The sequence below is a fragment of the Sorangium sp. So ce321 genome (genome assembly GCF_051530195.1).
Classification (GTDB): Bacteria; Myxococcota_A; Polyangia; order Polyangiales; family Polyangiaceae; genus Sorangium.
In genome coordinates this window covers 9,106,343-9,221,375 of sequence record NZ_CP150329.1, presented here as the reverse complement: position 1 = coordinate 9,221,375, position 115,033 = coordinate 9,106,343, and the positions used below count along the sequence as shown (strand labels likewise).

93 protein-coding genes and 8 pseudogenes (2 of these 101 cut by a window edge) are annotated in these 115,033 nt (G+C 69.2%); 57 read left to right on the top strand and 44 right to left on the bottom strand.

The annotated features are described in order from the left end of the window. From WME89_RS34040 to WME89_RS33995, 10 genes are all read left to right on the top strand, one after another. On the top strand, positions 1-2,149 hold the end of the coding sequence (locus WME89_RS34040; RefSeq protein WP_438003812.1) for an nSTAND1 domain-containing NTPase. The gene continues 2,618 nt to the left of window position 1, outside the view; only the last 2,149 of its 4,767 coding nucleotides appear in the window; its start codon lies beyond the left edge, outside the window; the stop codon is at positions 2,147-2,149. Between the two features lie 261 nt (positions 2,150-2,410). Then, complete coding sequence (locus WME89_RS34035; protein ID WP_437302977.1) at positions 2,411-2,935, top strand: hypothetical protein; 525 nt, start codon at positions 2,411-2,413, stop codon at positions 2,933-2,935. Further along, positions 2,916-3,293 carry a hypothetical protein gene (locus tag WME89_RS34030; RefSeq protein ID WP_437618742.1) on the top strand — a complete coding sequence of 126 codons (378 nt, stop codon included), beginning with the start codon at positions 2,916-2,918 and terminating at the stop codon, positions 3,291-3,293. Before WME89_RS34035 ends, WME89_RS34030 begins: the two co-directional genes overlap by 20 nt. A 17-nt stretch (positions 3,294-3,310) precedes the next feature. Further along, a complete protein-coding gene (locus WME89_RS34025) occupies positions 3,311-5,791 on the top strand; it encodes a SpoIIE family protein phosphatase (RefSeq protein ID WP_438003811.1) in 2,481 nt (826 codons plus the stop codon). Positions 5,792-5,911: 120 nt separating this feature from the next. Further along, the gene (locus tag WME89_RS34020) at positions 5,912-6,436 is read left to right on the top strand and encodes a hypothetical protein (RefSeq protein WP_438003810.1); all 525 of its coding nucleotides are present in this window, start codon (positions 5,912-5,914) and stop codon (positions 6,434-6,436) included. Further along, positions 6,417-6,794, top strand: coding sequence for a hypothetical protein (locus WME89_RS34015; protein ID WP_438003809.1), 378 nt, complete (start codon positions 6,417-6,419; stop codon positions 6,792-6,794). The genes WME89_RS34020 and WME89_RS34015 overlap by 20 nt, the downstream gene beginning before the upstream one ends. A gap of 17 nt (positions 6,795-6,811) precedes the next feature. After that, positions 6,812-9,322 (top strand): SpoIIE family protein phosphatase, encoded by a 2,511-nt coding sequence (locus WME89_RS34010; protein ID WP_438003808.1) that lies wholly within the window; start codon positions 6,812-6,814, stop codon positions 9,320-9,322. A 455-nt stretch (positions 9,323-9,777) separates the two neighbouring features. Next, the gene (locus tag WME89_RS34005) at positions 9,778-10,155 is read left to right on the top strand and encodes a hypothetical protein (RefSeq protein WP_438003807.1); all 378 of its coding nucleotides are present in this window, start codon (positions 9,778-9,780) and stop codon (positions 10,153-10,155) included. 17 nt (positions 10,156-10,172) lie between these two features. Beyond that, the gene (locus WME89_RS34000; protein WP_438003806.1) at positions 10,173-12,650 is read left to right on the top strand and encodes a SpoIIE family protein phosphatase; all 2,478 of its coding nucleotides are present in this window, start codon (positions 10,173-10,175) and stop codon (positions 12,648-12,650) included. A 211-nt stretch (positions 12,651-12,861) separates the two neighbouring features. Further along, a complete protein-coding gene (locus tag WME89_RS33995; RefSeq protein ID WP_438003805.1) occupies positions 12,862-14,379 on the top strand; it encodes a pyruvate kinase in 1,518 nt (505 codons plus the stop codon). A gap of 120 nt (positions 14,380-14,499) precedes the next feature. Here WME89_RS33995 and WME89_RS33990 read toward each other — a convergent pair whose 3' ends face one another. Further along, positions 14,500-15,180, bottom strand: coding sequence for a hypothetical protein (locus WME89_RS33990; protein ID WP_438003804.1), 681 nt, complete (start codon positions 15,178-15,180; stop codon positions 14,500-14,502). 18 nt (positions 15,181-15,198) lie between these two features. Here WME89_RS33990 and WME89_RS33985 point away from each other — a divergent pair, with 18 nt between their 5' ends. The 3 genes from WME89_RS33985 to WME89_RS33975 all read left to right on the top strand — a co-directional run bounded on the left by WME89_RS33985 (position 15,199) and on the right by WME89_RS33975 (position 19,263). Then, on the top strand, positions 15,199-17,409 hold the full coding sequence (locus WME89_RS33985; RefSeq protein ID WP_438003803.1) for an ATP-binding cassette domain-containing protein: 2,211 nt from the start codon (positions 15,199-15,201) through the stop codon (positions 17,407-17,409). Between the two features lie 212 nt (positions 17,410-17,621). After that, complete coding sequence (locus WME89_RS33980) at positions 17,622-18,305, top strand: hypothetical protein (RefSeq protein WP_438003802.1); 684 nt, start codon at positions 17,622-17,624, stop codon at positions 18,303-18,305. Positions 18,306-18,513: 208 nt separating this feature from the next. After that, entirely contained in the window at positions 18,514-19,263 is a 750-nt protein-coding gene (locus WME89_RS33975; RefSeq protein ID WP_438003801.1) for a glutathione S-transferase, read from the top strand. Between the two features lie 48 nt (positions 19,264-19,311). Here WME89_RS33975 and WME89_RS33970 read toward each other — a convergent pair whose 3' ends face one another. Further along, positions 19,312-19,875: a cysteine hydrolase family protein gene (locus tag WME89_RS33970; RefSeq protein ID WP_438003800.1), complete on the bottom strand. Its 564-nt coding sequence runs from the start codon at positions 19,873-19,875 to the stop codon at positions 19,312-19,314. Between the two features lie 318 nt (positions 19,876-20,193). On the opposite strand from WME89_RS33970, the gene WME89_RS33965 reads away from it, so the two are divergent. The 4 genes from WME89_RS33965 to WME89_RS33950 all read left to right on the top strand — a co-directional run bounded on the left by WME89_RS33965 (position 20,194) and on the right by WME89_RS33950 (position 23,486). Further along, positions 20,194-20,802 carry a GyrI-like domain-containing protein gene (locus tag WME89_RS33965; protein WP_438003799.1) on the top strand — a complete coding sequence of 203 codons (609 nt, stop codon included), beginning with the start codon at positions 20,194-20,196 and terminating at the stop codon, positions 20,800-20,802. Between the two features lie 140 nt (positions 20,803-20,942). Then, positions 20,943-21,647, top strand: coding sequence for an NADPH-dependent F420 reductase (locus tag WME89_RS33960; RefSeq protein WP_438003798.1), 705 nt, complete (start codon positions 20,943-20,945; stop codon positions 21,645-21,647). 153 nt (positions 21,648-21,800) lie between these two features. After that, complete coding sequence (locus WME89_RS33955; protein WP_438003797.1) at positions 21,801-22,598, top strand: alpha/beta fold hydrolase; 798 nt, start codon at positions 21,801-21,803, stop codon at positions 22,596-22,598. A 150-nt stretch (positions 22,599-22,748) separates the two neighbouring features. Beyond that, entirely contained in the window at positions 22,749-23,486 is a 738-nt protein-coding gene (locus WME89_RS33950; RefSeq protein ID WP_438003796.1) for a tetratricopeptide repeat protein, read from the top strand. Positions 23,487-23,712: 226 nt separating this feature from the next. Here the strand turns inward: WME89_RS33950 and WME89_RS33945 are convergent, their stop codons facing one another. After that, on the bottom strand, positions 23,713-24,936 hold the full coding sequence (locus WME89_RS33945) for an MFS transporter (protein ID WP_438003795.1): 1,224 nt from the start codon (positions 24,934-24,936) through the stop codon (positions 23,713-23,715). A 321-nt stretch (positions 24,937-25,257) separates the two neighbouring features. Continuing rightward, complete coding sequence (locus WME89_RS33940) at positions 25,258-26,535, bottom strand: hypothetical protein (RefSeq protein ID WP_438003794.1); 1,278 nt, start codon at positions 26,533-26,535, stop codon at positions 25,258-25,260. Between the two features lie 692 nt (positions 26,536-27,227). Between WME89_RS33940 and WME89_RS33935 the strand changes: the two genes are divergently transcribed. The 4 genes and pseudogenes from WME89_RS33935 to WME89_RS33920 all read left to right on the top strand — a co-directional run. After that, a complete protein-coding gene (locus WME89_RS33935) occupies positions 27,228-28,532 on the top strand; it encodes a peptidylglycine alpha-amidating monooxygenase (protein ID WP_438003793.1) in 1,305 nt (434 codons plus the stop codon). Positions 28,533-28,695: 163 nt separating this feature from the next. Then, positions 28,696-29,037, top strand: a pseudogene (locus WME89_RS33930) (DUF1294 domain-containing protein); the annotation flags it as partial. A gap of 15 nt (positions 29,038-29,052) precedes the next feature. After that, positions 29,053-29,400, top strand: a pseudogene (locus tag WME89_RS33925) (class I SAM-dependent methyltransferase); the annotation flags it as partial. 31 nt (positions 29,401-29,431) lie between these two features. Continuing rightward, a pseudogene (locus WME89_RS33920) lies at positions 29,432-29,920 on the top strand (FecR domain-containing protein); the annotation flags it as partial. Positions 29,921-30,003: 83 nt separating this feature from the next. Here the strand turns inward: WME89_RS33920 and WME89_RS33915 are convergent. Continuing rightward, a pseudogene (locus WME89_RS33915) lies at positions 30,004-30,138 on the bottom strand (JAB domain-containing protein); the annotation flags it as partial. A gap of 260 nt (positions 30,139-30,398) precedes the next feature. Between WME89_RS33915 and WME89_RS33910 the strand changes: the two are divergent. Continuing rightward, positions 30,399-30,611, top strand: a complete 213-nt coding sequence (locus WME89_RS33910; RefSeq protein WP_438003792.1) for a hypothetical protein — start codon at positions 30,399-30,401, stop codon at positions 30,609-30,611. A gap of 501 nt (positions 30,612-31,112) precedes the next feature. Next, the gene (locus tag WME89_RS33905) at positions 31,113-31,313 is read left to right on the top strand and encodes a hypothetical protein (protein WP_438003791.1); all 201 of its coding nucleotides are present in this window, start codon (positions 31,113-31,115) and stop codon (positions 31,311-31,313) included. Positions 31,314-31,626: 313 nt separating this feature from the next. On the opposite strand, the pseudogene WME89_RS33900 reads toward WME89_RS33905, so the two are convergent. From WME89_RS33900 to WME89_RS33870, 7 genes and pseudogenes are all read right to left on the bottom strand, one after another. Next, a pseudogene (locus WME89_RS33900) lies at positions 31,627-31,875 on the bottom strand (JAB domain-containing protein); the annotation flags it as partial. A gap of 10 nt (positions 31,876-31,885) precedes the next feature. Continuing rightward, the gene (locus tag WME89_RS33895) at positions 31,886-32,023 is read right to left on the bottom strand and encodes a hypothetical protein (protein WP_438003790.1); all 138 of its coding nucleotides are present in this window, start codon (positions 32,021-32,023) and stop codon (positions 31,886-31,888) included. Positions 32,024-32,178: 155 nt separating this feature from the next. Beyond that, positions 32,179-32,403 (bottom strand): addiction module protein, encoded by a 225-nt coding sequence (locus WME89_RS33890; RefSeq protein ID WP_437613523.1) that lies wholly within the window; start codon positions 32,401-32,403, stop codon positions 32,179-32,181. Positions 32,404-32,701: 298 nt separating this feature from the next. After that, on the bottom strand, positions 32,702-33,250 hold the full coding sequence (locus WME89_RS33885; RefSeq protein WP_438003789.1) for a JAB domain-containing protein: 549 nt from the start codon (positions 33,248-33,250) through the stop codon (positions 32,702-32,704). Positions 33,251-33,272: 22 nt separating this feature from the next. After that, positions 33,273-33,695, bottom strand: coding sequence for an HNH endonuclease (locus tag WME89_RS33880; RefSeq protein ID WP_129574569.1), 423 nt, complete (start codon positions 33,693-33,695; stop codon positions 33,273-33,275). A 34-nt stretch (positions 33,696-33,729) separates the two neighbouring features. After that, complete coding sequence (locus WME89_RS33875; protein ID WP_129574570.1) at positions 33,730-34,134, bottom strand: hypothetical protein; 405 nt, start codon at positions 34,132-34,134, stop codon at positions 33,730-33,732. A 185-nt stretch (positions 34,135-34,319) separates the two neighbouring features. Beyond that, on the bottom strand, positions 34,320-34,946 hold the full coding sequence (locus WME89_RS33870; protein WP_438012007.1) for a JAB domain-containing protein: 627 nt from the start codon (positions 34,944-34,946) through the stop codon (positions 34,320-34,322). 139 nt (positions 34,947-35,085) lie between these two features. Here WME89_RS33870 and WME89_RS33865 point away from each other — a divergent pair, with 139 nt between their 5' ends. Next, a complete protein-coding gene (locus WME89_RS33865; protein ID WP_438003788.1) occupies positions 35,086-35,328 on the top strand; it encodes a helix-turn-helix domain-containing protein in 243 nt (80 codons plus the stop codon). Positions 35,329-35,352: 24 nt separating this feature from the next. Here WME89_RS33865 and WME89_RS33860 read toward each other — a convergent pair whose 3' ends face one another. The 5 genes from WME89_RS33860 to WME89_RS33840 form a co-directional block, all read right to left on the bottom strand. After that, positions 35,353-38,868, bottom strand: coding sequence for a KGGVGR-motif variant AAA ATPase (locus WME89_RS33860; RefSeq protein WP_438003787.1), 3,516 nt, complete (start codon positions 38,866-38,868; stop codon positions 35,353-35,355). After that, positions 38,865-39,665 carry a hypothetical protein gene (locus tag WME89_RS33855; protein ID WP_438003786.1) on the bottom strand — a complete coding sequence of 267 codons (801 nt, stop codon included), beginning with the start codon at positions 39,663-39,665 and terminating at the stop codon, positions 38,865-38,867. Before WME89_RS33855 ends, WME89_RS33860 begins: the two co-directional genes overlap by 4 nt. After that, positions 39,662-40,489 (bottom strand): hypothetical protein, encoded by an 828-nt coding sequence (locus WME89_RS33850; RefSeq protein ID WP_438003785.1) that lies wholly within the window; start codon positions 40,487-40,489, stop codon positions 39,662-39,664. The genes WME89_RS33855 and WME89_RS33850 overlap by 4 nt, the downstream gene beginning before the upstream one ends. A 329-nt stretch (positions 40,490-40,818) precedes the next feature. Continuing rightward, complete coding sequence (locus WME89_RS33845; RefSeq protein ID WP_438012006.1) at positions 40,819-41,445, bottom strand: JAB domain-containing protein; 627 nt, start codon at positions 41,443-41,445, stop codon at positions 40,819-40,821. 5 nt (positions 41,446-41,450) lie between these two features. Then, the gene (locus WME89_RS33840; RefSeq protein WP_438003784.1) at positions 41,451-42,104 is read right to left on the bottom strand and encodes an RNA polymerase sigma factor; all 654 of its coding nucleotides are present in this window, start codon (positions 42,102-42,104) and stop codon (positions 41,451-41,453) included. A 153-nt stretch (positions 42,105-42,257) separates the two neighbouring features. On the opposite strand from WME89_RS33840, the gene WME89_RS33835 reads away from it, so the two are divergent. The 3 genes from WME89_RS33835 to WME89_RS33825 all read left to right on the top strand — a co-directional run bounded on the left by WME89_RS33835 (position 42,258) and on the right by WME89_RS33825 (position 44,733). Then, entirely contained in the window at positions 42,258-42,545 is a 288-nt protein-coding gene (locus WME89_RS33835) for a helix-turn-helix domain-containing protein (protein WP_438003783.1), read from the top strand. Positions 42,546-42,880: 335 nt separating this feature from the next. Then, positions 42,881-44,203 carry a hypothetical protein gene (locus WME89_RS33830; RefSeq protein ID WP_438003782.1) on the top strand — a complete coding sequence of 441 codons (1,323 nt, stop codon included), beginning with the start codon at positions 42,881-42,883 and terminating at the stop codon, positions 44,201-44,203. 248 nt (positions 44,204-44,451) lie between these two features. Next, positions 44,452-44,733 (top strand): hypothetical protein, encoded by a 282-nt coding sequence (locus WME89_RS33825; protein ID WP_438003781.1) that lies wholly within the window; start codon positions 44,452-44,454, stop codon positions 44,731-44,733. A 137-nt stretch (positions 44,734-44,870) separates the two neighbouring features. Here the strand turns inward: WME89_RS33825 and WME89_RS33820 are convergent, their stop codons facing one another. Then, entirely contained in the window at positions 44,871-45,737 is an 867-nt protein-coding gene (locus WME89_RS33820) for a hypothetical protein (protein WP_438003780.1), read from the bottom strand. 222 nt (positions 45,738-45,959) lie between these two features. On the opposite strand from WME89_RS33820, the gene WME89_RS33815 reads away from it, so the two are divergent. Both WME89_RS33815 and WME89_RS33810 read left to right on the top strand, forming a co-directional pair. Continuing rightward, positions 45,960-46,532, top strand: coding sequence for a hypothetical protein (locus tag WME89_RS33815; protein WP_438003779.1), 573 nt, complete (start codon positions 45,960-45,962; stop codon positions 46,530-46,532). 209 nt (positions 46,533-46,741) lie between these two features. Then, positions 46,742-47,818, top strand: a complete 1,077-nt coding sequence (locus WME89_RS33810) for a GTPase (RefSeq protein WP_438003778.1) — start codon at positions 46,742-46,744, stop codon at positions 47,816-47,818. 369 nt (positions 47,819-48,187) lie between these two features. On the opposite strand, the gene WME89_RS33805 is transcribed toward WME89_RS33810, so the two are convergent. Both WME89_RS33805 and WME89_RS33800 read right to left on the bottom strand, forming a co-directional pair. Continuing rightward, positions 48,188-48,448: an LIC_13387 family protein gene (locus WME89_RS33805; RefSeq protein ID WP_438003777.1), complete on the bottom strand. Its 261-nt coding sequence runs from the start codon at positions 48,446-48,448 to the stop codon at positions 48,188-48,190. Then, entirely contained in the window at positions 48,445-48,600 is a 156-nt protein-coding gene (locus WME89_RS33800; RefSeq protein ID WP_438003776.1) for a hypothetical protein, read from the bottom strand. The genes WME89_RS33805 and WME89_RS33800 overlap by 4 nt, the downstream gene beginning before the upstream one ends. A gap of 1,404 nt (positions 48,601-50,004) precedes the next feature. Between WME89_RS33800 and WME89_RS33795 the strand changes: the two genes are divergently transcribed. Together WME89_RS33795 and WME89_RS33790 are read left to right on the top strand one after the other, a co-directional pair. Then, positions 50,005-50,190, top strand: coding sequence for a hypothetical protein (locus WME89_RS33795; protein WP_438003775.1), 186 nt, complete (start codon positions 50,005-50,007; stop codon positions 50,188-50,190). 100 nt (positions 50,191-50,290) lie between these two features. Next, a complete protein-coding gene (locus WME89_RS33790; protein ID WP_438003774.1) occupies positions 50,291-51,031 on the top strand; it encodes a hypothetical protein in 741 nt (246 codons plus the stop codon). Between the two features lie 160 nt (positions 51,032-51,191). On the opposite strand, the gene WME89_RS33785 is transcribed toward WME89_RS33790, so the two are convergent. Next, a complete protein-coding gene (locus WME89_RS33785; protein ID WP_436622591.1) occupies positions 51,192-52,019 on the bottom strand; it encodes an NAD-dependent epimerase/dehydratase family protein in 828 nt (275 codons plus the stop codon). Between the two features lie 50 nt (positions 52,020-52,069). On the opposite strand from WME89_RS33785, the gene WME89_RS33780 reads away from it, so the two are divergent. Further along, positions 52,070-52,276 carry a hypothetical protein gene (locus WME89_RS33780; RefSeq protein ID WP_438003773.1) on the top strand — a complete coding sequence of 69 codons (207 nt, stop codon included), beginning with the start codon at positions 52,070-52,072 and terminating at the stop codon, positions 52,274-52,276. Between the two features lie 21 nt (positions 52,277-52,297). Further along, on the top strand, positions 52,298-53,182 hold the full coding sequence (locus tag WME89_RS33775) for an SDR family NAD(P)-dependent oxidoreductase (protein ID WP_438003772.1): 885 nt from the start codon (positions 52,298-52,300) through the stop codon (positions 53,180-53,182). A 267-nt stretch (positions 53,183-53,449) separates the two neighbouring features. Here WME89_RS33775 and WME89_RS33770 read toward each other — a convergent pair whose 3' ends face one another. From WME89_RS33770 to WME89_RS33760, 3 genes are all read right to left on the bottom strand, one after another. Beyond that, positions 53,450-54,103 (bottom strand): hypothetical protein, encoded by a 654-nt coding sequence (locus WME89_RS33770; protein WP_438003771.1) that lies wholly within the window; start codon positions 54,101-54,103, stop codon positions 53,450-53,452. Positions 54,104-54,462: 359 nt separating this feature from the next. Further along, positions 54,463-56,295, bottom strand: a complete 1,833-nt coding sequence (locus WME89_RS33765; RefSeq protein WP_438003770.1) for a cytochrome-c peroxidase — start codon at positions 56,293-56,295, stop codon at positions 54,463-54,465. Between the two features lie 474 nt (positions 56,296-56,769). Next, positions 56,770-57,144, bottom strand: coding sequence for a molecular chaperone DnaJ (locus WME89_RS33760; RefSeq protein WP_438003769.1), 375 nt, complete (start codon positions 57,142-57,144; stop codon positions 56,770-56,772). A 645-nt stretch (positions 57,145-57,789) separates the two neighbouring features. On the opposite strand from WME89_RS33760, the gene WME89_RS33755 reads away from it, so the two are divergent. The 3 genes and pseudogenes from WME89_RS33755 to WME89_RS33745 all read left to right on the top strand — a co-directional run. Then, positions 57,790-58,164, top strand: coding sequence for a VOC family protein (locus tag WME89_RS33755; RefSeq protein ID WP_438003768.1), 375 nt, complete (start codon positions 57,790-57,792; stop codon positions 58,162-58,164). Between the two features lie 91 nt (positions 58,165-58,255). Further along, positions 58,256-58,651, top strand: coding sequence for a GFA family protein (locus WME89_RS33750; protein ID WP_438003767.1), 396 nt, complete (start codon positions 58,256-58,258; stop codon positions 58,649-58,651). Positions 58,652-58,901: 250 nt separating this feature from the next. Beyond that, a pseudogene (locus WME89_RS33745) lies at positions 58,902-59,009 on the top strand (dihydrofolate reductase family protein); the annotation flags it as partial. A gap of 54 nt (positions 59,010-59,063) precedes the next feature. Here WME89_RS33745 and WME89_RS33740 read toward each other — a convergent pair. The 7 genes from WME89_RS33740 to WME89_RS33710 all read right to left on the bottom strand — a co-directional run bounded on the left by WME89_RS33740 (position 59,064) and on the right by WME89_RS33710 (position 68,299). After that, entirely contained in the window at positions 59,064-59,741 is a 678-nt protein-coding gene (locus tag WME89_RS33740) for a DNA alkylation repair protein (protein ID WP_437618693.1), read from the bottom strand. A gap of 200 nt (positions 59,742-59,941) precedes the next feature. After that, on the bottom strand, positions 59,942-60,922 hold the full coding sequence (locus WME89_RS33735) for an aldo/keto reductase (protein WP_438003766.1): 981 nt from the start codon (positions 60,920-60,922) through the stop codon (positions 59,942-59,944). Positions 60,923-61,071: 149 nt separating this feature from the next. Next, positions 61,072-62,202 carry a substrate-binding domain-containing protein gene (locus WME89_RS33730; RefSeq protein ID WP_438003765.1) on the bottom strand — a complete coding sequence of 377 codons (1,131 nt, stop codon included), beginning with the start codon at positions 62,200-62,202 and terminating at the stop codon, positions 61,072-61,074. 570 nt (positions 62,203-62,772) lie between these two features. After that, positions 62,773-63,663 carry a carbohydrate kinase family protein gene (locus tag WME89_RS33725; RefSeq protein WP_438003764.1) on the bottom strand — a complete coding sequence of 297 codons (891 nt, stop codon included), beginning with the start codon at positions 63,661-63,663 and terminating at the stop codon, positions 62,773-62,775. Continuing rightward, the gene (locus tag WME89_RS33720; RefSeq protein WP_438003763.1) at positions 63,660-64,619 is read right to left on the bottom strand and encodes a pseudouridine-5'-phosphate glycosidase; all 960 of its coding nucleotides are present in this window, start codon (positions 64,617-64,619) and stop codon (positions 63,660-63,662) included. The genes WME89_RS33725 and WME89_RS33720 overlap by 4 nt, the downstream gene beginning before the upstream one ends. 181 nt (positions 64,620-64,800) lie before the next feature. After that, a complete protein-coding gene (locus WME89_RS33715; protein ID WP_438003762.1) occupies positions 64,801-67,326 on the bottom strand; it encodes a catalase in 2,526 nt (841 codons plus the stop codon). Positions 67,327-67,534: 208 nt separating this feature from the next. Then, positions 67,535-68,299 (bottom strand): DUF899 domain-containing protein, encoded by a 765-nt coding sequence (locus tag WME89_RS33710; RefSeq protein WP_438003761.1) that lies wholly within the window; start codon positions 68,297-68,299, stop codon positions 67,535-67,537. A gap of 268 nt (positions 68,300-68,567) precedes the next feature. Between WME89_RS33710 and WME89_RS33705 the strand changes: the two genes are divergently transcribed. Further along, complete coding sequence (locus WME89_RS33705) at positions 68,568-70,889, top strand: DUF3160 domain-containing protein (RefSeq protein WP_438003760.1); 2,322 nt, start codon at positions 68,568-68,570, stop codon at positions 70,887-70,889. Positions 70,890-70,908: 19 nt separating this feature from the next. Here WME89_RS33705 and WME89_RS33700 read toward each other — a convergent pair whose 3' ends face one another. After that, entirely contained in the window at positions 70,909-72,531 is a 1,623-nt protein-coding gene (locus tag WME89_RS33700) for a DUF1552 domain-containing protein (RefSeq protein ID WP_438003759.1), read from the bottom strand. Positions 72,532-73,067: 536 nt separating this feature from the next. Between WME89_RS33700 and WME89_RS33695 the strand changes: the two genes are divergently transcribed. After that, positions 73,068-73,646: a hypothetical protein gene (locus WME89_RS33695; protein ID WP_438003758.1), complete on the top strand. Its 579-nt coding sequence runs from the start codon at positions 73,068-73,070 to the stop codon at positions 73,644-73,646. 240 nt (positions 73,647-73,886) lie between these two features. Here WME89_RS33695 and WME89_RS33690 read toward each other — a convergent pair whose 3' ends face one another. From WME89_RS33690 to WME89_RS33680, 3 genes are all read right to left on the bottom strand, one after another. Beyond that, positions 73,887-74,747 (bottom strand): FxLYD domain-containing protein, encoded by an 861-nt coding sequence (locus tag WME89_RS33690; protein ID WP_438003757.1) that lies wholly within the window; start codon positions 74,745-74,747, stop codon positions 73,887-73,889. Between the two features lie 222 nt (positions 74,748-74,969). Then, a complete protein-coding gene (locus WME89_RS33685) occupies positions 74,970-76,601 on the bottom strand; it encodes a DUF1552 domain-containing protein (RefSeq protein WP_438003756.1) in 1,632 nt (543 codons plus the stop codon). 19 nt (positions 76,602-76,620) lie between these two features. Further along, on the bottom strand, positions 76,621-78,336 hold the full coding sequence (locus WME89_RS33680) for a DUF1592 domain-containing protein (protein WP_438003755.1): 1,716 nt from the start codon (positions 78,334-78,336) through the stop codon (positions 76,621-76,623). Between the two features lie 1,510 nt (positions 78,337-79,846). Between WME89_RS33680 and WME89_RS33675 the strand changes: the two genes are divergently transcribed. From WME89_RS33675 to WME89_RS33660, 4 genes are all read left to right on the top strand, one after another. Next, a complete protein-coding gene (locus WME89_RS33675; RefSeq protein WP_438003754.1) occupies positions 79,847-80,413 on the top strand; it encodes a helix-turn-helix domain-containing protein in 567 nt (188 codons plus the stop codon). Then, positions 80,410-81,723 (top strand): MFS transporter, encoded by a 1,314-nt coding sequence (locus WME89_RS33670; protein WP_438003753.1) that lies wholly within the window; start codon positions 80,410-80,412, stop codon positions 81,721-81,723. The genes WME89_RS33675 and WME89_RS33670 overlap by 4 nt, the downstream gene beginning before the upstream one ends. Before the next feature lie 415 nt (positions 81,724-82,138). Continuing rightward, complete coding sequence (locus tag WME89_RS33665) at positions 82,139-83,446, top strand: ABC transporter substrate-binding protein (RefSeq protein WP_438003752.1); 1,308 nt, start codon at positions 82,139-82,141, stop codon at positions 83,444-83,446. 123 nt (positions 83,447-83,569) lie between these two features. Beyond that, positions 83,570-84,676 carry a substrate-binding domain-containing protein gene (locus WME89_RS33660; RefSeq protein ID WP_438003751.1) on the top strand — a complete coding sequence of 369 codons (1,107 nt, stop codon included), beginning with the start codon at positions 83,570-83,572 and terminating at the stop codon, positions 84,674-84,676. Between the two features lie 9 nt (positions 84,677-84,685). Here WME89_RS33660 and WME89_RS33655 read toward each other — a convergent pair whose 3' ends face one another. Next, on the bottom strand, positions 84,686-85,558 hold the full coding sequence (locus tag WME89_RS33655; RefSeq protein ID WP_438003750.1) for an STAS domain-containing protein: 873 nt from the start codon (positions 85,556-85,558) through the stop codon (positions 84,686-84,688). A 389-nt stretch (positions 85,559-85,947) separates the two neighbouring features. Here WME89_RS33655 and WME89_RS33650 point away from each other — a divergent pair, with 389 nt between their 5' ends. Then, positions 85,948-88,386 carry a family 43 glycosylhydrolase gene (locus WME89_RS33650; RefSeq protein WP_438003749.1) on the top strand — a complete coding sequence of 813 codons (2,439 nt, stop codon included), beginning with the start codon at positions 85,948-85,950 and terminating at the stop codon, positions 88,384-88,386. A 61-nt stretch (positions 88,387-88,447) separates the two neighbouring features. On the opposite strand, the gene WME89_RS33645 is transcribed toward WME89_RS33650, so the two are convergent. Together WME89_RS33645 and WME89_RS33640 are read right to left on the bottom strand one after the other, a co-directional pair. Further along, positions 88,448-88,840, bottom strand: coding sequence for a hypothetical protein (locus WME89_RS33645; RefSeq protein WP_438003748.1), 393 nt, complete (start codon positions 88,838-88,840; stop codon positions 88,448-88,450). A 236-nt stretch (positions 88,841-89,076) separates the two neighbouring features. Continuing rightward, positions 89,077-90,051, bottom strand: coding sequence for a terpene synthase family protein (locus WME89_RS33640; RefSeq protein WP_438003747.1), 975 nt, complete (start codon positions 90,049-90,051; stop codon positions 89,077-89,079). A 641-nt stretch (positions 90,052-90,692) separates the two neighbouring features. On the opposite strand from WME89_RS33640, the gene WME89_RS33635 reads away from it, so the two are divergent. The 5 genes from WME89_RS33635 to WME89_RS33615 all read left to right on the top strand — a co-directional run bounded on the left by WME89_RS33635 (position 90,693) and on the right by WME89_RS33615 (position 92,921). Then, on the top strand, positions 90,693-90,890 hold the full coding sequence (locus WME89_RS33635) for a hypothetical protein (protein ID WP_438003746.1): 198 nt from the start codon (positions 90,693-90,695) through the stop codon (positions 90,888-90,890). Between the two features lie 124 nt (positions 90,891-91,014). After that, positions 91,015-91,182 (top strand): transposase, encoded by a 168-nt coding sequence (locus tag WME89_RS33630; RefSeq protein WP_438003745.1) that lies wholly within the window; start codon positions 91,015-91,017, stop codon positions 91,180-91,182. Between the two features lie 21 nt (positions 91,183-91,203). Then, a complete protein-coding gene (locus tag WME89_RS33625; protein WP_438003744.1) occupies positions 91,204-91,986 on the top strand; it encodes a transposase in 783 nt (260 codons plus the stop codon). 104 nt (positions 91,987-92,090) lie between these two features. Then, positions 92,091-92,213, top strand: a complete 123-nt coding sequence (locus WME89_RS33620; RefSeq protein ID WP_438003743.1) for a hypothetical protein — start codon at positions 92,091-92,093, stop codon at positions 92,211-92,213. 129 nt (positions 92,214-92,342) lie between these two features. Next, positions 92,343-92,921 (top strand): tyrosine-type recombinase/integrase, encoded by a 579-nt coding sequence (locus tag WME89_RS33615; protein WP_438003742.1) that lies wholly within the window; start codon positions 92,343-92,345, stop codon positions 92,919-92,921. Here WME89_RS33615 and WME89_RS33610 read toward each other — a convergent pair. Then, the gene (locus WME89_RS33610; RefSeq protein WP_438003741.1) at positions 92,903-93,238 is read right to left on the bottom strand and encodes an antibiotic biosynthesis monooxygenase family protein; all 336 of its coding nucleotides are present in this window, start codon (positions 93,236-93,238) and stop codon (positions 92,903-92,905) included. The genes WME89_RS33615 and WME89_RS33610 overlap by 19 nt on opposite strands. A gap of 726 nt (positions 93,239-93,964) precedes the next feature. Here WME89_RS33610 and WME89_RS33605 point away from each other — a divergent pair. From WME89_RS33605 to ltrA, 4 genes and pseudogenes are all read left to right on the top strand, one after another. Further along, positions 93,965-95,230 (top strand): 3-deoxy-7-phosphoheptulonate synthase class II, encoded by a 1,266-nt coding sequence (locus tag WME89_RS33605; RefSeq protein ID WP_438012005.1) that lies wholly within the window; start codon positions 93,965-93,967, stop codon positions 95,228-95,230. Positions 95,231-95,351: 121 nt separating this feature from the next. Beyond that, positions 95,352-95,999 (top strand): hypothetical protein, encoded by a 648-nt coding sequence (locus WME89_RS33600; RefSeq protein WP_438003740.1) that lies wholly within the window; start codon positions 95,352-95,354, stop codon positions 95,997-95,999. A gap of 344 nt (positions 96,000-96,343) precedes the next feature. After that, positions 96,344-98,065, top strand: a complete 1,722-nt coding sequence (locus WME89_RS33595) for a tyrosinase family protein (protein ID WP_438003739.1) — start codon at positions 96,344-96,346, stop codon at positions 98,063-98,065. Positions 98,066-98,768: 703 nt separating this feature from the next. Further along, a pseudogene (ltrA, locus tag WME89_RS33590) lies at positions 98,769-100,258 on the top strand (group II intron reverse transcriptase/maturase); the annotation flags it as partial. Between the two features lie 123 nt (positions 100,259-100,381). On the opposite strand, the gene WME89_RS33585 reads toward ltrA, so the two are convergent. Continuing rightward, positions 100,382-100,573, bottom strand: coding sequence for a hypothetical protein (locus tag WME89_RS33585; RefSeq protein WP_438012090.1), 192 nt, complete (start codon positions 100,571-100,573; stop codon positions 100,382-100,384). Positions 100,574-100,874: 301 nt separating this feature from the next. Between WME89_RS33585 and WME89_RS33580 the strand changes: the two genes are divergently transcribed. After that, on the top strand, positions 100,875-104,009 hold the full coding sequence (locus WME89_RS33580; protein WP_438003738.1) for a DNA methyltransferase: 3,135 nt from the start codon (positions 100,875-100,877) through the stop codon (positions 104,007-104,009). Positions 104,010-104,014: 5 nt separating this feature from the next. Beyond that, positions 104,015-107,311, top strand: a complete 3,297-nt coding sequence (locus WME89_RS33575; RefSeq protein ID WP_438003737.1) for a zinc-ribbon domain-containing protein — start codon at positions 104,015-104,017, stop codon at positions 107,309-107,311. A gap of 324 nt (positions 107,312-107,635) precedes the next feature. On the opposite strand, the pseudogene WME89_RS33570 reads toward WME89_RS33575, so the two are convergent. The 4 genes and pseudogenes from WME89_RS33570 to WME89_RS33555 all read right to left on the bottom strand — a co-directional run. Further along, positions 107,636-107,719 (bottom strand): annotated as a pseudogene (locus WME89_RS33570) (hypothetical protein); the annotation flags it as partial. A 29-nt stretch (positions 107,720-107,748) separates the two neighbouring features. Further along, entirely contained in the window at positions 107,749-108,417 is a 669-nt protein-coding gene (locus tag WME89_RS33565; protein ID WP_438003736.1) for a sigma-70 family RNA polymerase sigma factor, read from the bottom strand. 629 nt (positions 108,418-109,046) lie between these two features. Beyond that, positions 109,047-109,571 carry a helix-turn-helix transcriptional regulator gene (locus WME89_RS33560; RefSeq protein ID WP_438003735.1) on the bottom strand — a complete coding sequence of 175 codons (525 nt, stop codon included), beginning with the start codon at positions 109,569-109,571 and terminating at the stop codon, positions 109,047-109,049. A 118-nt stretch (positions 109,572-109,689) separates the two neighbouring features. Then, positions 109,690-110,820: an RNA polymerase sigma factor gene (locus WME89_RS33555; RefSeq protein WP_438003734.1), complete on the bottom strand. Its 1,131-nt coding sequence runs from the start codon at positions 110,818-110,820 to the stop codon at positions 109,690-109,692. A 226-nt stretch (positions 110,821-111,046) separates the two neighbouring features. Between WME89_RS33555 and WME89_RS33550 the strand changes: the two genes are divergently transcribed. The 3 genes in view from WME89_RS33550 to WME89_RS33540 are tightly spaced (at most 37 nt apart) and all read left to right on the top strand, a layout consistent with a single transcriptional unit that may run on beyond the window. Then, the gene (locus tag WME89_RS33550; protein ID WP_438003733.1) at positions 111,047-112,210 is read left to right on the top strand and encodes a PEGA domain-containing protein; all 1,164 of its coding nucleotides are present in this window, start codon (positions 111,047-111,049) and stop codon (positions 112,208-112,210) included. Between the two features lie 14 nt (positions 112,211-112,224). Next, positions 112,225-113,832: a hypothetical protein gene (locus WME89_RS33545; RefSeq protein WP_438003732.1), complete on the top strand. Its 1,608-nt coding sequence runs from the start codon at positions 112,225-112,227 to the stop codon at positions 113,830-113,832. A gap of 37 nt (positions 113,833-113,869) precedes the next feature. After that, on the top strand, positions 113,870-115,033 hold the 5' portion of the coding sequence (locus tag WME89_RS33540) for a hypothetical protein (RefSeq protein WP_438003731.1). Its footprint extends 390 nt past the window's final position; 1,164 of the gene's 1,554 nt are visible here — the first part of the coding sequence; the start codon lies at positions 113,870-113,872; the stop codon falls past the right edge of the window.

The following is a 115,033-nucleotide window of genomic DNA, read 5'->3' as shown; positions in this document are numbered from 1 at the left end:
CGAGGCGGCGCGCCGCGCGGCCGAGGAGCGCGCCGACCTCGCGGAGCTCGTCGGCAAGGCGCGCCGCACCGAGGACCCGTACCACCGCGCCGCGTGGATCGCCGCGGCCCTCGCGCGGCGCGCCGACGACGCGGCGCTGCCGCTCGACCTCGCCACGGCGTCCATGGGCCTGCCGCGCGCGCACTTCCTGACCGTCGACAGCGTGGTGGCGCCGGCGCTGCCCTGGGACGATCGCTGGGTCGTCGCCGGCGGCCCCGGCGGCGCCCTGCTCGTCGCCGACCTGCGCCCGCCCGACCCGCAGGTCATCGACGACGTCGCCCTCGACGCCGACCCGGAGAGCGTCGCGCGCGCCAAGTCGCCGCGCGTGATCGCCCTGCGCCCGCACGACGCCCCGCACGTGGAGCGCGTGCCGTTCGCGTTCGACACGGCGCTGGCGACGCGCTCGGTCACGGGCGAGGTCCGCGTCTTCCGGCTCCGCGAGGGCGGCACGGTGGCGCTCGCCGCGATCGCGCCGGTGCGCTGCAGCAGCGCCGTGCAGGCGGCCGAGGCGGCGCCCGTGCTCGCCTGCTCCTCCGACGGCGGGATCGCGCGCTGGGACATGCGGCGCGGCGCCGGCGCGGGCGCCGTCGACCGGCACCCGTTCCGCGGCAACGTGCTCGGCGTCTCGCCCGACGGCGCGCGCGTCGCGGCGGTGCTCGGGCGCAAGGCGCTGCTCTGGGAGCCGGGCGCGGGCGCGGCCGCCGAGATCACCCTGGCCGCCCCCGCCGTGCTCGGGCGCTTCAGCCCGGAGGGCCCCGCGATCGCGCTCGTGCAGCAGAGCCGGACGTCGATCTACGCCTTCGACCGGCCCGGCGCGCCGCTGCTCGAGCTCGACACGGATCCGGCGCCCGCCTCGGCGCGCTGGGACGCCGGCGGGCTCGACCTCGGCGTGTGCGGCAGCGGCGGCAGCGTCTGGCACTACCTCCGCAAGGGCGGGCGCGCCGCGGGCGACCCGCCGCCCGAGGGCTCGCCGTGCGAGGCGCCGCCGGGCCAGCGCGCGCCGCGGCCGCTGCGCGAGCGCGGCGAGGCGGCCGACATCGCCGAGCGCGACGTCGGCCCGCACGTGCTGCTCGGCGCGTGGCGGCTTCCGGACCGCCGCGTGCTCACGCGCGACCTCGTCCTCTTCAGCCCGGGCCCGCCCGCCGCCGAGCGGCTCCTCCGGTTCGAGGGGCTCGACCCGCTCGGCGGCCCCGAGAGCCGCGCCCCGGGCGACTCGGCCGCCGCGGCGCTGCGCGTCGGGGGCACGGTCGCCTTCCAGGTCGGCGGCGAGGTGCGCCTCTACAGCGAGGGCTCGCGGCGCCGCGCGGCCGCGGGGCGGGGGCACCTGCTGCGCGCGTGCGACGACGGGCGCGTCCTCGCCTACCGCAGGGACGAGGGCGTGTGGACGCTGTTCGACGCGGCGAGCGGCGCGGTCGTCGAGGCGGTGCCGAGGGCGCCCGCGTTCGTCCTCGGCGTCGACGCCGCGTGCCGGACGCTCTTCACGCAGGAGCTCGACGGCAACCTCGTCGCGACGTCGCTCCGCGACCTCTCGTCGCGCACCATCGCGGTGACCGACGGCTACGTCTACGAGACGCGCCCGAGCCCCGCGCGCGGCGACGTCGGCCCCGGGCTGTGGCTCGCGTTCAGCTCGGGCGCGGTGGCGCGCATCGACGAGCGGCGCGGCGAGGTGCGGGTCCTCGGGTACGCCACGCCGCGGGCGACGGCGATCGCCGACGGCCCCCTGCCGGGCGACGCCGCGTTCGCGGACGCGACGGGCGTCGTCGTGGTCCGCCGCGCCGGCCTCGCGGAGCGCGTGCTCGAGGGCGTGACCGGGGCGGAGTGGGAGGACATCGCCGCCGCGCCCGACGGCAGGACCCTGCTGCTCTCGTCGGCCGACCGGATCGCCGTGCTCGACCTGGAGCGGCGCGAGATCGTCGGCGCGATGCCGTCGGAGGGCCGCGAGCGGCTCGCGCCGTGGGACGCCGAGGGCTCGGCGCTCTCGTGGTCGTTCGGCCGCGTGGGCGGGCCGAGCGGCCTCATCGTGCCCAGGGGGCTGGCCCTCTCGCAGCGGGTCGGGGACGCCGTGTCGAACCTGAGGGCGCAGGGCAAGCGCCTCGTCGCGCGCCAGTGAGCGGGCAGGCGCCGCTCGACGCGGTCTCGTGCACCACGCACCTCGAAGATCGCGTGAGCCACTGCACTGGATCGCTCCCCCCGCGCGCGGCGCCCGGCTCGTCAAACGCGCTATCCGTCGAGCCGCCGCGAGCGCCGCGCGGGCCGCGACGCCGCCGCCCGCGCGGCGGACGTGACATTGTAGGGCGCGCGCTCACCTACGCGATCGCGCGGGGGCGTATGGGATTGGATCCGCTCCGGGAACGCCGTAGCCTGGTCCATCGTGCCCGAGCCCGAACCGAGCCAGGATGCCGCATTGTTCCTTTGCATCACGTTCTTCCCGAGCGAGCGGCTGGCCACTGCGGTGCTCCGGCTGGTCTCCAGCTTTTGCGGGATGGTGCTGGACGATGCCAGTGTGAGCTCGCGGTTCTACATGGCCGCGCACGAGCTCGCCGAGAACATCACCAAGTACTCGGCGGGCCCCCGCGTCAGCCTGGAGCTCGCGCTGGAGGAGCACGAGAGCTCTTACATCATGAAGATCCGCGCCCGCAACGAGGCGTCTCCGGAGCGGCTGCGCGAGGTGGAGCGGCGGCTGCTCGAGCTGAAGACAGCGAGCGATCCGGTGAAGCACTACGACGACCTCATCTGCGAGACAGCGATGGTGGAGGGGGTCTCGGGGCTCGGCCTCGCGCGGGTGCGCGCCGAGGGCGGGCTCGACGTGGACTACAAGATCGAGGGGAACGAGCTGACGATCATCGCGCACGCGCCGGTTGGGAGATGGAGGGTTGATGAGCAGCTTAAAGGTTGATTCCGTCGTCACGGACAGCTTCGGGATCGAGCCGGCCCTGAGGGACGACACCCTCAGCGTCAAGCTCACTGGCACGGGCGACATGGCGGCGGCCGCGCCGCTCGGCTCCTATTTCAAGACCCTCCAGGCGGAGGTGATACGCCTGTCCGTGAGCGCCGTGGAGTTCGACGTGAGGGCCCTCTACTTCCTGAACTCGAGCTGCCTGAAGGCGTTCATCAGCTTCATCTGCGGCCTCGGGAGCCAGGGGATGAAGTGCAAGATCCAGTTCCTCACGGACGCCCGGCTCGGGTGGCAGCGGCGGAGCCTCACCGCGCTCGAGCGCATGTCGCCGGAGCTCGTCTCGATCGCCGACTCCTGACGCGAGGCCCGTAGTTCATGACCAGGAAGCGCCGGACGATCGCCCTGCTGGTGGATTACGTACGAGGCGAGTACCAGTCCGACGTGCGCTTCGGCGTCGAGCGCTCCGCCGAGGCCCACGACGTCAACCTGGTGATCGCCTTCGGGGAGACGCTCGCGCTCGCGGGGTCGGCCGGCGCGGCCGGGTCGGCCCAGAACAGCATCTATCAGCTCATCGGCGCCGAGACGGTCGACGGCATCATCGTCGCCTCGACGACCCTCTGCCATCACGTCGGCATCGAGGGGATGCAGCGGTTCTGCCAGTCCTACGCGCCGCTGCCCGTCTGCAGCATCGGGACGGCGATAGAGGGCATCCCGAGCCTCATCGTGGACAACGCCGTCGGGATCGAGCTCGCGGTCGCGCACATGGTCGACGACCACGGGCGCCGGCGCGTCGCGTACATCGGCGGGCCGGCCAACAACGAGGAGGCCGAGGTGCGCGCCAGCGCCTACTGGAGGGCGCTCGCGGACCGATCGCTGCCCTTCGACGAGCGGCTCTTCGCGACCGGCGTGTTCACGATCGACACCGGGCGCACGGCGATGCGCGAGATCCTCCACCGCGGGGTCGCGTTCGACGCCGTCGTCGTCGCCAACGACAACATGGCCCTCGGGGCGATCGATGAGCTCGCGGCGCACGGCCTGCGCGTCCCGGCCGACGTGCTCGTCTCCGGCTTCGACGACGCCGTCATCGCGCGCTTCACGAAGCCGTCGCTGTCCACCGTCCACCAGCCGATCAAGCGGCTCGGCGCGCGCGCGGTCGACGCGCTGCTGCGCATGATGGACGGCGAGCCGGTCCCGGAGCGCAGCCTCTTCCCGGTCGAGCTCATGCTGCGCGAGTCGTGCGGCTGCGGCTACAGCGCCGAGGCCGCGGGCGTCCCGTCGAGCCGGGCGTGGCGCGAGCCGCTCCCGCCCCCCGGCCAGCGGGCGGACCTGGAGCGCCTCCTCGAGAAGAGCGTCGCGATCCCGGCCGGCTCGCTCCACGGCTGGGCCGGCGAGCTCCTGTCGGCGCTGGAGGAGGAGCTCGCCGGCAAGGAGGGCCGCTTCCTGCGCATGCTCGAGGCGCTCCTCGACTCGGCCGGGCGCGAGGGCGCGAACCTCGAGCACTTCCAGGGCGTGATCACGCTGCTGCGCGAGCGGTTCCGCCGCGGGCCCGGGGACCTCCGCGACCGGGCCGCGGCGGACGCGCTCGAGCGGCTCTGGCACGCGGCGCGCATCGTCATCGGGAGCGCGGCCGTGCGCGCCGAGGGGCAGCAGCGGCTGAACGTGGAGCTCGCGTCGCTCTACCTCAGCTGGAGCGCGCGGAGCTTCTCGACCTGCCTGAGCCTGCCCATCCTGAGGCGCATGATGGCGTCGGAGCTGCCGCGGATGCAGTTCTCGCGCGTCGCCGTGTCGCTGTACGACAACCCGCAGCGCACCACCATGAAGCCGCTCTTCTTGATGGAGGACGGCCGCGAGGTGGAGCCGCCGCAGGCGAGCTTCCCGGCGCGCCGCCTCGCGCCCCCGGGGTTCCTGGTGGGCGACGAGCGCAGGAGCGTCATCGCGCTCCCGGTCGCGTTCGGCGACACGGAGAAGTTCGGCGTCGGGGTGCTCGACAGCGGCGCCAACGAGATGGTCTATGACGCGCTCCGCCTCCAGATCGGCTCTGCGGTGAAGGCCGCGGCGCTGCACTGGGAGGTCGTGCGGCAGGTGGAGCTGCGCGAGCGGCTGGAGCAGGAGCGGGTCCGGCAGGAGAGCGTCGTGGCGGCGCGCATCCAGACCACGCTGGTGCCGGCGGAGCTCTCGATCGAGGGACTCGAGATCTCCGCCATCATGCAGCCGGCGGCCGAGGTCGGGGGCGATTACTACGACGTGCTCGCGACGCCCCAGGGCGGCTGGCTCGGCATCGGCGACGTGGCGGGGCACGGGCTCGCGGCGGGGCTCGTGATGCTGATGATCCAGAGCATGATCTCCGCGCTGACCCGCAGCGACCCGGACGCCAGCCCGGGCGCCGTCCTCTCCGCGGTCAACGCGGCGGTGTACGACAACGTCCGCAGCCGCCTGAAGCGGGACGAGCACGCGACGCTGCTGCTCCTGCGGTACGAGCGGAGCGGGCGGGTGACGTTCGCCGGGGCGCACGACGACATCATCGTGTACCGCGCGCGCACGCGGCGCTGCATGTGCATCGAGAGCTCCGGCGTCTGGATCGGCGCGCTGCCCGCCATCGAGGCGATGACGAGAGACGCCGAGTTCGTGCTGGAGGACGGCGACGTCCTGGTGCTTTACAGCGACGGCGTGACCGAGGCGCGCAATGCGCACCGCGAGCAGTTCGGCCTCGAGCGGCTGTGCGCCACCATCGAGGCCGCGCAGGCGGCGCCCGTCGAGGCGATCCGCGACCAGATCCTGCGGGAGGTCGAGGGCTGGTGCCCGAGCCCGGACGACGACATCACGGTCGTCGTGGCGAGGTACAGCGCGCCCGCGTAGCTGTGGCCCGCGGCCACCGGCTCACCTACATGAGCGCTACGGCGCGCGAGGCGAGGCGGCGAGGCGACGCGCGCAGAAGGGATTGGATCCGGCTCGTGAAAGCCGTACGCTGATCGCATCGTGTCAGTGTCCGAACCGAGTCCGAGCGGCTCACTGTTCCTTTGCATCACGTTTTATCCGACCGAGCGGATGGCCAACAGCGTGCTTCGGCTGGTCTCCTGCTTCTGCAGCATGGTGCTGGACGATGCGAACGTGAGCTCGCGGTTCTACATGGCCGCGCACGAGCTTGCCGAGAACATCATCAAATACTCCTCCGGACCGAAGGTCAGCCTGGAGCTAGCGCTGGAGGAGACCGAGAGCTCGTGCATCATGAAGATCTGCGCCCGCAACGAGGCGTCGCCGGAGCGGCTGCGCGAGGTGGAGAAGCGGCTCTTCGAGCTGAAGACAGCGATCGATCCGGTGAAGCACTATGATGAGCTCATCTGCGAGACAGCGATGATGGAAGGGGTCTCTGGGCTCGGCCTCGCGCGGGTGCGCGCCGAGGGCGGGCTCGACGTGGACTACAAGATCGAGGGGAACGAGCTGACGATCATCGCGCACGCGCCGGTTGGGAGATGGAGGGGTGATGAGCAGCTTGAGGGTTGAGCCCGTCGTCATGGACAGCTTCGGGATCGAGCCGGCCCTGAGGGACGACACCCTCGGCGTCAAGCTCACCGGCACGGGCGACATGGCGGCGGTCGCGCCGCTCGACATGTTCCTCAAGGACATGCACTCAGAGGCGCTGCGCCTGCGCGTGAGCGCCGTCGAGTTCGACGTGCGGGCGCTGTACTTCCTGAACTCGAGCTGCCTGAAGGCGTTCATCAGCTTCATCTCCCGCCTCGGGAGCCAGGGGCTGAGGTGCAAGATCCAGTTCCTCACGGACGCCCGGCTCGGGTGGCAGCGGCGGAGCCTGACGGCCCTAGAGCGCATGTCTCCAGAGCTCGTCTCGATCGTCGACACGTGACGCGAGAGGCGCAGGGGATGGCCAAGAAGCGCCCTAGGATCGCCCTCCTGCTGGACTACGTCGGGGGGGACTACCAGTCCGACCTGCGGTTCGGGGTGGAGCGCGCCGTCGAGGCGCACGACGTCAATCTCCTGGTCGCCTTCGGAGAGACGCTCGCCCTGCCGGGGGCGATCGGGTCGGCGCAGAACAGCATCTATCAGCTCATCGGCGCGGAGACGGTCGACGGGGTCATCATCGCGGCGTCGTCCCTCTGCCACCACGTCGGCATCGAGGGCATGCGCGAGTTCTGCCGGGCCTATCCGCCGCTGCCCGTCTTCAGCATCGGGATGGCCATCGACGGTATCCCGAGCATCGTGGTGGACAACGCCGTCGGGATCGAGCTCGCGGTCGAGCACATGGTCGACGTCCACGGGCGCCGGCGCGTCGCCTACATCAGCGGGCCGGCCAACAACGAGGAGTCGAGGGCGCGCGCCGACGCGTACGTGAGGGCGCTCGCCGCGCGCGGGCTGCCCCAGGACGAGCGCCTCTTCGCGTTCGGCGCGTTCTCGATCGACACGGGGCGCGCCGCGATGCGCGAGATCCTCGCCCGCGCGGGCGAGGTCGACGCGGTGGTCGCGGCCAACGACAAGATGGCGCTCGGGGCGATCGAGGAGCTCGAGGCGCGGGGCTTCCGCATCCCGGAGGACGTCCTCGTCTCCGGCTTCGACGACGCCGCCATCGCGCGCTTCTCCAGGCCGTCGCTGACCACCGTCCGCCAGCCGATCAAGCGGCTCGGGTCGGTCGCGGCGGACATGATGGTGCGCATGCTCGGCGGCATGGACGTCCCGCGCACGACGCTCCTCGAGGTCGAGCTCACCTGCCGGGAGTCGTGCGGCTGCCGGTCCCAGGCGAGCGCCTCGCTCGCGCCGCCGGGCGACTCGACGCGGGGCGGGACGCGCTGGCTCGCCGGACAGCGGGAGTCGCTGGAGCGCGCGCTCACGAGGAGCGTGGCGATCCCGACCGGCTCGCTCGACGGCTGGTCCGGCAAGCTCCTGTCGGCGCTGGAGGAAGAGCTCGCGGGAGGCGAGGCGGCCGAGGGGCGCTTCCTGCGCGCGCTCGAGGCCACCCTCGACGCGGCGAGGCGCGAGGGCGCGATCCTCGATCACTTCCAGGGCGTGGTCACGCTGCTCCGCGAGCGGCTCTGCCGGATGCCCGACAGCGACGGCGGCCGCGAGCTCCGCGAGACGCTCGAGCAGATCTGGCACGCGGCGCGGGTCGTCGTCGGGAGCGCGTCCGTGCGCGCCGAGGGCGAGCAGCGGCTGAACGTGGAGCTCGCGTCGATGTACCTGAGCTGGACGTCGCGCAGCTTCTCGACCTGCCTGAGCCTGCCTGTCCTGAAGCGCGTGATGGCGTCGGCGCTGCCGAGCCTGGAGCTCTCGCGCGTCGCCGTGTCGCTCTACGAGGGCGCGCACTCGATGCACCCCGCGCATGACGCGCAGCGCACCCTGATGAAGCCGCTCTTCTTGATGGAGGACGGCCGCGAGGTGGAGCCGCCGCAGGTGAGCTTCCCGGCGCGCCTCCTCGCGCCCCCGGGGTTCCTGGACGCGCCGGAGCGCAGGACCCTGATCGCGCTCCCGGTCGCGTTCGGCGACACGGAGAAGTTCGGCGTCGCGGTGCTCAACAGCGGCGCGAACGAGCTCATCTATGACGCGCTCCGCCTCCAGCTCGGCTCTGCGATCAAGGCCGCGGAGCTGCACCGGGAGGTGGTCCGGCAGGTGGAGCTGCGCGAGCGGCTGGAGCAGGACAAGCTCCGCCAGGAGAGCGTCGTGGCGGCGCGCATCCAGACGACGCTGGCCCCGGAGCAGCTCGCGATCGAGGGGCTCGAGCTCGCCGCCGCGATGAGCCCGGCGGCCGAGGTCGGCGGCGACTACTACGACGTGCTCGCGACCCGCCAGGGCGGCTGGCTCGGCATCGGCGACGTCGCGGGGCACGGGCTCGCGGCGGGGCTCGTGATGCTGATGATCCAGAGCATGGTCTCGGCGCTGACGCGCAGGGACCCGGGCGCCAGCCCGGCCGCGCTGATCTCGGCGGTCAACGCGGCGGTGTACGACAACGTCCGCAGCCGCCTGAAGCGGGACGAGCACGCGACGCTGCTGCTCCTGCGGTACGAGCGGAGCGGGCGGGTGACGTTCGCCGGGGCGCACGACGACATCATCGTGTGCCGCGCGCGCACGCGGCGCTGCGTGTGCGTCCAGAGCTCCGGCGTCTGGATCGGCGCGCTGCCCGTCATCGACGCGATGACCCGCGACGCCGAGTTCTTCCTGGAGGACGGCGACGTGCTGGTGCTCTACAGCGACGGCGTGACCGAGGCGCGCAACGCGCACCACGAGCAGTTCGGCCTCGAGCGGCTGTGCGCCGCCGTCGAGTCCGCCCAGGGCGCATCCGTCGAGGCCATCCGCGACTGGATCCTGAAGGAAGTCGAGGGCTGGTGTCCGAGCCCGGACGACGACATCACGGTCGTCGTGGCGAGGTTCCGCGCCCCCCGGTAGCCCTGACCCCGCGCGCGTCGAACGACAGCAGCGGCGCGGCGCGCGTGACTGTTTGCCTGCCCACACAGCTGTGCTCTGGGCAAGGGAATTGGATCCAGTGCAAGAACCACGTACGCTGGTCGGGTCGTGTTAGCTTACGAAGTGAGCCAGAACGCCTCGACGTCCTGTGCATCGGGTTTTCCCCGTCTGAACGGATGGCTATCTTGGTGTCAAGGCGTGCGTCCAGCTCCCGCGCGACGGCGCGAGGCGGTCCGAGCGCGGGCGCGCGGTGCTTCAGGGCGGCGCGAGCTCGCCGGGAACCTGGGTATCGGGGCGCGGCCTCGAGGGGCGCGCCGGGGTCGGGGGCGCGTCGGGGTCGGGGGGCGCGTCGTGGATCGATTCGATGTGGGCTCCAATGATCGAGGGGAACGGGCTGAAGACCATCGCGCGGGCGGCGTCCGGGAGGCGGAGGGGTGATGAGCAACTTGAGGGTTGAGCCTGTCTTCACGGACAGCTTCGGGATCGAGCCGGCCCTGAGGGACGACACCCTCAGCATCCGGCTCAGCGGGACAGGCGACATGGCGGCGGCGCCGTCGCTCGGCATCTGCCTCAAGGCCCTTCAGGCGGAGGTGGTGCGCCTCTCCATCAACGTCGTCGAGTTCGACGTGAGGGCCCTTTACTTCCTGAACTCGAGCTGTCTGAAGGCGTTCATCAGCTTCATCTGCGGCGTCGCGGGCCAGGGCCAGAAGTGCAAGGTCCAGTTCCTCACGGACGCGCGGCTCGGGTGGCAGAGGCGGAGCCTGACGGCGCTCGAGCGCATGTCTCCGGAGCTGGTCTCGATCGCTGACACCTGACCCGAGAGCCGCAGGACATGACGAAGAAGCGCCGGACGATCGCCCTCGTGATGGATTATGTGCGAGGCGAGTACCAATCCGCCGTGCGGATCGGGGTCGAGCTCGCGGCCGAGGCGCACGACGTCCACCTCGTGATCGCCGTCGGCGAGGCGCTGACCGGCCACAGCCCCTCCGAGGTCGCCCAGAGCAGCCTCTACCACCTCGTCGGCCCGGAGGCGGTCGACGGCATCGTGATCGCCTCGGCGACGCTCGGCAACCACGTCGGCGTCGAGGGGGTGCAGAGCTTCTGCCGGTATTACGAGCCGCTGCCCGTGTGCAGCATCGGGATCCCGATCCCGGGCGTGCCCAGCATCCTCGTCGACAACGGCCTCGGGATCGAGATGGCGGCCGGCCACCTCTTCGACGACCACGCGTGCCGGCGCGTCGCCTACATCGGCGGTCCGGCCAACAACGGGGAGGCGAGGCTCCGCGCCGAGGCGTACCGGCGGGCGCTCGCCGCGCGCGCGCTGCCCTACGACGAGCGCCTCGTCGCGAGCGGCGAGTTCACGATCGACACCGGCCGGGACGCGATGGCCGAGATCCTGGCCCGCGGGGTCGAGCTCGACGCGGTGGTCGCCGCCAACGACAACATGGCCCTCGGCGCGATCGAGCTCTTGAAGGCGCGGGGCCGCAAGGTGCCGCGGGACATCCTCGTGTGCGGCTTCGACGACGTCGGCGTGGCGCGCTACGCGAAGCCGTCGCTCACCACGGTCCGCCAGCCGATCAAGCGGCTCGGGGAGCTCGCGCTCGAGACGGTGCTGCGCATGCTCGACGGCGAGCGCGTCCCCGAGCGCAGCATGCAGCAGGTCGAGCTCACGCGGCGCGAGTCGTGCGGCTGCTCGTATCAGGCCGTCGTTTCCCTGGGGCCGCTCACGCGCCCGCCGCCGCGCCTCGGGGCGCTCTCGCTCGGCGACCGCCGCGACGAGCTGGAGCGCGCGCTCGAGCACGCCGTGGGCGTCCCGGCCGCCTCGCTCGACGGCTGGTCCGGCGAGCTCCTGTCGGCGCTGGAGGAGGAGCTCGAGGGGAGCGAGGGGCGCTTCCTGCACGTGCTGGAGCGGCTCCTCGACACGGCGGCGCGCGAGGGGGTGTTCCTCGACCTGTTTCAGGGCGTGATCACGCTGCTGCGCTCGCGGCTCCGCCGGCCCGCCGGGGACCCGGCCGGGGCCGCCGCGAACGAGTCCCTCGAGCAGCTCTGGCATGCGTGCCGCATCCTCATCGGGAGCGCGTCGGTGCGCGCCGAGGGGCGCCAGCGCCTCGACGTCGAGGTCGCCTCGATCGGCCTGAGCTGGAGCGGGAGGTGGTTCTCGACGTGCCTGAGCCTCCCCCTCTTCAAGCGCATGCTGGCCTCCGAGATGCCCAGGCTGCACTTCACGCGCGCCGCCATCTCGCTCTACGACGACGCCCAGCGCGCGACCCTGAAGACGCTCTTTCTGATGGAGGGCGGCCGCGAGGTGGAGCCCTCGGCGGAGAGCTTCCCGGTGCACGCCTTCGCTCCGCCCGGGTTCCTGGGCTCGCACGAGCGCGCGAGCACCGTCGTGATGCCGATCACGTTCGGTGACACCGATCATTTCGGCATCATGGCGCTCAACAGCGGCGTGAACGAGATGGTGTACGACGCGCTGCGGCTCCAGTTCGGCTCCGCGGTGAAGACGGTGGCGCTGCACCGGGAGATGGTCCGCCAGGTGGAGCTGCGCGAGCGGCTGGAGCAGGAGAGCGAGCGGCAGGAGACCGCCCTCGCGGCGCGGCTCCAGACGACGCTGGTGCCGGAGCAGCTCGAGGTCGAGGGGCTGGAGCTCTGCGCGGCGATGACGCCGGCCGCCGAGGTGGGGGGCGACTACCACGATGTCATCGCGACGCCCGGGGGCGGGTGGCTCGGGATCGGCGACGTGGCGGGGCACGGGCTCGCGGCGGGGCTCGTGATGCTGATGATCCAGAGCATGGTCTCGGCGCTGACCAGCCGGGACCCGGGCGCGAGCCCGAGCGAGCTCCTCGCGGCGCTCAACAAGGCGGTGTTCAAGAACGTCCGCAGCCGTCTGAAGCGGGACGAGCACGCGACGCTGCTGCTCCTGCGGTACGAGCGGAGCGGGCGGGTGACGTTCGCGGGGGCGCACGACGACATCATCGTGTGCTCCGCGCGCACGCGGCGGTGCGTGTGCATCCCGAGCACGGGCGTCTGGATCGGCGTGCTGCCGGTCATCGACGAGATGACGCGGGACGCCGACTTCTTCCTGGAGGACGGCGACGTGCTGGTGCTCTACAGCGACGGCGTGACCGAGGCGCGCAACGCGCACCGCGAGCAGTTCGGGCTGGAGCGGCTCTGCGCCGCGATCGAGGCCGTCCAGGCCGCGCCCGTCGAGGCGATCCGCGATCGGATCCTGAGGGACGTCGAGGGCTGGTGCCCGAGCCCGGACGACGACATCACGGTGGTCGTGGCGCGGTACCGCGCGCCCGCGTAGCGGCCCGGGGCAGCGCGCTGCCCGCTCCGCTGCGCCGGCGCTCCGTGGCGGGGCTGTGAAGGAGCGGAGGCGTTCCGTCGTCTCCGCCGCTCCGGCCTCCTCGCGGCGCTGGACGGGCCCGGCGCGCGGTGGTGGACTCGCCGGCAGCGCCGCCCGTCGCGGCGCGCGCGTGGATCCCACGACCTGCGCGCCGGAGCCCGGAGACCGCGCCATGGCCTATCCCGAAACGCACGTTGTCGAGCACGTCCTCGCCGCCGTCGAGGCGCTGCGCGGGAGCGCCGTCGAGCATGAGGAGCACCACCGGGCGCTGATCGAGGCGGTGCACCCGACGCACCGGGCGGGGGCGACGAACCTGCTCCACTACCTCGCCGTCCGGCAGCGCGACATCCGCGATCTGCAGCGGCAGCTCGCGTCGCTCGGGCTGAGCTCCCTGGGGCGGCTGGAGCGGTGCGCGCTCGCCTCCCTCGACGCCGTGCTCGTCGCGCTCGACGCGCTCGCCGGGCGCCCCGCGACGCGGCCCGAGGGCGCGTGTCCCACCACGTTCGACTCGGGGGAGTCGCTGCTCGAGGAGCACGCGCGGGCGCTGCTCGGCGAGGGGAGGCCAGGGCGCCGGACGCGGGTGATGGTCACGCTGCCGGCCGACGCGCGGAAGCGCGACCTGAAGAGGCTGCTCGAGGCGGGCATGGATGTCGCGCGCATCAACTGCTCGAAGGGGGGCGCAGGCGAGTGGTCCGAGCTCATCGCGCGGCTCCGGAGGGCGGGGGAGGAGACCGGGTTCGGGTGCAAGGTCCTCTGTGACATCGCCGGGCCCAACCCGCGCGTGAGCAAGGTCGACGGGGGCTCGGCGCGGGTCACGCTCCCGGCGTCGGGCGAGCAGCCCGCGTTCTGGCTCTGCAAGGACGTGAAGGACGCGAAGCGGGCGCGCGCCTCGGCGGACGGCGCCGGGACCGAGGCCGAGGAGGCGCTCGCTGTGAGCTGCACGGTCCCGGAGGTCGTCGACCACCTGAGGCCCGGGCACAGGGTGTTTTACGACGACGGGCGGCTCGGCGGCACGGTCAAGCTCGCGGCCGAGGGCGCGGCGCTCGTGGCGGTCGATTTCGCGCGCCAGGGCTCGGTCAAGCTGAAGCCGGGCAAGGGCCTGAACTTCCCGGACACCGAGCTCGGGATCCCGCCGCTCGCGCCGAAGGATCTGGAGGATCTCGACTTCATCGCGCGGCACGCGGACATGGTGGGGCTCTCGTTCGTGCGGTCTCCTGCCGACGTGGAGCGCCTCCAGGAGGAGCTCGCGGCGCGCGAGGCCGCGCACCTCGGGCTGGTGCTCAAGATCGAGACGACCCCGGGGTTCGCGCGGTTCCCGCGGCTGCTGCTCACGGCGATGCGCAGCGAGAACGTGGGGGTGATGCTCGCGCGCGGCGACATGGCGGTGGAGATGGGGTTCGTGCGGCTGGCGGAGGTGCAGGAGGAGCTCCTCTGGCTCTGCGAGGCCGCGCTGGTCCCGGCGATCTGGGCGACGCAGGTGCTCGAGAGCCTGAACAAGACCGGCGTGCCGACGCGCGGCGAGGTGACGGACGCGGCGATGAGCTCGCGCGCCGAGTGCGTGATGCTCAACCAGGGCGAGAACATCGTCGCGACGGTGGACTTCGTGGTCGACGTCCTCCAGCGCATGCACGAGCACCAGGACAAGAAGCGGGCGCTCATGCGGCCGCTCAGCGTCTCGCGGCTCGACTGAGGCCTCGCGGCGCGGCGGGGGCGACCGGCGGGGCGGGGGCGCCGTGGCGGGGCGGGGCGGGGGCTTGCCGTCGCGGAGCGGGGGCGCCGGTCGGCGGGCTCGCGCTGGAGCTGCTCGAGGTCAGTCGACCGACGGCACGGTCGCGTCCACCCGGGTCGGCAGACCGCGCGCGCCCGCCGGGGCGCGGAACGCCGCTCCGGACAGCTCTCGCCGCATGCAGGTGGCCGCCTCGTCGTAGCGGGGATCCGAGGCGCTCCCGATGATCGTGGGCGCCACGATGTAGCCCTCGGCGTCGACGTTGAACTCCACCCGGATGACGTCGGGCGGCAGGAGCTTCCCGTCCGGGCCGCGGCAGCGCTGCACGAGGTCCCAGTAGAGCTGCGCCCGCGCCGCCTTCTCGATCGCGGGGGTGGACATGTCGGCCTGCACCGCGGGCGCGCCGATCTCGACGCGCGACCGCAGGGCGGGCGCGGGCGCCGGCTGGGGGGGCGGCTCGGTCGGGCGCGCCGAGGGCTCCGGCACGCCGGTGCTCGTGCCGATCTTCGCGGCGGTCGTGCCGTCGCCCCGCCTCGGCGCTGCCTGCCGCGCGGCGGCGAGGATCTCCTCGAGGGCGTCCGGCTCGACGGAGCTCGCCGCTGGCGGCCCGGCGGTCCGGAGGCCGGCGCTGCGGTCGGCCAGGGAGGGAGCGACGTCGCGCGTCCAGGCGGCGGGAGGGCCGGCGTCGGCCTGCGCCGGGGGCGCAGGCTGCGGGCGCTCGCAGGCGGCGAGCAGCGGGAGCAGGACCACGAGCGCGGTGCGCACGAGGAGAGGGTCGATCGGATGCGCGTCGCGCGCAACGGCGCCCGCGGTGTAGCGTGGACGCGCACGTCGATGCGCGCGCTCCTCGCGATCCTGCGGATCGGTCTTCGCTCGCTGCACGCGGGGCGGGTGCCGCACATGTCGGCGGGGACGGCGGGGGCGGCGGCGGGGGCGGCGGAGGCGGCGGGGGCGGCGGAGCCCGCGGGGGCGCCAGGGGCAGTGGCGTCGGCCGGGGCGGCGGGGGGCCGAGCAGAGCGCCGCGCAGGCTTCTCCGGGGTCCTGCGTCGCGCGCCAGGCGGCGCGCGCCTCGTCCTCGTCGTGGCGCTCTCGTCGCTCTCGGGGGCCCTTGCCGGCCTCCTGCCGGCCGTGGCGGGCGCGGCCCTCGACGCCGTCGTCGGGCGCGCGGCGAGGCTTTCCGGCGGCCTCGGCGCCGCGCTCGCCCGGCTGCTCGACGGCGCGCCGGCGGCCGTTGTGGTCCTCGCCGCGCTGGCGGCCACGCTCGCGTCCGCCTCGGTCGCGGTGCTGTCCGGCCGGAAGAGCTCCGAGCTCGCCGGCGATCTCACCGCCGCGCTCCGCGTCGCGCTCTTCCGCGCGGCGCTGTTCGCCTCGCCCCGGGACGTCGACGCCGCGGGGCGCGCGCTCGCGTCCGCCTCGATGGCCGGGCCCATGCCGCGTCCGCGCGCCGCCGGCGGCAGCGGCGGCTCCGACGCCTCGCCCGCGCCCCCCGTCCCGCCCGTCCGGGGCGCCGAGGTCGTGCGGCTCGCGATCGCGCGCGACGCCGGCCTCGTCGCCGATTTCGGTGTCGCCGTCGCCACCGGCCTCCCCCAGGCGGTCACGACGCTCGCGGTGCTCGCCGCGGGGCTCGTCTCGAGCGGCATGGCGCTCGTCCTCGCGGGCGGCGCGGCGCTCTTCGCGGCCTCGCGGCTCGCCGCCGACCGGGCCTCCGGGCGTGTGGCGCGCGCGATGCGGGAGATGCAGCACGCCGACACGGCGGTCTTCGGCGCGGTCGGCGAGGCGCTCGCGGGCGCGGAGGACCTGCGCCTGCTCGGCGCCCGCGACCAGGCCGTCCGCGAGCTCACCGGGGCCGCGTACCGGGTCGCCGACGCGCGTCGCCGCTTCGGCCAGGCGCTCGCGGTGTCCGGCCAGATCAAGGGCGTCTTCGCGGCGCTCTCGCCGCTCGTCATCGTCACCGCCATCGCGGCCTCGCGCGGCGACGCCGGCGCGGGCGAGGTCGGCGAGCTCCTGCTCGTGGTGCCGCTCCTGATGGCGCGTCTCGAGGCGCTCGACGCGCTCCGCGCCGGCTTCATCGAGCGCGCCCCGCTGCTGCGCGCGACGCTCGCCCTGCTCCGCCTGCCGGAGCACCCGCCGCGCGCGGAGGGCGTCCCCGCCGCCGGGCCCGGAGGGGCCGCGGCGGCCCCGGAGCCGCGCGCCGGGGCTGCGGCCGGCGTGGCCGGCGTGGACGGCGAGGCGAGGCGCCCGCTGCCGATCGTGTTCGAGCGGGTCACCTTCACGCCGCCGGGCGCGGCCCGTCCGGTCCTCGACGACGTGTCGCTCTCGATCCCTGCCGGCGCGGTGGTCGGCATCTGCGGTCGATCCGGCAGCGGCAAGTCGATGCTCCTGCGCCTGCTGTTGCGGCTCGACGATCCGTCGTCCGGCGCGATCACCGTGGGCGGCGTGGATCTCCGGCGGATCCCGCCCGAGGAGCTCCCGCGGCTCTTCGGCGTGGTGGGCCAGTCGGCGCGGCTGTTCGAGCGGAGCATCGGGCACAACCTCGCGCTCGGGCTCGAGCCTCCGCCGCCGGAGGACCGCCTGCGGGCGGCGCTCCGCCAGGTGGAGCTCGACGAGCTCGCGGGGGCGCCGGCGCGCGGCCTCGCGACCGAGGTGCGCGCCTCTCCGCCGAGCCTGTCGGGCGGCGAGGCGCGGCGGCTGCTGCTCGCGCGGGTGCTGCTGCGGGAGCCGCGCGTCTTCGTGCTGGACGAGCCGGAGGCGGGCTTGCCGGGCGCGACCGCCGAGGCGCTGCTCCGCACCGCGTGCGAGGTCGCCGCCGGGCGCACGGCGGTCGTGGTGACCCACGCGCCGCACCTCCTCCGGTCGACCTTCAACGTGCTGCTCGACGGCGGCAGGGTCGCGGCGGTCGGCACGCACGAGTCGCTGCGCGAGAGCTCGCCGCTCTACCGATCGCTCCTGGCCGAGGCGCTGCAGCGATCTGCGGTGACGGCGGCGCCCCGGTGAGGCGTGCCCCCAGGAGGGATTTGCGGTGGCGAACCGGCCTTCTCGTGGGCGCCGGCTCACCGAGAGCGAGGCCCAGATCGCGATGCGTGAGGTTGACGCGACGGTGCCCCTACGCTCTCCTGGACTGTCGCCCTTTGTGGGCGAACAAGCGGTGCGGCGGTGGCCGACCCGGCCACCCAGCACGCACGGCTCGCTGTGAGAGGAGATGCGTCATGAAGCGCGTGGTCATCCGTCTTGAGCTTCTTGCCAGTTTTCTGACCAGTTTCATTCCGGCCGCCACCGGTTGCGCCGGAAGTTCCGAGGAGCTCGACGCGAGCCTCGGTGACGAGGACATCGCCGAGGCTCGCCTGGCGGCTTGCACTGACCCGGGGTCGAGCCTCGGCGGCTCGAACAACTTCTACTCCATGCCGGCCGATCCCGATTGGGCCTATTCATACTCGCCCACGAGCACCTACGGCAGCTCTGCCTGCCCGACCGCATACGTCTTCGAGGTGACCGGATTGGCCGGCTCCTATCCGAACCTCTACGCGCGCTACGCCGGTGCTGTGCCGACGAGCCAGGCGGAGTGCAACATCTCGGGCGTCACGGCGACGGCCTATGGCTGGGTTCCTCCGCGGTGCAACCAGTGGATCTGCTCGATCGGTCACTGGGAGCAGCTCGCGGACGAGCACGGAGACATGACACCGACCGAAGGCTTCGAGTGGGTTCTGGATGCCGCTCGCCCGAACGGCGGTTATTGCCTGGCCCACAACGACCACGGATTTCTCAGGCCGCAGGTCGAATTCCATCCCATGACAACGAAGTACAGCAAGGTCCGGATAGCAGCGACGGCCTTCACGTTCTTCCAGACGAAGAAAGTCGTGGCAGAGGTCACCCACTGGTTCCCCTCTCCATGACGACGAAGTACAGCAACGACGAACTTGCGGTGGCGAAGCGGTACGAGGGGGCGGGCGGGTCCGTCGAGCTGCGAGCCACAGCGGCCACGGATCTCCCCTTCGGCGGCGCGGCGCAGGGGGCACCGGCTCGCGTGTCCGCGCGGTACCCGGCGGGCTGCTCGGCGGCGCGCCCATTGACCGCGGCCCTCCCCGGCGCGAGTTATCCGTCATGAACGAGCCAACGTACGAGCTGTATTACTGGCCGGGCATTCAGGGCCGCGGCGAATTCGTGCGCCTCGCGCTCGAGGACGCCGGCGCTCCTTATGTCGATGTCGCCCGCCTGCCCGCGGCGAAGCACGGCGGCGTCGCCGCCATGCAGAAGCTCATGAAGAGCCACGCGCTCGCGCTCGAGCCCTTCGCGCCGCCGTTCCTCCGCTCCGGCGACCTCGTGATCGCGCAGGTGGCCAACATCCTCTTCTACCTCGGCGCGCGCCTCGGCCTCGCGCCAGACGACGAGGCGAGCAGGCTCGGCGCCCATCAGCTCCAGCTCACCATCTCCGATCTGGTCGCCGAGGTGCACGACACGCATCACCCCATCTCCGTCGGGCTCTATTACGAGGACCAGAAGCCCGAGGCCCTCCGCCGCAGCCAGGACTTCCTCGCCGAGCGCATGCCCAAGTTTCTCGGCTATTTCGAGCGCGTCCTCGATCGCCACGGCGGCCTTCACCTCCTGGGAGGCGCGATGTCCTACGTGGACCTCTCGATGTTCCAGATCATCGAGGGCCTCCGCTACGCGTTCCCGCACGCCATGGCCGCCTTCGCGCCCAGGATCCCGGGGCTCGTCGCGCTGCACGACCGCGTGGCCGAGCGCCCGCGGATCGCGGCCTACCTGGCCTCGGATCGGCGGATACCCTTCAACGAAGACGGCATCTTCCGGCGCTATCCGGAGCTCGATCCGGCGCCGTCGAAGAGACGATGAAGGTGGAGCGGAGCGCCGTCACGGGACCGTTGCTCCAGCGAGAGCCGTTCAACGGCGAGCCGTACGCGCACCACGAGCTGGCCACTCCGCGCATGTGACGATTTCCGCTCCCCTGCTGGGAAAGACGGTGTTGACGAGGAGCTCGTGCACCGCCGGGTCCTGGTCGGCGCACCCGTCGCGGAGCACGGTCAGCCCGTAGCCCCGGTCCGACGCGTCGTACAGCGTGGCCGCGACCATGGCGCTCGTCGCGACGCCCGTGAGCGCGAGCGAGTCCACGCCGCGGGCGCGGAGCACCAGATCGAGATCCGTTCCTGCGAAGGCGCTCGTGCGCCGCTTGAGTACGACGACGTCGTCTGCGGTCACCTCCAGCGCGACCTCCGTGCCCGGCGAACCCTCGTGGAACAGGTCACCGGCCCGGTGGAAGGCCGCGAAGACCTCACCGGCCAGGTCCGCGCCGCTGGCCCGAAACGCGGTACGCACGAACACGACCAGCACCCCGGCTGCGCGGGCTCGCGGCAGCAGCTCGGTCACCGGCGGCACCACGGCCTTCGTGAACGGGTAGTTGTTGAGAATCCCGACCTGGAGGTCACCGACGATCAGCGCGCTGCTCATGGTGCGAGCTTCTCCATCCGGCGGCCCCCCGTCAACAGCACACCGACGCCGGGACGGTCGTCGAGGTTCGCGGGGCAGGTCTTCTGCCCTCCCCCGGCGACCGGGCCTCGCCTCAGGCACGCCCCTCGATGGCCCGGCGAGCGGCGCACGCGCCACGTGCTCGCCCGCGTCCGGGTTCATGCCGCGCTGGCGCCGTCCGCCTGCGCCCTGACGAACGGTCGCAGCTGACGCAGCGGCCCATCCGTCGTACTCTGTCCGCAGCTCCGCGTGGGCCGCCGCGCAGCTGAACTATGGCGTTGGCTATCATCAGGTGCATTCGTGTCGAAAGTTGATCTCAAGAGGGAGCTCAGACATCTCTACCAGGCATCCGCGAAGGAGGTGGTTCAGGTCGACGTGCCAGCATTCCGGTTCCTCATGATCGACGGCGAGGGCGACCCCAACACGTCGCAGCAGTATGCCGAGGCAGTGGAAGCGCTGTTCTCCGTCTCCTACACAGCGAAGTTCATGGTGAAGAAGGGGGCGCAGGGGATCGACTATGCGGTCATGCCTCTCGAAGGCCTTTGGTGGTCGGATGACATGTCCGTCTTCACCGCCAACGACAGGTCGAGGTGGAAATGGACGATGATGATCATGCAGCCTCACTTCGTGGAGGAGGCGGTGGTCCAGGCGGCCATGGCGGAAGTGAGGCGAAAGAAGGCGCTCCCCGCGGTGGACGCGCTCAGGCTGGAGAGCTTCACCGAAGGACCATGTGCTCAGATACTCCACATTGGCCCCTTTGCTGAAGAAGGACCGACCATTCAGCGAGTCCATGATTTTATCGGTGCGCGCTCGGCGCTTGCAGGGAAGCACCACGAGGTGTATCTGAGCGACATACGTCGCGCCGCGCCAGCCAAGTGGAAGACCATCATCCGCCAACCGATGGAGTGATGGCTAACCGGTGCTCGTCGTGGTACAGCCCACCCCCGGACGTGAACGGCGCGAGCGATCGCCCGTCTGCGTCAGACGATGCACCTGGACCGCCGGCGTCCGCGCGCGATCGCGGGCGGCTCGGCTCGAAGGAGTGACGAATGAAGATCGGAATCATCGGCGCAGGCTTCATCGGCGGGTCGCTGGCGAAGCTGTTGGGGAAGCTCGGTCACCAGGTCGTGATCGCGAACTCGCGCGGGCCGGACACGCTCCGCGAGGTCGCCGCCGAGACCGGGGCCACCCCGGTGACAGCCGCGGAGGCCGCGCGCGGCGGCGAGATCGTGGTCGTCACGATCCCCCAGCGCGCGGTCGTGGACCTGCCGAAGGATCTCTTCGCCGGCGTGCCCGCCGACGTGGTCGTGATCGACACCAACAACTACTACCCGGTCCGCGACGGCAGCATCCCGGCCATCGAGGCGGGGCAGGTCGAGAGCGCGTGGGTCGCCGAGCAGATCGGGCGGCCGGTGGTCAAGGCGTTCAACAGCATCTACTTCGAGAGCCTGCTCGCGAAGGGCAAGCCGAAGGGCACGCCGGGGCGCGTCGCGCTCCCGGTCGCGGGGGATCCGCCGGAAGCGCGGGCGAAGGTCGTGCGCCTCGTCGACGAGCTCGGCTTCGATCCGATCGACGCGGGCGGCCTCGAGGACTCGTGGCGCCAGCAGCCGGGTACCCCCTGCTACATCCACGACCTCGACGCGCCTCGGCTGAAGGAGGCGCTCGCCGCGGCCGAGCGGAGCCGCATCCCCGAGTACCGCAAGGCCTCGGACGACTGGCTGCGATCGCTCATCGCGTCACAGAGCCCGAGCTGATCCGAGCGCAAGCGGAGTCGTCGGCCGCCTGCTCGACGCGCGACGTCGACGCCGAGCGTGAGCACGGCCGACCAGCCGCGCGACGATATTCGCGTGCCTGGACATGAACCACTTCATCCCACGTGCGGAGCTGCGGCCGGCAGGGACGATCTCATGAAGACCTGGATCAGCGGAGTCTGCGAAACGAACGGCATCGACGTCCACTACCTCCGGACTGGAGGCGCCAAGCCTCCCGTCGTTCTGCTCCATGGATTGATGGGGAGCGGCGCCTGCTGGACTCCCCTGGCGCGGGCGCTCGAAGGTGAGTTCGACGTCGTCATGCCCGACGCCAGGGGGCACGGCGGCTCGAGCGCGCCGCACCACGGATACCGGTACGACGATCACGCGAGCGACGTCGTGGGCCTCATCCGCGGCCTGGAGCTCTCTCGACCGGTCCTGCTTGGCCACTCGATGGGTGGCATGACCGCCGCGGTGGTGGCGAGCCGAGGGGCGGGGGTCATCCGCGGCCTCATCCTGGTCGACCCGACGTTCTTGAGCCCCGAGCGCCAGCGCGAGGTGTGCGACAGCGACGTCGCCGATCAACACCGCCAGGCCCTCGGCTTGCAGAAGTCTGACCTCGTCGCGCGGGCCCGAGCCCGAGACCCGCGTCGCTCGCCCGAGATCGTCGAGCTGCAAGTCGAGGCGAGGCTGAAGACCCGCATGGGCGCGTTCGACGTCCTCACGCCGCCCAACCCCGAGTTTCGTGGCGTGGTGAGCGCGATTGACGTCCCGAGCCTGCTCGTCATCGGTGACAGCAGCCCCGTCGTCACGCTCGAGATGGCAACGGAGCTGCGTCGCCTCAACCCACGCGTACGGATCGAACAGGTGCAGGACGCCGGCCACGGCCTTCCATTTCAGCAACCCGAGCGCCTGGGACAGGTGGTCCTGTCGTTCTTGCGTGAGCTGACTTAGCTGCGAGAGCCCCCGACGAGCGCACCCGATGGTGTAAGCTGCATCCCGATGCTCGCCTCTTACGCTCGGTTCGTGCTCATGCTCGCGGCCGTGGGTCTTGCCGCTTGCGGGCGGGGCGAGCGGTCCATTGCATCTCAGGAGGAGCAACCCATGGGCGCACGCCTCATATTCAAAGACGCGGCTGGCCGCGAGCTGACCACCAAGGACATCGAAGGCGTTTCGGGCAAGGCGCGCTGGGAGCTCATCGGCGCCGATGCAATCCCTCCCGAGGCATCCCGTCTGCACCAGGAGGCACGCGAGGCGGGCGGACGGGGTGAGTATGCGCGCGCGCTCGAGACGCTCGAGCGGGCACATGCGCTCGCGCCCGGCTGGCCCTACCCAGTGTATGATGCTGCGTTCACTTACCTGCTGATGGGCGACGCTGCGAAGGCTGAAGAGCGATACGCGGAGGTGAACCGCATGGCCCCGCGAGGCTTCTTCACGGCCAAGACGTCGCTCGACTGCCTCCGTCGCGAGCGCGCGGGAGCGCTCCCGCAGGGCTTCTGCAAGGCTTTCGCGTCGCTCGAGTGGATGGAGGACAAGGCGAGGAAGAGGGCCATTCTCGAAGGGATCGTGGCGAAATATCCGGATTTTCCCGTCGCCTGGAAGCAATTGAGCAGCTTGCTCGAGGACGACGACGCACGGCTCCAGGCGATCACCCGGGGTCTCGAGCATGAGCCCGACGGCGAGACGAAGGGGATGCTGCTGCTCAACAAGGCGCTGATCCTCGATCGGCGCGGCGACCGCGACGGCGCCATCAAGATCCTCGGGGAGCTGGCCCTCGATCCGCAGTCGACGCTGGCCACGGAAATGCTCGCCAAGGCGACGCTGGCGCAGGTTGTGCAGTAATGGCGGTAGCCGCTCCGCCCGACCTTTGCGGGAGCATCAGCGCTGAGCGGCCCGGCCCGGCGCGTGCGTATGTGGCGTAGGTGCTGCCAGATATCTTCCGACAGCGCGAGCAGCGACGGTTCTTGAGGAAGAGAACCGGCCCCTCGAGCTCGAAGCGAAGGCGCTCGCACAGGCGACTACCGCGGACTGCCTCCATCACGCATCGTCGAGCAGTCCGCGGATGCGGTCACTCCGGCTCGCCCCCGGCGAGCGCGACGGGCTGGTCGTTCTCGGTCAGGACGCCGCGCGCGTGCCACACCATCAGCACCGCATAGAGCGCCGCGAGCACGCGAAAGCCGCTGAGCAGGCCGAAGCGCTGCCCGAGCGAGCCGCCCGCCACCGCGCCGATCAGGCTCCCGGCCGGTCCCGAGAGCGAGAACAGACCGCCCACCCGGCCGCGGCCGAGCTCGGCGGTGAGCGCCGCGAAGCGATTGACGCTCGTGAGGTGCTGCACGCCCAGCCCGAGCCCGAGCAAGACAGCCCCGAGCCACAGCGACGCGACGCCGAGGGGGAAAGCGAGCAGGAGCTCGGTCGCGAGCAGCAGCGAAAAGGCGATCGCGTAGCGGGCAGCGTCGCGCAGCGGCGACAGGGCGCCCCCGGCGAGGAGCAAGGTCAGCACGAACACGGCGCCCTGGATGGTCACCAGGCTCGCGGCTTGTGGCACCGAGAGGTGAAACTCGCGAATCCCGATCAACACCACGAACACGGCGAAGTAGGACATCGCCATCTGGCCACACATCTCGATGAGCATGCTCTGGCGCAGCTCGCGGCGAGACAGGATGATGCCGACCTGTCCGCGCAGGCGCGCGACGAGCGGCGTGGCCGAGCGCCCGCGGCCGGGGGGAGCCCCGGAGAGCACGCGATCGCCGACGAAGACCGTCGCCAGCAGCCCGAGTCCGGTCACCACGAACACGCCTGTGTAGCCGAGCAGGCCGAGGAGCTGCGCGCCGAGCATCGGGCCCACGAAGAACATGCCGAGCGAGTGGGACGCGCGCTGCCAGCCTGCCTTGCGCGGGCCGAGGCGAGGGAGCAGGTGAAGAAACTCGGTCTGGGTCGCGACCATGCGAAACGGGTTGAGCAGCCCGAAGAGGACCACGCCCGCGATGAGCTGCCAGGGCCGGTCCATCTGGGTGAAGCCGAGCAGGTACAGCGCGGCGCCCGCGAGGCCGCCGAAGCGGAACAGCGGCCGGCTGCCGTGGCGGTCGATCAGGCCTCCGACAGGCATCGAGAGCAGCAGCATGCCGGTGAACTGCAGGCCGCCGACCAGGCCGATCTGCCAGGGGGAGGCGTGGAGGGAGGCGGCATACAGCGGCAGGACCACCTTGGCCACGCCGTTGCTCGTGCCCGCGAGCATGCCGAGCACCATGAAGCCGAGAAGATAACGCTGGGGGAGAGGCGGCGAAGAGGTCATCACGCGAACCGAGGCGAGCGGCCGGTCGATCGGCGCGTTCGTCCGCCGTGCCGGATCGGGTGGTGCTGCCGCGCGGGCGCCTTGCAAATCACGCTCCCGAGCCGGAGCAGGCCCACCGGCACGCGCGGCAGGACGCCACGGCCCCTCGTCACGCCGCGCCGCCCGCCGCCTGCTGCTCCAGCAGCACACGCGCAGCACGCGCCCGCTGCTGGCGCAGCAAGGGGGCGTCCGGTCTGGCCCAGGCTCAGCGCGCCTCCCATTCCACGCGCGCAGCCCGGAGAGACGCGCCGCCGCTCGGGGTGTCCTCGTCGTCCTGGTCCATCATTTGGCCAGCATGCGCACCGAGGGCGGCGACGTCTCGGTGCCTTCCGTCGTCCAGTAGATGGCGCGGCAGTCCTGCGCGAGCGCGTGGGCGTGGGGGCTTTCGGCGAGCGTCTCCGGCGCGCCGCCCGAGGTGCGCACGCGCCGGAGCTGCTCGTCGCCCATGCTGAACCAGTAAACGAAGGTGGAGTCGAGCAGGATCCGGTTGGGGTAATCCGCCGCCGCGAGCACCCCAGCGCCGGAGCCGTCCTTGTCCGCGGCGTAGATATCGCCGGCGGCGACCCAGTAGATGCGCTCGCCCACCGTGATGTCCCCCAGCTGCTCGTCGGCGCCGACGCGGATCGACGCGACGAGCTCGGGCTCGCTGGGCTCGCCGAGCGCCATCCGCTGCACCGAGATCTGCGTCGCGCCGCGCTCCATCTCGGTCCAGTAGAGATGGGTGGAGTCGAGCGCGAGGCCGCCCACGTAGGCGTCCTTGTCGAGCACCAGCAGGCCTGTCTGGTCGGCCTGATCGGCCCGCGCTGCCCAGATGCGGTGCGGGGCGGCCGGCGCGTCGGGCGCCTCGTCCTCCTGGAGCGTCTCGGTGACCCAGTAGAGCCAGCCGTTGCCGGCCACGGGCTGCCAGGCGCGCGACGCCCCCTCGGCGGTCGCGACCGTCGGGACGGTGATGTTCCCTTGAAGCGGCACCCGCCGCACGTGGGGCAAGTTCCAGTCGGTGATGAAGAGCGAGCTCTCGTCGCGCGCGAGCATGGTCACGGTGGAGTCCAGGACCACCAGCGGCTCGGTCGAGCCGCCGGCCGCCTTCTCGGTCGCGAAGACCGTGCCTCCGTAGCCGCTGCCCCAGAGCACGCGCCCATTTTCCCCTTCCCCCTCGACGGCGATGCCGATCGGCGTGTGCTCCTCGAGCACGGTGGTGGTGAGGATGACCGGCGTGCACCTGCCCTCTGCGCACTCGCCGCCGAGGCAGCTCCTGCCGGGGACACAGCAGTTCTCCGGATCGGAGAGGTAATCGTGGTCGCTGTCGGCGGCCTGGCACCCCTCCGGCGCGCGCACGGTGAACGGCTCCGACGGGCACGCCGACGCGTTTTCCCCGGCGCCGCCGTCCCCGCCGCCGCCGTCCTCGGCCGCGCCTCCGGTACCGCCGGCGGCCCCGCCAGCGCCGGTCAGCGCGGGATCAGCGGAGGGCTTTCCATCGGAGATCCCCCAGATCGCATTGCAGCCCAGCGCCGTGCTCAAGGCGGCGCACACCGCGAGGGTCGTCGATTCGATCGATCGCATCGCGGTACTCTAGCGCCGCGCGCCTCCGGACAGACGAGCCGGTGGCACGCCGCTGGTTTCCATCGACGCGAGAATCGTTCACTGCAGCCCGACCTCCCCCATCCGACCCGGGTTGGCCTCTCGGGTTCGATCCGACCCGGGTGCAGCGCGACCTGCCATCTGCCACCCAGCCCGGGTTGGCCTCTCCGAGAGCCGACCCAGGCTCGCGCCTCGGCGCCTCACCTGGCCAGCTTGCGCGCCGGCGCGGCCCGACCCGGGTTGACCGGCGACGGGGTTCGTCTGCCGGTACAGCGCCATGCCGCGCGATGGCCCGGCGGCGTCGGGCGCGCGTGGCGCGATCGCTCCGCGGCGCTCACCACGCCGTGGGGTGGCTTCGAGCCTCCGATTATTTGCGCGAGCGCCTCGATACCTTCCGCGTGAGCGAACCGTTGAACAGTTTCAGAGCGGGCGGGCACTCACCGAAGTAGCACCGACGCCAGGTCGCCGGCCCGTCCGTAGACCTGGGTCGCCGGTGCTCTCACGCGCCAAGTCTCCCGCTGTTCTCGGGAGCTCGCGGCGCGCGTCCTTCTTCCACCCAATTCGACGGCGTCTTTCGGAATCTCGGTCTTCGACCGCCCTTTCAAAAAGCTGCAGATCAGCGCTCGATATCCTCGAACGCCGATTCAGGTCGCACTTTTCCCCGAGGAGCTCGCATGAATCGTAGTCGTTATTTGTTCTCGGCGCTGTCCTTCCTATCCGCTCTCGTGGTCGTCGCGTGCAGCGACGCCGAGAAGGGCAGCAGCGGCTCATCCGGCTCCGGTCCGGAGAACGGCAACGCGGAAGCGCTGCCGTGCGACGTCGACAAGATCCTCTCCACGAAGTGCCAGACCTGTCACGGGGCGTCCCCGAAGTTCGGCGCGCCGTTCCCGCTGGTCGACCGGAGCGATCTGGTCGCGCCCGCGGTGAGCGATCCCAACAAGAAGGTCTACGAGCTCGTCGCCGCACGCGCCCGCGACACCGCGCGCCCCATGCCTCCGCCCCCAACCGAGCGCCTGACCGCCGCGGAGCTCGCGATCTTCGATCAATGGATCGCCGCCGGCATGCCGGCCGGTAAAGACACGTGCGTCGACCCGGGCGGCGGCGGAACCATCGACCCTCCGACCCTGAGCTGCACACCGGATGTCCTGCTAGCGCCGTCCGCGCCTTACGTCATGCCGAAGGACGTCCAGGATCAGTATATGTGTTATGGGGTCGATGTAGAGATCGGCCAGAAACGACACCTCGTCGGGATCGCACCCCAGATCGACAACAGCACCATTGTACACCATATCCTGCTCTTCAAGGCGGATGAGGCGTCTCCCTCGACGCCCACGCCCTGTGAGGGGGGCGACATCCAGGGGGCTCTTTTGTCCGTCTGGGCGCCCGGCGGCAAGGCCACGGAGCTGCCGCTAGAGGCGGGCTTCCCGCTGGAAGGCACGGCACACTTCGTAGTCCAGGTGCACTACAGCAACATCAAGGGCCTCGACGGGCAGCAAGACAGCACCGGCTTCAACGTCTGCACGACGACGGAGCTCCGCCCCAACGACGCCGGCATCTTCTCGTTCGGCACAGAAGACATCAACATCCCGCCTCACGGCTCGCTCGACGTGAGCTGCGATTACCAGTTCCCGCGGGGTATGGGGGCGATTTCGGTAATCAGTGTTATGCCGCACATGCACGATCTCGGCAAGCACCTGTCGAGCAACACGGTGCCCACGGACGGCAGCGAGCCGAGCAACCTGGGGCTCGCCGATCCGTGGAACTTCGACAACCAGATCTGGTACGACAACGATACCATCCTTCGAGGCGGCGACACCGTGAGGACGCGTTGCGCGTGGGACAACCCGGGCAACAGGGCCGTGGAATTCGGGGAGCGGACGGTGGATGAGATGTGTTATAATTTCGTGATGTACTATCCGTCTCAAGAGATAGAGTTGACTACTCCGACGGACGACGCGTCCTGTGTGACGACAAAATAGACCAGCTCGTGCAAGACGCGCGGCCTGTGCCCAAGCGGAGGCGCGCGCCGTTCGGTGAGAGCGCTCGTAAGCCTGGCGAACAGGAGCACCGCGCGCGCCGCCGGGCGCCTTCGAGGGTCTCTTCGATCCGCGCGCCACCCCGAACGGCCGCGTCGATCGCTTCCCCTGGTTCTACCTCGGCGCCAGCCTGGTGACGCTGCTGGTCTATTACAAGGACAAGCGCGCCGCCGTGCGCGGCGCCTGGCGCACGCCGGAGCAGACCCTGCACCTGCTGGCGCTGGTCGGCGGTTGGCCAGGCGCGCTGTATGCGCAGCAGTTGCTGCGCCACAAATCCAGCAAGCGCTCCTTCTGCGTCGTGTTCTGGCTGACGCTGGCGCTGAACGTCGCCGGCCTCGGCTACCTGGCCTCCGACCATGGCGCCGGCGCCCGTGCGGGGATCGACCGGGTCACGGCGCCGTTGGCCGCCGACCGGGATGCCCTGCCCCTCATTGACTCCTCTCATTGACTCCCGGAGACTCCCATGAGCGCTACCCCCATCCGCTTTGATGATGGCGCCGCCTACGAGCGCTTCATGGGCCTTTGGAGCCAGCGCGTCGGCCAGGCCTTCCTCGACTGGCTGTCGCCGCCTGCCGGCGGCCAGCGGCTGGATGTCGGCTGCGGCAACGGCGCCTTCACCGAACTGCTGGTCGCCGAGTGCGCGCCCGACAGCGTCGACGGCATCGACCCTTCCGAAGGCCAGCTCGCCTACGCGCGCGCCTGCCCCGCGCTGCAGGCTGCCACCTTCCAGGCTGGCGACGCCATGGCGCTGCCCTATGACGACGACCGCTTCGATGCCGCCGTCATGCCGCTGGTGATCTTCTTCGTGCCGGAGCCGCGCCGCCGAGGTCGGGCCTTCGACCCGCGTGAGGTTCACGTCGACGGGCGCCGGGCAGGACCGCTCCGACGACGTCGTCGCCCTGGAGCGCGGCCTGGTCTCGGTCGCGGTGCCGCCGCTCGCGGCGGGCATGACGCTGTCGGTCCGCACCCCGGACACCACCATCACGGTCCACGGCACGCGCTTCTCGGTCGCGCGGCTGGTCGGCCCGGCGGGCGAGCCCGCAGAGACCCGCGTCTCGGTGGTGGAGGGGCGGGTCGCCGTGCGCCACGGCGCGGTCGAGCGCTTCGTCGGCCGGGGCGAGACGTGGTCGTCCCGCGGCGCGGAGCCCGGGGTGGCGCCGCCGGCAGCCGGCGCGGCGAGCGACGGGCAGGCGCCGCCGCGAGGGGCCGAGCCGCGAGGGGCCGACCGGGACCAGCCCGCCCGCGACGAGGCCGCGGCGGGCGCGTCGAGCGCCCCGCGCGACCCGCCCGAGGCCCCGGCGGACGCCTCGCTGTCCGCACAGAACCATTAGCGTGTAATGCGTTTGATGACGTGAGCCGCGCGGGCGCTGTGGCAGCGGGGGCTGACCTGACGGCCGCTTCCGGGCAGCCCGCCACGGACGCGGCCGTGGGCGTCGAGCGCCGCGATCCAGAGCTCCTCGTGGACCAGGGAGGCGAGCCTCGGGCCGAAGTACCGCGCCACGCGGGCCGAGGGGAGTCCTGCGGGAACCCTCCGCCGGCGGCGTAGGTGAACGCCTGGCCGTTCGCGATATCGCTGAACCCGTGCTGGAGGTTAGCCGAGCCATGCTCCGGGTTGACCGCGCAGGCTTCGACGATGGCCGTTCCACCATGGATTGATGGCCGACTCATCATTCCATGCTGACGAAGCCATCATCGGCCTTGAACCCGCCAGGGGGATCCCATGGCTCGCCGAACGAGGACGAAGATGAGCTCGAGCTCCACCACGGGGCCGAGCTGCAACAGGCGGCCAGGCCGCCGAGCACCCGCGAGGTGGCCGAGATGCTGGTCGTGGCGATCTCGCCGCTCAGGCCCGAGCCGATAGCGCGACGGCGCAAGGAGTTGCCCGTTGATGCGGATATCCTGGACGACGTGGCGGCGCTGCTCGCCGAGGACGCTGCCGCGCTCGTTCCGCCTGTTCAATGCATCTGCAACCGAGCCTCGACTTCCTTCCCGGCTGCGGGGATGGCATCCTGCCGGGCATGACCGTCGGGTCCGACCGTCGCCGCCACCGCGCCCTCCCTGTCCCCGATCGGCTTCGCGTCATCGAGCTCGTCGCGCACGAGGCGGCGAGCGACGTCCCCGCTGCAGAGGAGGCAGCTCGCCGCGGGGGCGTCACCTTGACAGAGCGGCATGGCCTCCTGCTTGTCGATGCTGACGCCACCATGCCGGCCGAAGTGTTCGACCATCGCCCCGATCGCGACGCGCGGGCGGACCGGATCCAGGGAGACTCGTGAAGATCGCGTTCGATACGAGCGTGCTCGTCGCCTGACTGCACCGGGCGCATCCGCACCATGGTCGCGCCGTCGTCTGGATCGATGCGGTGGCCGAGGGACGGTGAGCGGCCTGGCCACCTGGCACGCTCTCGCGGAGCTCTGGTCCGTGCTCACCCGCCTGCCGAAGCCGGCGCGAGCGAGCCCGGAGCAGGCGTTGCAAGTCGTCCGTCGGGTCCGGAGTGTGTACGACGTCCGCCCTGTGGATCCGGCCGTGTACGACGAGGCGATGCAGCGGTGCACCGATCGCCTGCTCTCTTCCGGCGTCCTCTTCGATGCCCTGCACCTCGTGGCTGCCGAGCATGCCGGCGCGGATGCGCTCGTGACATTCAACGGCTCGGACTTCCTCCGGCTTACCGCTCCGACCTCGCCGCGCATCGTGATCCCTCCGGAGCCGCCTGAGGTCACTTGTTGACCCCTGACAGGGCTTCGTCCAGCGTGAGCTCTGTCCGCGCTACCACGCCTTTTTTGCCGGAATATTCGCTTGAACGCGCGTGGACGCGCAGCTCGTGGTGAGAGGCGACGGGTCCCCCGCCACGAGCGAGGCGGAGTGACCCGACGAGGTTGGGGTGACCAGGCCGCGGCCGGTGGCTCGACGTGGTCCAGCTCGTCGTGCAGCTGCCTGAGGCTTACGGAGCTACCGGCCGGGGCGATGCGGGGGAGGCTGGCGGCTGTGGATGCGCAGGGGCGCAGCGCGCCGGCGGCGGGGCGAAGCGCGCCGCGAGGGCCTACTCGTGGACGGCGGCGTAGCGGCCGCTGGGGGTGACGATGACGTGGGCGGTGAGCGGGACGTGCAGCTCCGAGCCGAGGTGGCGCAGCTCCAGGGTCATCGCTTCGTCCTCGGGGGTCGGCGTCGGGTCGCCGCTGGGGTGGTTATGGGCCAGGACGAAGCTGTGGGCGGCCATGTCCAGCGCCGTGCGCAGGACGGTGGAGCGGCCGACGTAGAGGGCGTCGTCGGAGCCGCGGGCGAGCAGGCGCCGAGCCGGACTATTGGCGCCCGCGCCAGTAGAAGGGCCGCCGATTCTGATGTGCAATCGCGAGAATACGAATGTGATCGTCGCGTACCCGGTACAGCACGCTGTAGGGAAATCGCCGCACGAGCCACCAGCGAACATCGTTCTCCACAGCCCTCCCCGCGAGCGGTGATGCGGCCAGGGCATCGACGGCGCCTTGAACCTAGGCGAGGAAGGCGTCACCAAGGCCAGGACGTGCCCGAGCGTAGTAGGCGGCGGCCTCGTTCAGCTCGACCTCAGCCAGCTCGTGAAAGATGACCGGGAGCGTCACCGGAGCCGCGCGCGGGCGTCACGAAAAACGTCCTCGGCCGGTCGCCCCCGGGACGGATCTGCGTCGAGCTCTGCGTCCCGGCGCGTCGCTTCCTCGGTCCAGAGGCGCCTGTGCTCCTCCTCGGAGAGCTCATCCAGGCTTTCCAGAAGCGTCTCTGCGAGACGTGCGCGCTCCGCGACGGGCAGCTTCAGGGCTTCGGCTTCCAGCTCGGGAAGGTTCACGCGGGGATTGTACCGCGAGGCTCGGAGGCTGCCCAGGCGCGCTGCCCCATCGGTGAGGAAGATGCCGCGATGACGGCGATGGCCGACGTTGGCTGGCGTGGCGCAGGCACGGAGCGGCCGGAACGAGCTTGGGCTAGACTAGCCAAGCTACGGCCGGTTGCTTCACGTGGTCCAGCGCCTCTGCCGCTGCCGGGGCTTGCAGAGCTCCCGGCCGGGGCGATGCGCCGGAGGCTTTCGGCTGGATGCGCAGGGGCGCAGCGCGCCGGCGGCGGGGCGGGGCGCTGCGCGTGGCGAGGGCCTACTCGTGGACGGCGGCGTAGCGGCCGCTGGGGGTGACGATGACGTGGGCGGTGAGCGGGACGTGCAGCTCCGAGCCGAGGTGGCGCAGCTCCAGGGTCATCGCTTCGTCCTCGGGGGTCGGCGTCGGGTCGCCGCTGGGGTGGTTGTGGGCCAGGACGAAGCTGTGGGCGGCCATGTCCAGCGCCGTGCGCAGGACGGTGGAGCGTCCGACGTAGAGGGCGTCGTCGGAGCCGCGGGCGAGCAGGCGCGTCTCGCGGAGGCGGCCGTGGGCGTCGAGCGCTGCGATCCAGAGCTCCTCGTGGACCAGGGAGGCGAGCCTCGGGCCGAAGTACCGCGCCACGCGGGCGGCGTCGGTGAGGAGCGCGCCCCGGCGCGCGCGGGCGGCGTGGTAGCGGCGGCCGAGCTCGAAGGCGGCGGCGAGCCAGGTGGCGTCGAAGAGGGCGATCTGGGTGCGCTCGGCGAGGGCCGCGGGCGAGAGGCGACCGAGGGAGGGGAGAGCGGCCGTGCCGAGGAGGCGCGGGCCGACGCCGGGCAGGCCGAGCACCATCTCGATGAAGGGGTAGCCAGCGCTACGCGGGCGGGTGCCAGCCCACCTCGGCCCAGCGCCGACGTGCGGCGACGATCGTCGGGCGGTTCATCCGGAGCGCGATGACCGTTGCTCTACCGGACGGCGTCACGCCCTCTACCCTGGTTGCGTCGACGCTCCACGTGAAGTGATCGCTCCAGCGATGGAGGCGCGGGTTGAAGAGCGGCACGACCTCTCCCGTCAGCGGGTCGACCGACTCCGTGGCGCCTGCCTTGAACTCGTTACAAGGGCGGCATGCGAGGCATACATTCTCGAACGACGTCGGCCCGCCCTTCGAGACCGGCGTGATGTGATCGTAGGTCAGGGGAATTCCGCTATTGGCCTCGCTTGTCAGGCAGTATTGACAGCGGCGCCGATCGGCCTCCTCGATACGAGAGCGGAGCAGTTCGGAGACGTAGGTTGACACCGCAGTCCGTCGTCCATCTCGTGGAGGGCGCGCGCTACGGAGAAGCGACGGCGTGCCCGCGCCATCGCAGGAGCGCCGCAGCGTGCGCCTTGCGGAGCATGAACAGGTCGCTCTCGTGGCGCAGACGCTCGAGTTCGATGCGCTCCGCCGGCGTGAGGAGCCCCTGGGTGTTCCGGTCGAGCAGCTCGTCGTAGCGCGCGAGCTCTGCTTCGGACCTGTGGCTCTTCGCGATTTGCCAGAGCGCCTGGTCGTCCATCTTGTCCAGGCAGGCGAGGTCGACCTGGAACTCCGGGGGTGCGTCGTCCCAGGCGGGCGGGCTGCCGAGGCTCAGCGCCCGCAGCATCACGGCTTCGAGCGGCTGTCGGGTCGCGAGCGCAGTCCCTTTTAGCCGCTGGTAGAGCGCTTCGGGGAGAGCGAGGGTGACGGTGGCGGTCGACATCGCGCTGGGGTGGACGCGGGAGGTAAGCCCGCTTCGCCGTCGAGCCTAGCACGAGGAGCACCCCGGCTCCTCCCCCCCGGCCAGCCGCGATGACGAGAGCGAACGCACGGCGGGGCTGCGGGCCGGGGCGGTGCGCGGGAGGCTGGCGGCCGGATGCGCAGGGGCGCTGCGCCCCGCGAGGAGACCTACTCGTGGACGGCGGCGTAGCGGCCGCTGGGGGTGACGATGACGTGGGCGGTGAGCGGGACGTGCAGCTCCGAGCCGAGGTGGCGCAGCTCCAGGGTCATCGCTTCGTCCTCGCGGGTGGGCGTCGGGTCGCCGCTGGGGTGGTTATGGGCCAGGACGAAGCTGTGGGCGGCCATGTCCAGCGCCGTGCGCAGGACGGTGGAGCGTCCGACGTAGAGGGCGTCGTCGGAACCGCGGGCGAGCAGGCGCGTCTCGCGGACGCGGCCGTGGGCGTCGAGCGCTGCGATCCAGAGCTCCTCGTGGACCAGGGAGGCGAGCCTCGGGCCGAAGTACCGCGCCACGCGGGCGGCGTCGGTGAGGAGCGCGCCCCGGCGCGCGCGGGCGGCGTGGTAGCGGCGGCCGAGCTCGAAGGCGGCGGCGAGCCGGGTCGCGTCGAAGAGGGCGATCTGGGTGCGCTCGGCGAGGGCCGCGGGCGAGAGGCGACCGAGGGAGGGGAGAGCGGCCGTGCCGAGGAGGCGCGGGCCGACGCCGGGCAGGCCGAGCACCATCTCGAGGAGGGCGGCCTCGGTCGCGGTCGGGAGATCGGCCGCCGTCTCGGCGGGGGCGTCGACGGGGGCGGGGCTCATCGGGCGCATCGGGGCCACCTCCGAGAGCGGGTGAGGGCGCGTGCGAAGAGGCGGCGCGCGAGGCGATGCTTGATTCGCGGCTGGAGGAGGTCCTCAGATCCATCGGAGACAACGTCTGCCGGCTCGGGCTGAGCGCGGCATGTCGCAGCAAGAGCTCGCCAAAGCAGCCGGAATCGCCCTTGGCTGCTTCCAGAAGGTCGAACGCGCCAAGACCAACGTCGGGGTACCAGTCCTGGTACGGGTGCCCTGCGTGCTCGGCGTTCCGCCCGGGGTACTGTGCCATCGGAGGGAACTGCCGCAGGTAAGCGAGGCGGGCGAGGAACATGGCCTGATAAGCGAGCGGCTCCGAGGCTTATCGATGCACCCGGTGTTGCTGCCATGATAGCTTGGGTGCCGTCACGACTCGTCAGAGGGAACGTAGAAGCGTTTTGAATGCTCCGTCCTGGGGAAGTGGGAAAATGTCAGCGTCACCGATCTCCGCTTCGCGAATCGTCTCGCCGCCGAGGCGGATGGCTTGCTCGAGCAACGCACGGGCGTCGACTTCGCGACCTTCGAGGTAGGCGATGTAGCCGGCATTGCCGAGGATTATAGGATTCTCAGGCAAGCGCTGTAGAGCCATGTCGATCGTGATCCTGGCCTGCTCCAACAGGCGACGAGCAGTGACGTCGTCGCCTGACTGCAAAGTCTGCTTAGCCTCACAAATCTTGATGAAAGCAATTCCGTTGAGGGCCATGGCGACTTGTTCCCGGAGCGCGGGCTCCGAGGCGTCCTGGAACCGCCGCAGCAGCTCGTCATACGTCGCAACTGCGTCCTCGGAGCGGTTCAACGACCCGAGCCTCACCCCCTTGTTGAAGAGGGCCATGGCGACATGTTCCCGGAGCGCGGGCTCCGAGGCGTCCTGGAACCGCCGCAGCAACTCGTCATACGTCGCAACTGCGTCCTCGGAGCGGTTCAATGACCCGAGCCTCACCCCCTTGTTGAAGAGGGCCTTGGCGACTTGTTCCCGGAGCGCGGGCTCCGAGGCGTCCTGGAACCGCCGCAGCAACTCGTCATACGTCGCAACTGCGTCCTCGGAGCGGTTCAATGACCCGAGTGTTGCGCCCTTGTTGACGAGGGCCTTGGCGACCTGTTCCCGGAGCGCGGGCTCCGAGGCGTCCTGGAATCGACGCAGCAACTCGTCGTACGTCGCAACTGCGTCCTCGGAGCGGTTCAATGACCCGAGTGTTGCGCCCTTGTTGAAGAGGGCCATAGCGACTTGTTCCCGGAGCGCGGGCTCCGAGGCGTCCTGGAACCGCCGCAGCAGCTCGTCGTACGTCGCAACTGCGTCCTCGGAGCGGTTCAACGACCCGAGTGTTGCCCCCTTGCCGAAGAGGGCCATGGCGACTTGTTCCCGGAGCGCGGGCTCCGAGGCGTCCTGGAACCGCCGCAGCAGCTCGTCGTACGTCGCAACTGCGTCCTCGGGGCGGTTCAACGACCCGAGCCTCACCCCCTTGTTGACGAGGGCCTTGGCGACTTGTTCCCGGAGCGCGGGCTCCGAGGCGTCCTGGAACCGCCGCAGCAGCTCGTCGTACGTCGCAACTGCGTCCTCGGAGCGGTTCAACGACCCGAGCCTCACCCCCTTGTTGAAGAGGGCCTTGGCGACTTGTTCCCGGAGCGCGGGCTCCGAGGCGTCCTGGAACCGCCGCAGCAACTCGTCGTACGTCGCAACGGCGTCCTCGGAGCGGTTCAACGACCCGAGTGTTACCCCCTTGCCCAAGAGGGCCATGGCGACTTGTTCCCGGAGCGCGGGCTCCGAGGCGTCCTGGAACCGCCGCAGCAACTCGTCGTACGTCGCAACGGCGTCCTCGGAGCGGTTCAATAACCCGAGTGTTACCCCCTTGCCCAAGAGGGCCATGGCGACTTGTTCCCGGAGCGCGGGCTCCGAGGCGTCCTGGAACCGCCGCAGCAGCTCGTCATACGTCGCAACTGCGTCCTCGGGGCGGTTCAACGACCCGAGCCTCACCCCTTTGTTGACGAGGGCCATGGCGACCTGTTCCCGGAGCGCGGGTTCCGAGGCGTCCTGGAACCGCCGCAGCAACTCGTCGTACGTCGCAACTGCGTCCTCGGAGCGGTTCAATGACCCGAGTGTGACCCCCTTACCCAAGAGGGCCATGGCGACTTGTTCCCGGAGCGCGGGCTCCGAGGCGTCCTGGAACCGCCGCAGCAACTCGTCATACGTCGCAACGGCGTCCTCGGAGCGGTTCAACGACCCGAGCCTCACCCCCTTGTTGAAGAGGGCCTTGGCGACTTGTTCCCGGAGCGCGGGCTCCGAGGCGTCCTGGAACCGCCGCAGCAGCTCGTTGTACGTCGCAATCTCGTCCCCGGAGCGGTTCAACGACCCGAGTGTCGCCCCCTTGTTGACGAGGGCCATGGCGACCTGTTCCCGGAGCGCGGGTTCCGAGGCGTCCTGGAACCGCCGCAGCAACTCGTCGTACGTCGCAACTGCGTCCTCGGAGCGGTTCAACGACCCGAGCCGCACCCCTTTGTTGAAGAGGGCATTGGTAACCATTACCCGGACCGCGGGCTCCGAGGCGTCCTGGAACCGCCGCAGCAACTCGTCGTACGTCGCAATCTCGTCCTCGGAGCGGTTCAACGACCCGAGCGTTGCCCCCTTGTTGAAGAGGGCCGTCGCGACCTGCTCCCGCAGCGCGGGATCCGAGACTTCTGCGCCCTGATCAACTGTACGAACGACGTCATCCCAAACATCGATCGCGTCCATGAATCGGCCTTTGCTCCATAGCTGCGCCGCATAGAGCATGCGCGGCACCATACCCATGGGATGTTCTCGAATGAGCTTCTTCAAGCTTGCTTCGTCGTCCAGCAAACGGAGTGCAGCGTGCTCTGCCAGCTCATGCTTATCTTCCGATGCCTTCCGCGCCGCCTCGAGTGCATCATCGCAGGCAATTGCTTCTACTAGGCGCTGGTACGCCTCGGCTATTGAGCCGGTTACTGACGTGGCCTCCTCCTCCGCGGCAATCCGCTCGCCATAGGCATAGTATCCGCGGTGAGGGATCAATACCCGGTTAAAGTACTTCTTCAAGTCATAATGCTCGACTCCATAGGCTCTGCCGAGCATCTTCTCGAACTCGCCGCGCGCCCGCGCAATCCATTGGCGCTTGTCCTTCTGCTCGCCCTCGTCCACCCGTGAGAGGAGCGGGAACACCGGCAACGGCCTGGCATGAGGCCGGCGCTTGCGCTCTCCGATCGACTGCCAGCCGGCCTCCAGCGTGCCCTGGAGCGATTGTTCGTTGGGCGAGAACGCCAGCACAAGCTTGTCAGGCAGCAGCATGGTGCAGATACTACCGATGTCCGTCAACCCCGTCCGTGAGTCGATGAGCACTACGTCGTAACCGTGCGCGATCTCGTCCGCGAAAAGGGGAAGCACCTCCGCGTACCTGTCGTAAAAATCGGCCCAGTCGAAGTCGCGAACGCGGCTTGGATAGTCCGCATCGAAGCGCGCCGCAGCGACGAAATCGAAGCTGGCAACCTCGCCTTCATCGTTTGGATCATCAACCTCAACTTTATAAACGTAAGCAGCCTTGTTGAAAACCTCTCGGAGTATCTCGCGCACTCGGCCCTCCGCGGCCGGATCATCAATCCCTTCTCCCGAGGGCCAGCGACGTGCGAGCCGCTTACGGAGCTCATGGAACAGATCGATCACGCCGTCGAGCGGCTCGTCTGGAGTAAACCGCGGGTTACCCCGGTCGTTCCTGCGTAGGAGATAACGGTGTAGGCCCGGTGCCTCAAAATCGAAGTCGAGAGCAAGCACCTTCTTTCCCTGCTGCGAAAGCAGCGCAGCGACGTTGGCCACTGCCATTGTACGGCCAACGCCACCCTTGAAAGAGTAGAAGGTGATGATCTCCCCGCGGTGGCCATTGCTCATGTCCAAGCCTGATTCCCCCCGGATGCGAGGGACGTCAGCTTCCGCTTGGGTCTCGCTCGAGGAAGCTTCTCCCATTCGTCCTTGGGGAGCCTGCGTAGTAGCTCGGTTCGCGCCTCATGCGCTTCGGGCCGCCCGGCGTTCTTCTCGATCCATTCGGCGATGGCGTCCGTACCGCGTGGTTGAAGCCATAGACCTTCAAGCATGGGTCCTGCACTCTCGGACTCTTTCCTGGCCAGTTCCAAGAGCGCCGGGATTTGCTCTGCGGCCAGCCAGGGATCGTGCAGCCGCAGCCCGATGAACGCGCTCGGCCGCAGCGCCTTGGGGCCGCTGGTCCAGAAGCGCAGCCAGAAATTGCGCATGTACGTGAGCCCGGGTTGCTGGGCGATGGCCACGGCGTCCAGCATAGCGATCGCTAGATCCACTTTTCCATTGTCGTTAAGCCCATCCTCGTAGCGCTGCATCCACGCCATCAGAGACGACAGCGGCTGCTTGAAGCCGAGGAGCTGGATGAGGTCGAGGAAGCCGAGGATCACAGTTTGGGTGTCGGCGCTGTCGGGCGCTGAGGACTCACTCTGGAAATACTCATCGATGGTCTGTTCCAGTCGCTGCCGGAAATCCGCATCCTGGATAGCGATCCGTTCGAAGATCCGCTCCGGACCTTCTCCGCGGCGTTCGTCCAGCGCAGGGCCCTCCATGTCAGGGTGTATCAGCCGGGTCTTGAGGCGGGCCAGCAGTTCGGGACCTTTCGGCGCCGTCCGGACGGTCTGCTCCCACGTCGTTGTAGCCAGCTCCTTCATCGCGGGGTGCTCCCTGCCAGAAACGGCGGATCGCTCCAATCTTCTTGTAAAGGGCCCAGGCACGTCGCCCTCATCTCCACGGAGTTCATGATGTTGGCGAGGACCTCCGGCAAGGCGGAGGTGCCCAGCCGCATATCCCGAGCCATGCCCCAGGGTTCGTCCGCCCTGTGCTCGGCCAGCGGCCGCGCACGCCAGTTCGCCTTCACCGGCGCGCCCAGCCCGTTGAAAACGGTAGGGATGTTCACCTCGGCACCTGTGTCAAGGAGCGTACCGAGCGGCACATCAATCCGGAGCACCACGCCGTCGCTCGGCTTCCAGTCGAGCCCGAGCTGCTGGACGACCTCGTCCGGCACGATCGGGACGGGGGCGGACGCCTCGAACGTGAGCCAGCGGAAGGACGACCTGTCCCGCCTCGGCGCGACGCGTAGAACGTCGCCCTCGCGCAGGGTGCTCCTTGCCTCGCCTTTCCGTGTCCCCACCGAGAGCCCTCGATGCACATAGCTGTCGCCGAGCCAATTTTCAGCGACATGGGTGACGGCGCGGCGAGGAAGATGCCCGCGCTCTTCAGTAGACAGGGCGCGCAGGCCCTTGAGCCTGGGAGCAATCTGAAGCAGCAACTCCGGGCCAAGTTTGTCTAGTGGCGCATCGTCGATCGCTACCTGGATTTTCGCGAGCTCCTCCGCGCCGCACCACGCATCGTGGACCACATTCCACGCGACCCACGCCACCGCGCGTCCGTCAGCACAGTGCGCGCGCCACGCCTCCGGATCCTTGGCGCCGCACAGCCGGGCGGAGTAGCTGGGTGGCAGATCATCGAGAGGCATAAGTCACCGCTCCCTTGCTCCAGGACCTGCTCCGAACGTGGAGCAGGGTTGCGCATGTAGTGGAGAGGTATAGGAAACGCTAGGACGCTCGCTCGGGTCAAGCCCGGGCGTGTTGAGCATGCACTGCTTTGCCGCGTCCCGGAGCGATCCGGCCGAGGTTGGGGTACCCAAGCCACGGTTGGTGGCGCCGCGTGCTCCGGCGCCTCGCGCCGCTGCCGGAGGCCGGCGGAGCCCGCGACCGGGGCGGTGCGCTGGAGGCAGGCTGCTGGATGCGCAGGGGCGCTGCGGCGCAAGGCGCAAGGCGTAAGGGCGCCGGGCGCCGCGAGGGCCTACTCGTGGACGGCGGCGTAGCGGCCGCTGGGGGTGACGATGACGTGGGCGGTGAGCGGGACGTGCAGCTCCGAGCCGAGGTGGCGCAGCTCCAGGGTCATCGCTTCGTCCTCGGGGGTCGGCGTCGGGCCGCCGCTGGGGTGGTTGTGGGCCAGGACGAAGCTGTGGGCGGCCATGTCCAGCGCCGTGCGCAGGACGGTGGAGCGTCCGACGTAGAGGGCGTCGTCGGAGCCGCGGGCGAGCAGGCGCGTCTCGCGGACGCGGCCGTGGGCGTCGAGCGCTGCGATCCAGAGCTCCTCGTGGACCAGGGAGGCGAGCCTCGGGCCGAAGTACCGCGCCACGCGGGCGGCGTCGGTGAGGAGCGCGCCCCGGCGGGCGCGGGCGGCGTGGTAGCGGCGGCCGAGCTCGAAGGCGGCGGCGAGCCGGGTCGCGTCGAAGAGGGCGATCTGGGTGCGCTCGGCGAGGGCCGCGGGCGAGAGGCGACCGAGGGAGGGGAGAGCGGCCGTGCCGAGGAGGCGCGGGCCGACGCCGGGCAGGCCGAGCACCATCTCGAGGAGGGCGGCCTCGGTCGCGGTCGGCAGCTCGGCCGCCGTCTCGGCGGGGGCGTCGACGGGGGCGCGGCTCATCGGGCTCATCGGGGCCACCTCCGAGAGCGGGTGAGCGCGCGGGCGAAGAGGCGGCGCGCGAGGCGGAGGCGGGTGGCGACCGTGGGGCGCGGGAGCGAGAGGGCGGCGGCGATCTCGAGCGAGGAAAGGCCGGTGGCGGCGAGCGCCAGGATCTCGCGCAGCTCGGGGCGGAGACGGTGGAAGGCGCGGAGGAGGCCGCGGGCGACGAGGCGGGCCTCGGGAGAGGGGGCGGCGAAGGCGGAGAGGCGGTCAGGGTCGACCGCGGGGAGCTCGTGGCGGCGGTGGGCCTTGTCGCGGTAGTGCGAGGCCTGCCGCGAGGCGATGCCGGCGAGCCAGGAGCGGAGGGCGTCGGCGGGAGGGAGAGCGGGGGAGGGGCGGAAGCGGCCGGCGCGCAGGCTGCGCCAGGCGCCGAGGAGGGTGTCCTGGGTGAGGTCGTCGAGATCGGCGGGGAGGACGCCGCGGGCGCGGAGGGTGCGGCGGATGAGCGGGCGCTGTTCGAGGAGCGCGGTGGGGTCGAGGTAGACGGCGGGGTGAGGCTGCTGCTGATGAGGGGTCTTGGGCGGGCGGGCGAGCTGGCTGCGAGCAGCGGGGCGGGGGCGGCGGCGGGAGGGCGGATCGATCTCTTGGCCCTGGTCAGGGCGTAGACGTACGGTTTCCATGTCGGACCTCGTGCAAGCGGGGTTCGGCCACGCCTCCCGGACGGTTGCCGCCGTCGCGGGGGGCACTTGTGCTTTGTTGAATGCTCGCAAGGTGGGCAGCGCTCGTCAAGGAAATGCTACCGGTCAGTCCACATTTTTGATGCCGGTTCGGAGATGGATCTAAGCGATCGGGTCGGAACGGTGATGGGCTACATTGGGGCCAACGTGCACCAATTCCGCGTGCGTCGTCGAATGACCCAGGATGAGCTCGCTAAGGCTGCAGGCGTCAGCAGAGCGTTCTTGCACCGTGTGGAGCGGGGGAAATCCAGCATCGGGCTGGCATCCATCGTCGCGCTAGCAGATGCCCTCGGCGTTCCGCCGTGGAAGCTCCTTCGCCCAGCCATTATGCCCGAGGCGAAGTGGGGTCGGCCACGCGGCGCACGAGCCCGCAAGGTATGGTGACCCTCACCGAAATTCCCGCGGGTTGCCGGATCATCTACACAACGCGAACCTTAATCACGACGCCGGCGAGACCCACTCGCCGGGCACCATGCCAGACCCCGGTGTGCCCGCCCCAAGCCGTGGGCCGACGCCGCCCGCGCGTCCAGCATCGTCGACCCCGGCGAGAGCCGCAAGAGGGCCTACCCACCGGCGTTGGGCCGGGCGGTTACTGCCCAGAAGATCGGACCTGCCTTCATGGCTATACCAGATGAGGGCATGGCAACCATCCGTTGGGGCGGCCATCCGGCCGGGGCCACGCTTGACGGCAGCAGAAATTTCAACGACAATACGATGCCATGAGCAACGTGCCGCCGGCGATCGAGTACCTTCTAGAGACGCCCGCCTTGGCTGCCGATAACCGGCGCGAGGCCGCGATCGAGCACCTCGTTGCGACGCCCGAGTTTTTGAGGGATCTCCTCGGAGAAGCGACAAGAACGGCACACGATTTTCGTTACCGGCCGAGGGTAGTTGACAGTGGGTTCTCGCTGCAGCCGAGTGGACCACTGCACCCGATGTCTCCATTTGAATGCGTATCTCTACCCTGCCGCCGACAGAAGGCTCAGGCGTTTGCCCAGGTCGCAGCACTGTATTCGGATACGACGGTGCTTACTGATCGCTTCACCCATCTACTCCGACTCAAAGCTGAATCCGGAGAACCATGGACGCCCAAGGAACTCGCCACACTGGCCGCAAACATCCTCACGGTACGAGAGCTTGAGCCGTTGATCAAGTCTGGGGCGATTCAATTTTCTGCTCCAGAACACCACTTGTGTAGCGACGACAACAAGAAAACGATGGCCTTGCTTGATCGTGTGGCCGAGCAGGGGCTTGAACTGATCGCTGACAACATGACCATTGCGAGCACGCCTGAACAAATCAAGGTGACGGCGCAGGCGCTGGGCAAAGGAGTCACGCTTGTTATCAACGCTCCGCACGACAGAATTGAATCGTTTGAATGCGCTTCTACGCAGATCGACAAGCGACAAGCTCTGCTCCTGCATTTTCGAGATGCCATGCTGAACTTCATTCGCTGGCGGGTCGCCGGCACGCTCGTCGACTGCCACAACGCAGCCGAATCGGGAGCGACCGTCGCCGCAAAGACAGAGTTCGAAATCCTGGCGAGTAAAGCCGTGTTTGAAAAGTCATCTGCTCCAGCACTGACGATGAACCTCGCTGCGGCGGCCAGTATCAATCTACCATGGATTCCGCAACTGTCGATCACAGAGCTAGTCTGGCTTCGAGAGCGCGCGTGTCATGCGCTGCCAAATTTCCGACTCGAGGTCGCCCGCTCACTTCAAGCTGGATCCTCCGAGACGCTAACCTCGATTGCATCGGCCCTTCAGGGCGAGATTCCAGGACTACACGCGGAACTTCGCGCCGCACTCACTAAGCGCACGGATGGCATCGGCCCGGCCGCAATTGTCCTTGGTCTCGCAGTTGTCCTGTGCGGAATTGCCACTGCAAACCCGCTCGTCGTGGGCTCCGGTGTGCCCTTCATTGCAGGCGGTGGCGCGATGTGGACGGCGGACAAAGCGGCGCAGTCGGACGAGGAGCGTGCCCGCACAAAACCCGCGTATGTGCTCCTGTCGGCGAGGGAGTTGCTTCAAGAGCGCCATTAGCATCAACTCGTCCAACAGGACAACGCAGCCGATGGCCTTCGGCCGCAGCTGATTGCCAAGGTGTTGCGCGCGCGGAGCGGCGCGGGACGCCGGGGGGGCCCCATCGACGTCGCGAGGGATCGGGGACATATCGCCTGCCGCACAGCGATCGATGCAGGCGGTGATCTGCGCGGCGTTGTTGCTCCTGGCCGCCGTCTCTTCGGTCCATTGCGGCGCCACGGTCAGTCGTCCACCACAGCCCGCGGAGCGTGCAGTTCTCCTGCATCGAGGATGTCGCTGCCGCGGCCGCGGGCGCGAGCCTCGGCAAGCTCAACCTCAGCCTCGTCGAGGCGAGCGTGGCCGGCGTCAATACCACCTACCGGCGCAGGTCGACCGGACAGGCCATGACCGTCCGCCCATCGGCCGCCTTCCGCGCGCGCTTCCGGAACGTGCTAAGAGCGCAGCTCGCGGTGGCCGGCCACGAGGTCTTCTCCTTAGACGCCGAGGTGATCGAGGAGGTGCGGCCGCCTCCCGCCGGTGCGCCCCGCTGACGGGGCGGCCCGGGTCGTGGGGCCGAGCTTGGGGTGCTCGACCGATCACCCCCATGGCCGCCGCGGCACCGCTGCACCCGGGCCTGTGGACGCACCGGCTTCCACCTATGCGGTTCGCTGGCCCAGCTCCACTCCAGCTATTCAGGAAACCGGCGCGTCTCCACGGCGACGCCGTCCTCGCCCGAGATCATCTTGCCCTCCTCGTCCCAGCTGATGCCGCCCTTGCCCGGCGGCCCGAGCGTGAAGGTGACGCCCTCGACCGTGAGCTGGTCCTCGTCGAGGTAGGCGATGCCGATCGAGTCGCCGCCGCGCCCCGGGCCGCCGTAGCCGCCCTCGGCGCCGTCGCCCCCGGGGCCCCCGTTGCAGGAGTAGGCCGAGCGGTCCTCCAGCACGCCGCCCGGTGCGCCCCGGCCGCCTCGTCCGCCTCGCTGGGGCTCGCCGCCGTCGCCGCCCTTGCCGCCGTCGGACGTCTCGATCTCGCAGTCGCGCACGGTCACCCTGGCGTGCAGCGCGACGAGGCCGACGCTCGGGTAGCCGTTCTCGCCCCCCTTGCCGCCCCGGCCGCCGCAACCGCCGGCCCCGCCCGAGCCTCCCCCGGCGCCCCCCTTGGACGCCGCGCCGCACACGCCGCGCCCGCCCCTGCGGCCGCCGCCTCCGCCGCCACCCTGGCCCGGCGTGCCCCAGCCGCCGTCGCCGGCCCAGTCCGCTTCCCAGCCGGCCTCGCTGATGCGCCCGATGCCCTGGCCGGGTGCGCCGGCGGTGCCTCGCGCGCCGTAGATCCCGTAGTTGCCGTCCGTGCAGCCCACGTCGGCCACGTCCCCGCGTCCTCGCCGTCCGTAGTTGCTGGGGTTCGGCGTCGGGGTCGGCTCGCCATCGCGCCCATCCTCCGCGCCGTCGGGCAATCCGTCACCGCCCTTGCCGCCGACGCTCGGGAGTCCGCCCTCGCACGCGTTCACCACGGCAGGCCCGCCCTGCGCGGCGGAGAACTCGTCAAGCTGCGACAACCTGAACAGCCCCGCCGCTGATCGGTCGGCCGTCGCAGGGGCACTTCTTCGCTTCGGAGGGGTAGGGCGTCGAGGGCCCGCTCGCGCCTTCGTCCGCTCTAGCGCCCGCACGGTCCTGCGCCGGTCTCCTTGACACGGTGGGGCAGCCTTCGGATACGCTATCTTCCCACGATGCGTGGGGGCGGCACGAGGGGGTGGGATCGGAAGTGCATAGGGGGAACGGTGGCCATTGCAGAGTTCTTCGCAACCCAGTTCATCCGACGAGAGGCCGCGCATCGCAGCGGCATCACTGGGAACGTCGAGTGGACGCGCCACTTATCCGAGGTGGTGGCCGACATCGCCACGGCCAACGGCTTCCACGTGAAGACCAAAGCAGTGCATGACGAGTTCGGGCGAGCAGAATACTTCACGCTCGACGCCCTGTGCCTGGAAGGAGCGCATCCGCAACATGGTGCGGATCGCATCGCATTTCCACTCCCGGCCATTACCCTGGAGTTCGAGAACAGGCCCGATAGAATCCTCTATGACTACTGGAAGCTTCTGTGCGTCCGTTCTCGCCTCCGCGTGCTTGTTCTCATCGTCCCCAGCGACAGTGCGGAGGCGCGCCATATTGCTGAACTCACGGCGCTGAGGGCCGAGCATGCCAGCCTTGACGGTGAAGACCTGCTGCTCGGAGGCCGCAACGGTATGGCAAACAAGCCGGACGCTGTCTGGACGGTGCACGTCTGGCGCTCCGGCGGCTTCCAGGGAATCAAGTTGGAGGAAGGACAGCCTTGGAATCGCCCTGTCCCGTAACGCGGCCCAACTCATCGCTGGATACGACGGCCGCCCTCGGCGGGCCTCCGGCCCACCTCGGCCCCGCGTCGCTGGCGCCGCGGGGGTCGCGCCCGCGGCTCAACGAATCGTTGGGCGGCGCAACTATGCCCGGAGGCTGGTCAAGTAGAACCGGTCATCAAGTCGCGGACCGTGGAGACAACCCAGAGAATCCTTGAACGAGCGTGCCAATGAGTGAGATAAATATTGGTGAGACCGTCAAGAGAGCACTTGAAGAGGCCATGAGGGAGCGTGGGCATGCGAACGTTCTGATCGCGGGGCGAACCGGCGTCGGGAAGAGTACGCTGATAAACTCCATGTTTCAAGGCCGGTTCGCCTCCACTGGTCAGGGACGACCCGTCACGGACGCTACGCGGGAGATCAGTAAGCCGGGTATTCCTATCACCATTTTTGACACGCGCGGGCTCGAGATGGCCGAGTTCGCGAATACGCTCACGCAGTTGAAGACCTTCGTCGCGGCACGATGCAGAGATCGCGACGCGCGTCAGCATATCCACGTCGCGTGGGTGTGCATCGCGGAGGACTTGCGCCGAGTGGAGGAGGCTGAAACGAGCCTCGTTGACATGCTGGCTGAGTTCGTGCCCGTCCTCGGAGTCGTTACGAAAGCGCGCGCAGACCAAGGATTTCGTGCCGAGGTACAACGGCTGCTGCCGCGTGCCGTGAACGTTGTGAGGGTGCGCTCGCTCGCCGAAGAGCTTGATGACGGACACCAACTGCCGTCGATGGGACTGAACGACCTGGTACAAGCGACGGCAGATCTCATCCCGGAGGGGCAAAGACGCGCCTTCGTCGCTGCGCAGAAGGTCGACTTGGAGTTGAAGAGGAAAACCTCCCACATGATTGTTGGTGGTGCAGCGGCTGCAGCGGCCGGGGTCGGAGGCGTCCCGATTCCGTTCGCCGATGCTGCTCTCTTGATACCGATCCAGGTGGGAATGATCTCTGGCATTACTGCAACCTATGGCCTGGCTCTATCTAACGGATTTCTGAGCGCGGTACTTGCTTCGGTGGCCGGTGGTACGATCACAACGCTCTCGGGGCGCGCAATTGTTGGCGGGCTACTTAAGCTGCTTCCCGGACTCGGATCGGCTGCCGGCGGCGCTATTGCGGCTACGACTGCCGCAGCCTTGACCACGGCCTTTGGCGCGGGCTACATCGCCGCACTGGATGCATTGTTTGCGAAGCATAAGGGTGAACCGCCGACGGAGGCAGAGGTGCTCGCCGCCTTGGCATCCTTGCAAAGAGGATGATTATGGCACCGCCCAACCAGGACTTGCTGACCGACGCATGGGTGCGCTACGCGCCCCCATGCGCGGCAGAAGCCCCAGCCGTTGCGCGGACGGAGCGGGGCGGGGCGCCGGGGGCGACCCCCTCGATGTCGCCAGGGATCGGGGACACTTTGGCTCGGCGCCCCCTCCCAATCCATCGAAACTCAACAGAAAGCACGGTCATTCCACGCACTTCTGCGAAGGGACCGCGATCACGCCCCAGCCTGCGGGCCGCCGCCTCGCGATGGCGGCGCGGTCCGCCGGAACCTGAACGACCGACGCCGCAACGGTTCGTCCGGCGGCCCGCTCGTGGCGACTGCGATGGGCTATGGGCTATCTTCGCCCGCACGCTCAGCGCACCACGAGCGCCGCGCCGAAGCACGCCGTCGCGACCAGCATGGTCACGATCGGCGGCGGCGGAAACGCGCGGACGGCGATGGCCAGCAGCGCCAGCGACACCGCCGCGTTCAGCGCCACGACAGCAGGGAGCGCGGCGAGGGCGGGCGCGGCGAGCACGCAGACGGCGCCGTGCAGCGCGAGCACCAGGCCCATGGCCACGCTGAACCCCCTGAAGAGGCCGAGCAGGTCGCGCGACAGCCCCATCATGGTCATCCGGTGCGCCCGCGTCGCGCCGAGGACCGCGGTCTCCGCGGCGGCGTCGCGGGGCGACCGAGCAGCAGCGCGGTGATCGCGAGGTGCCCGATCCCGGTGACGACCCACGCCCACGCGCCCACCTGAAACAGCACCTGTGCACGGCACCTCATGACAGCCCTCGTTTCTTTGCCGCCGGTCCCTGGCGGGTGCGCTCCACATGCTGCCGTTTGGACCTGGAGCACGGCCCTGGAGATTTCAATACGGCACCGGATGGTCTCACCGGCCGACCGCGCCGGGCCGCCGTCGCGCCCGTCCTCCGCGCCGCTGGGCAATCCGTCAGCCCCCTTGCCGCCGACGCTCGAGAGCCCGCCGTCCGCCTCGCTGGGGCTCGCCGCCGTCGCCGCCCTGGCCACCGTCGGACGTCTCGATCTCGCTGTCGCGCACGGTCACCCCGGCGTGCAGCGCGACGAGGCCGATGCTCGGGTAGCAGGACGACGGAACGGAAGACGGCGAGCCGGAAGGGAGAAAGGGTTGCGCAGCAACCACCAAGGGCACCCGAGACGGCGACGGGGCTGCGCAGGAGACCACCGGGGCTGCGCGGAAGACCACCGGGGCTGCGCGGGAGACCACCGGGGCTGCGCAGGAGCCGGACGGTTGTAACAAAAGACACCAATGGAGGCGCCCAGGAGGGGCACGGGGCCGCGTAGGACGGCGGCGAGTGTTGCATAGGACACCAACGGCGGTGCACAGGAGGGCGCCGAGGCCGTGCAGGAGGGCGCCGGGACCGCACAGGAGGGCGCCAGGGGCCGCGCAGGAGGGCGCCGGGCGGCACAGGAGGGCGCCGGGGTCGCACAGGAGGGCGCCGGGGCCGCACAGGAGGGCGCCGGGGCTTGCGCAGGACGGCCGACGGCGCTGCGCAGGACGGCCGACGGCGCTGCGCAGGACGGCCGACGCGGCCTCCCCGGGATCGAGCACGCCGTGGGACTCGCCCTGGACCGGCGTGCGCATGGCAAGCGTTGCCTTCATGGCAAGGCTTGCCAGCCCCCCGGGAGGCAAAAGCGGCAAGGACTGCCATCACGCGCCGATGCCCGCGCCCCGGACGCGACGAGGCGACCGCTCCCGCGCTCCGCCGGGACGGGCGCCCCCTCGTCGCGCCGGAGCGTCACAGGCCAGATTTCCGTGGCACGCTCGTTGCGATGTCGCGATGTCGATAGGTGTACGCCGAGCGAGGTGAGGGCGCCGCTCCCATCACGGATCGGCCGCTCGCCTCGCATCCACATCCGACCTGCTCCGCGTCGCGCAAGCGTCGCCGGAACTGCGTCGCAGGCGGCGGGTGGCGGCACGCGCCATGGGACCGGGAAAGCTGCCCGGCCACTCGTCCCCCTCCGTCCACGAGTACGAGAAAGCTGCGCGCTGCATTGCCGTACTGAAGAACACTTGTGCGGACTTCCTCGATATCGACGCTCTGTTCGACTCGCACCCCGAGTGCTCCACGGTCTTCGTGGGCAAGGTGGCCGATGGCGGCGAATGCACCGATGACAACGATTGCAGCAGCGCGACCTCGATCAGGCAGGATGAAGCTCGTCGCCATGATCACCGAGCCGAGCAGCATCGCCCGCTTCCTCACCGCGCTCGGCGAGCCGACCGACGTTCCAGCTCGCTCATCCAGCGCCGACGCGGCGGCCGCCGTACTGGAAGAGCACCGTGCTCCGTCGCATCGTTCCGATCCTCCGAACGGATATCCGAAGGACCCAACGTGACGGCGGCAGCCAGTGCCCAGCGCGGCCCCGACGAGGGCAGCTCCTGAGCACGCCTGGATCGCGTGCCTCGCTCACTGAATGACAAGCCAAGGAGATTGCAATGAAACGTGACGTTCGCACCGGTTGGCTCGTGTCGATGATGGCCCTGTCCACGCTGGTGGTGGCGTGCAGTGACAGCGGCGGCGGGCCGAGCAGCAGCGGTGGCGGCAGCGGCGGCAGCGGCGGCAGCACCTGCACCACCATGGTCGGCGACGGCGGGAACGGAGGGAGCGGCGGCAGCACCGGCACCACCATGGTCGGCGACGGCGGCAGCGGCGGCAGCGGCGGCAGCGGCGGCGGCGGCGGCGGCGAAGCGGAAGGCCCGAACGCTATGCAGGCGTGCTTGGCTATCTGTGAGTCGCACAAGCTGTACGGCTGCGATCCGCCGGATCTGGACTGCGCCCAGAGCTGTGGCGTGGTGGTCATCCCGCTGGCCCGCCCCGCGTGCGAGGACGAGGTCGCCGCGTACTATTCGTGCTGGCTGCCTGAAGCTTCCACCTGCAAGGAGGGGTTGCCCGCCGACTGCCAGGACGAGGAGGACGCGTACCTGGCGTGCCTCGACACTCACGGGTGCCGTGACCTGGACTGCGACTACCCGCACGGCCTGGAGGGTAACGAGTGCGCGTGTTCGTCCACGTGCCTCAGCAAGAAGCACGAGGTCAAGTGCGGGCCGACCGAGGACGGCACGACGATGTGCTCGTGCCTCGTCGAGGGCGTCGAGGTCGGGACGTGCGAGGGCGCGCCCAGGGAGGTGTGTCACCTCACGCAGGGCTGCTGCCAGCAGTTCTTCGACATCAACTGACCGCTCGTCTCCGCTCACCGCTCCTCCCCGCCGCCCGCCTCCACGTCGTGCCGCGCCCCCGGCGTCCGGTCCCCGACCCCGGGGCGCTCGTTGACCGACTGTGGTCGATGGCGCGCGTGTCGAGGCATGCGCGTCCGCCTACCTGGACGACTGGAGAACATCACGCGCCCGCCGCGATCGCATCCTGGAGGCGCGGGAACTCGGGCTTGAAGCCGAGATCTTCGCGGAGGCGGCGGCCGTCGAGGAGGACGTCGAAGGCTCGGGCCGCTTCGCCGGCCGAGCCGTCGGGCGGTGGGGCGCCGACCGACGCGAAGACGGTGGCGAGGTCGGGGGCTTCGTCGTCGACCACGTTGTAGATGCGGTGCGAAGGCGATGCGGCGTCGAGCACGCGCGCGACAGCCTGCGCGACATCGGCGTGATGAATCAAGGCCATGCGCTGCGACGGCGGCCAGCCGCGCATCATCGGGATCGCTTCCTCGATGTGCGGATCACCGTCGCCGTAGACGAAGGGGAGGCGGAGGACGCGCACATCGAGGGCCTCGAGGGCGAGGAGCGCGCGTTCGGCGGCGAGCTTGCTCGCGGGGTAGCCCGGTGGCGGCGCGCAGTCGTCGCCCTCGCGGGCGAGGCGGCCGCCGCTCGGTCCGTAGACCAACCCGGTGCTGGTGAAGACGAAGCGGTTCACGTTCGCGGCGCGGGCGGCGGCCGCGAGTCGTTGCGTGCCGAGGTCGTTGACGGTGTGCGCTTGCTCCGGGGTGGCGCCGCGGAAGAAGGCGGCGCAGTGGACGACCGCGTCGATGCCGCGCACCGCGGGCGCGAGCGAGGCTTCGTCGAGGAGATCGCCCTTCACGATCTCGACCTGGTGCTCGCGCAGCTCGGCGGCGCGGTTCGGATCGCGCACGAGGGCGCGGACATGATCGCCCCGGCGGGCGAGGCGCTTTGCGAGACGGCTTCCGACCTTTCCGGTCGCTCCGGTGACGAGGATCTTCATGACCGCGATGCTAGCGACGCGCGCGGGTTGGGAATTGGAAGAAGCGGACAATGTCGCGCGCGCTTGCGCGATCGGCGCGCACGTTCGTCCTCCGGGCCGATTCACGATTTCATACTGACAAAGCCATCATCGACCTTGAACCAGCCAAGAGGACTCCATGGCTCTCGCGGCAGGCCTCGCACTACACTGTCGACACGTCGGACTGCGACGTCGCCGAGGTCGTGGAGCGCACCTCGGCCATCGTGCGCGGCGCGTGAACGTGATAGCGTCCGCGCCCGATGAGCACCAACCAGAAAACGCTTGAAAACAAGGTCGCAATCGTCACCGGAGGCGCCTCCGGCATCGGCCGCGCGCTCGGTGAAGAGCTCGCCCATCGAGGGTGCGAGGTCGTGCTGGCGGATCGCCAGCACAGCGTCGCCGCGGAGGTCGCCAAAGGCATCACCGACCGCGGAGGTCGCGCGACCGCCGCCGAGCTCGACGTGCGCAGCCTGCCGGCCTTCAAGGCCATCGCAAAAGACACGCTGCAGCGCTCAGGCCGCATCGACTACCTGTTCAACAACGCCGGCATCGTCGTCGGGGGCGAGATGGCCAGTCACGTGCAAGAGGACTGGGACGACGTCATCGACGTCAACCTGCGCGGCGTCGTTTACGGCATCCAGGCAGTCTACCCGATCATGGTGAAGCAGGGTTCAGGACACATTTTGAATACAGCCTCCATCGCAGGCCTCGTCGCGGGCTTTAACGAGGGCGCCTACACCGCCACCAAGCACGCCGTCGTCGCCGTCACCAAGGCCCTCCGCGTGGAGGCAGAGCGCTACGGCGTCCGCGCCTCCGTCCTGTGCCCCGGCGCCATCCGCACACCCATCGTCACCGGCGGTGTGTACGGCCGTATCAACGTGGAGAACGTCTCCAAAGAGACCATCATGCGCATGTCGGAGCGCCTGCGCCCAATCCCCCCCGAAGAGCTCGCGCGCCGCACGCTCGACGCCGTCGCCCGCAACGAGGCGATCATCGTCCTGCCCAAATGGTGGAAGGCATTCTGGTACCTCGATCGCCTGTCTCCGGCGCTCAGCCTCAAGCTAGCCAGCTACAGGCACAAGCGCATGCGCGAGGAGATGCTGGCCGCCGGCGCCAAGCAGAAGAGCATTGACGCCGACGCGTGAGCGGGATCCGTGAGCACATCGAGAGGGTCCGGCTCGTGAGGGATAGCACTGCCTTGAAAATTGGTTCCCGGTAGCCGTGCGCAATAGCTTCGGGCTCTTCGCTGGAAAAGGCCGCCGTCGCCGGCCCATTCCGCTGTCCAGCTCGGCGAGGCCGGTGCTCGCGATGACGCGCTCCCGCGCTGCCGCGGGCCGGCCGCGGGCCGGAGGTCTCAGCCAGTGCCCCCCGGGCATGGCGGCGCAGGCCGGCCCTCCTGCCACGGCTGGTTCTCACAGCCGAGCGAGCCGGCCATCTTCGAGCAGCACCCAGGGAGCCGAAGCCGCGTACGCGTCGGTACCGGCGATGGGCAGGCTTGGGGCATCCGTGAGCTGGTCGAGCCCCTCGTCTCGGAGCCGCATGCCACGTTCGGTGAGGCGATAGACCTCCGAGAGCATCGGGTAGCCAGCGTTGGGCGGCTTCGGGCCAGGCGCACGCTCCACAGCCGCGCTCGATCCGTGGGATGCCCATTGCGCCAGCCGGCGTGGCAGGAACAGATCGCCCGTACAGGAAAGGAGATGCCACAGGTGCGTTCTTGTCTCCGATGGATGAGCCGCCAACGCCAAGGCGGTCTGCCACTCAGACGAGAGGAGCGCAAATACAATCTCGTCAAATCTGCTGAGACGCAGGCTCCCGTCGGCGGTCTTTCTCTGGAAGAAGCAAGAGAGAAGGGCCCACAAGGGGACGAGCTCTGGAAACCCTTCGATACCGCGGACGCAGCTATCGACGAATTGCAAGGGGTCCTCGTCAACGTAACTGTCCCAGAGGCGAACAGCCCGATCGTAGCGTTCGGTGGACCAGGATTGCGCCTTGTCGAGGCGGTCCAGAAGAATCTCATCCGGGTGATCGGACACCGACTCGGAGCAGGTAAACGGACGAGTCAACACCTCGTGGCTCGCTGCTCTCGACGGTGGAATTGGCTTAAAATCGAGGACAAGGACGTCGTGGCACGCGACTGCGCAATGGCGCAACCAGCTACAGGTCCTCCAGAGGTTCACCCGCTCGTGAAGGCTCGCAGACGCCCACAAGACGATGGGCGGCTCCCAGCGGACATCCGACGAATAAAGTTTGTCCCATTCTTCGGGCGAACGCCACCGCGCACGACGTGCCCGGACATGCTCCATGGCATTCCGACGACTCGGGCCGACGACAAGACGGTCGGACGCGCGCACAACGTTGGTCGCACCAATCTGCGATAACTGCTCCGTGGTCAATCGCCGTGCGCGGCGGAGCGTCTTCCGTTCTGTCAGAGCGACTCGAGGTACGCCACGAGATCGTCGAGCTGCGCCGGGGCGAGCGCGGAGACGTCGCCGTGGCGGTCGCCGCCGCAGGCCGGGTCGAACCGGTCGCGGAGCGTCTTCGCGCAGCCGTCGTGCATGAACGGCGCTCGCGCGGAGACGCCGATCAGCGAGGGCACCTGGAATGCCTCGCCGAACCCGACATCCTCGTTGCGGTTGTTCGTGAGCATCGGCCCTGCGTGGCATGTCGCGCAGCCTACCTGCGGGTCATGGAACAGGGCCTCTCCTCGCCGGACGGTGGCCAGGTCGTCGGGGGGCGAGGCGGGGAACGCCGGGACGCTGTCGAGGAAGCGCGCGAGGAGCTCGATCTCCCGATCCAGAGGCCTTACGCCGTGCATGCGCGAGACGAAGACCTCCTGCATGAGGTGGGTGAGGTCGCTCTGGTCGCCGCTCCAGTGGAAGGGAGCTGTCTCGAGCACGCCGCCCGCGACCGTCTGGGTGCGCCGGAGGCCGAGCTTGTCGAAGCGCCACGTGTGACCGTCCTCGTGCGCTTCCGGATGGCAGGAGGCGCACGCGATGCCGCGGGAGCCGCTCGGCGGCTCGTGGAACAGCGCGTGCCCCGGGTCCCCCACGCTGTCGCCGGGGAGGCCGACGTCCCCGCGATCGAACGCGTAATAGTTATCGCGCCCGTCGATATCAAGCACCTCGATCCTCGCCGGCTCGCGGAACTGGACGACCGCAACGCCTCGCGCCGTGAAGGCGACGGCGATCGGCTGGCTCGAGTGCTGCACCGGCTTGTTGATACGGCACGTGCCCGAGGCGTCCTCGCTCGTGATGGTGTCGAGGTCGATGAACTCGATGATGTAGCTGCCGGCGCTCACGACCGCGGCGCGCTTTCCGTCCGGCGCCACCGCGATGTCGACCGGGAGCGGGAGCTTCCAGAGGGCCGGCGTCGGGAGCTCGGCTCCGTCCCCTGGAGCGGCCGAGGCCGGGGGCAGGACGCTGACAGCGCCGTGCAGGATGTCGCCATCGCAGTCGTCACCCCCGTAGTAGCCCGTGGGGGCGAGCACGACGGGCGAGGTCAACGCGCGCTGGTGGACCATCGCCGCGCCGCCGCCGGGAAGGGCGACCATGCGCCAGGCGACCGAGGGGCGGTATTCGGGGGCGACGCCGGCGTTCGTGGCCTTCGGGGTGAACGACGGGAGCGACCGCCGCGAGAGCACCTCTCCGTCCGGGCCGACGACGAGGGTCTCCGCGGATCTGAACCGGCTGACGAGCAGGCGATCGCCCTCGACGAGCACGTCGCGCAGGTCGGCGTCGAGCCGTAGCTTCCGGAGCGCGGCGCCGCCCTGGGCCGGGAGCGTCACGAGCTCGCCGCCGGCGCAGGCCACATGGATCGCGTCGAGCGACGCGTCGTAGGCGAGGCCGCGCGGCGCGGGGCAGACGGCGCGCCGGTCGAGCACCTTCGCCGCCCCGACATCGATCGTCGCGAGCTCGCCTGCGCGGCGCAGGGCGACGTGGACGCGGCCGGCCCCGTCCTCGACGACGCGCCCGGGCTCGTCGCCGCGCTCGAGGGGGATCGCGCGGGGCTCGCCACCGTCGGTGTCGAACACCCAGACGCCGTCGCGATCGGGGTCGGCCGCCACGGCGGTGTGTCCGTCGCGGGCGATCAGCAGCGTGCCGCCGCTGATGGGCGGCGGGGGCTTGTCGATCGCGGGGCCCGACGGCAACCGATTCGCGGAGTCGTCGGGGGGAAAGGAGCAGGCCGCGACGCCGGCGGCGATCGCGCTCAAGGCCGCGAGGGCCAGGCGGGTTGTCGTGCAGGAGAGGTTCCGATGCATGAGGCCTCCGGAGGTGGCGGGCTGCTCGGCGAGCGCGAGCAACAGCAAACCCAGAGCGCTGTCGGGGAGTCGACGGCGCGCGGCCGAGCAAGAGCAAGACGCGTGCGCGGGGGCGGGGGAGCGGGGGCGCGCGGCGCGCCCGGGAGGCGCGGTGTTCGGGGGTGCGGGGAGCGATGGGCGGCGGCAGGGTGGGTGTGGTCGCCTGGCATCAGTGTTCTGGTATCCGTGTCACGTACAGCCACACGGGGCAGCGCGGAGCGGGAGGGAGCTCCGGCGCGAGGGCCGTGCCCCCCGGCGGCTCGCGACCGCCTCGTCACCCGACGTGGTCGTGATCGACACCAACAACTACTACCCGGTCCGCGACGGCAGCATCCCGGCCATCGAGGCGGGGCAGGTCGAGAGCGCGTGGGTACTGGCTGCGATCGCTCATCGCGTCGCAGGGCCCGAGCTGATCCGAGCGGAGCCCTTCTCCGATCACGATCCGGGCGGACGGAGCTGCTTGCGGACCTTCTTGATGAAGGTCTGCGTGCAGTTTCCGTGGATGGCCTCATGCTCGATGATCTCGAGCGTGAGCTTTGCCTTCGTCCCGCTGGAGAGGTGCGCAGCCGCGTTCACCTCCCTGGCGAGCTGGATGCCTTCCTGCGACGCGGGCCCCTGCGGCTTCTCGACGGCCGCCGGCTTGTTCGGCTGCCGGTAGTGGGAAGGCTTCGTCTTGGTGACATCGCGGAAGCGGGGCTCGTCCGAGCGCCGGCCGGTGCCGTGGCAGCCCGGGCAGGTGGCGGTGCTGCCCGAGAACGAGTTGGCGATGCGGCCGTCGCCGCCACAGACGCCGCAGGGTTCACCAGCCATGAGCCAGGCCCTCCGGTCGGGGTAGGTGCTTCGGGTCCTTCATTGCCGAGAGCATACAGGCGATCGTGGCTCGTGGGAGCTTCGCCTGGGGCGGTCCTGGTTTTGCGCGCATCGACGCGTTCGATCGCGGCGGCCTGCTCGGCCAGGCGGCGACATGGCGATGCCTTGTCCGAAGGCGAAGACGTTGCATTGGCGTGCAGCGCGACGAGGGCGATGCTCGGGTAGCCGTTCTCGCCCCGTTGCCGCCTCGTCCACCGCGGCCGCCGGCCCCGCCCGAGCGGTCCCCCGGCGCCCCCCTTGGATGCCGCGCCGCACACGCCGAGCCCGCCCCTGCAGCCGCCGCCTCCGCCGCCCCGGCCCGATCGGCCGGGCCGTCGCAGGGGCACTCCTTCGCTTCGGAGGGGTAGGGCACCGAGGGCCCGCTCGCGCCCTCGTCCGGTGTAGCGCCCGCTGAGTCCTGCGCTGGTCTCCTTGACAAGGTGGGGCAGCCGTCGGTTACGCTATCTTTCCACGATGAGTGGGGCCGGCACGAGGGGGTGGGATCAGAGTTCAAGGCGCTCCACGCGGAAGCCGCCGGCAGTCCGGCCCGCAGCACACCGGCCAGCTGTCAGGCTTCGCGCGGGCTCACACCCTTCAGGAGAACTCATGTTTGATCACGTCAAATTCGGGGTCAGCGACTATGCAGCGAGCAAAGCGTTCTTCCTCAAGGCGCTCGAGCCGCTCGGCGTAGCTGTTGTCTCGGAAGGACCGCCGACGTACGGCGTCGAGCTTGGCGCAAAGGATAATGATTCGTTGTGCCTGTACCAGACCGAGGAGAAGCCGGCGCATCTTCACCTGGCGTTCACGGCCGAGAATCGCCAGCAAGTCGAAGATTTCTATCGCGCGGCTCTGGAGGCGGGCGGCAAAGACAATGGCGCGCCTGGTCTGCGCCCGCACTACCACGCGAACTACTATGCAGCCTTCGTCATTGGTCCGGACGGGCACAATATCGAAGTGGTTTGCCACGAACCCGAGGCTTGACCCTTCCATCCGAGCGGACGTGCCCAAAGATGCGCTTTTCTCCCGCCGCGCATGTCAAACGTCAGGCGACGCAATCCACCCGAGTACCACCATGAGAAATCGCCTCGCAAGCTGCAGTTGTGGCAAGTTGTCGGCCGAAGTCGAAGGTGAGCCGATTCGCGTGTCCGTCTGTCACTGCCTGGCCTGCCAGCGAAGAACCGGAAGTGTCTTTGGCGCTCAAGCCAGGTTCAGCCGCGAGAACGTGAAGATAAAGGGGCACGGGAAGGACTTCGTTCGAGTCGGAGACGAAGGAACGAAGAGCACCTTCACGTTCTGTCCTGAATGTGGCGCCACCGTCTATTACGTAATGGCCGGGCACGAGGACACGATCGCCATACCGGTGGGGGCCTTTGCGGACCCGGCCTTCCCCGGTCCAACGGTCTCGGTCTATGAAGAGCGAATGCATGGCTGGGTGGTCATGCCGCAGGACATCGAGCACATGCGCTAGGCACTGCTCCGAAGGCACGGGAGCTCAACAGCCGCGGAGCCCAGGAGCCTGGTCGAGCAGCCGCGTCGCCCGACCCCTCGGTCGAGGCGGGGCCCAGCGGCAAGGCACCCTGGTCGCCTCCAGGTCGTGCGTATCCTCCTTCCGGCGGTCAGGGTACCTTGCCGTCAGTCCCGCCTCACCTCGAACGTCAACCCGCTTCAGGAGCACGTGATGCGACCCCTTCGGTATGCCATCAACGTCACATTGGACGGGTGCTGCGATGTTCGCGGGGCTGTCGAAGTATGTCGACTTGAAGCCCGTGAGCCGGCTGGAGCTCGGCTCGGGGGCGGTGGCGATGCGGTATGAGCCGAGGAGGTAGCCAGGGGGACCGAAGCGCGCCCGACGACGTCCGGAGCGAGGCGAGCCGACCCCCTCACCGGCCCCGCGGCTTCTCGGCCTTCTGCCGCCGCACCATCTCCGCGATCCAGACCGGCGCGAACGGCGGCGTGCAGCCCGGCGATGCCGGGTAGTCCTTGAGCACCTCGAGCCGCTCCCCGATGGCCATGGCGCGGGCGCGCAACCCGGGGTTGCGGATGCCGATCTCGGCGAGGCAGTGGTTCATCGACCACTGCTTCGGGCCCGGCGCCGTCTTCATCTCCGCCTCGATCTGGTCGAGCAGCGCGGGGAGATCGAGGCCGGCAGGGCTCTTCACGACCCTGTCGGTCGTCAGGCTCCAGCCAGCGCGCCCGACCAGCTCGCTCGCGGAGTCCTTCCAGCGGACGCGCAGCTCCTCGACGTGGCGCGACGCCTTCACCACGTTGACGATGAACCAGTCGAGCAGCTTGGGGTAGCTGATCTCCCGGACCATCGAGTCCAGCTCGTCCGCCGATAAGGCCTTCGGCTTGAACACGAGCGTCGCCAGGAGGCGGGCGTCAGGGTCCCCGGTGCGCCACAGCTCGCCGGCCAGGGCGTTGTCGGTCTTCAGCTGCTTCGCGAGCGCGCGGAGCTGGGTGAGGTTCACGCCGTGGGCGTCTCCGGCGCGGGCGTTGACCTCGCGCATCTTCTCATTGCCCAGCGCGGCGAGGTCCCGCATGACGTTGGTGAGGCTCATGGGCTGGAGCTATCCGTATCCGCGGGCGTCGTCCAGCGGCGCGGCGTCGCCTCGGGGTCGAGCTTCCTTCTCCCTGGGCGAGCATGGTGAGCTCAGCGCCGATGCGCGTGAGCCCACCGACACCACCGCGTGCGTTCGAACGTGCCACCCAGCTCGGTCATTGCAGCTGATGATCAAGGCAATCTCCTGATCGGCGTCCCTCACTGGTACCCGACGATCCGGTGGGGGACGTAGGGCTCCTCGAGGGAGGCGACCTCCTCGGCGCTCAGCTTGACCGACAGCGCGGCCACGGCGTCCTCCAGGTGGGAGCTTTTGGTCGCGCCGACGATCGGCGCCGTGACGGGGGCCTTCTGGAGAAGCCAGGCCAGGCCGATCTGCGCCCGGGGGACACCGCGGCGGGCGGCAAGGTCGGCCAGCCGCTCGACGATGGGTCGGTCGGCATCGGCGGACGCGTCGTACTTCTGGTGGAGCACCTGGTCGCTCTGCTCTCGGGCGGTCGTCTCGCTCCAGTCGCGGGTCAGCCGTCCGCCCGCGAGGGGGCTGTAGGGGATGACGCCGATCCCCTCCTCCTGGCACAGGGGCAGCATCTCCCGCTCCTCCTCCCGGTAGATCAGGTTGAGGTGGTTCTGCATCGAGACGAACCGGGTCCAGCCGTGGCGGTCGGCGGCGTTCAGCGCCTTGAGGAACTGGTACGCCCGCATGGCCGAGGCGCCGAGATAGCGGACCTTGCCCGCCCTCACGACGTCGTGGAGGGCTTCCATCGTCTCTTCGATGGGTGTTCCAGGGTCCCAGCGGTGGATCTGGTAGAGGTCGATGTAGTCGGTCCCGAGCCGCTTGAGGCTCTTGTCCACCTCGCTGAGGATGGCCTTGCGGGACAGGCCGGCGCCGTTGGGGCCCTCGTGCATCCGGCCGTGGACCTTGGTGGCCAGCACGATCTGGTCACGCTGGGCCAGGTCCTTCAGGGCCCGACCGACGAATTCCTCGCTGGTGCCGGCGCTGTAGACGTTGGCGGTGTCGAAGAAGTTGATCCCCAGATCGATGGCCTGGCGGATCACCTTCCGGGATTCTTCCTCGCTGAGGACCCATTGATGGAATCCCGGTTGGGGAACGCCGAAACCCATGCAGCCCAGGCAGATCCTCGACACATCCAGCCCGGTCCGGCCCAGCTTTGTGTACTCCATCACAATCCTCCTCAGGGCAGTCTACCACGGCGCGGAGCGAGGTCTTCCAGCCCTGCCAGGGGGCGGCGGTGGAGGTGATCACGTCGACCCCCGTGCCGTCGGGGCGCCCGGGGAGCTCCGCACGGGGGCTTCCGCGGGCCACGACGCCGCTACTGCCTTGCGTCGATGATGTCGAGGAAGTCGTTGTAGGCGTCGATCTTGCTCGCCGGGACCACGTCGAGGCCAAGGTTGAACCGGCTGTCGTCGACCATCCGCGGCGCGATGACTCCCCTGGTCGCGTCGAGGCCGAGGTTCTTGATGCCGTAGAGGATGTAGGGCACGAGATAGCCCTGGTAGTACTGCCGCTGGATGTGCGTGGCCCTGATGCGCCCCTCGCGCATGTAGTCGACCGTCCTCGGATTGAAATCGAAGGCGACGATGGGGAGCTCCGGCTTGCCCGCGGCCTCCGCGGCCATCGCGCACCGAAACGCGATGTCGAACAGACCGAGCAACCCCACGGCGGGCGGGTCCTCGTCCTCGATCTGCTCCTTTATCCCTTCGACGTCCTCGGCCTCGCTCCCGTCGCCCCAGGTGGCCTGAACCACCACGGTCTTGTAACCGGCTGCCTCGAGCACCTCCCGGGCGCCCTGCGTTCGATCCGTCCCGTCGAGCCACGTCGGGTCGGTGTTGCCGTGGATCACCACGGTGCCCGGCGCCGGGGGCAGCAGCGCGAGCAACGTCTCTCCGGCCGTCGCTCCGGCAGACCTGCCGAGGGTCCCGACGTGGAGCGAGCGCTTCGAGGTCGCAAGATCGTTGTCGAGCGTCACCACGTGGACCCCCTTCGCGACGGCGGCATCGATGGCGGCTGCGTTGGCGTCGCCGAACGGCGTGATGCCGATCGCCTCGGCGCCATCCAGCAACACCTGTTCGAGTTGCTGATTCTGGATCTCCATATCCAGCTGCTGATCGCCCGTCGGCTCGAGGGACCCGAGCACGTTGCCCGTGACGTCGAGCTCACCCATGGCTCGTATCGCACCCTTGGCCATCGGCGCAAAGAAGCCGGTGACGGCCTTCAGCAGCACCGCCGTCTGCATCGGCTCGCTCGGCTCCTCGTTGATCTCGGCGACGAGGGCGTCGATCGTCGCCTCGAGCTCCACCGGAGTGAACTCGTTCTCGACGGCCGGCCTCCGGATGACGGGTGAGGCCCTCCCACCCCCGCCCGAGGTGTCGTCCGATGCGCACGCCGCCGTCATCAGCGCGACCCCTAAGGCCGCCAGCCAACGCCGTCCAATCCTCGTCATGAGACCTCCTCTTCCGCGGTTCGTCCGGCCCCGCGCGATACCCCCCCGCGCAAGGACCGGGCTTGTGGCGAGATCACTCTCCGAAGTCGTGTCACGTGACGGACACGGGGGCGAGATCCACGAAGGTGTCGCACGATGTCGAGAGAAGAGACACGAGCCCCACGAGCAGCCCGCTCTGCTTGCCGCGCATGATCCGTTTGCTACGAGCGGACCACACGCCGGTTCGACCTGTCAAGAGCGCAAGAGACGGTCACGAGGACCACAACAGGCGCTCACGCGTCCGGTGAGAGACAGAGCACAACCAGAGACATCTCGGGACGTGGCGGTTGTTGGCGGCCGCCATCGAGCTTCGGGGACCGTGGTAGGGCCTGCGCGCCTTCCGCGCCCACACGGCCTCCACACGCACGGACACATTGCCCCTCACCGGGGCGCGCCCGAGGCCGGCCGGCTCGGCGCGCCCGGCCGTCGAGCGAGCCTGCCCGGCGGCTGAGCTGCGCGGCCGAGTGCGCCGGGGCCGCCCCGGCCACCGCGCCGTCGGGCGGGGCGGAGAGCCAGCGGCCCAGGTGCTGTCTACGCCGGCTGCCCGCCCAGCTGCGTCACCGCCCTCGAGCCCGCCTCGATCCCGCGCCGCAGGCACTCCGCCTCGCCCGCGCCCCCGAGCTCCGCGGCGATGAACCCGGCCGCGAACGCGTCGCCGGCCCCGGTCGTGTCCACCACCTCCACCCGCGGCGCCGGCTCGTCGAGGCGCACGCCTCGCCGCCCGCCCACCGCCGCGCCCAGGGCACCGCGCTTGATGATCACCCGCTCGAAACAGCCCCCGAGCGCGACCATCTGCTCGTCGAGGCCGCCGGTGCCCGAGAGCGCCTCCGCCTCGTCGACATTGGCGAGCAGCGTCGACATCCCTCCTGTCCACTCGAGGAAGGTCCCGACCCCCACCTCCCGCAGGAAGCCCGCCGACGCGGCGTCGATGGCGATCGGGATGCCGCGGCTCCGCGCCTCTCCGGCGAGCCACAGCACCGCCCGCCGCGGCCCTTCGGCGAAGAGCGAATAACCCGAGACGAGCACCAGCCGCGTCTCGCCCAGGAGCCACACAGGCATGTCCGAAGGCTCGAGCGCGAGGTTCGCCCCCCGGTCGGTGAGGAAGCTCCGCTCCCCGTCGGCGTCGAGGAGGATGACCAGCACGCCCGACGCCTCTTGCGGGTCGGCCACGAGGATCGGGTCGACATGAAAGCCCCTGAAATAGGCTTCCAGCTGCGGCTTGTCTCTGGCCCCTACCCGGGCGACGAGCGATACCTTCGTTCCCATCGAACCAAGCCACACCGCCTGGTTCGCCCCCGAACCTCCCGGCCGGCTCTGGATCTTGGCGCGCCGGTCCGAGCCGCGCACCAGCGGCCCCTCGGGACGGACGATCACGTCCGTCATCACGTCGCCCACCACGAGCACGCGGCCGGCCTCGCTCATGCCTTGGCCTTCGGCTTCGCCTTCCTGGCCCCGAGCTTGCTAATTTTGCTGATAGCCACCGCGATCTCCGCCGCCACCGCCGCGTTGTTCTCGACCAGAGCGATGTTGGCGATGAGGCTCTTGCCCTGGGTGAGCTCGACGATGCGCTTCAGGAGGAACGGCGTCAGGTCCTTGCGGCTCACGCCCTCCGCCTCGGCGCCCTTGATCGCCTCCTCGATCCACGCCTCCATCGCCATGGCGTCCACGGCATGGCTCTCGGGGATCGGATTGGCCACCAGGACCCCGCCCATGCCGAGCTCGAACTGCAGCGCGATGACCCTCGCCGCTTCCCTGGCGCTCTCGACCCTGTGGTCCACCTTCTGCCCGCTCTGCCGCGCCCAGAAGGCCGGGAAATCGTCGGTCTTGTAGCCCAGGACCGGCACGCCACGGGTCTCCAGCGTCTCCAGCGTCTTTGGAATGTCGAGGATCGATTTGGCGCCCGCGCAGATCACCGCGACCTGGGTCTGACTCAGCTCCTCGAGATCAGCGGAGATGTCGAAGGTCGTCTCCGCCCCGCGATGCACGCCCCCGATGCCGCCCGTGGCGAACACCCGGATACCGGCCCAGGCCGCCGCCATCATCGTGGTCGCCACCGTCGTTCCGGCCATCGCGCCCGAGACCAGGAGCGCCGCCACGTCGCGCCGCGACGCCTTCGCCGCCTTGCCGCCCACCCTGGCCAGCCGCTCGAGATCTGCCGCCTTCACGCCCACCCCGAGCTTGCCGTCCATGATCGCGATCGTCGCCGGCACAGCCCCGCTCCGGCGGACTATCGCCTCCACGCGCTGCGCCATCTCGAGGTTCTGCGGATAGGGCATGCCGTGCGTGATGATGGTCGATTCCAGCGCCACCACCGGCCGTCCGCGGGCGAGCGCTTTCCTGACCTCGGGCGAGATGGAGAGATGGTCCTTGACCGACACGCTGGAATCCTTTGGCTGCGAGGGGCTCTCGCCCAAGGAATCCAAACGGTCCGGAGGCGTCAAGCCCCAACTGCGGGACCTGCCCTGGACTGGCAGACGATGTCCTGTTCGACAGGGCCGCGAGGGCGGGCGCTCCCGGCGCGCCGCCCGGCCAGCGGGGCGGCGCGCGGGGAGGGCCGGTTCAGACCGCCGGCGGCTCGGTCTGGCGTTGCCACGCGCGGTGCAGGGCGATCGCCTTGACGAACGCCGGGGCCGACGCAGCCACCGCGTCGTCCGGCAGGACGAGCAGGCCCGGGTCGTCGCCCGCGCCGGCGGTGGCCTTCACGCCCGCGGCCGCGGCGAGCGACGCGGCCGACGTCGGCACGAGCAGCGGCTTGCAGTGGCGGTACTGGAGCTGGACGAACTCGACCGCCAGCCCGTCGCGCGCCAGCGCCGCCGCGCCCGCGCCGGTCGGCAGCGCCGCCGCGTCGAAGAGGACGCTCGGGGCGGTCTCGAACGTGACCTCGACCGGCAGCTCGTCGCCCTCGGCGGTGCGCACCACGCCGAGGCGCTCGCCGACGTAGCGGGGCACCGCGCCCGCCGTCAGCAGCGCGTGGTAGAGGGCGCCCGCCGCCGCGCCGCTCACGCCGTCGGCGAGGAGGATCGCGACGCGCCGGCCGAGGATCCGGCCGTCGCCGGGCCGGGCGAACAGCGACAGGGCCCCCGACACGGCGACCTCGGGGTCCTTGACGGGCGGCGCCACCACCGAGAGCGGCTCGGGGAGCTGCATGCCGAGGTCCGCCGCGACGCGCGCGGCCAGCCCCTCGTCGACGTTGCGCACCATCGCGACCACGCGCTCGCGGATGGCCTGCGTCTGCACGCGCGTCAGCTCGAAGCGGAACGCGCGCGCGATGTGCTCGCGCTCGATCGGCGTCTGGCTCGCCCAGAAGAGGCGCGCCTGCGTGTAGTGGTCGGCGAACTTCTCGGGCTTGCCGCGCAGCTTGCTCGGCTCGGTCGACGCCTGCTGCGCCAGGAGCCGCTCGGCGACCGAGGCGAAGCCGCGCGCGCCGGCCTGGAAGGGGCAGCCGCCGGCGAGCGAGTTGGGCTCGTAGTTCACCCGGCCGCGGTTGATCGTCTGGCGGTGGAACCCGTCGCGCTGGTTGTTGTGCACCTCGGCGACGGGCGCGTTGATCGGGATCTCGTGGAAGTTCGGCCCGCCGAGGCGCGAGAGCTGCGTGTCGAGGTACGAGAAGTTGCGCCCCTGCAGCAGCGGGTCATTCGTGAAGTCGATGCCAGGGACGATGTGCTGCGTGCAGAACGCGACCTGCTCGGTCTCGGCGAAGAAGTTGTCGGGGTTGCGGTTCAGGACGAGCCGGCCGACGGTGCGCAGGGGCACGAGCTCCTCCGGCACGATCTTGGTCGCGTCGAGCACGTCGAAGCTCCACTTCTCGGCCTCTTCCTCGGTGAACGTCTGGATCTGCAAGAGGTACTCGGGGAAGGCGCCGCCCTCGATGGCCTCCCAGAGGTCGCGGCGGTGGAAGTCGGGGTCGGCGCCCGAGAGCTTCACCGCCTCGTCCCAGTCGAGCGAGTGCGTGCCGAGCACGGGAGTCCAGTGGAACTTCACGAGCGTCGCCTGGCCGGCCTCGTTGACGAGCCGGAAGGTGTGCACGCCGAAGCCCTGCATCGTGCGGTAGCTGCGCGGGATCGCCCGGTCGCTCATCTGCCACAGCACCATGTGAATCGACTCGGGCATGAGCGAGATGAAGTCCCAGAAGGTGTCGTGCGCGCTCGAGGCCTGCGGCATCTGGTGGTGCGGCTCGGGCTTCACGGCGTGCACCACGTCGGGGAACTTCATCGGGTCCTGGATGAAGAAGACAGGGATGTTGTTGCCGACGAGGTCCCAGTTGCCCTCGTCGGTGTAGAACTTCACGGCGAAGCCGCGCACGTCGCGCACCGTGTCGGCGCTGCCGCGCTCCCCCGCCACGGTCGAGAAGCGCACGAACACGGGCGTCCGCTTGCCGACCTCCGCGAACGGCGCGGCCTTGGTGAGCGAGGTGATGTCCTCGGTGCACTCGAAGTAGCCGTGCGCGCCCGAGCCGCGCGCGTGCACCACGCGCTCAGGGATCCGCTCGTGGTCGAAGTGCGTGATCTTCTCGCGCAGGATGAAGTCTTCGAGCAGCGTCGGGCCGCGCAGCCCCGCGCGCAGCGAGTTCTGGTTGTCGCCGACCGGCACGCCCTGGTTCGTCGTCAGCGCGCGGCCGAGCGAGTCGGCGCGGTGCTTCTGCAGCGGCCCCTGGTTCAGGTTCTTGCCGGGCGCCGCCTTGGCGCCGTTCTTCTCCGACTCGTTGCTCTCGGTGATCGTGCTCGCGGTCGCGTCGAGGTTCTCGGGCGTCGCCGTGGCACCTTGCGGCGGCTGTGGCAATTTGCCGCGTAGCGCGTACTCCGCAGGTTTGTTCACGTTCTCGGGGATCGCGGCGACGAGCGCCTCGGTAGCGTCGATCTTCGCGTCGAGGCGGTCGGCGGTCGCGAGGTTGCGCACCCCTTCGTCGTCGCTGCTCGTCCCGCTGCCGAGCGCGGTCGCTGCGCGCTCCAGGAGGCTGCGTTTCGGCCGCGCCGCGCGCGGCTTCGCCGACGGGCCGCCCATGGACTGCTTCGCGCTGCCCGCGCCTTTCTCGTTCGGCGCCGGCTCTTTGGACGATGACTTCGCGGGGTCTTTTCGATCGGTCATGCGATGGCCTCCAGTTGGGAGCCGGGGCTCCCAGCAAGGAGCACACCAGCGCAGGCGCTCCGGCGACCGGCGTGCGGCTGGGCTCGCTGGCCCTCGCGCCCGGGGCGATCCGGGTGGCCCGGCGCTCCAGGGCGACCTCGCTCGCCGGGGTCATCGGCGCGGCTGTCCGGGGATGCACCAGGGGTATGATGTCCACCCGCGCCCTGGCTCAGCGCTGGTTGTATTCGTCGTGGCGGCGGAACCAGACGCCCGTCTCGTTGCGCCCTCTGGGGGCGCGGTCGAGCCACTGGTACATGCCCCAGAGACCGTCGAGGCCGCGCGCATAGGCGGAATAGGTGTGGTAGAGGACGCCGTCCTCGCGCACGAACGCGCTCAGGCCCGGCCTGTCGAGCGAGTAGGTGGGCGCGTCGGTCCCGGTCATGGCCGCGGACTGGGCGACGGGCAGCGGGACCGGTGTCGCGTCCATCGCGTGGCCGGCGCGCTCGAAGTTGTATTCGACGGTCCCCTCGCGCTGTTGCTCCTCGGTGAACGCGACGTTGAAGTCGAAGTTGAAGCCGCTGTCGCCCGAGGACGCCCAGGGAAACGTCCACCCCATCCGCCGCCTGTACGCCAGGAGCTTCGCGAGCGGCGCCCGCGACACCGCCGAGAGCGTGACGTCGTGGTTCGCCAGGTGGACGGCGATGCCGTTGAACCCGTCGGCGATCGCCGAGCAGGACACACAGCCCGCCTTGTAGTCGGGCCCGAACATGAAATGGTAGACGAGGAGCTGCGAGCGCCCTCGGAAGAGGTCTGCCAGCGAGGCGCCGCCTTCCTCGGTCTCGAACCGGTACTCCTTGTCGACCCGGACCCACGGCAGCTCCTGACGCCGCCGCGAGAGCTCGTCGCTGCGCCGCGTGAGCTCCTTCTCCGCGTCGAGCAGCGCGAGCCGCGCGGCCAGCCACTCTTCACGTGTCCCGGTGATGTGTGTCGTCATCGCTCTTCTCTCCCTCGGGTGTCCATCGTCGTTCGTACCGTCCTCGATACGACGTGCTGATGTTGGTGGTCGTGAGATATCTAGGACCGGGCATCGAGCCGTGGGAGTAACAAGTGTGTCGGGATCTCGATGGGCTTCGGCTGTGGTATCCTGTTGCTGGAGGACGGCCCCGCATCTCTCGCCCGCGGCACCTTCTTTGCTAACCTTTGCTGACGACGGGGCCGTCGTGCCGCGGGCGCACCCTGGAAGGGGAAACACGATGCGCAACATGCTTCTTCGGTTTCACGTCGTACCGATCCTGGTCGCCCTCGCCGCCGGCTGCTCGGGCGAGGTGAGCCAGCCCATGCCCGGCGTCGGCGGCACCCAGCGCCCACCGGATCAGCCGCCCGAGCAGCCGACGGATCCGCCGCCCGAGCAGCCGGCGGATCGGCCGCCCGAGCTGCCGACGAATCCGCCGCTCGGGCCCGAGCAGGAGGCGGAGCTCGCCGCGCTGCTCGCCGAGCGGGAGGCCTCGGCGAGCATGACCGCCGAGGACTTCGCCGCGAAGTACCCCGTCTCCGTCGCGTCGGGGCTGCCCTACGCGCCGGCGGACGCCGAGGGCCTCGCGCTGCTCCAGGGCACCTCGCTCGCCCTCGACGGGGACGAGCTCGCGAAGCTCTCCGAGAACGGCTTCGTCATCTCCAGCAAGAAGTCCTTCCCGACATTCGTCTATGGCTACGAGAGCATCTACGCGCTCGACCTGCCGCTCTACGTGTCCGCGGACTCGATCCTGTACGCGGTCCACCGCTCGTACGACGCGATCCTGAAGGTCGTCGAGTACGCCTCGCTCGCGCCCGATCTCGGGAAGATGCTGAGGGAGATGCGCGCGCGGCTCGCCGAGGGCGCTGGAGGAGAGTTCGGCGCCGAGGCGCGCGCTGACGCGGACCTCTTCACGGCCGTCGCGCTCGCGCTGCTCGAGGGCGCCCCGGTCGCCCCCGTCGCGGGCGCCAGCGCCGCGACGATCGACGAGCTCGTCGCGGGCGCCCAGGCCCACCAGGGCATGGCCTCGGTGCGCCTCTTCGGCTCCGACCGGCTCATGGACTTCTCGCAGTTCGAGCCTCGCGGCCACTACGTCGACGCCCTGCTCCCGGACCTCGCGCGGTACTTCCGCGCCATGATGTGGCTGGGCCGCGTGGATTTCCGCTTTCTCGAGACCCAGTCGGACGGCACCCAGCGCTTCCAGCGGCGGCAGCTCGAGGGCGCTTACGTGCTGCGCGCCCTCGCCGGCGCGGAGACCCTCGCGCGCTACAAGCGCATCGACGACGCGATCCAGGCCTTCGTCGGCGAGAGCGACACCATGATCCTGCCGGAGCTCGACGAGCTGCTCGAGGACCTCGGCCTCGGCGACGCCGCGGGCCTCGCCGGCGTCCCGGACGCGCGGATCGCCGAGGTCATCGTGAAGGAGGGGTATGGCACGCAGCGGATCGCGAGCCACATCATGATCAACGGGCTCGACAGGGGCACGATGCCGCTCTCGTCGAGCTTCGCGCTGCTCGGCCAGCGGTACGTGGTCGACTCGCACGTCTTCTCGAACGTGGTTTACGACCGGGTGAAGGGCGGCGCCGTCAAGCGCATGATGCCGAGCCCGCTCGACGTGGCCTTCGCGGCGCTCGGCAACGATCAGGCGGGCCAGATGCTCGCGCCGGAGCTCGGGCAGTTCGACTACGCGCCCGACCTGCACATGATGCGCGTGCTCGTCGACGCCCACCCCGGGGACTTCTGGGAGAAGAACCTCTACAACCGCTGGTTCGGCGCGCTGCGGGAGCTGTCACCGGCGCGGGCGCTCGGCGACGGCGAGCAGCTGCCCGGCGTGGTCAAGACCGAGGCGTGGAGCCGGCGCTTGCTGAACACCCAGCTCGCCTCCTGGGCCGAGCTCCGCCACGACGCCCTGCTCTATGCCAAGCAGTCGTACACCGGCGGCGCCACGTGCGAGTTCCCGGACGCCTACGTCGATCCGTATCCGGCGTTCTTCGCGCGCATCGCCGAGCTGGCCGAGAACGGCGGCGAGGTCGTCAGCACGCTCGAGCTGTCGAACCCGCCGTCGTCCGAGCCGCAGCTCGAGCGGCACCTATCGACGTACTTCTCGCAGCTCCGCGACGTCGCGCGGACGCTCGGCGAGATGGCCGCGAACCAGCGCGCCGGCCTGCCCCTCACGCCGGAACACCTCGAGTTCATCAACCAGGCCGTCAAGGTCCAGTGGGGTTGCGGCGATCCGTTTGGCGCCGCCGGGTGGTACGCGCAGCTCTTCTACGACTCGCTGAAGAGCGTGACGCAGGATCCGACGATCGCCGACGTGCACACCCAGCCGACGGACGCGGGCGGCGCGCCTGTCGGTCGCGTGCTCCACGTGGGCACCGGCCTGCCGCGGCTCATGGTCGTGACCGCCGATCCCTGCGGCGGCGCGGCGCGCGCGTTCGTGGGGCTCGCCTCGTCGTACTTCGAGGAGATCACCGGGGATTTCGAGCGCATGACCGACCAGGAGTGGGCGGGCGAGATCCAGAGTGCGACGCCCGACGACGTGCCCTGGATGAGGGACCTCGTCTCCCGCTGATTCCGCTTCCGCAGCGCGCTCAGGAGCCCGCCCTGAGCGCGGCGAACTCGCCTGGATCGTGGATGGTGGGGGGGTTGACCCCGCCACCGATGAAGTCTTCGGTCCGGTCGTACATGCCGAAGTGGGTCACCGGCTCCGAGCCGCCCGGCGCCGGGAAACCATCCATGCCTGCCCTGACGCCGAGGGCGTTCATCAGGTTGCAGAAGTACTTGTTGATCGGCGCGTTGGCGAGCGACGGATCGGTCCCCGTGGCCTGGGTGGTCCCGTCGACCTCGTCCGGAGCGCCCTCGGCACACGTGACTTCGCTGTTGCCGGTCGTCAGATCGGGCGAGCCGTCGTCGACGTTCACGGCCCAGCCGGTCTTGAAATAGCCGCCGGCGCTGCCGACCTGGACGATCGGCAGGTTGTTGAGGTTGCGGGCGCAGCCGTCCGACACGTCCTGGAACCAGACGGCCGCGCAGTTGTCGAGGAGCGTCCCGTCGCCCTCGTCGATGCTGTTCAGCTGCTCGACGAGGTGGGCAAACTTCCTCGCATAGTAGTCGTCGACCTTCAGGAGCATGTCGATCACACCCGGGACGCAGGTGCCCTGCATGCCCGCGTTGCCCAGGCGATACGACATACTGGAGCTCTCCAGCGTCAGGCCGAGCCCCTTGAAAAGGAAGTTCCCGGGGTACTTCAGGAGGATGACGGGGGTCGCGTTGCACGCGGCGGCGAGCACGGCGAGGTTCGAATAGAGGTCTGCTGCGTCCAGATTGTCCGAGATTCGCCGCGTCAGCGCGTCGTCGCCGCTCGAGATCGTGCTCGCCAGGTCGAAGTTCTCCTTCGTCGCGCCGAGCGCCGTGGCGAGGGACGCGTTGCACTGCCCGGAAGCGACGGTCGTCACGGTCTCGTCGAGCATCGCCTTCCAGGCCTCCAGCTTGTTCCTGTCCGCCCGGCTCATGTCGAAGCGCGCGAGCGAGTCGAGATCGTGCCGCACGAGGTCGATGATGCTCTTGCCGCGGATCGCGTGGTACGTGTCCGGAGAGGGGAGGGGGTCCGCGAACAGACCCGTGAGCCTGGCCAGGATCTCCGCCGGCGCGCCCAGACCCGGATACTGGGTCACGGGCGCCGAGTACGAGATCGCCGTGGGAGCGCCCTCGCGGAAGTTCCCCACGCGCATGAGCAGGGGCTCGCCGTCCGGGCTGAGCTGTCGCGCGATGACGTGGTCCAGCGAGGGACCGATCGGCCTGGCCTCGAACTTCGTCGCGGTCTCGAAGCTGAACGGATCGTCGCTGTTGGGGGTCACCGGGTGGCACGTGAAGTACGACCCGTTCACCTGCGTGTGGCGATCGTTCCCTTGCCCCCGATCCATGTTCACCGTCCACTCGTTCATCGCGCGGATGCCTCGGGGCATGAGGAGCTTGTCGACGTGAGGCGCCAGGTGCTTGAGCGTCGTCGACTGGAGGTCCGCGGCGGTGAGCGGGCCGTGCGACTTCTTCGGGAAGAACCGCGTCGTGATGCAGCCATAGTGCGTGTACATCACGATCAGCCGCTTCGGCGGCGTGGCCGGCTGCGCCTTCACGGTGCTGTCGGTGATCGAGCTGAGGAACGGCGCTGCGACGCAAGCGCCGCCCAGCCCCCGGAGGAAGATTCTTCGGTTCACGCGCTTTGCCATGGTCGTATTCTCCCAGCCTCGATGGACGCAAACGCCCGGCTGCCGCTCGGAACGCCCTCTGAATGCCCGCGCTCGTCGAGAGCGATCTCGGAACAGGGCGTCGGGGTGCCCTCGCAGCGTTCCGCGGGCAAGCAATCGAGCTCACCGCACGTCGGCATCGGTCTGCGCCGCACAGCCCGCTCGACCGCGTGTCGCGCGCCGCGCACCTCGACGCCGGCGAGCTTCCAGGAAGGCGGATCGCGTGAAGGCACGAGTGTCGATCGATGTGTACAGCACGGCTGTACACGAGGATATCCGCCACGAACAGCTTGATTTTTGGACCGAATTTGCTCATTCTACCCACCCAAGAGGACGTTCCTCGCCTCGCGCAGCTCTTGCTTGCGGGCGACGTGGTCAGAAAAGTTCGTCCTCACCGATCCCATTCACCGATCGCGCGTCGCCTCTGCAATCCGAAGCTCGAAGCCTTTTGCTTTGATCCAACGGGAGCGAGAGCTAAACCTTCTCTCTCACCATCCTCGTGAACCATGGAACTTCGACTCTCAAGCTTCATCGCAGCAGCAACCATCGCCATCCTGTCCCCGCTCGCAGGCTGCAGCGACACCCCTGACGATACCGGCGCTGGAGGCGATGGAGGCGCCGGCGGCTCGGACTCCGGAAGCACGAGCGCCAGTGCATCTACCTCGAGCGGGGTCGGGTCCGGCGGTTCGGGCGTGACTGGCTCGACCAGCGTGAGCACCAGCGGCGTCGGCGGCTCGACCGGCAGTGGCAGCGGGGTCGAGCCGACGTTCGAGACGGTGAAGTTCGTCATCGAGAACGTTACTTGCTTCGGGGCGGGTTGTCATAACGACGAGATGAACCGCCTGGACTTGCAGGTGGACGGAGATCTGCACGCGAGGCTGACCTCGCACATGACCGAAGATTGCGGCCCGCTCGTCGATACCGCCAATCCGCAAGAGAGCGCCCTCATCAAGGTCCTGAAGGGGCCGTGCGGCTCAACTCCGCGGATGCCGCTCGAGTGCATCAACGATGGGGATGCCAAGTGCGTACCCGACGACTACATCGAAGCGATGACGCAGTGGATCGCCGACGGCGCGAAGGAGTAGCAGGGCCTGGCGACTTCTTGGTACCTGCCCGGGTGCCCCGCTTGAAGTCTGCCCGCAGGTCCCGCTGCTCCAGCAAATTCCCCCTACATTGAGAGCAAGGCGCATCCCGGTGCTGGACCGGGCATCGCTGCCCTCCCGTGCCGTTCCGCGGCGCCCCGTCCGGCTTCTTTCAACCCGACGTTTGCGCGCGCGTGACGCGCCTCCGCACACGCGCGCCATGCGTCGCGCGCGCGCAAACGCTCACTGCATTGCAAACGCGCCTGCCGGGTAGGCGGCTTGATCAGGTCCGGGCGTGTCGACGACGTTCGTCTCGAAGGCCCAGCTGCCACCCGGCGGAATCGGGGCCGTGCCCCTGGCGATCGCCACGCCGAGCGGACGCCCGACGCGATTGACCGAGAAGACCGTGGCGGAGGGGGTGCTCACCTCCACATCGAACCCGTTGTGGAGCGTGCCCGTGTACGCCGTGCCGGCGCCACCCGTCACGGCCTTCACCTCGCTGATGGCGAGGCCATCGATGGGGACGACGTCGAGGGCAAAGTAAGGGCACCGGTAGACGACGTATCCCACGTCTTCGATCACGATGTCCGAGGGCAAGTCCAGCACCGCGGCCATGGTCACGTCACCTGGACCCACGCACGCAGCGATGGCGCCCGAGCCATCCGTGAGTCGATAGAAATGCTGAGTCAGCAACCCGTTGATCCCGGCTGCCAGGGACTGCTCGGCCTTGTCGTAGAGCTCGACCGAAACGGCAGCGCTGCATGCATGGGCATCCCCGTCGTTCCTCAAGGCGGCATAGAGCTCGGTGTTGGTCGGTCCTTTGCGAAGGGTCAGCGCGATGACGTTGAGCACGCCGTTCCCGCCGGGGACCGCCATGATGGTGAGGTCTTCCGGAACGATGAGCGCGTCGTCCCCCGTGTCCCCGCCGGCCCCGGCACCGCCGCTCCCTCCGACGCCTCCGGTCTGAGCCGGCGCACCGCCGCCCGCTTCGCCGCCGGTGGTCTGGGCCGGCGCACCCCCGCCGCTGGAGCTCGCTTCGCTCGAACAGGCCAGCGGGAGGAGCATGGCAGCAGGGATGAGGAGACGCTTCGCCAGCATGAACATGAGAAGTGATGCCCATCCTATCGCTGTCCGCCGTCGTCGGGCAGCACGGGGTCGCGGAGTGAGGCACATCATGGAGGGCGGTGAGCCGCGACGACGAGCAGACTGCTCGGGGCGCCGTCGCCCGCGGCCGCCGACGACGCACAAACGCAAAGACCCCTCCGGCGAGGAGAGGTCTCTGGATCCGAGCTCGTCCGAGTGTTCAGGACCTCGCCCCGGGAGCGCTCAGGCCTTGAGCTCTGTGAACCCGCCCGGATTGTGGATCGTGGCGCCGGCGACCTTGCCCTTGCCACCGATGAAGTCTTCCGTCTTGTCGGAATAGCCGAAGTGGGTCACTTCCTCGGAGCCACCCTTCGCAGGGAAGCCATCCGGACCTGCCTTCACGCCCATGGCGTTCATGAGGTTGCAGAAGTACTTGTTGACCGGCGCGTTGGCGATCTTCGGATCGGTCCCGGTGCCCTGGTTGATACCGTTGACCTGGCCGCTGCCGCTGGCGCACTGCGACATGCTGTTGCCGTTCGCCGGGGTCGACGAGGGGTCGACGTTGATGATCTGACCCGTCTTGAAGTAGCCGCCGGCGCTGCCGGCCTGGATGATCGGAGCGTTGTTGAGGTTGTGCGCGTTGCCGTCCGACATCTCGTTGAACCAGATGGCGGCGCTGCTGTCGAGGAGCGTCGACCCGTTCCCCATGGGGATGCTGTCGAGCATCCCGACGAGGTTCGCGAACTTCTGCGCGTAATACTGGTCGACCTTCAGCAGCCACTCGAGCGCGTTGGGCAAGCAGCTGCCTGTCATACCCGCGTTGTCGAGGCGGTGCGAGAGGGAGTGCGACTCCATGGTGATGCCGAGCCCCTTGAAGTTGTAATTCCCCGGGTACTTCAGGAAAATGATGGGGTTGGCGTTGCAGGCGGCCGCGAGCGCTGCGATGGCCGAGTAGATGTCCGCGCCATCCAGGTCGCCGGAGACCTTGGTCGTGAGGACGTCGACGCCCAGGCCGCCCCGCGCCGCCTTCGAGGCGTTGTCCGACGTCGCGCCGAGCATCGCGCCGAGCTCCTCGGTGCACTGCGCGGAGGCCACCACGGTCCCCGTCGAGTGGAGGAGCTCCTTCCAGGCCGCGAGCTTGCGCTTGTCGGCGCTGCTCATGTCCATCCGCTCGAGCGTCTCCAGATCGTCCTTCACGAGGTCGAGGACGCTCTTGCCGCGCATCGCAGCGTAGGTGTCCGGAGACGTCGGCTCCCCCGCCGTGAACAGGCCCGTCAGGCTGCTGAAGGCCTGCTGCGCGTTGATGCCCTTGTACATGGTCTCGGAGGCGGAGTAGGAGATCGCCGACTGAGCGCTGTCGTTCTGACCAGCCGTGTTCAAGAGCAACGGGGCGCCGCTCGGGCTGAGCTGCTGAGCCATGACGTGATCCAGCGAAGGACCGACGGGCTTCGCGTTGAACTTCGTCGCCTGGTCGAAGCTGAACGGGTCGTTGCTGTTCGGGGTGACCGGCTGACAGGTGAAGAGCGACCCCACGATCTGCGTGTGGGAGTCGTTCCCCTGTCCACGCGTCATGTTGGCGGTCCACTCGTTCATCGTGCGGATGCCGCGCGGCATGAGGAGCTTCTTCGCGTAGGGAGCGAGGGCCGCGAGGCTCGTCGGCGTGAGGTCGGCCGCCGTGAGCTCACCCGAGGTCTTCTCGGGGAACCACTTGTTCGTGACGCACCCGTAGTGCGTGAACATCACGATGAGCGCTTTCCCGGATGAGGTGCTGTCGCCCTTCGCGGTGCGTTCCAACACGGAGCTGAGGAACGGCGCGGCCAGGACAGCCCCGCCCATGCCGCGAAGGAAGATTCTTCGGTTCAGTTGCTTGCTCATGGTCAACATTCCTCAACTTTTACTGCGTTTCGCGGACTCGAACGCGGAACGAATCGGCTTGGGTGAGATCGGCCATCAGGTTGAGAATGCTGTAGCCGCTCTCAGACAGCTTGGCGTCGAGCATGTCGACCACGCACTTGTCTTTCCCGTTCGGAGCCCGCCCGAAAGCATACGAGATCCACGCCTGGGCGTAAAGCTGCTTTGCCTTCTGAACCTGAGCGATCTCCTGCATGAGCTGCGCCGGAGAGGAGATCTCCTTCACGTTGCCGTCGCCGAAGTCGATGGTGTTCGTCGTGACGCTCGCGTCGATCGCACCACCGAGAGGATCGGTCGTCTGCAGCTGTCCGACGCCGTCGAAGCCCTCCATCACGAACCCCGGCGGATTGATGATCGCGTGGCAGCCCGCGCAGGCAGCAGGCTTCGTCAGCGCTTCGACCTTCGCGCGCTGCGTCTGGAAGTCGCCCTCGACGGTCATCATGGTGGCGCCGGGGATGGGCGGACCAGGGTTGACGCCGAGCAGGTACACCGAGATGAACGCGCCTCGCAGGATCGGGCTCGTGGAGTCGAAGCCCGCGTAAGAGCTCAAGAACCCGGCGCGGGTCAGGAAGCCCGGCCGCTGGCTCGGGTCGAGCTCCACCTTGGTCAGCTCGGTGCCGTACGCCGAAGGATCGAGCCCGTAGATCGCCGCGTTGTCCTTGTTGACGAAGGCGACGCTGCTGAGGAGGAGGTCCTGGAACGAACCGTTCTCGAACGCGACGTCCTCGAAGAAGGCGTCGAGCTCAGCCTTCCAGCTGTTCTTGGCGTCGTCGGAGTACAACGGATACGTCTCGGTGTCGTGATCCATCTTCCACCAGTGGGCGTTTCCGTTGTCCATCTGCGCCCAGTTGCGGTGGAACGCGGTCACGAGCGGCCCGGTCCTCTCGCGCACGGCGATCATCCGCTGCGCCTGGGCCAGGATCTGCTCCTTGGTCTGGAGCTCGTTGTTGTCGGCCGCCGCGTTCAGCATGTCATCCGGAACGGAGCCCCAGAGCAAGTACGAGAGCCTCGTCGCCACTTCGTGGCTGGAGAGCGCTATGCCCTTACCCGACTGATCCTGGGTGGTCGTCAGCTCGGGGAGCATGAGGAACGAGGGCGACACGAGGAAGGCGAGCAACGTTGTCTCGGCGACCTCGTCGGGCGTCCCTGGCGGCGTCGTCTGGCCCAGCTTCATGAATCGCGCCACCTCGGCCTCGGTCAGCGGGCGACGGAACGCCTTGCGGCCGAAGGTCTTGATGGTCTGCTCCAGGCAACCGCTCGCCGCCGGGTCGCAGCTGATGAACTTGGACTTGTTCGGCCCAGCCATCACTGCTTTGGCGATCTCCGCGGCAGCATCTTGATAGAATTGCCATGCGGTGGCGTCCATCGGACCGTCGGAGTCGTCGACGAGCATCTCGGACGGCGGCTTGTTGTCGGCGCCCACGCCGGTGACGCCGAGGAGGTCCCGCACCGTGTTGTCGTACTGCCGGTTCAGCAAGCGCGGGAGCTGGGTCGTCATCGGGATGCCGGGGATGCATTGATCCGGGGGCCCATTGTCGATGCCCCCGCTATCCCCCCCCGTACCACTGCCGCCGGGGGTCTCCCCGCCGGGGTCGTCACCGTCCGCGATGGTGCCGGTGCAGCCAGCGAAGAAAGGTGTTGAGGTTAGAAAAATCGTCGTACCGATGTACGAGAGGTGTCTTAATGTTCGCATGCGCATGCGCCTCCTATTCCCGATGCGTGTCGAAGTGATCACGGAGCGAACCAAAAGCTGTCGAGGAGTCCGAGGCTCGTCGGTCGGCGTGGGCACGGGCGCCTCGTCGACGGTTTCCTCTGGAGACGTGATAGTTAAACGCCGGCGCACGAGCGGCGCGCTTCAGCCCGCTTCTATCTCGAGGGCCCTGACGCCTCCGAGCGAGGCGGCGGCGCGCAAAAGGCCATCGTGTGAACGTTCACGAGGGGACGCCAATCCTCTCGAGGGCCCTGACGCCTCCGAGCGAGGCGAGGGCGCGCAAAAGGCCATCGTGTGAACGTTCACGAAGGGACGCAGAATCCTCTCGAGGGCCGTACCTCCGCCGAGCGGGGCGGCGGCGCGCAAAAGCCCTCGGCACGGCCACGTATCGCACGATAGACTCACGGGTTCGTGATGCCGCCCCCGTCGATCACGCGCAGCTCGCCGCGGACCTTCGGCCCGTCACGCCAGCCTCACGCCGACGAGCCACCCTTCCTTTAGAGCTCCATCCGCGAGGTACATCAACCGGTAAATTCGCTCGCGCGATCCGGCCATGCCGGGTAGCGCCACCACGAGCGAAGCGTGCATATCGAGCGGTCTCTTCCGCCCCTGGGAGCACCCGACGGGAGCTCGTTCGGCCGCGGGAGGCCGGCGTTCCTGGCGCGAACGCGCTTCCCTCACGAGTGCAGTACATCCGAAAAGGTGCACTTGGGCCATGCTGACGTTTGAGTCGTTCGTGGACGACGCGCTGCGCGACCGTGGACGACGCGCTGCACGGCCGCGGACGACGCGCTGCGCGACCCGAGGTGGGGCTACTCCACCGGTCGACTCGTGAGCGGCCAGGCTGGTCGTTTGCTGTGCGGCCAGGCTGGTCATCGGCGGCGCGGAGGGCAGGCCTGGCTCGCGACGTCGTCGACGCGGTTCGTCTGAAGAGCGCGCTTCCCCATCATTCGCGGCCTTCGAGAGGGCGAACGCGCGGCCCCGCTCGGCCGAGGTGTGGCGGCCCCGCTGATCGCGCAATGTCATTGCTGCCGGGACGCCTGGAACCCGGGAAGCATGGAAACGTCGCGAACAGGGTTCACCGGAACTTGGCGCTTGGCGCTTGCTGCCTGCCCAGCGAGGATTGCCGCCAGTACCCCTTTACCTCGTGGATAAACCCCCAGAGCGCGTGATGAGGCGGTGAAAGGGGACGTGGACGGCCGGCAAGGCGGCTCGGTGGCGGGAGACCGTCCCGCGCCCGAGGAACCAACCCGGGCCCAGGCAGGTCCGCCCATCGCCTGCCCGAGGGGCCGGCGGGCTCGGGCAAGTCATGGATTCCCTCGCAAGGTTCGGCGGCGTCGCCGGCCGCCTCTCCTCAACAGCGATAACAGCGATCCGGTGCTCCAGGGCGATCTCTCTCCCGACATACACCCACCTTTGATGCGCGCCGTGAACCCCCGCATCGGCTGATCGCACGGTTCTCTTTGCAAACAGTTCTTTGCGATCCTAGGCTCACGTCGTGGACCTGACGACGATCACCCCGACGCTCCAGGCGCTGCGCGCGCTCAGTCACCCCGTGCGCCTGCGGATGCTCGGCCTGCTGCGCAGCGAGGGGCCGGCCACCGCGACGACGCTGGCGGCCCGCCTCGGCCTCAACACCGGCGCGACGTCGTACCACCTGCGCCAGCTCGCCCAGCACGGCTTCCTCGTCGAGGACGAGGAGCGCGGGAACGCCCGGGACCGGTGGTGGAAGGCCGCCCACCGGTCGACGCGCACGGCGCCGGTCGACGATCCCGACGTCCAGGCCGCGCAGGATGCCTTCCTGCGGGCGGTCGCCGTCGTGCACGCCGAGCAGCTGCAGCGCGCGGTCGAGGAGGCCGAGCTCCTCCCGGCGCGGTGGCGGCGCGCGTCGACGGCCAGCGACTGGGCCCTGCGCCTCACGCCGCGGCGGGCGCAGGCCCTCGTCGAGGCCCTCGAGGCGCTCGTCGAGGGCGCCGAGGAGGACGACGATCCCGACGCCGGGGAGTTCGTCGTGATGCTGCACGCCTTCCCGCGGCCAGGCACCGTGGCGGGTGATCCGCGATGACCGGCGTCCGGACCGCGCGCGCGCCGAGCCGCCGGCCGCTCTACGGCTGGCTCGCCGCCGAGGCGCTCTCGCTCACCGGCACCCGCGTCTCGATGATCGCGCTGCCGCTCTTCGTGCTCGAGACGACCGGCAGCGCGACCCGGACCGGCCTCGTGGCGCTCGCGGAGACGCTGCCGCTGGTCCTCTGCAAGGTGCTGGGCGGTCCGTTCATCGACAGGGTGGGCGCGCGCCAGGTCGCCGTCCGGTGCGACCTGGCCTCGGTGCTCGTCGTCGCCTCGGTCCCGCTGCTGCACGGCGCTGGCGTGCTGGGCTTTCCCCTGCTCCTGGCCCTCGTGGCCGTCGCCGGCGCGCTGCGCGGCCCGGGGGACGCCGCCAAGCAGGCGCTGATGCCGGCGCTCGCGGCCAGCACGGGGGTGCCCATGGAGCGGGCGACCGGCCTCGCGTCCACGGTCGAGCGGACCGCGAGCATGCTCGGCGCGGGGGCCGCGGGCCTGCTCGTGGCCGGGTTCGGCGCCGCCCGCGCGCTGTACGTCGACGCCCTCAGCTTCGCCCTCTCCGCGCTGGTGCTGGCGTGGGCGACCCGGCGGATGGCCCCGCCGGGCCCGACCGACCCGCGCGGGGTCGAGACCGGCGGAGCCCCGGCGGTCGAGCCGCTCGGGACCCTCCGCTACCTCGCCGAGCTCCGCGAGGGCTGGGACTTCCTGCGCGGCGACAGGGTGCTGCTCGGCATCGCCGTGATGGTGGCCCTGACCAACCTGCTCGACATCTCCTACGCGACGGTGCTGATGCCTGTCTGGTCGGTCGACTCGGGCAGCGGGGCCAGGGCGCTCGGGCTGGTGTTCGCGGTGTTCAGCGGCGCGTCCGCGATCGGCGCCCTCACCGCCGCGGCCTGGGGGTCGCGGCTCCCGCGCTACAGGACCTACCTGCTCGCGTTCCTCGTCTGCGGCGCCCCGCGCTTCGTCGTGATGGCGCTCGACGCGCCGCTGGTCGCGATCCTCGGGGTGGCGGCCGCGGGGGGGCTCGCGGCCGGGTTCATCAACCCGGTGCTCGGCGCGGTGATCTTCGAGCGCATCCCCGGGCCCCTGGTCGGCCGGGTCTCGTCGCTGACCACGGCGCTCGCCTTCGCGCTGATGCCGTTCGGCGGCCTCGTGGGTGGCCTGCTCATCAGCGCCGGCGGGCTCTCGTTCGCGATGGTCGCGTGCGGCGCGGCGTACCTCCTCGTCACGATGTTGCCCGCCGTGGACCCGCGCTGGCGCGAGATGGACGGGCGGCCGTCCCCCTCGGCGGCGCCGGACCCGGCCTGCCTGTAACCGGCCATCCGACGGGCCGCCGAGATCTCCTGGCGAGGAGACGGTCCTCCACGGGCTGGCCCGACAGCGCTGGAGCGCGGCCGGGAGCGCCGGTGAAGAGGCGATGTGCCGCTCGATCCACAGCCGGCGCCTCGCTCGCGGTCCTGCTCATCTCTCGGCCTGAAGACCGCGATTCGCGGACAGACACCGCGGTCGTCGACACGGACATGACAGGTGTGAGCTGTGTTGCAATGTGGTGTGAGTGTCCGTGTTCATGCCACGTCCCGAGCACCCTTTATTGTTTCGTGTGCCCTTGACAGAACGGTCCTCCGTGCGTTGTCATCCGCGCCGGGGGTCAAGCATGTTGCTTGGGATGCTTGCCGGTCCGGAACGCATGGATCGAACCGGCGCCTGGTTCGCTCGTCGCGATCGACACATGCGCTGGATGGGGGCCGGGCTGCTCGTGGGGCTCGCGTCCCTGAGCTCGGCGTCGTGCTTGCCCTCAGCGTCCAGGCTCCCCGAGGACGCTGTCGTCATCGGGGCGCTCCTGCCCTTCACCGGCAGCGAGTCGGCCATCGGGCGCAACCTCGAACAGGCCATGTTGCTCGCGGTCGACGATCTGAACGCCGCGGGTGGGCTCGACGGGAGGCCCTTCGGCATCCGGAGCCGAGACAGCCACTCGAGCGTGGAGCGTGGGTTCGACCAGCTGCTCGAGCTGCTTTATGTGGATCAGGTCGCCTACCTCGTGGGACCCGAGGAGAACGAGCTCGCCCGGGATATCGTGCGGGACGTGAAGGAGCTCGACGTGTTCCAGATGCAGCCGGGGTATGCCGCGCCCACCATCGTGCGCAGCGAGACGAAGGGAGGCCGGATGCGGCTCGCCCCCACCGCGCTCGACGTCGGCTGCGCGCTGGCGAGGCTGGCTGTCCAGGAGCGCATCGACACGGTGAACAGCCTCGCCGCGCGGGACGACTACAACGCCACCGTCAGCAGCGCCTTCTCGACCCAGTTCGCGCTGCTCGGGGGCAGGATCCTCCCGTCGGTGACGTTCATGTCAGGCGAGCAGACGTACACGGAGAAGATCGAGTCCACGTTCGCGGCGCACGCCGAACGCACGCTCCTCGCCGCCTACCCCGCCACCGCCTCGACCATCGTGACCGAGTGGACCGTCTCCGGACGCCCGGGCATCTGGTTCCTCGGTCCGGCGCTGCGCGCCGACGTGCTCCTCGCCAACATCCCGACGGGCTCCCTCGACGGATATTTCGGGGTCTCGCCGTCGCTCAGCCTGCGGAGCGAGTGCGATGTCACGGGCGCGGCCGAGGAGAAGGTCGACTGCGCGACCGGGAACGCGGCCGCCTTCATCGACCGCTTCTCGCGCCGGTGGGACGGCGAAGCGCCGCTGCCCGCAGCGCACTTCTATTACGACGGCGTCGTCCTCATCGCGATGGGCCTCGTCTACGCCCAGGCGACGCGCGGGGCGATCCCGCTGTCCGGAAACGAGCTGCAGGGGATCATCCACGAGCTCAACAGCCCCGACAACGAGGCGGCCTCGTGGCGGGACATGGGGGCGGCGATGGCCAAGCTCCGCGCGGGGATCCCTCTCCGGTACGTCGGGGCCGCCGCAGAGTACGAGTTCGACGAGTACGGGGTGAACATCCACCAGTTCATGCAAAGGTGGACCATCGAGGGCGACGCCTTCGTCGACCTCTCCCCCGTCTCCGTGGCGTGCGACACCGACGCATGACCTCGCCGCGAGCGCGGGTCTCACGCAACGTCACGCAAGAACGACTCTCACGCAGGGCGCCGCGTGCGACAGGACCTGACAGAACAAGGAGGGGGTTTCATGATGAGGGTTGGACGATGCTGGATGACGGCCTTGGGGCTCATGCTGACGACGGCGGCCTGCGGATCGGACAGCGCGCCCGAGGCGGGACAGGAAGCCGCGCCCATCAAGCGGGCGCCGACCATCGAGAACGAGTTCACGCCGGTGGAGCTCGAGACGACGATCGATGACCTCGTCGCCGAGATCAACAAGGGCCCGATCGAGCGGATGCAGATGTCGATGCTGCTGAAGACCCTCGAGGGCTTCTTCGCGCCCATCGCCATGGGCGCGAACCGAGCCATGGGCGAGCTCGGCGTCACGGGGATCGTGGTCGGCTCCGCCGGTCCGACCAACGATCAGGCCGCAAAACTGGAGTACCAGAACGGACAGATCGAGCAGGCTGTGATGGAAGGCGCCGAAGCGATCGGCATCTCGCCGTTCGGCGACGGCAACACAGCCGCGGTCGACGAGGCGATCGCGAAGGGCGCCTTCGTGGTGACGCTCGACGGCGACCTGGAGCTCTCGAAGCGCTCGCTCTACGTCGGGACCATCAACAAGCCTGCCGGTGAAACGGCGGCGAAGACCCTGCTCAAGATGCTGCCCCCGGCGCCCGGTACGGTGGTCATCCACGGCAACACCGACCCGAGCTGGGTCGATGGGCTGCAGCGAACGGAGGGCGCTCAGCGCGCGCTGGAGGCAGCCGGTTACAAGACCGTCGTGCGCTCGGTCACCTGGTCCCTGGAGGGCGAAGCCGCCGACGTCGAGGCGATGAAGGCCGAGCTCGAGACCGCGGACCCGCCTGCCGTGGGGCTGCTCGGCCTGCACGACGTCGCGTACTGGTGCTCGCTGGCCGCAGAGGCCGCGGGCAGGCAGGACCTCCCCATCGTCGCCTTCGACTTCAACCCGAAGACCGTCGACCACATGCGCCAGGGGCGCATCAAGGCCACGCACGTCCAGCGGCAGTACTACGAGGGGTACCTCGTGCCCTACATCCTCTATGGCATCAAGAGCATCGGCCTGGAGGCGACCAAGGCGATCCTCGCCCCGCAGATGATCGGCGACGACCGGGTCAACCTCGGCCTCGACGTGGTCCCCGGGGAGAAGGTCGACGAATACATCGAGTTCCTCGACTCGATCGGCGCGGCCCAGTAGCGGTGAGCGTCAAGGCGGGGGCGGCGCTGCCGCCGAGCCCGCCGCGGTGGCGAAGGCGATCCCGCTCTGCAGATCGCGTCGGGTCACGATGCCGGCGAGCTCTATATCGAGGCCGACGATGGCCCGGGACACCTCGGGGCGGATGCCTGTCAGGACGACCTGCGCCCCGAGCAGCCGGACCGCCCGCGCCACCTGCAGGAGGGCGTTCGCCGAGCTCGTGTCGATGTGCGGCACGCCCGTGACGTCGATGATCGCCACCCGCGCCTGCCGGTCGACCACCTTGCTCAGCAGGTTCTCCATCATCTGCTGCGCCCGCGCCGTGTCCAGCACGCCGACCAGCGGCAGCACGAGGACGCCCTGGCTGATGGGCACGATGGGCGTCGACAGCTCCACGAGCGTCTTCGCCTGCATCCGGAGCGTATCCTCGAGCCGCTTTCGCTCGGTGACCACCTCCGTGAACAGCATGACCCCGCCGATCTCGCCGCCCGTCGTGTGCCACGGGAAGATCTTCCAGCGCACCCAGTCGACGCGCCCGTCGGCCCGCGGGAACGGCTCCTCGTCGTTCCCTTCGGAGGCCCCTGCCAGGCAGCGCTGGTGGACCGCCCGCCAGTGCTCGGGGATCTCGGGGAACAGGTCGTAATGGCTCCGGCCGATGATGTCTGTATCTTTCAGGCCGTAATCCGCGAGCCACCGATGACTGGCCAGGATGTAGCACATGTTCCGATCGAACATGGCCACCGCGGCCGGAGTGTAGGTGACGAAGAGGCGCGCGTGCTCCTCGCTCCGGCGCAGCGCCGCCTGGAGGTGATCCCGCTCCTGCTCGACCTGCTCCAGCTCCTGGATGCGCTGCTTCAGGCGCTGGATCTCCGGAACGATATCCATGTGATCCGCGTCGCGTGTCATCGGTTTGTCCAGCTCCATCACGCCCTGTATATCAAAGAAGCGCAGCACATGGCGAACGGACCGGCGTGGCGCCGGCGCTGCCGGCGGGGCGGCGCCTCGGCATGCCAGCCTCGCCCTGCATCGGAGCGCGCGGGGCGCGGCGGTCGGGCCGATTGGTATTGACATTGCTCTTGTGAGCGCTCACATTGGCCTCGGGGTTCGTCCTTTGGAGCTGAACCCTGCGCGGCTCGTCGTGCGCACCCGCTGGAGCTGCTCGCCGCCGGGATCTGGGGCCAGAGGGCTCATCCCCGAGCTGGAGAGGGCGCCCGCGAAGGTTGCGCCGGCGCAGAGCTCAACATGCCAGCCGCGTCACGCGGTAGGACATGACCATGAGAAAATACAGCGCTTTCATCACGGCGATGATCCTGATCGGGTCTCTGCCCATCTCCTGCGTAGAGGACGAGCGGGTTGAGCCCGTGGCGTATCCCCTGACCATCGAGGCGAAGGGGGACGGGACGACCGAGCCGCCGCCTGGGACCTACCTGCACAGGGCGGGCACCGTGGTGACCGTGACCGCCAGACCCGCGCCGAGCGCCGACTTCGCGGGATGGAGCGGAGCCGCGAGCGAGGCGGACGACGTCGTGGAGGTCACGGTGGACGGGAGCAAGACCGTGACCGCCGCCTTCGAGACCGCGCGCTGGCCGAACGAGCCCCAGTCCACCTACCTCAACCCGATCCTGCCCGGCGATCACCCGGACATGAACATCTATATCGAGGGGGACGATTTCTACATCACCGGCTCCAGCTTCAACATGTCACCCAACGTCGAGATCCTGCACTCACGGGACCTCATCCGCTGGGAGCGCGTGTCGCGCGTCGTCGATCCGGCGTGGTCCGGCCTGGAGACCTCGACCTCGGCGGGGGGCGGGACGTGGGGCGGCTTCATCGTCAAGACCGACGCCGGCTACCGGGTCTACTTCGCCGTCAACTTCAACCAGTACTTCGCGGAGGCCGAGAGCCTGGAAGGGCCCTGGGGAGAGCCCGTCCACGTGGAGCCCGTGGGCCCCTACACGCCGCCCGGGGAGGACCCGGAGCTCGTGTCGTTCGACCGCGGGACCGGCTACGACGACTCGGTGTTCATCGATGACGACGGGACCACATACCTGGTCGTGAAGGCCGGGCAGTGCAAATGGAACGGAGGGGCGAGCGGCGAGGAGAACAACTTCGGCGTCAACCTCCTCCAGAAGATCGATCCCGAGACAGGGCAGCTCAGCGGCGAGTCCATCGATCTGAGCTTCGTCAACTGGGACGTGGAGAACGGGGGGTGCGGTGATCCCGCGGCCGACCCGGACAGCGCTGTCGAAGCCAACTGGGCCGAGGGGCCCACGATGACGAAGCGCAACGGCTTCTACTATTACTTCGACTCGACCCACACGGGGTGCGGCGGCGAGCAGTACGGGTGGCGCTCGTCCACGCTGAGCAGCAATCCCGACGACTGGACGCCGCTGGGCAGCGTCCTCACGGGCGAGGCCCCGTTCAGCGGCGCGCAGCACAGCACCGCGCCGTTCCAGATCGCCGACGGCACGTGGTGGGTCTTCTCCCACTCGTACGAGTGCGACAACAACTGGCGCGGCCTCGGAAGGCAGGGGCTGCTCAGCCAGGTGACCTGGATCGACGACGAGAGCGGCGCCGGGGTCCCGGTCGTGAACGGCCGCCTGGGCGAGCCGGCGCCGGCTCCGGCGCTGCCGCCCAGCGACATCCCGTTCCTGCTGCCCGTCAACGACGAGTTCACCGGGGACAAGCTCGCGCCGGCCTGGACTTTTTACGGCAACATGCCGTCCGATCGCACCTCGGTCACCGACCGCGCCGGGTGGCTCCGGCTCAAGCCGGCAAAGGACGAGACGCGGTGGGTGGTCCAGAAGGACGCGCTGCACGCCAAGGCGATGATCGTGAGGATGGACTTCGCCCCCGAGGCGGAGGGCGACGCGGCCGGCGTTCGCCTGGGCAACCCCGTCCTGGAGCAGGAGCTCACGGCGTTTCCGACCTGGGCCAACGCCATCAGCCAGGAGGTGTCGGTGGCGCGCGTCCGGGCGGACGGTGACGACCGGATCCGCTTCTCGTTCCGGTCGGTCGTCCCTGTCCTGAACGCCGACGAGAGCGCCTATGACTCGGTGGACGCGACGGAGATCAGCTTCGATGCCCCGGCGCCGGCCGAGCGCACCCTCTGGCTGAAGCTGGTGCACGGCAAGGACCATGAGGCCACTGGCTGGTTCAGCAAGGACCGTCTGACCTGGACCCAGGTGGGCGAGCCGATCGACATCAGCGCGCTCGAGGACTACGACACGGTCAACACCGGCTGGGTCGGCAGCCAGGCCGGCGTCTTTGCCAGGAGCGCGAGCGCGGACTTCGACCTGTTCACCTACCGCGACGGCTTCACCGAGATCGCGGCCGCGGAGCCGGATCAGGAGTCCGGCACCGAGGTGGTGTCGAGCCAGTCGGCGGGGCCGGTGCTCGGCGGCCTGGAGGACGGCGACTGGGCGATGTACGGCAGCGTCGATCTGGGCAGCGGCGGCGTGGCGTCGACCGAGATCGAGCTGAAGGCGTCCAGCGCCAAGGGCGGCACCGTCGAGGTCTGGCTCGACCCGCTGGCGGGCGGCCGCCGGGCCGCCGCCTGCGACGTCCCCGCCACCGGCGGCTGGGAGACCTGGAAGACCGTGACGTGCAAGCTGAGCGCCGCCGGCTCCCACGAGGTCTACGTGCGGGCAAAGGGCGGCTCGGGTGAGGTGCTGCGCCTCGCGTCGCTGCGATTCGTGCCCGGCAGGGAGTAATGAATGGATGAGCGGCCCCGGCGAGCCCGGGGCCGGCATCCCCTCGCCGGTCGCCGCCAGGTCACGTGGCGGCGACCGGCGCTGCCTCCGCCTCGGACCTGCTCGCCTCGGTCTTGCTCGCCCTGGCCATCTCCTCGAGCCCGGCTTCTCGCGAGACGGTGCCCCGGTAGCCGAGCTCGCGGCGCGCCTTCTCGTCGTTCACGGTGACCTCGGCCCCGAAGAGCCGCACGACCGTGCGCGTGATCGGCGGCGCCCCCTTCAGGCGTAGGCCTGTCCACGTCCACTCGGCCACCTGCGCGAACGCCGCCGCGAGCCACCTCGGGACGCTGCGCCCCCCCGGGTCGACGCCCTGCGTGGCCAGCATGCTCGTGACGAACTTCCGGGTCTCGATCGGCGGCCCGTCCGTGAGGAAATAGATCTCGCCGCCGCGGCCCTTCTCCGCGGCGAGGATCATCCCCTCGCACAGGTTCCCAGCGCGTCCCGGTGGCCCCGCCGCTCCGCTCGGTGATCGCCGGCTCCGGCTGGGTCTGTGGGCTGGCGCGATCGGGGCAGCCGTGGTGCGTGGGCCAGGACCTGCCGGCGCAGCTGGTGGCGGGCATCTCCGGGGCGGCGCGCCTCGTCGGTAGCGATGGATACGCCTGCGCCCTCGGCCCCACCGGGACCTCCTTGTCAAGGGCAGAGGGACCCAGCTCAAGTCCGGTCGTAGACGAACTGATAACGAGCCGTATCGTAGATCGACCAGTCCATGAACCCGCGGATCATGATCCCCAGCGCATCCACATAGCGTGCGACGTCAGCGTCGATCTCATCGCCGAACGAGGGCAGCCGCCCTCTCAGCTCCTGAAAGAGTCTGATCTCCGCGTCGTGAATTTGAGCCGTCTCCTGGATGGCCTCTTCCAGCGTGGCGCCACGCTCTTGCTTCAGCACCAGGACCAGGTTGTGCTCGTCGCCGTGCGCCACCTCCTTGGAGAGCGAGAACAGATCGTTGGCCCAGCACACGGCGCGGCGGCTCAGATCCACGAGGCGCACGAAATGCTCGTGCTGGAGCACGTAAACCGGCAGATGCACCTTTGCGGCTACCTCGATCATGTCGGTTCCGATATTGGCTCCGGCAAACCACGGGCGCATCTGCATGTATTGCGTCGCGGTCGGGGGCCGGCCCTTCCTCGCGTTCCCCGCTTCCCAAATCGCCGCCTCGAAGGTCGCTCTGAGACCCAGGATGAACTGACATTGCCACGAGGGACGGCTCATCGGCTTCATCCGGGCCCAGAAGTCGCTCAGGCTGGCTAGAATGGCGTCGGTGCCCCGGGGCACTGTTCGATCGTACCTGAGGATGTCGACGAAATTGGATATTGCCTCTTGCAGCGATGCCTTCTCCCTGATCTTGGCCGTCTCCGGAGTCAAATGATCCAGCTGATCATCCAGGATGAAGAGCCACGTGTACAGGTCATTGGCGGCGCACAGGAGATCGTAATCGGCGTCCGGGTACACCCTGGCGGTCATCCAGGCGAACTTGTATCGCCGGAACTTCTCGTGCATCTGTTCCGTTCGCAGCAGCTCGAATTCGCGGAGCCAATCGGTTGTGTGTCGGTCGATTTCGTCGACCCGCGGATTGATCCGTGAAGGGAATGGGCAATAGAGCTGAGGTACCGTGACCATTTGCATAAGGGCGACCCTCGAACCGAGCTTGGAGTTATGGTGGAGCATGTACCGTGGCGCCGCGATCAAGCCCCAGATTGAGCCGCCTATCGTTGCTTGCGGCGCATACCAGACCCTACTGAACCTTATCAGACTGCATGGGCAGCGTCAATGCTCCCAGCGCCTGTGCGACCCGACCCATGCTACGACTCAACTGAATACATCGAGCGCGACTACAACACAGATCGCTGGGGCATAACACTCGCGGTAGCGTTCGATCTCTTCGCCACACTCGATCGCGAGGGAGTTCTTCAGAAGTCCGAGAGGAAAATACTCGAAGCCGGCTGGCCATTTCTCGACAATTACCGGAAGATTCGCTTGGCGACGTAAAGATCATCCCTCGGCCTGCTGCAAATCCAAGATGGCGAGCCGATGCTCAAGAGTACATATCCGGAAAAGGCATCACCAATCAAGGGCGCGTTCGAAGCGACAAAGTCGCCTCGCGCCAGCATGACGGCCTCCTGTTTCGTTCGGACCCTGAGATCTATCTCTACCAGGCTCTGAAGAGCTTAGGGCTCACCTTTGCACCACTACCCGTATTCCTACGTGGCGGGGCAAACTGCCGGCGCCTGGAACCCGATTTCGTCGTCATCAAGGACGGCGTCGTTATGGTGATCGAAGTCGATGGGGATACGTTCCACGGAGAAACTCCGGCGGACGCTCAAGCCCGACTCCAGCCACTTGAAGACGAAGATGCGAGAATCGTGCGGGTCAAAGCCGATGAGTGCGCCACCCCGGAGAAGGCAAAGGTGTGTGGAGGCCGTCTGGTAGAGATTCTCAACAAGCGGATCGCGCAACGGCGTTGAGAAGGATCAGGCGTATCCGTCCTGTAGACCGAGTGCCCGGCCTGCAAGGGCAGGATGAAGCTCTTCGACATGATCACCGAGCCGCCGGCGCCGAGGCGCGTGCGGCGCGGTCAAGAGCGGCGCGGTGACCGTCGTGCAACGCACGTCCGGCGACATGCGGCTCAATCCGCATCTGCACGTGGTCTTCCTCGACGGGGCTTATCACGAAGACGGCACCGAGCTCGTGTGGAACGAGCTCGGTCACCTGCGAACGGGCGAGGCCGGTCAGGTCCTAGAGCACCGATCAGTTTGAAACGCTCGGGAATGAGGAGATTTGAACCACAGAGGCACAGAGGGCACAGAGGAACAACAAAAAACTCTGTGCCCTCTGTGCCTCTGTGGTTCATTTTCTCGTGGTTTCAACCTGTTTGGTGTTCTAGAGCACGCCGTCGGGCGGATGCTCCGTTACCTCCTGTGGCACGGGCATCTCGAGATCGAGCACGACGTCGAGGAGGACGACGAGCCCGAGGCCGCGCTCTGTGCCTCCGCCGTCTCGGGACGAGAGCCGCCCGCCGACCCGCAATGGCTCCGCGGGCTCTCGCCGTCTTGTCCGAGCGCGCTCGCGTACGACAAGCCGCTGTGCGCTGCGCTCGATGGCTTCACCTTGCACGCAGCGACGCGCGCCGGTGCGCACCATGCCGCGGCGAGGGAGGCGCTGCTGTGTTACGTGCTGCGACCCCCGCTCGCAAAGGAGCGCGTCGAGCCGCAGCAGGACGGCCTGGTGCGGCTCTCGCTCAAGCGCGCCTTCGCTGACGGGACTGTGGCGGTGAACATGGATCCGCTCTCGCTCCTGTGCCGCCTCGCGGCGAGCGTCCCGCCGCCGCGCTTTCACACCGTCAAGTACGCTGGCGTGCTCGCCTCGGCAAGTCCATGGCGCAAGCGCATCGGACCGCGCCCTGCGAAGCCAGAAGAGTCTACGAATGCGGACGATGACGCCGCTCCGAAACGCACTATTTTCGGCGACCGCTCGTCATCGACCGGTTGTTCTGGCGGGACTGTTCCGCGGGGGCGAACCGTCGCGAGCCGTCGCTTTCCCTGGAGTTTCAGGGCTACATGACGACGGATCGGTCTCGCTCGGAAGGCATGGATCCAACCCGGGCCCAACTGTCAAGCCCCGGGGCTGGGAAGATCGACGTCACCGACCATTCTCGTCGCGCCGCCGTGGTCGCTTCGCTCGCGGACACCATGAGCCGCGCCGTCGCCCTCGGGGATGAGGTGGCGGCCAGGGTCGTTCACGAGGCGATCGGTCGGCTGCTCGGGCTGCCGGTGGCACCGGAGGGGTGAGCAAGCTTCGGCCGAACGTCGAGCCCGCCGCTCGGGTCGACTCGCTGCCGGAGCCTTGCCGCTCGCCAGCGCTCGCGGGCTCTGCTGAGATCGCTCGCGCGTGGTGGATGCGTACCTTCATTCTCTTCCATGGCCGCCGCCATGCACGCGACCTCGGCCCGGCCTACGTCGAGGCATTCCTCACGCCCTGGCGACCGACCACCACCTCAGCTCCTCGACGCAGAACCAAGGCCCTCGCCGCCATCATCTTACTCTACCCCACGTCCTCGCGCTCCCCCTAGCGCAGCACGTCGATTTCACCCGAGCGAAGCGCCCCGCGCGCCTCCCCGCGGTGCTCACTCCGACCGAGGTGAGCGCTCTGCTGGATCCCCGCGACGCATGACCTCCCTGCTCTACGGCGCCGGCCTCCGTCTCGTTGAATGCGCCGAGCTCCGCGTGAAGGACCTCGACCTCGAGCGCCGCGAGATCCTCGTTTGCGACGGCAAGGACCGGAAGGATCGAATCACGTTGCTGCCGCTCTGCCTGGTCCCCCGCTCCGCGATCACCTCACCGCCGTGCGCGCCCAGCACGCCGCCGCTGTCGCAGCCAGCTGAACGTGGCAGTCGCTCGCGTTCACGCACTCGGCCTCGCGGCGAGTGCATCGTCCCGCCAGTCCGCTGCGCCCGAGGCGCGGCGCGGAGGGCCGGCGCTCAGGGCTCATCTTGCTGATAAGGCGGGAAGTACTGCTTGACGATCTCGAAGGGCATCGTCTCCGGCGAGGACTCCCGGAAGAACGCGGGCGTGTTTCGCCGGAGCTCGACCAGGAACTTCCTGTACGCGCTCAAGCTCTCCCACTGGACATAATTGATGATCCGGGTGCTGTCCTCGCTGTGGTGCAGCGTCGATGACACGAAGCCTGGGAACCTCTTCACGACCTTGTTCATGTACTCGTCGAGCTGCTCGAGCAGCTCCTGCGCGCGGCTTGGCTCGACGACCAGACGCACGATGACGGTCTGCACGCTGTTGTGAGGCGAGATGGTGACCATGGAGACCTCCTTAGAGAGCCGCGATCCTGCATTGAGGATCATGGGTTGGCTCCGGCGCAGACGCCAGCTGCAGAGACCGCCTGTCTCCCGATTCCACGAGTCGCCCCGGAGGAGCTCTCCTCGTCATCGCCGCCGCCCTCCCGCGCTCGTTCCAGCGGCTCTGTCGGCTCGGGTTCTCGTCGCCTCTCCAGCCGTTCTGTCCCGGGGAGAGAACGCCTGCTCGGCGCGCAACGCCCTGGATTCCTCGTCCTGCCGGCGGGGCGCCCCGGCCGCACGGCGGGGGAGGGCCACGGAGGGTCGGGCGAGCCCGGCGCCGCGCCTGCGCAGACGCCGGCGCGCGCCGCCCGGCGCTTGCGTGATCGCGTAAGCAACTTCCTGCTCGCCGCGCAGTCGAGCGCTCGCCGTCGCGCTAGGGCCGTCGTTCAACCGCTGAATCGCCGCGTCCAGAGAGGGCGCCACACCTCGAGCTCCGTGGCACGGCGCGTGCTGGGCGGGGTGGACGATCAACCCGTGATCGCCCCGCAGCGCAGGCCTCGCGTCGAGAGCCGCACGAACACCGCCGACCGCTTCTGCCGCGAGCCGCAGCGCTCTCGAGAACGGCGCCATGCCGTCACATCGCGGAGCTCGCGACCGGCTCGGGGTGGCTGGAGTGAATGGCACCCAATGAATACAGGACCGATCCAAGAACATTCCTATCACGAGCTCCAGCTCGATCCGGCGAGCGTTATGCTCGATCGCTGGTCGCCGGACGGCTGGCGCCGCAGGCCCAGCCAGCAGATCCCTGCCTATCCGGACCGAGCCGCGCTCGAGGCCGCCGAGGCCCAGCTCGGCGCACTCCCCTCACTGGTTCTCCCCGGCGACGTGCGGCGCCTCAAGGCCGAGATCGCCAAGGTAGCCGAGGGGAGAGCCCTCCTGCTCCAGGGCGGCGATTGCGCGGAGAGCTTCGCCGAGTTCAGCGCCGAGCACATCCTCGGCACGTCGCGCGTGCTCCGGCGCATGGCCCTGCTGTTGTCCGAGGGCGCTGGGCTCCCCGTGATGACCGTGGGCCGCATCGCCGGCCAGTTCGCCAAGCCGCGCTCGACGCCCTGGGAGGTCGTCGATGGGGTCGAGCTCCCGAGCTACCGCGGCGACATGATCAACGCGCCGGAGTTCACCGCCGAGGCGCGCGCCCCGGACCCGGTTCGCCTCCTCCGCGCCTACCACCAGTCCGCGGCCACGTTGGACCTGCTGCGCGCCCTGCGGCGGATCGACGGCTGCGCCGCGGAGCACCGCGCGCAGCAGCCCTGCGCGACGGAGCTGTTCACGTCGCACGAGGCGTTGCTGCTGCACTACGAGCAGGCGTTGACGCGCAGAGATGAGACCACGGGCGGCTGGTACGACGGCTCGGCCCACATGGTCTGGCTCGGGGATCGCACGCGGCAGGTGGACGGAGCCCACGTGGACTTCCTGCGCGGCATCAGCAACCCGCTCGGCGTCAAGGTCGGTCCGGCCACCGCGCCGGACGATCTGCTCGCCTTGATTGAGCGGCTGAATCCGCGCAACGAGCCAGGGCGCATCACCGTCATCTCGCGCATGGGCGCCGAGCTGGTCGAGGCGCAGCTGCCGCCGCTCCTCCGGGCGGTGCAGCGCAACGGCAAGGTGGTTGTGTGGGCCTGCGACCCCATGCACGGCAACACGATCAAGGTGGGGCGCTACAAGACCCGCCACTTCGAGAGCATCCTGAGCGAGGCGTTGCGGTTCTTCGGCGTCCACGAGGCGGAGGGGACCCACGCCGGCGGGGTGCATGTCGAGATGACGGGCAAGTACTTGACCGAGTGCCTCGGCGGCGCGCAGGCCGTCACCGCGGCCTCGCTCGGGGAGCGCTACCACACGGCGTGCGACCCGCGCCTCAGTGCGCATCAGTCCCTGGAGCTGGCCGCCCTCCTCTCGGCGTCGCTCGGGCGAGCGCGCCGGCGGGGCGCGCCGCTGTCCCGCAGAGCTCTGTCCACGTGAGGCCTCCTCGCCTCGAAGGCTCGGGCCCGCCCGCCTCCTCACGCGCCCGATCATTGAACCCGGTCACCGGACCGGGCGACATCTCAAGCGAGCTCGGCACCCAGATGGAAAGGTGAATCGTATGAAGTGGATCAAGAAAGTCGATCACATCACGTACGCAGTGGCGAAAGGTATGATGAACAAGTGGGCGTGGTACCACATCGAGATCGAGGGCGGGACGCTGGTCAATCGCATCGATGACGTCAACCCGAACGACCCGTCGAGCAGCATGAAGCTCTGGTGCATCGATTTCGAGACGTTCGGGATCGCGCTCGTGGAAGGCATTGACCGCGCCGAGCGGTCCCAGGTCAGCGTCTTCGTCGAGAAGCACGGCGACCACAGCGTCCAGCACGTCGCCTATGACACCGTCCACCTCGGCGCGTTCCTGGAGCGCGCGCGGAAGCACGGAGTGCGCCTCAGGGGAGAGACGCTCCTCAGGAACGACGGCTTCGGCATGGTGAAGCAGGTGTTCTCCAAGGGCTATGACGGGGAAGACCCGGCCGACATGCAGTTCGCGGAGTACGTGGAGCGGCAGGGCGCCCACGGAGAAGCGGAGCCGGCCATTACCTTCTCGAGCAGGGTCGGCAAGGGGTTTTACTATCAGATTGAGCAGGCGCGGGAGCAGAAGGACAGAGAGACCTTCATCGACTTCGGCCGCATGCCGCAGGGCTGGCGGCCGCCGGCGCCGGTGGACCTCGACGCGGAGCTCCCGCGGGCGCTCGACCGCTGAGCCCACCCTGGGCCACGCGTCCGCTTCTGGACATACGAGGTGGGCGGGGCGGCGAGGCACGCCCGCCGCCGTCCTGTCCACCCGGCACCCCGCGCCGCCGCGCGCTGTTGACCTCGCCTTCTCCACCAGTACATTCATCACAGGCGCAAAACCGAGAGCGTAAGCGTCGCTCGCCGCCCGTGGACCGCGTGCGCGCGGCGGGTCGGGCGAGGGCGTGAGAAGGAGAGGTCCAGATGCCAGCCAATGAGCCGTCGGGTCGAACCCGCCTGTACGTCCGCCGGAACATTTACTCCCTTTCCCCAAACGGGCGGGAGATCGCCTCGCTCCGGAGAGGGATCGCGAAGATGAAAGAGCGTGATAGACGCGATCCAACGAGCTGGATCTACCAGGCGAACATCCACGGCACGACGGAGACGGACGACCTGCCGGGATGGAATACGTGCCAGCACGGCTCCTTCCTCTTCCTGCCCTGGCACCGGATGCAGCTCTACTGGTTCGAGCGCCTCCTACGGGCGGCCTCCGGCGACCCGGACCTGACGGTCCCTTACTGGGATTACACGAACACCGCGCAGACGGCGCTGCCGATCGCGTTCCGCGAGCCCGCGGACGCGTCTAACCCGCTCTACGTAAACGAGCGAAACCCTCTCATTAACCTCGGATACCGGCTCTCTCCGCCCATCGTCAATTTCGCGGCGCCATTTCACTTCAGGAACTTCAGCTCCCGCACTGGCAGCGCCATGAGCTTCGGGGGCTCGCGCGAATCCATCCATTACGGGCGGCCTCACGGCCAGATGGAGGCGCAGCACGACTGCCTCCACGTCATTCTCGGCCTCACGCGCACCGGCTTCATGCAGAACCCGAACAGCTCAGCGCGCGACCCGATCTTCTGGGTGCACCACGCGACCACCGATCGCCTGTGGAAGCGCTGGCTGGACATGGGCGGGCAGAACCCGGGCTTCCGCCCTGGGGAGGAGCGCTGGTACAAGACGCAGTTCCTGTTCTTCGACGAGAACGGACGCGAGGTGCGCATGACCGCCGCCGACGTCCTCGATACCGTCCGTCAACTGCACTACTGCTACGACGACGACCCCCCTCCCCTCCCCACGATCATCTTCGCCAGCGAGCCCCGCCTGCTCGCCGCGAGCATGCAGGCCCAGGCAGCGCAGGCGGAGGCGCCGACGGTCCTCGGCGCGAGCACGACCGGCGTCGTGCTCGGCGCGCACCCCGCAGAGGTCCGCGTTCCGCTGACCGCTCCAGTTGCGCTCCCGGTGGCTGCGGCGCCCATGCAGGCGCAGGGGCTCGTCCAGATCGGGGGCGAGCACGCGGGCCAGATTAGGCGGCTCCTCCTGCACCTCGAGAGCGTCGATTTCGAGGAATACCCCAGCAACGTCTACGAGGTGTACCTCAACCTGCCCGAAGGAGAGGAGCCGAGCTTCCGGAGCCGGTACTACGTCGGCGCTGTCGCATTCTTTGCGCAGCGGCCGATGCGGGCGGCGCTCGCGGAGCACGGGGGCGGACACGGCGCGCACGGTGAAGACGGCGGCGGGGGACAAGCGCAATCCCAGGTCTTCCGGTCCTTCGACATTACGCCCAACGTAGTTGCGCTGAGAGAGCACGGGGAGTGGGACGAGAAGACGGTCCGCGTGCGCTTCTACCCGACCCAGCTTCTCGAGCCGATGAAGACCGAGCAGAGGAGCGCGCTCGCGTCCTTCAGGGGGGGTGCCGCGCAGGCGCGCTCGCTGCAGCAACGCGTGCTGGACGCTGCCTCGGAGCCGATCACCATCGGCGCCGTGCGCCTCACCGCGGAGGCTCCTGAGCTCGACGACGTGTTCGAGCTGCCTGCCGGCGGGGCGCCGCTCGTCGCCCCCGCGGCGGCCGCGCCGGCAAAGGCGCCCGCGCCAGCGAGAGCGCAGGCGCGGCAGGCGGCCGCGCCGGCAAAGGCGCCCGCGCAAGCAAGAGCGCAGGCACGGCAGGCGGCCGCGCCGAAGCGGACCGCAGGGAGTACGCCCGCCGCACCGACGCGACGCAAGCAGGGCTCCGGCCGAGCGCCCTCGATACGCAAGTAGGGCTCCGGCCGAGCGCCTTCGATACGCAAGTAGGGCTCCGGCCGATCGCCCTCGGTACGCAAGCAGGGCTCCGGCCGATCGCCCCGAGGAGAAGCGCGGTTCCCGCCGAGGGCGCCCTCCCGTGATGCCGCGGTCCTCTCGACAGCGGCCGACGCGGCGGCGGAGGGTGGCCGGTTGGGCCACGTCGAAGCCGCCCTCGACGGTTGAACCGCCGGAACATGCTGGATTTGCTGAGCTTTCTAGCAACCGCCCCTCTCCGACCGGGAAATCCCTGGCGGGACTGTTCCGCGGGGGCGAACCGTCGCGATCGGTTGGATCCTCCGGGATTTGGGGAGGGCGTGAGTGCGCCGGGATAAACCGGCACGGAGATGGGTATGCAAGAGACCTACATCAAAGGCGTAGCGAGCCATGATGGCCCCGAGTCATGCGCAGGCATCCGCGAGGAGGTCGGCGAAGCGTTGACAGGGGTACGCGCAGGCAGGGACACTGAGCCGCGAAATACCCTCGATCGGGGTGCCGACGCTGTTCACGCAAGCGGAAGGCCACACGACCAGGAGCGCCAGCGCGAGCTCCTGGGCGACCCTGCGCGGTCGAAGACCCCGAGCATGTGCGGACTCTCCGTGTGCGAGAACCGGGAGATCCCCTGGCCTCCCGCCCTCGATGGCGAGGTGGGACGCAAAGGAAAGGCCAAGGCCGTAAGCCGATGATGGACGGCCAGGGGAGGTCAGACAGGCCCATAGTACCGACGAAGCTGCCGAACAAGGCCGGGCAACCGGACGCGGAGGCCGTGGAGGGAAGGGGTCTGGCCAAGGGGAACGCGAACCAGCAAAACACGCCCCGGACGCAGCGCCGGACAAGCGTGCCAAGTGCGCTGGATCGCGTACGAGAAGTCGCAAGACGGGACAGGAAAGCGAAGTTCACGGCGCTCTTCCACCATCTCACCATCGACCGACTTCGAGCCGCATTCATTGCCCTGCAACGGAATGCGGCACCCGGAGTCGACGGGGTGACGTGGGAGCAATATGCGAGCAACCTGGAGGACAACCTCCTGGATCTGCACGCGCGATTGCGCAGTGGGGCGTACCGGGCAAAACCGTCGCGGAGGGTGTACATTCCGAAGGCAGACGGGCGGCAGCGGCCGCTCGGCATAGCCTCGTTGGAGGACAAGATCGTCCAGCGAGCCGTCGTCGAAGTTCTGAATGCCATCTACGAAGCGGATTTTCTCGGCTTCTCGTACGGATTTCGGCCGCGACGCAGCCAGCACCATGCGCTGGATGCTCTCGCCGTCGGGATTCGTCGATGCAAGGTGAGCTGGGTGCTAGATGCCGACATCCGTGGCTACTTCGATGCCATCGATCACGGGTGGATGGTGAAGTTCCTCGAGCACCGAATCGCGGACAAGAGGCTGCTGCGTCTCCTCCAGAAGTGGTTGAACGCAGGAGTGATAGAGGGTGAGGAGTGGACGAGGGGGGAGGAGGGTACTCCGCAAGGAGCAACGGTTTCACCCTTGCTGGCGAACATCTATCTCCACTATGTCCTCGACCTGTGGGTCCAGCAATGGAGGAGTCGGCATGCGCGCGGGAGCGTCATCATCACGCGTTTTGCGGACGACTTCGTCGTTGGATTCCAGTACCGCACGGATGCCGAGCGGTTCCTGCAAGAACTCCGCGAGAGATTGCGGAAGTTCGCGCTGGAGTTGCATCCCGATAAGACCCGCATCCTCGAATTTGGTCGCTACGCGGCGTCCAATCGACAGGAGAAAGGTCAGGGAAAGCCGGAGAGCTTCAACTTCCTGGGCTTCACGCACATTTGCGGAAAGACTTGGATGGGGAAGTTTCTCATCGTACGGCGAACCATGCGGGAGCGGATGCGGAAGAAGCTGCACGAGGTCAAGGCCGAGTTGCAGCGGCGCCGACATCACCTCATCCCCGAGCAGGGGAAGTGGTTGCGAAGTGTAGTGCAAGGACATTTCTTGTATTACGCCGTACCGTCCAACGGTCGATCGCTGCAGTGGTTCCGTACCCAGGTGACCCGTCACTGGCATCGCGCGCTCCGCCGCCGAAGTCAGCGTGACCGCACCACCTGGTCACGAATGCAGCGACTCGCCCAGCGCTGGATCCCCCCTGTCCGCATTCTGCATCCCTGGCCAGAAGAGCGCTTCCGCGTCAGAACCCGAGGCAAGAGCCCAGTGCGGTAGTGCCGCTCGCTGGGATCCGCGCGGGGGGCGGCCCGAGCCCACAAGGTGAAGGGCCGTCCCTACCGCAATCGACGGATGGCAGCTGCTCGGGAGGCATAGAGCCAACCCGGGCCCAATTGTCAAGCCCTGGGCCTGGGGAGCTCGCCCTGACCGAGCCGTCGCCTCGGGCTGCGGTGGTCGCCTGGCTCGCCAGCACCCTGAGCCGCGCCGTCGCCCTCGGGGACGAGGTGGCGGCCCGGGTCGTTCACGAGGCGATCGGTCGGCTGCTCAGGCTGCCGGTGGCACCGGAGGGTGAGCAGCGACGCCGCCATGGAGATCCTCGATGCGAGCCCGCCGTCACCCGCTGCTCCCATGCGTCCGGAGAGACCTCGAGCTTTCCCCTGCGTGAGAGCACACCGGGCTGCTCAGCCCGGCTGCTACGCACCACGAGCGGGCAGCGTCCGCAGGTGCGAGATGCTCGCTGTGAGCCGGTCGCCCCCCGTGACCTGCCCTCCGTTGACTACATCGTCGATCTCAGCTCGAGCTCGCCGGCCAGCCGGGCACGACGACGCCATCAGCGGGCGATCTGCGCGACGCTTGCCCACCGTAGTGTTCTGAGTTTCCATCCGCCGCGTGGACGGATCGCTCACCCCTGGGCAGACAGCGGCGTGCCTCGACACGCTTGGCGCCGACCGGCTGCGCGCGTTGCTCGACACGCTCGGCCTCGAGGCCACGGACCGCCGCTCGCGCTCGGCGCTGATCGCCGCGATCTCGCGAGCACCACTTCCCGACGTTGTCCGCGCCCTCCGCGTCCCCGAGCTTCGCGCGTTCTGCACGACCCTCGGGGTGCATGACAAGGGCACGAAAGATGTGCTCGTGCAGCGGGTCCTGGCCGCGCCTGGCACGCGGGTCGTGCGCTCGCAGAGCGATCGCCCGGATGGCGCGGCGGGGGCCGGTGCGCTCAAGGCGGCGCTTCGGCGCTTCACGCTCGAGGCGGCCGCGGGCTTCGGTGGACGCGACGCCCAGTCCAGGTTCGTCAAGGCGTTCTTCACGTGCTTTGGGTGGCGCGACGGCGAGCCCCCCGGCGCCGAGATTCCAGCGTCGCTCTCGGTCGTGGAGCTCGGGCGTCGGACGACCCGCCCCGTCGCGGCCGTCTGGAGCGAGCGCCGCGTCCTCGTCGACGTCGTAGCGCCGGACCTGGCGCTCGACGCCGCCTGGAACGACCTGCTCCGCGCCTGCCTGGAGCAGAGCCCCGGCCCGCAGTTCGTCGTCCTGACCAACCAGCGCGAGCTGCGCCTCTACGACCTCGCGCGCGACCGCGCGGTGCCACGCCTCGCGACCCCGATCGACGACCTTCCGAAGTACAGCGACGCGTTCGTCTTCCTCGGCGAAGGCTGGGTCCCCGGGACGACGCCGAAGATCGTCAACGTCGGCAAGGTCTCGCGCGAGGTCGCGGACCTCGTCGCCAAGCTCTACCGGAGCCTGAAGTCGAAGTTCCCGAAGCGCGAGGCGGAGATCATCCGGTTCACGCTCCAGTGCATCATCACGATGTTCGCCGAGGACATTGGCCTCCTGCCTCCGGATCACTTCACGACCCTCCTCTACGAGGGAGCTCGGCATCGCGACGTCGACCGACGCCTCCGCGAATTCTTCGATCTGATGGGAACGCGCGACGTCACGCCGCCGCGCCCGGTCGCGTACTTCAACGGCGGCCTCTTCGCCGCCCCCGTGACGCTGCCGCTCGAGGACGCCGAGCTCACGGTGCTCATCCGTGCCGCGGAGGCGCACTGGAAGTACGTCGATCCGCACATCTTCGGCAGCGTCTTCCAGGGCATCATGGACGACGCCGAGCGGCACGCGAGCGGCGCGCACTACACCGCGCACGAGGACATCATGCGCGTCGTCGGGCCGACGATCGTCGAGCCGTGGCGCAAGCGGATCGCCGAGGCGAAGACGCTGACGGAGTTGCTCGACGTGCGACGCGCGCTCGCGAAGTTCCGCGTGCTCGATCCGGCGTGCGGGAGCGGCAACTTTCTCTACGTCGCGTTCCGCGAGCTCTACAGCCTGGAGACGCAGCTCCTCGCGCGCATCCGGGAGTTCCCCTCGGGGCAGGGCATCGGCTGGGGCAGCGTGATCTCGACGCTGAACTTCCACGGCATCGACACGAACGCGTTCGCGGTCGAGCTCGCCAAGGTGACGCTCAACATCGCGAAGAAGATCGCGTTCGAGGACCGGCGGCAGAAGGCGGCTGATGCATCGCTCCAGGGAGAGCTCGAGGTCGATCCGTCGCTACCCCTCGACAACCTCGACAAGAACATCGTCTGCGCCGATGCGCTTTTCACCGAGTGGCCGGAGGTCGACGCCATCGTTGGCAACCCGCCGATGCTCGGCGGCCTGAAAATCAGGAGTGAGCTCGGTGTGACGTACCTGGAGCAACTCCAATCTCGCTACCCCGAGGTAAACGGTCGCGCTGATTTTTGCGCATACTGGTTTCGCCGTGCGCACGAGCGCCTTGCAACTGGAACGCGCGCTGGTCTTGTCGCTACGAACACCATTCGAGAAGGAAACACCAGGGAGGCGGCGACAGATTTTATCGTGCAAAACGGAGGGACGATCACGGACGCGGTGTCTTCACAGTCGTGGCCTGGCGAGGCGGTGGTCAACGTCTCCATGGTGAATTGGATCAAGGGGACGGTGCCTGATGCGCCTCGCCGCCTCGAGATCGAAGGCGTTGTCTACGAATGCAAGAGCATCCCTCCGAGCTTGCAACTGCAAGCGGATCTTCGTTCCGCGTCTCCGATCTCGGCAAACACTCGCGGAACTGCCCAGGGGTTGGTCCTCGGAACGAAGGCATTTCAGCTTGATCGAGCGACCGCGCGCACCCTTTCTGCCGACCGGCGAGCGCGCCCCTTCCTCAAGCCGATTGCCGTGGCGAGTCACTTGTTGCGCGGACGGCTGACGCAAGACCCGGACTATGTGATCGACATGACGCTTTGCACTTCGGAGGCTCAGGCCAGGCAGGCTGGTTCTGCGTTCGAGTATCTGAAGAAGCACGTGTACCCCGCTGTCTTCGAGAAGGCAGAAACGGCGACGACTGAGCATTACAAGAACTGGCTGCGGACGTGGTGGCGGCCGTTTTGGCCTCGGCTCGAGTTTGTCGAGGTGCTGACTGGATTTGATAGGATCATTGTGTGCTCGAGGCACGCGGCGCGGCCCGTATTTGCCTTTCTTAGTCGTAAGTTCTTTCCCACGGAATCGCTGCAGTTGTTTGCTTTTGAGGACGACTATAGCTTCGGAATTCTCCAGTCGAAGGCCCATTGGCTTTGGGCAGTCGGCGTGGGCAGCAAGATCAAGGATGATACGCGTTACACCGGCGACGTCTGGGACACGTTCCCTTGGCCGCAGGAAGTGTCGGAGAGCGCCGTCGCGAACGTCGCCGCAGCGGCCCGTGAACTCCGCGCAACCCGACAGCGGCTCATGGAGGCCAACGGCTGGTCACTTCGCGAACTCCATCAGGCCGCCGAGATCGACGGCCCTCACCCGCTCAAGGACGCGCAGCGCGCGCTCGATGAAGCGGTCGCCGAGGCGTACGGCATGCCGTCGGACCAAGAGGTGACCGAGTTCCTCCTCGACCTGAACCGTTGCCTCGTTGAGGACGAGGAGCAGGGGAGGACCGTGACCGGCCCCGGGCTCCCGCCCGGCCTCGACCCCAAGGATCCGCGCTGGCTCAGCGACGACTGCATCGAACCTCCCCCGATCTCGGAGTAACCGACATGGCACAGACCGTTGCCGAGCACCCGGCTCTCAGGCCGCTGTGGGACGCCACGAAGAACCCAGACGCCGCGTCGGCCGTGCTCACGACGAGCTACAAGGCCGCCTGGTGGTCGTGCCCGCGTGGCCACGCGTTCCAGCGGGCGCCGCGCGCCCTGCTCCGCGACCCCGCGTGCCCGCAGTGCAAGGTCGCGGGTTCGAGCGCCTCGCTTGCGGACAAGCGCCCGGCGCTCGCGGCGCTCTGGCACCCGGAGAAGAACGGGGATCTCACGCCGAGCACGGTCGACGCGACCTCGACCGCTCCGTGCTGGTGGCACTGCCACGCCGGTCACGACTTCCAGCGCGCGCCGCTGCTCATGCTCCGCGACGCGGAGTGTCCGACGTGCGCGCTCGCCAAGACTTCGCTGACCGTCACCCACCCCACGATCGCGGCAGAGTGGCACCCGACGCGCAACGAGGCGGTCACGCCGCAAATGGTCGACGCCGATCACATCATGACCGCGTGGTGGACTTGCCCGAAAGGGCACGACTACCAGGCGACGGTGCGCTCGCGGGCGAAGGGCGGCTCCCGCTGCCCGACGTGCTATGCGGGCTGGTCGCTCGAGCACATCCGCGACTTCGTGCAGGCGCTCCTCGCCCATGTCGGCGCCTTCGATCCGAGCGAGAAGTTCGCGCTCGCGATGCAGGCCGGGCTCTTGAAAGACAAGGCGTCGCGGCCGTTCGTGAAGGCCTTCACGAGCGGCAAGTTCCCCGTCGTCGAGCTCGAGAAGTTCCTGCGCGGCGAGCCGTCGCTCGTCGACGGCTTCATGGCCCGTGGCGGCGGCGCCGATCCGCACGACGATGGCCCGCTCCTCCAGGTCGTCGAGCCCGAACCGGAGCGCCGAGCGACGGACGCGCCGCACGACCGCTTCGCGCTCCCCGGCGCGCCGGAGCCCGAGGATGCGGCCGACCTCGACGTGAGCGCAGAGGTCGACGTTCACGGCCCGCCGGACGCCGAGGACGGAGGGGAGCTGCCCGTCGTGACGGCGCGCGAGGCCCTGCAGGCGCTCGACAGCGCGCTCATCGCGAGCGCCGACGCCGAGACCGTGAAGTTCCTCCTTGACAGCGCGAAGGCCAAGCTCTGGCGGCACGCGTACCTGAACCCGAAGGAGGCGCGCGAGCACGCGGCCTCGTTCCAAGGGGACGTGTACTCCTCGCTGGTGCGGGATCGATTCCTCGCCGAGTTCGATGAGGCCGACGCCCTCGTGATGCCGAAGGGCTACGCGTTCCAGCCGGTGCCGGGCGGGCCCATCGTTTCGCCGAACCTCATGCAGCGACGCGTCGCCATGTCCGTCCGCCAGGCGCGGCGCTTTGGCAACTGGTCAGGCATGGGCGCCGGCAAGACCCTGAGCGCGATCCTCGCGACCCGCGTCACCGGCGCGAGCCTGACGGTCATCTGCTGCCCTAACGCGGTCGTGGACAACTGGGCCCGCGAGATCGACAACGCATTCTCCGGCTGCGAGGTGGCGAAGAAGACGTGGACGCCGGAGTGGAGGGACCCGCTCGTTAGCGCTCCGCGCTACCTCGTCCTGAACTACGAACAGTTTCAGCAGCCCGAATCAGAGGCTCGGCTCGTCGCGTTCCTGGAGAAGAACGTCGTCGACTTCGTGGTCGTGGACGAGATCCACTACGCGAAGCAGCGCGACGAGGGCGCCGCGATGAGCAAACGGAAGCGGCTCGTTCAGGGTCTCGTGCTCGAGGCGGGGAAGAAGAACGAGGCGCTCTGCGTGCTCGGCATGTCGGGCACGCCGGTCATCAACACGCTCCAGGAGGGGAAGAGCCTCGTCGAACTGATCACCGGGCACCGCCACGACGACCTCGAGACGAAGGCTACAGTCCAGAACTGCATGCGCCTCTACCAGCGGCTCGTGACGCTCGGGACGCGCTGGAGGCCCAACTACGCCATCCAGCTCACGGTCAGGCGCGAAGAGATCGACTGCTCCTCAGACCTCCACGAGATCCGGCTCGTGGGGCAGGGGTCGACGTTGGAGCTCGAGCAGGTGCTCACGCACCTCCGCCTGCCCACGATCCTTGCAAACATCGCGCGCGGCGAGAAGGTGCTCGTCTACACGCACCTTGTCGAAGGCATCGCGAAGGATCTGCTCGACGCCATCAAGGCCGCGGGTCATTCGGCGGGGCTCCTGACGGGAGAGACCGACGACTCCGATTTGCGCGAGTTCTTGAAGCCGAACGGCTCCGTGGACGTCCTCATCGCGTCGAGTCGAATCGGCACGGGCGTCGACGGCCTCCAGCACGTCTGCAACAAGCTCATCATTAACGTCCTCCCATGGACGAACGCCGAGTACGAGCAGCTCATCGGCAGGCTCTACCGGCAGGGGAGCAAGTTCGCGCACGTCGACGTCGTCATCCCGGTGACCTTCGCCATGGTGAACGGCGAGCGCTGGTCGTACTGCGAGTCGAAGCTGAACCGTCTCGAATACAAGAAGTCGATCGCGGACGCCGCCGTCGACGGCGTCGTCCCCGAGGGCAACCTGAGGACGCCCTCGCAGGCGCAGCAGGACATCATGCGCTGGCTCGCGCGGCTCGAGGAGGGCGCGGTCGAGACCATCGAGCGCAGGAAGATCGTCATCCCGCTGTCGGGCGAGCCGACCGAGGTCAAGCGCCGCGTCGCCGCGTACGGCGACTTCACCCGGATCAACAACCGCTGGTACGCGACCTCCAGCCAGCGGACGCACGCGCGTCTCGAGATCAACGCGGAGGAGTGGGCGCACTACCACACGCTTTATCGCGAGGTGCGGCAGAGCTGGCCGGTTGTGCCGTTCGAAGAGGAGATCCGCTGGCTCGAGCAGCGCGACCCGCTCGTCGTCGGAGACTTCGGCTGCGGCGAGGCGATCATCGCCGAGCGCGCCGGCGCGAAGCACGACGTTCGCAGCTTCGATCACGTCGCCGTGAACCCCAGCGTCATCGCGTGCGACATCGCGGCCGTCCCGCTTGGGGACGGGGAGCTCGACGTCGCCATCTTCTGCCTGTCGCTGATGGGGGCGAACTTCACCGACTACCTGCGCGAGGCGCACCGCTGCCTCCGCCTGGACGGCCGGCTGCACATCTGGGAGCCCGCGAGCTACTTCGACGACATCGACGCGTTCTGCTCGGGGCTCGCGCGGCTCGGCTTCGAGGTGATGGATCCGCGCCAGCAGGGAGCGTTCATGCGCATCCGCGCGGTGAAGGCGACGCCGGCGGCTGCGCCGAACGTCGTCCTCCAGTTCAGGGGAAGGTCGGCTACCGTTCCAGCCGAGTAGGGGATACGCGGTCGCTGCGGGTCTCGCGTATGTGACGTTTATCGCCGCTGGCCACACGAGGACGACGTGGGCACCAGCTCGCGCGCCCGCGATCCCAGGCAACAAGCCACCGCAGACCGCCTGTAGGCGTGGCCCCGTCGACCCTGCTGCGTGAGGACGCGCGTGCCTACTCGTCTTCCGCGTCGACAGTCGCGGGCATGTGGACGCGCCGGAGGGGCAGAAGCCCTTGTACTTCGTGTCGAATTGCTCGTAATGCGCGAGGACGAACGCGAGGAGTTCCTCCTCGTCGGTGAGCCGGAGGTTGGACTTGCTCTTCCCGAACGTTCGCGCCTGCGGTGAGAAGGTTCCGAGCGTCACGAGCGGCCCGTGCTCATTTGCTCCGACCTTGCCGTAAAGGGCCGCGGCCACGGGAGCGCCGATCGCCTCTTCCGAGCCTTTCACCTGGCCGCGCGACGCTCGAGGGCAGCGCGAAGTGTCGCGCGAGCACGGGCGCGCATCTTATAGACTGTGGATAGTGGAATACCAGTCGACTCGGCGATCTCCTCCATTGGTGTTCCGTGCAAATCCCTCGCAACCACGATCGCGGCCGTATCGGGATCGAGATGCCGAATCGCCTCGAGTAGGTGTTCCTTGCTCTCCCGTGCCGCTACCTTCGCCTCGGCGCCAGGTCGCGGATCGGGCGACTCAGGATCCAGTGGAGCGGCCATGAGAATCTCGGCGGAGCGGTATCGCTGAGCAAAGTAGGCAGCGGCGCTGCGCGCGGTGATGCGGTACATCCACCCCGCAAACAGCGCCCGCCGCCTCTGAGTCCGCGCCGATTGCGTCTCGCGATCCAACTTGTTGAAGTCTGGATCGAACCGTGGCCACGCGGTAACCGCCCTCATGAGCGCGCTCTGCGCCACGTCCACCCGGTCTACCTTTGGCACGCCCATGCTAGCGATCCACGCCACCACCACCACGGGGCCACGCTCGCCCGCCGCGTTCCGAAGCGCGGCGAGCAGAGCAGCAAGCGTAGCGGGATGGCCGAACGTGGAGATTCGAACAATGGCCAGAATCGCCGCCGCGAGCGCGAGTAGCAGCGTTGTCGAGCCGTGTCCGGCGATCATGGCATAACTCGTTCTGAACCTTGGGGTTCGTGAGCAACTAGATTACCGTCGCTCCCGTGTCTTCAGACGGTGCGCCGGTGGCCGGTGTGCGGTCGTTCCGTGTGGGCTCGACCTGCATTCGGGCTGCCGCCTCCGGATCATGGTGCTGGCCCCTGGTCGCACCCGTCCTATGATGATGTCTCGCCAGCGCACATAATGTGTACCGCCGGTCGCATGGCCGTTTCCACAGAACGCGAGGTGAGGCCGCCGTCACCCATGGCTGCCTACTCCTGGCAGCGTCGTGTTCAACGAGGAGCGCTCGGCGTCCTCCCAATCCGATCCGCGTGCAGGACTTGACCCGCCTTCGTCGCGCTGCAGCGGAAAGCTCGTCAGCGTGGCAGCGCGGCGCGCCAGCTCGGCCCCCGCCTCGGCGCGAGCAGGCAACGGCGACCTCAGCCGCAGCTGTGGAGGCGGCGGGAGCTTGGCGCGTGGACTCCTGGCAGACGAGTCAGGAGCCGGCACCACGGGCGGCGGAACATCAGGCGCGCGAGGGGGTATGGAGGCCGGGTTCGGTGGCATAGAGATCGACGCGGGCGAGGCCGCCGTACGCGTCGCGCTCTCGCGCCTGGTGGTCGGCTCATCGAGCTTGATCACCACGGTTTCCTCCGCGTCGGTCCGGTAGCGTCGTGCAGCCTCCACAGGCGCTCCCAGTACCGAGCGGGCGCGCCCGTGAAGTCCTCCAACTGCCGCGCGAGGCCGGGCGTGATCGGGAAGTCGCTGTTCAGCAGCCGCTCCACGTCCCTCGGCGCGAGCCCCGTGCTCTCGGCCAGTTTTTGCTGCCAAGCAGGCACCGTCGCGCAGAACGCTTCGAGGACCCTGCCCGGCCACGGGACAGGTCGCGCTCGGCCGTCGGCCATCGCTGCGATCAGCGCATCGACATGGCAGTCCAGCAGGCGCTGGTGTCGCCCCAGCTCCCGCTCGGCCTTTTCCTTCGCATCGGCGAGGGCTGAGGCCTCGTCCTCATGCGCCTGGTCGCGCGCCTCGCGAAACCCGCGTTCGCGTCCCATGGCCTCGCGCGCCGTGACCGCGAAGCCGATCGCGACGCAGGCCATCATGGCGAGACCGATCGGCGAGACGAGCCACATCGCACCAAGTAGATCCTCCATCGTGTTCATCGGGTCTCGTCTCCTGGACGTGATCGTTCTTGTCGGGACGCAAGGCGGATCTTCGCCTTGTGCTGTCCGAAGACATCACCAGGCACCGACTGTTAGCTGCCGAAGGACAGCCGGGGATTCAGCGAATCAGCCGGAGGAGTGCTTCGCGCTCGGCGGCGAGCCGCCCACGGGGGAACTCCCGCGCGTGGGTGTTCAGCAGCCGGAGAGCCTCGACGTTGGCCATGGCGTTGCGGGCCTCGATGGCCCTGCGGGCCTGGTCGATCAGGCTCCTCTCGCGCTCGCTGCCGGTCGGTCGAACGGCGCTCGCCGGAGACGCGGGCTGGAGCTCGCTCGTCGTTGAGGGAACGGGCGTGCTGCTCGCCATCGCCTGCGCGCGCGCGCTTCCTTGCTCCCTCGGCGACGACATCTCGGGCGCGATCGGCGTGGCCGGTGCCGCGGCGCTGTGCGCGCGTTCTCCACCGGCGGGCCGCGCGGCGCTGTGCGCGCCGCCTCGCGCTGGGGACGCGGACGCCGCAGCCTCCTGCGCAGCGGGCGGGGTGGCAGGGACGCGGACCGCCGCCGCCCCGTGCCACGATTCCGGGTCGGGCAGGGAGGGCGCTGAGGAGACGAGCGCGCCGGTCAGCAGGACGAGCCCGCCCTGGACGAGGATCCTCACGCCCAGACGGCGCAGCGAAGCCACCGACGACGCGCGACGGTCGAGGCCCAGTGCGAGCGGCACGCAAAGGCTATCGTCCCTTCCCTGAGAGCGCTGCTGCTCCTGCCACCGCTCCCGCCGCACCCTGAGCTCCTTGTGCGCCCGCCAGTGTCGCGTCTTCACCGTGCCCAGCGGCAGTCCCTGCTCGGTGGCGATCTCGGCGAGCGGGACCTCTTGGAGATCGTGCTTGATCACGAGATCCCGGTACTTGGGATCGAGTTGGTCTATCAGCTGGCGCGTGAACTCTTCCCGCTGCCGTCTCCGGAGCAGCTCTTCCGGCGTGGAGCACTCGTCGCGGATCTCACACTCATCGAACGACGTCAGCACCTCGCCGCGGCAGCGTGCGTCACGGACGTGATTGCGCGCCTGGTTGATGGCAATCGTGACGCGGTACGGGGCTGGGTCTCCCCCCAGGTCGAGCCGCTTGTCGGCCTCGAGCCCCCGCAGCAGCGCTTCCTGAGCGACATCCTCGGCGTTTCGCGCCGGCACACCGTGGCGCCGGGCGAGGCGCCGGAAGAGCTCGAGGCCGGGAGAGGCAGTCGCTGGCTTGCCCACGGTAGGCAGCACACTTGAGCCGGCCCAAACGCTTCAAAAAAAAGAACCGACGAGCAACTTTGGTCGGGTAATGTGCGCCCGGGTGGCATTATCAACCACACGAAAACGGACTTTGAGGACGGCTGAGCACATTCCGTCATTCCGCCCCCAATTCTCGCCCAAACGGCCGAGACGTCGCGGCTTCTGCCGGTTGACGCCGAGCGGCCGGCGTAAGTACCGTCACCGGATGCGTCACATTGCGCATTCGCTCTCGATTCTTCTCGCGTTCGGGGCCGCAACAGGCTTCACGACATCTGCCAGCGCCGATGATGTCCCCCCGAAGGCGCAACAGGCTTCACGACATCTGCCAGCGCCGGCGACGTCCCCCTCGAAGGCGAGACCGAGCGACAGTTCATCGGTGAAAGAGCATGTTCGCCGTGGTCAGAGAGCGCGCAATGCAGGGCGGTGGATCGAGGCACACGCTGCGTACAAGGCTGCTTTCGAGGCGGCAGACCCGACGACAAGCACCGAGCGAGAGCGGGCGGAGATCGCCGGCGAGCTCGGCCTTTGCGAGGTCGCGCTGCACAGGTACCGAGACGCGGCCGAGCACCTTGCCAAGAGCCTCGAACAGCGCGAAGCGCTGCCGGAAGCGCTCGAGCGGCGATTCGAGGCAGGACAGCGCGATGCAAAGAAGCGCGTCGCTACGCTCGTGCTCGCGGTCGATCCGCCCGACGCCGAGGTGCTCATCGACGGCGAGCGCATCGGGCGGACCGCGCGGACCTACACGCTCTTCTTCGAGCCGGGCAACCACATGGTGCGCGCCCGAGCACCGGGCCACGCGGGCGGGTTTCAATCGTTCCTCGCCGTGGCGGGCGCGGAGCACGGAATCACGATGGAGCTGCCCCTTGCGGCGGCGGGCAGTGCCAAGGAGACCGCGCCGGTATCACCGAAGGAAACGCCGAAGGCCCTGAGCTCTTCGCCCGCTGTGCGGGGCCGGCCGCCCAGCCCCTGGACATCCTGGCCAGGCACCCTGCGCATCGCCGGTATCGGGTTGACCGTGGCGACAGGCTCGCTCGGTGCGGTCTTCATGGTTCGCGCGAGGAACGCCGACGGAGACCTGCACGAGCGGAACGCGAGGCTCGACGCCGCGGGGGTCTCTCAAGGGGCCTGTCGGGAAACGCCGAAGCCTTCCTCGTGCTCCGAGCTGACGGCTTTACGACGAGAGCGAGATCTCTTCGCCGGACTCGGAACGGCGATGGTGGTGACGAGCGGTGTGGTGGGCGCTGCGACCCTGGCTTCGTTCTTCACGGACTTCTCGTTTCTGCAGGCTGAACCGACGAAGGCTCGGCTTGCGCTGGTGCCGACGGTGACGCCGGCACAGGCGGGCATCGTGGCGTATGGCGCGTGGTGATCAGGAGCAAGGACATGCCTCTTCTCGAACGGCGACGAATGCGGCTGCTGCTCACCGTGGGCACCCTCTCCACGGTCGGCGTGGGCGGCGTCTCCGGCTGCGCTTACGACGATAGCTGCTATGAAGAACGCCTCTGCCTCACACCACCGAAGTCGCTCTGTGACGGCGACCCCGCCACGGCGATGGCGCTCAACGAATGCGGGGTGTTCGTCAGCGAGCAGGGCGACGACACGAGCCCCGGCACGAAGGAAGCGCCGGTCAAGACGCTCCAGCACGCAATCGGGCTCGCCACGCACGGGCCACGCAACGGCCAAGCGGCGACCCGGCGCGTGTACGCTTGCGGCGGGAGATTCGAGGAGAAGGTCACGCTGCCCTCGGGGGTCGACCTCTGGGGCGGGCGTCTCTGCGACATCGGCGGCGATTGGTCGTATGAGGGGTCGTTCGGCGGACCGAACCACCCGACGATCATCGCTCCGCCGGTGGGGATCCCGCTGCGCGTCATCGCGGGGGACGACGCGACCTCCCGAATCTTCGGCGTGCGCGCCGTGGCGGCGGATGCCTCGGCGCCCGATGAAAAGTCGTCGATCGCGATGATGCTGAGCTCGGGGGCCAGGGCGGTCGTGTGGGACAGCAAGATCATCGCGGGCAACGGCAAGGACGGGGAGCCGGGAGAAGACGCGCGCACCGAGCGGGCGACGGACGGCGTGCTGGGGAACGACGGCGCGGACGCCTGCACGGCGGGCTCCGCGAGGGGCGCGCTGCCCGTCGTGACCGTGTGCGAGGATGGTACCGAGTCCATCGGCGGCGACGGCGGCGACGGCGGGCTCGAGTCGGGGGGTGACGGTGCGCCGGGGCAGCCGGAGCCGGCGGAGAATCCGGAGGGCAACGGCCGCGCAGGGCTCGGCGCAGACGTCAGGAGATGCGAGGACGGGCGCCTGGGCGCACACGGCGCCAACGCCGGTCGTGCGGACGGCGCGATGGGCGTTGGCCACCTCGGCAAGGACGGATGGATCGGCGTCCGGGGCGAGGACGGGAAGCGAGGCGGCACCGGCCAGGGGGGCGGCGGCGGTGGCGGCAGCAAGTCGCGTGGGGACATGGTCGCGTGTCGGGCAGGCGGCCCCCAGGGGGGCGCTGCCGGCGGCTCGGGAGGGAGCGGCGGCTGTGGCGGTCGGGGCGGCCATGGCGGCGGATATGGCGGGGCGAGTATCGGAATCGTTGCGCTCGACGACACGGATCTGACGATCGGGGCCACCGACGTGATCACGGGCAAAGGCGGCCGTGGCGGCGTGGGCGGGAGGGGCCAAGCGGGGGGCATCGGGCGACGTGGCGGCCCTGGGGGTGCGGGATTTGGACCCGAGGGGTGGGACGCATGCAAAGGTGGCACGGGAGGCAACGGCGGTCGCGGAGGCGATGCCGGCGGCGGGCTGGGAGGCGCATCCATCGGCATCGCCTACGTCGTGCCCAACTTCGCCGTTCGACCCGGAACCACGATCAGCATAGGAGGCGCCGGTCACGGCGGCCTTGCGGGGAACGCCGGCGCCAGTGATGAGGTGGGCCAAGGGAGGCTCGGGCCTGTTGGTCCATTCCATGCGTTCAGCATGGAGAACGAACCGCCCCATTGACTCTTGCCCTGCGAGAGGTCGCCATCGAGGGATGCCCATGAGTCTGAATTCCGCGATCCTGCTGTTCTGTACGTTGACGCTCGCCGCGGCCGGTTGTGGGACCGCGCCGGGGGTGGACGACCCTGACGGCGGGCCGCCATGTGACGGTCGAGCGACGTGTGCAGGTGATCCCATCCCCGAGTCGGTCTGCCTGGAGCATCTTGCAGCGGGTCGGGCGACGGACGGCTGCGGCGTGTTCGTCGACTGGTTTTACCTTGGTGATGACGCGAACCCCGGCACGAAGGACAGGCCGGTTCGTTCCCTCCAGCGTGGCATCGAGCTTGCGCGCACCGGCAGCGGTCGCGTGCTCGTCACCTGGGATCCTTTCAACGAGTCCATCACGCTGCCCTCCGGGTTGGATATCTACGGAGGCTTCCAGCCCCTCGAATGGGAACGCACGGAGACGGTGACCCCGGTGCACGGCATGACCAAGCTCGCTCCCGCCTCGCCCGGGCACATCGCGCTCATCGTCGAGCCAGCCGGCGCCGGCGACACGGGGGCTACGGACGGGGTCTCGATCATCGACCACGTGCAAATCATGAGCTCGAAGCATGTCGGGATGATCGTTCGGTCGGGCACCGCGGTGGAGATCATCGGAAGTCAGATCCTGGGCACCCCCGCAGGGGGGGGCCGCGATGGGGAGGAATGGCCCTGGCCGAACCAGGCAGCGACGGGACCCGACGGGCAGTACGGGGGAGACGCGTGCTCGGCCGCCACGGTCCCGGGTGGGGCTGCGGCGGTAAACACCTGCGAAGACGGAATCCCGAGCATCGGCGGCCGAGGCGGTGACGGGTTTCCCGACGGGGCGGGCGACGGCGAGGACGGGCAACCGCGCGTGGAGTCAAAACCGACGTCCGGACGGGGGGGTGATGGGGACGTGCCAGGCGTCCATTGCGAACCAGGTCAAGTTGCGCTCCACGGCGAGCCGGGCACCGTCGGTGCATCGGGCAAGGGCCGCGGGCGGATCGACGAGACCGGATGGCACCCCGATAAGGCCGGCGACGGCAGCAGGGGGATGCCGGGCCAAGGCGGCGGCGGCGGCGGCGGGCGGCGGGGCGGGCTCGCGGTGTGCGGCGTGGCGTCCAAAGGGGGCGCCGGCGGCGGCTCCGGAGGCGCCGGCGGCTGCGGCGGTCGAGGCGGCCGAGGGGGCGAGAACGGCCAG

Bases quoted from the DNA above. Each gene is read 5' to 3' on its own strand.
- WME89_RS33655 (WP_438003750.1), bottom strand. From the start codon at position 85,558: ATGGATATCGTTCCGGAGATCCAGCGCCTGAAGCAGCGCATCCAGGAG.
- WME89_RS33795 (WP_438003775.1), top strand. From the start codon at position 50,005: ATGAAGCTCGTCGCCATGATCACCGAGCCGAGCAGCATCGCCCGCTTC.
- WME89_RS33680 (WP_438003755.1), bottom strand. From the start codon at position 78,336: ATGCGCATGCGAACATTAAGACACCTCTCGTACATCGGTACGACGATT.
- WME89_RS33790 (WP_438003774.1), top strand. From the start codon at position 50,291: ATGAAACGTGACGTTCGCACCGGTTGGCTCGTGTCGATGATGGCCCTG.
- WME89_RS33600 (WP_438003740.1), top strand. From the start codon at position 95,352: ATGAAGTGGATCAAGAAAGTCGATCACATCACGTACGCAGTGGCGAAA.
- WME89_RS33725 (WP_438003764.1), bottom strand. From the start codon at position 63,663: ATGAGCGAGGCCGGCCGCGTGCTCGTGGTGGGCGACGTGATGACGGAC.
- WME89_RS34015 (WP_438003809.1), top strand. From the start codon at position 6,417: ATGAGCAGCTTGAGGGTTGAGCCCGTCGTCATGGACAGCTTCGGGATC.
- WME89_RS33885 (WP_438003789.1), bottom strand. From the start codon at position 33,250: ATGGTGCTCGGCCTGCCCGGCGTCGGCCCGCGCCTCCTCGGCACGGCC.
- WME89_RS33870 (WP_438012007.1), bottom strand. From the start codon at position 34,946: ATGAGCCCCGCCCCCGTCGACGCCCCCGCCGAGACGGCGGCCGATCTC.
- WME89_RS33610 (WP_438003741.1), bottom strand. From the start codon at position 93,238: ATGGTCACCATCTCGCCTCACAACAGCGTGCAGACCGTCATCGTGCGT.
- WME89_RS33635 (WP_438003746.1), top strand. From the start codon at position 90,693: ATGGTGATCGAAGTCGATGGGGATACGTTCCACGGAGAAACTCCGGCG.
- WME89_RS34005 (WP_438003807.1), top strand. From the start codon at position 9,778: ATGAGCAACTTGAGGGTTGAGCCTGTCTTCACGGACAGCTTCGGGATC.
- WME89_RS33740 (WP_437618693.1), bottom strand. From the start codon at position 59,741: ATGAGCCTCACCAACGTCATGCGGGACCTCGCCGCGCTGGGCAATGAG.
- WME89_RS33865 (WP_438003788.1), top strand. From the start codon at position 35,086: ATGTCGCAGCAAGAGCTCGCCAAAGCAGCCGGAATCGCCCTTGGCTGC.
- WME89_RS33850 (WP_438003785.1), bottom strand. From the start codon at position 40,489: ATGCCTCTCGATGATCTGCCACCCAGCTACTCCGCCCGGCTGTGCGGC.
- WME89_RS33975 (WP_438003801.1), top strand. From the start codon at position 18,514: ATGAACGAGCCAACGTACGAGCTGTATTACTGGCCGGGCATTCAGGGC.
- WME89_RS33695 (WP_438003758.1), top strand. From the start codon at position 73,068: ATGGAACTTCGACTCTCAAGCTTCATCGCAGCAGCAACCATCGCCATC.
- WME89_RS33710 (WP_438003761.1), bottom strand. From the start codon at position 68,299: ATGACGACACACATCACCGGGACACGTGAAGAGTGGCTGGCCGCGCGG.
- WME89_RS34000 (WP_438003806.1), top strand. From the start codon at position 10,173: ATGACGAAGAAGCGCCGGACGATCGCCCTCGTGATGGATTATGTGCGA.
- WME89_RS33860 (WP_438003787.1), bottom strand. From the start codon at position 38,868: ATGAGCAATGGCCACCGCGGGGAGATCATCACCTTCTACTCTTTCAAG.
- WME89_RS33760 (WP_438003769.1), bottom strand. From the start codon at position 57,144: ATGGCTGGTGAACCCTGCGGCGTCTGTGGCGGCGACGGCCGCATCGCC.
- WME89_RS33785 (WP_436622591.1), bottom strand. From the start codon at position 52,019: ATGAAGATCCTCGTCACCGGAGCGACCGGAAAGGTCGGAAGCCGTCTC.
- WME89_RS33985 (WP_438003803.1), top strand. From the start codon at position 15,199: ATGCGCGTCGCGCGCAACGGCGCCCGCGGTGTAGCGTGGACGCGCACG.
- WME89_RS33755 (WP_438003768.1), top strand. From the start codon at position 57,790: ATGTTTGATCACGTCAAATTCGGGGTCAGCGACTATGCAGCGAGCAAA.
- WME89_RS33775 (WP_438003772.1), top strand. From the start codon at position 52,298: ATGAGCACCAACCAGAAAACGCTTGAAAACAAGGTCGCAATCGTCACC.
- WME89_RS33665 (WP_438003752.1), top strand. From the start codon at position 82,139: ATGCGCTGGATGGGGGCCGGGCTGCTCGTGGGGCTCGCGTCCCTGAGC.
- WME89_RS33855 (WP_438003786.1), bottom strand. From the start codon at position 39,665: ATGAAGGAGCTGGCTACAACGACGTGGGAGCAGACCGTCCGGACGGCG.
- WME89_RS33690 (WP_438003757.1), bottom strand. From the start codon at position 74,747: ATGTTCATGCTGGCGAAGCGTCTCCTCATCCCTGCTGCCATGCTCCTC.
- WME89_RS33735 (WP_438003766.1), bottom strand. From the start codon at position 60,922: ATGGAGTACACAAAGCTGGGCCGGACCGGGCTGGATGTGTCGAGGATC.
- WME89_RS33940 (WP_438003794.1), bottom strand. From the start codon at position 26,535: ATGCGATCGATCGAATCGACGACCCTCGCGGTGTGCGCCGCCTTGAGC.
- WME89_RS33730 (WP_438003765.1), bottom strand. From the start codon at position 62,202: ATGACGAGGATTGGACGGCGTTGGCTGGCGGCCTTAGGGGTCGCGCTG.
- WME89_RS33800 (WP_438003776.1), bottom strand. From the start codon at position 48,600: ATGAGGTGCCGTGCACAGGTGCTGTTTCAGGTGGGCGCGTGGGCGTGG.
- WME89_RS33560 (WP_438003735.1), bottom strand. From the start codon at position 109,571: ATGAACACGATGGAGGATCTACTTGGTGCGATGTGGCTCGTCTCGCCG.
- WME89_RS33640 (WP_438003747.1), bottom strand. From the start codon at position 90,051: ATGCAAATGGTCACGGTACCTCAGCTCTATTGCCCATTCCCTTCACGG.
- WME89_RS33550 (WP_438003733.1), top strand. From the start codon at position 111,047: ATGCGTCACATTGCGCATTCGCTCTCGATTCTTCTCGCGTTCGGGGCC.
- WME89_RS33945 (WP_438003795.1), bottom strand. From the start codon at position 24,936: ATGACCTCTTCGCCGCCTCTCCCCCAGCGTTATCTTCTCGGCTTCATG.
- WME89_RS33565 (WP_438003736.1), bottom strand. From the start codon at position 108,417: ATGATCGCCGGACACGGCTCGACAACGCTGCTACTCGCGCTCGCGGCG.
- WME89_RS33705 (WP_438003760.1), top strand. From the start codon at position 68,568: ATGCTTCTTCGGTTTCACGTCGTACCGATCCTGGTCGCCCTCGCCGCC.
- WME89_RS33715 (WP_438003762.1), bottom strand. From the start codon at position 67,326: ATGACCGATCGAAAAGACCCCGCGAAGTCATCGTCCAAAGAGCCGGCG.
- WME89_RS33840 (WP_438003784.1), bottom strand. From the start codon at position 42,104: ATGGAAACCGTACGTCTACGCCCTGACCAGGGCCAAGAGATCGATCCG.
- WME89_RS33830 (WP_438003782.1), top strand. From the start codon at position 42,881: ATGAGCAACGTGCCGCCGGCGATCGAGTACCTTCTAGAGACGCCCGCC.
- WME89_RS33980 (WP_438003802.1), top strand. From the start codon at position 17,622: ATGAAGCGCGTGGTCATCCGTCTTGAGCTTCTTGCCAGTTTTCTGACC.
- WME89_RS33960 (WP_438003798.1), top strand. From the start codon at position 20,943: ATGAAGATCGGAATCATCGGCGCAGGCTTCATCGGCGGGTCGCTGGCG.
- WME89_RS33615 (WP_438003742.1), top strand. From the start codon at position 92,343: ATGGCCGCCGCCATGCACGCGACCTCGGCCCGGCCTACGTCGAGGCAT.
- WME89_RS33835 (WP_438003783.1), top strand. From the start codon at position 42,258: ATGGATCTAAGCGATCGGGTCGGAACGGTGATGGGCTACATTGGGGCC.
- WME89_RS33765 (WP_438003770.1), bottom strand. From the start codon at position 56,295: ATGCATCGGAACCTCTCCTGCACGACAACCCGCCTGGCCCTCGCGGCC.
- WME89_RS33545 (WP_438003732.1), top strand. From the start codon at position 112,225: ATGCCTCTTCTCGAACGGCGACGAATGCGGCTGCTGCTCACCGTGGGC.
- WME89_RS33810 (WP_438003778.1), top strand. From the start codon at position 46,742: ATGAGTGAGATAAATATTGGTGAGACCGTCAAGAGAGCACTTGAAGAG.
- WME89_RS34025 (WP_438003811.1), top strand. From the start codon at position 3,311: ATGACCAGGAAGCGCCGGACGATCGCCCTGCTGGTGGATTACGTACGA.
- WME89_RS33805 (WP_438003777.1), bottom strand. From the start codon at position 48,448: ATGACCATGATGGGGCTGTCGCGCGACCTGCTCGGCCTCTTCAGGGGG.
- WME89_RS33935 (WP_438003793.1), top strand. From the start codon at position 27,228: ATGAATCGTAGTCGTTATTTGTTCTCGGCGCTGTCCTTCCTATCCGCT.
- WME89_RS33845 (WP_438012006.1), bottom strand. From the start codon at position 41,445: ATGAGCCGCGCCCCCGTCGACGCCCCCGCCGAGACGGCGGCCGAGCTG.
- WME89_RS34010 (WP_438003808.1), top strand. From the start codon at position 6,812: ATGGCCAAGAAGCGCCCTAGGATCGCCCTCCTGCTGGACTACGTCGGG.
- WME89_RS33575 (WP_438003737.1), top strand. From the start codon at position 104,015: ATGGCACAGACCGTTGCCGAGCACCCGGCTCTCAGGCCGCTGTGGGAC.
- WME89_RS33750 (WP_438003767.1), top strand. From the start codon at position 58,256: ATGAGAAATCGCCTCGCAAGCTGCAGTTGTGGCAAGTTGTCGGCCGAA.
- WME89_RS33585 (WP_438012090.1), bottom strand. From the start codon at position 100,573: ATGGCGGCGTCGCTGCTCACCCTCCGGTGCCACCGGCAGCCTGAGCAG.
- WME89_RS33875 (WP_129574570.1), bottom strand. From the start codon at position 34,134: ATGTCGACCGCCACCGTCACCCTCGCTCTCCCCGAAGCGCTCTACCAG.
- WME89_RS33995 (WP_438003805.1), top strand. From the start codon at position 12,862: ATGGCCTATCCCGAAACGCACGTTGTCGAGCACGTCCTCGCCGCCGTC.
- WME89_RS33950 (WP_438003796.1), top strand. From the start codon at position 22,749: ATGGGCGCACGCCTCATATTCAAAGACGCGGCTGGCCGCGAGCTGACC.
- WME89_RS33670 (WP_438003753.1), top strand. From the start codon at position 80,410: ATGACCGGCGTCCGGACCGCGCGCGCGCCGAGCCGCCGGCCGCTCTAC.
- WME89_RS33595 (WP_438003739.1), top strand. From the start codon at position 96,344: ATGAAAGAGCGTGATAGACGCGATCCAACGAGCTGGATCTACCAGGCG.
- WME89_RS33970 (WP_438003800.1), bottom strand. From the start codon at position 19,875: ATGAGCAGCGCGCTGATCGTCGGTGACCTCCAGGTCGGGATTCTCAAC.
- WME89_RS34030 (WP_437618742.1), top strand. From the start codon at position 2,916: ATGAGCAGCTTAAAGGTTGATTCCGTCGTCACGGACAGCTTCGGGATC.
- WME89_RS33660 (WP_438003751.1), top strand. From the start codon at position 83,570: ATGACGGCCTTGGGGCTCATGCTGACGACGGCGGCCTGCGGATCGGAC.
- WME89_RS33955 (WP_438003797.1), top strand. From the start codon at position 21,801: ATGAAGACCTGGATCAGCGGAGTCTGCGAAACGAACGGCATCGACGTC.
- WME89_RS33650 (WP_438003749.1), top strand. From the start codon at position 85,948: ATGAGAAAATACAGCGCTTTCATCACGGCGATGATCCTGATCGGGTCT.
- WME89_RS33605 (WP_438012005.1), top strand. From the start codon at position 93,965: ATGCTCGATCGCTGGTCGCCGGACGGCTGGCGCCGCAGGCCCAGCCAG.
- WME89_RS33645 (WP_438003748.1), bottom strand. From the start codon at position 88,840: ATGATCCTCGCCGCGGAGAAGGGCCGCGGCGGCGAGATCTATTTCCTC.
- WME89_RS33780 (WP_438003773.1), top strand. From the start codon at position 52,070: ATGTCGCGCGCGCTTGCGCGATCGGCGCGCACGTTCGTCCTCCGGGCC.
- WME89_RS33685 (WP_438003756.1), bottom strand. From the start codon at position 76,601: ATGAGCAAGCAACTGAACCGAAGAATCTTCCTTCGCGGCATGGGCGGG.